Source organism: Paenibacillus sp. WLX2291, assembly GCF_046603665.1.
Taxonomy (GTDB): domain Bacteria; phylum Bacillota; class Bacilli; order Paenibacillales; family Paenibacillaceae; genus Saccharibacillus.
Window position 1 is genome coordinate 3,389,699 of record NZ_CP176755.1, and the last position, 115,343, is coordinate 3,505,041.

Consider the following 115,343-nt stretch of genomic DNA (forward strand, 5'->3'; position numbering starts at 1 on the left):
CTGGCGGCAGTGCTGCGCACCAGCACAGACACCATAAATGCCAGCAAGCCGACGGTTAGACCGACGAACCAGATCAATCCCAGCTGCATTAGAATGAATTGCCACTGGTCAATCGCATGCACCGTATCCATATTGACTCCGGTATCGCTCGGCTGAAATCCGGTAAACACCGGTATCTTAAACCCCGAATACCCAAATACCAGCCCGGATATACCGTAACAGATAATAAAGGTAGATATGACAATCAGCGATACGAACATGACGAGCGTAATGATCTTACTGAGCAGGATTTTCCACCTGCGCACCGGTCTCGTCAGCAACATCTTGATCGTACCGCCAGTCCGTTCGCCAGATACAAGATCTGAAGCAATCGTCATAATCAATAACGGGATAAACAAACTGCTGGAATTGTCCAGAAACTCACGGGTGAACGTAACACCGCCCGGTTCATTCGGATTTACGTCATTTTGCAAATAATATTGCATCTGCTGGATGAAGATCCGGCGGTACTTTTTCCATTCCTCTGGTACACGGTCGCTGCCGAGCGAGTTCTGATTGTCGGTAATTGCCTGTTGCAGCTCAGTACGCCAATCATCACCAAATTTCTGACGATTTTCCTGAGCTTCGCGCATGGAGGCGTAGGTGAACATCGGCACAAGTACTAGCAGCACTAGCAGCACGACATAGAATCTCTTTTTCTTGATAATCTTGATCGTTTCGTTCTGTACGAGCGGCCAGATGCTATTCAATCGTCTCACCTTCCGTTATGCCGAGGAACAGCTGCTCCAGGGTAGGATTTAGTTTGCGTACATTGTTCACGGCAATACCGGCTTGTACCAAAGCTTGAATGGTCGTCGCAATACGCTCTTCCGGGGTACGAGTAATGATGCTGCCGGTTGTAAGTGAAGCGGCAGTATCATTATCCAAGTGCGCTTCGCTCAGATCAAGTACGGTAATATCAGGCAAAGATTGCAGCAATGCAGTTCCCTGCTCCACGGGTTCCAATTCCCAGATGACAAGATGCTCCTTATCCTCCACCAGTTCGCTTACACTACCAACCGCGATTACACGACCGCTGCCAACGATGGCGACACGATCACAGAGCAACTGAATCTCGCTCAACAAATGACTGGAAACGAACACTGCCATTCCCTGTGCAGCCAATTCACGAATAAACAGACGCATATCCCGAATCCCTTTCGGATCAAGACCGTTGGTTGGCTCATCTAAAATAAGCAGTCGCGGGCGTCCAAGCAATGCTTGCGCGATGCCGAGCCGCTGGCGCATACCAAGCGAGTATTTGCTCACTTTATCGTGGATACGCTCATTCAGACGTACAATTCGCGTAACTTCCATAATACGCTCTTCATCCACACCGGGCTGCATGCGGGCGAAATGCTGTAAATTTTCCCAGCCCGTCAGATATGGATACATTTCCGGGTTCTCAACGATAGAGCCGACATAAGCAAGCGCTTTTTCCGGTTCGCGGGTGACATCGTAGCCGCAGATCGTAATCTTGCCTTCCGTTGGACGGATCAGATTGACAAGCATACGGATGGTCGTTGTCTTACCGGCTCCATTCGGTCCGAGGAAACCGAAGATTTCACCTGCGCGCACGTTAAAGGTCACGTCCTTGATGATCATGCGTTTGCCGATTTTCTTCTTAACATGTTCAGCCGACAGGACGATTTCGTGTTCCTGTGGCAACGTAGATGTAGCGATATGCGATTGACTGATAGGGAGATTCAATCCGGGGTTGTTCATGCGATACGGCTCCTTCCTATGACGCAAATGGGGATGTAAATACTATTGCAGACTTTGCACAATCCGGGTCGCAATCTGCTCATATCCGTCTCCGTTCGGATGAAAATGGTCGGATGACAGATAGCGCGACAGGTTGTTCTGGAACAAGTCAAAGGTCGGAATCAGCATCATATGCTGCTGTTCATTTATCATGCCCATCACGGATGTGTTCCAAGCCGTGACCGCTTCATTCGCAGGCACGCGCAGCTCCTTCAGATCGCCAAATGGATTGTACAATCCAAGGTATAGAATCTGCGCATCGGGATTGATCTCCGCGATTTTCGTAAGAATTTTCTGCAAACGGACTGCCGTTTCTGGCTCTGCCTTCAGTAGCTGTGTGGCACTGGGTGCTTCCTGCTCCAGATTGCCAAGCGCTTCACCGCCATTAAACAGATCATTGGCGCCGATTGATAACATGATCAGATTCGCCTGCTTGAGTGTATGCTGTACACCCGCTTGATCCAGCGAGGACAAAATAGCAGTCGTTTTCTGACCGTTGATGCCAAGATTCGCAACCAGCTTGGCGTCAGTGCCTTGCTGCTGCAATAAACTAACCGTGCGGCGGACAAAGCCACTACCGGCGTCATCACCGGTGCCTTTTGCCAGTGAATCGCCCAGCGCTACGATACGCACGCCTTTTGCCAATGACGGCACAGTGGTCTGAGTCGTATCGGTTGCGGACGAGCCAGCGGTATTATCTTGTCCGCTGCTGCCAGATGTATACGTACTGCCGACCGGATTGATCACATCATTGATGGCATACACAAAGCCGCCGATCAACAGCAAGGTGGCAACAATGGAGGCAATGCTCGTAATCCTCCAGATGGATGCAGATGAAGAATTGGGCTTCATAGACGAACCTCCAGCTAGTCATTTGAAAAGATAAGATGTACACGACAGTCTGTAATGGTTGCATACGCAACATTGTGTCTTCTTCATTATATACAAGGATACGGGTAACTTCCAAATATGCAGACACTATCTTTTAGATACGACAAACATGCTTTCCCCATCGTAAAAGTGGCGATACAGCCTGCCGTTATCTTTTACCCGGAGAAAGCATGTCGATATCAGTGTAGGGAACAACATTGCAAAAATATATCTAGCATTCGTAAACCGCTATCTACAAGCTTCTATCGTCACTCAGCGATCAAAATAGTGCCCTTCTTCCAAATCTTCCATCAATCCTTGATGTACCGGTTTCCAATCTAGCCGTTGCTGCGTCAGCTCACTGGAGATCGGGGTATCCGCCGATGCCGCAAAATTGATCCAACCAAAATGCTCTGGCGCTTGTTCAGCCGTAATACTTCTCACCGGCACATTCAGATGACGACCAATCACGTCGGCAATCGTTTTAAAAGGAATACTGCTTTCGCCAACTCCATGAAAGGTAGAACCACCTGCTGCCTGCTCAATCGCTTTGCGGAACAGCACTGCTACATCTAGACGATGCACTGCCGACCAGCGATTACTGCCATCGCCCACGTAAGCGGAAAAGCCTTTTTCGCGTGCAAGCTGTATAAGTGTGTAAATGAAGCCAAAATCATCTTTGCCATGGACAGTCGGCGCCAGACGTACAATGGAGGAATGAACACCACGCTGGAACAACTCCTCAGCTGCTGCTTCAGAATGACGCGTGGAATGCTGGGAAGAACGATCTTCTTCGGTGCCTAGTTTGCCTGATGTTAACATCAATGTGCCCGATGTGGAAAGGATGCGTTTATCCGTACCTTCCAGCTCGCTACCCATCGCGAGAATTGCCTGACGATCAATCTCAGCAGACGCTGTAAAATTGGAGAAGTCATGAATAAAGCCGAGATGAATAATCCCATCTGCTGCCCGCGCAGCCTGCCGCAAAGTATCGGTATCCTCCAAAGAACCGCGATGTACGTTTACCCCTGCATCCTTAAGCTTCTGCTCTGCCGCATCTGAACGTGCCAATCCAGTGACATGATGACCTGCTTGCAATAGCTCCTGTATAACTGCTGTGCCGACAAATCCAGTTGCGCCTGTTACGAATATGTTCATATTGAAGCCCTCCCTGAGTGATCTGAATGTTTACAAACACATCATAAAGTATAGAGTTTACTCTATAGCAATAGGGAGATTTGGCATTTATAATAAAAAGTATGAAAACTACATTTTCAAGCAAAGAAGTCGCTGCCGAAACTGGTCTGAGTGTGCATACGCTCCGTTATTATGAACAACTGGGACTTATTCAAGGTGTCCAGCGGGATGACAACGGCTATCGTCAATACAGTGAATCCGATATCAAATGGTTTCAAGTCATCCGTTATTTTCGCGATATGGGATTGCCGATCAAAGAAATGCAGGAATTCCATTCTATGCCCAAAAACGTCCCTGGTTCCGCCACTGCCCGCCGCGAATTTATGGAGGCATACCGGATCAAGGTCGTGGAGCAAATGGCAGAACTGCAAGACACACTGGAAAAGGTCGATGGCAAAATTGAATTTTTCAAAAATCTAGAAAGGAAAGAACAGCAACAACCGTCTTCCTCATCTGCTCGCTAATCGTTATGGAGCAACTAAACGCTACAAACTAGACAGTATGATTCATTTGTATAGTATGCTGCGTTCACATACTGCTGCACTCATATATAGCATGCTATACTCATGTACGTTGCCCATCTGATTACATTTGCCACAGATATACTCTTGCTTCATACGGTTCCAGCTGTAAGGAATGAAGATCATGTTCTCTAGATGCTTCTGCAAGCTCACGTCCATGATCGCCGCCATAGTTGCTGATCAATAGCTCCGGCTGGTTATATGTCACGTCTTCATCCAGCTGGAAGGATTGCGGCTGATCCGTAAAATTCAGCACAACGAGTAATTGCTGCTGCTCATATGATCTGATATAAGCAAACAATTGCTCATCGTCCGGCTGCAATACGCGATAATCGCCGTACACGATAATATCATTCTGCCCGCGTAATTCGATCAACCGCCGATAATAATGGAAAATCGAATCAGGATCAGCGAGCGCCTCTTTTACATGAATATCGTGATGATTCGGATTGATCGCCAGCCATGGTGTACCTGTTGTAAAACCAGCATGCTCCGAATCGTCCCATTGCATCGGCGTACGGGCATTATCGCGACTTTTCACATAAATCGATTCCATAATCTGCTGGTGATCGACTCCGGCGGCGCTATATTCCTTATACATATTCAAGGTCTCAATATCTTGATAATCATCAATCGAAGGCAGCTTCACATTCGTCATGCCGATCTCTTCGCCTTGATAAATGTACGGTGTGCCCTGTAGCGTATGGAGCAGCGTACCGAGCATCTTGGCAGACGGCTTGCGATACGTTGTATCATTGCCAAAGCGCGATACCATGCGTGCCTGATCGTGATTGTTCAAATAGTTGCTGTTCCAGCCTTTGTTATGCAGCAGCGTCTGCCATTGTGTAATGATACTCTTGATCTCGCTCAGTCGCCATGGACGCAAATCCCATTTGCCACCCGGACCTGCATCTACCCGCATCAATTCAAAATGGAATACCATATTCAGCTCATGCCGATCTTCCTGTACATACAATGCACCATCCTGCGGGGTCACATTGACCGCTTCGCCTACCGTCATAATGTCGTATCGGGACAGCACTTTCTCGTTCATCTCCTGCAAATATTCATGCACCCGCGGTCCGTTCACAAAATGCTGTCCGCCAAAATGATACCGGGAAGGTCCATCCGGTTCGCCGGTTCCCATCTCTGGAATACCGTCGCGTGCATTCGGCAATCGTGGATCTTTGGAGATTAGATTGATAACATCCATGCGGAAGCCGTCGATGCCTTTGTCGAGCCACCATGTCATCATCTTGTACACTTCCTCGCGTACAGTTGGATTTTCCCAGTTCAGATCCGGTTGCTTTTCTGAAAATAGATGCAAATAGTATTCATCGGTGACTTCATCGTGCTTCCATGCCGATCCGCTGAAAAAGGACGCCCAATCGTTCGGCTCACGTCCATCCTTGCCCGGTCGCCATATGTAGTAATCTCGATAGTGATTGCCTTGGGATTGGCGCGATTCCGCGAACCATGCGTGCTCATCTGAACTGTGATTAACAACCAGATCCATAATTAGCTTCATGCCCCGCTGATGCAATCCTTCCAGCAATTGTTCCCAGTCTGCCATCGTGCCGAATTCATCCATAATGTCCTGATAATTGCTAATATCGTAACCATTATCGTCATTCGGCGATTGATACACAGGACAGAGCCAGATCACATGAACACCGAGCTGATGCAAATAGTCAAGCTTACTAATCATCCCCGGAATATCCCCAATCCCGTCGCCATTGCTATCCATAAAGCTACGTGGGTAAATCTGGTACACAACACTTTCTTTCCACCATGTTTTATTCAATGCCAATCCACCCTTTCTAGTTGGAACTTCGCTTTCTTCCTTTATTTCCCCAACGGCAAGAGCATGAAGCAGAACAATGAGAATGAAGCGATAGAGAATGAAATTGCAAACAAAAAGCTCACCGCACGCTTAGGTGTGATGAGCTTCGATCATAGTATGATGAAGATGATCCAATACTTGTTTTAAAAGCTATCCAGCGATCTTCTTGCGCTTTTCGTCTTTAATTACGTTCTTTTCTTTGTTCTTTTCTTTGTTCTTTTCTTTGTTCTTTTGCTTTTCTTTCTTCTTTTGTTTTACCTTTTTGCCTTTATTCTTAGACTGTGACTTCTCGTCTGCGGTTTGAACAGCTTCCAGTTGCTTTTTGCGCTTTTTCATTTTTTTCGTAGTTTTGGCATTCTTTTTATCTGATGATTTGGCAGATGGTTGTGAATCATCTTGGTGTTTTTTCGATTTCATTTTGGTACTCTTTTTAGGTAGATCGGATGATTTTACTTTTTTCGGTTTATCATCCTGTTTGCGAATGAGCAGGGTTAGCTGCTCGTACAGCTGCTCCGGTGTATCGGCGCAGATCAGCTTTTTGCCGACCTTAACAAAAGGCTGGCGGCGGCAGATTTTGCATTCTTTCAAGCAGCCTTTACGTTGCTGCTTGACATCTGGAAAATCACGGGCAATATCGGCATGGACCTGTCTGGTGCCGAGCTTGTCGTTTTTGGGACAATATTGGATTGGTTTCATAAGTATGCTCCCCCATCGGGCATATGGTATACATGTGGAAATGTATCTTCATGTTAGGGAGCGACGCATACAATGTCAAGCAAATCCAACAGAGTAATACCAATAAGCAGGGCGCAATCTATATCATAAGATACGAATTGCGCCCTGCTGACGACGTGCTTGCAGTCTGTGATGTATCATAACTGCTATTCGTAGTTGAACCTGTGTATATCGTATATTCCATTGCATCTGAATCTGATTGCAACGATGTACAAATACATACTGCGTATGCATACATCCTATGTGCAATGAGGTGAGATCATTGGTTTGTAAGCAGACAGTTACTTACGGATAAACTCCTGCACCCAGACACCATTTTTGAGACCGACACCGATCTGGGTAAAGTTTTTGTTCAAAATGTTAGCTTTATGCCCGGGGCTATTCATCCAATCGCTCATCACTTCAGCGGCAGACGATTGACCTTTGGCAATATTCTCACCAGCATACGTATAGGTGATGCCGTACGTTTTCATCATTTTGAATGGAGTTCCATACGTTGGCGAGGTATGATCGAAATAACCGTTTTGCGCCATATCGTTTGCTTTGACTTGAGCTACTTTTTGCAGATTGGCATTCACGCTGAGCGGTTTCAAACCGGCTTGAACGCGCTGCTGGTTCACCAGCTTGATCACTTTGAGAATTGCTGCATCATTGACACTGTCCACAGATGCGACTTGAACAGTCGACAATTGCGTATTGGAAATCGCAGTCGTTGCTGCGGCATTCGCGGAAGGCTGAATAGCGAAAGCGGCTGTGCCTGCGAAGACGGCAGCAGCAGTTGTTGTCATCATCATACGTTTCATTATAAGCTTCATGGATACCATAATGGGTACACTCCTCCTGTGCGCAAAGGGATTATTTTCGATTGCGCCCTGTATTTTATCATCGGCGTGAGAACGTTATCAAATGTAGAGGAAGATGGTCCCATTCTGGTATGAACAATGACTTATTTAGTCAGTAACCACATTTTCCCTGACTGGTTATGTAGAAATAGTTACAATTTTGTAAAGAGTATATTCTCCCGGGTCGCTGCTATCATTCCCTGTCCGCACAAAAAAGGCGATTTCCCTTGCATCGGGAAACCGCCTTTTGTTCCTGTACAATCCTATTTACAGGGATTTGATAAAATTGCAGCCAATCTTCTCATAGCCCATATGCTGATAAAACGAGCAAGATGACAAGCGCTCGTCACGGTTCATACCAGTAACGAACATCGAGCGATCGCCCGATTCACGCGCTTGCTGTTCCGCCGCCGTAATCAGCTCGCGTCCAATTCCGCGTCCGCGATGAGATTCTGCAATCACCAGACCTGTGATCTGCGACGTTTGTTGTCCTGTATCATATGACGTTTTGCGATACAGAGCGATCATGCCCACCACTTGATCATCCCGTTCCGCTACCAGCGTCAAAAACTGGGATCTGCCTTCCAACGCTTCCATCCGGTCGCGCAGTACACTTTCTGTCATCGGGTAACGAAGTTCGCGCATCAACGAAGTGAGCGCCTGAACATCTTTACTTTCAAACTTACGGACCTTTGCAACTGGCAATAAAACATTAGTCGACATGTACATACTCCTCTTTTAGCAGAGCCGCCGCCTGCACGGCGCGCTTCCGCGCGATTTCCACACTTTCGTCAGCACTGAGCGCTACCGCCATTCGGCGTCCCGGCTTGGTGTCCGGTTTGCCGAATACTCGGACCTGCGTGCGCGGCAGCTTCAGTGCCTCTTCCAGTCCGCCAACAACGTAATCGGTTGATGCCTGTGTTGCTTTCAGTGTTGCCGATGCGCCCGGTGTCAGCAGATGAACACCCGGAATCTCAAAGCCCAGAATCGCTCTAACATGCAGCGCAAATTCGGACAGATCCTGTGTTACCATCGTGACCATACCGGTATCATGCGGACGCGGCGAAACTTCGCTAAAAATCACGCCCTCTTTGGACAAAAACAGCTCTACCCCGAACAGTCCGTACCCACCCAGATGTTCGGTAATGGTGCCGGCAATATGCTGTGCCTGCTCCAGCTGTTCCGCAGTCATGTGATGCGGCTGCCAAGATTCCACATAATCGCCGTCACGCTGAATGTGTCCAATTGGTGGACAGAACAACGTGCCAGATGCTGAACGCACCGTCAGCAGTGTAATTTCACTTTCAAAATGGACGAAAGCCTCGACGATGACCCGCACCGACTTGCCGCGGGCGCCCTCCAGCGCAATATTCCAGCAGGATTCTGCATCTTCCGGTGTACGGCAGACGCTCTGCCCTTTGCCAGAGGAACTCATCAATGGCTTCACCACGCAGGGTGTGCCCAGTACGGCAACGGCTTCTTGCAGTTGCTCCAGATTATCCGCAAACCGGTACGCAGCAGTAGGCAATCCCAATGTCTCGGATGCCAGACGGCGTATCCCCTCACGATCCATGGTCAATCTGGCGGCAGTCGCGGTAGGAATCACATGATAGCCTTCCTGCTCCAGTTCTACCAGTACGTCTGTGGCAATAGCTTCAATTTCGGGTACGATCCAATCCGGTTGCTCCAATTCGATCACCCGGCGCAGTTCTTGCCCGTCCAGCATGTCAATGACATGAGAACGATGCGCCACCTGCATAGCCGGTGCTTCCGGATAGCGGTCGACGGCGATACATTCCACCCCGAGCCGCTGTGCTTCGATAACAACTTCCTTGCCAAGTTCTCCACTACCAAGCATCAGAATCTTTTTGGCATGGCGAGAATTTGGTGCCCCCCACATGATAAACAGCACTCCCTTGCTTCGTTTTTTACACTGCTACAGATTGTGCTTTTCTCCTGTCGACGAACACATTGTAAAATTTCCGACGAAAAGATTTATAAACTTTACAATATGTTGACACTCTTATTCTCTTACCTTCCAAGTTAGATTGCAACCCAAAAACTTTAAATTTTTTGACAAAAATCGAATTTCTTTAGTTGATAACGGTTACATTTGCGAAATTTGTCATAAGTTGCGGATGGGGGGATGGTGCTTGGTTGTGCAACATGCACTCCGGAAAGGAATAAGGGGAACGGCTCCGGTGGAGAGGTGAGAATCTACGGAGTGGGAGTACTTGTAGATTCTCACCTCTCCAAGGTCGCCTTTTCCCCTTATTTCCTTTCCTTCGTTCCGTGCACATGGCATCAATCCCCTATCCGTGGAGAAAGTAGTAGGGAAAGATTTAGCGGTAAGAGTTTACTATGATGCTCTAGTGTCAGTTGTTCAATGATTGACATCAGTCGTTTGATCCAGCATAGGCGGATGACTTTGCATGTTGGATTGTTTGATCATTGGTTGCACGGCAGTGAGGGTTTTGGAAGATATTGTGTGTTTGGGTCTTATGTATTGGCAAAGCAAAGCCACTATATTGTTAGCTCGCCCGGATGAACCGGGTGCTAACAATATAGTGGCTAGTGGGTAGGATAGTTATAAGTGTTATAGGTTAGATGGGACGGAATGGGTACGCTTGTTTTTGTGTAGATAGTGTAAATGACTATTTCAGATCAGATTACATATTGCTTGGACAAGCTATTATAGAAAACGGAATTGGGCTTCGATTAGGCCGTTGTAGACGCCTTGGTGTTGGATGAGTTCGGTGTGGCTTCCTTCTTCTTTGATCTCGCCGTGATCCAGTACGACGATGTGGTCGGCGTGGCGGATTGTGGATAGGCGGTGCGCGACGATGAAGGATGTTCGGTCTTGGAGCAGGACTTTTAGGGCTTCTTGGATGCGTAGTTCGGTTTCGGTATCGATACTGGCGGTGGCTTCATCTAAGATGAGGATGCGTGGGTCTGCCAGCAGCGCACGGGCGAAGGATAGCAGTTGGCGTTGCCCCATGGACAGGACGTTGCCGCGTTCCTCGACTTCGGTATCATAGCCTTTTGGTAGCTTTTCGATAAAGGCGTGCGCATGAACGGCTTGTGCGGCGGCTTCGACTTCTTCATCGGTGGCATTCAGGCGACCGAACCGAATATTGTCGCGGATCGTGCCGGAGAAGATGAAGGTGTCTTGCAGCACGATGCTGATCTGGCTGCGCAAGCTTTCCAGTGTGACGTCGCGAATATCGTATCCGTCGATGGTGATTTTGCCGCTTTTGATGTCATAGAAGCGGCTGATCAGATTGATGATCGTCGATTTGCCAGAGCCGGTATGACCGACGAGTGCGATCGATTGTCCGGCTTGTACGTTCAGATCAATGCCTTTCAGCGCTTGACGACCAGGTTCGTATTCGAACACGACTTGCTCAAACATGATATCGCCACGAATACGCGGCAATGGCTTTGCATCCGGTTTGTCAGCGACGGATGGCTTTTCATCCATAAATTCGAAAATACGTTCCGATGATGCCATCGCTACTAGCAGTTGGTTGTACATATTACCAAGACGGTTGATCGGGTCCCAGAAATTGCTCACATAATTGGCAAAGGCAACGAGAATACCGATCTCAATCTCGCCGCTGGCGATTAGCGTAGCACCAAAGCCGAACAGGATCATGGAGCCGAGTCCACCGGTAACTTCGATTAACGGTCCGAAGGTCTGGTTCAAGGCAGACGCTTTGTCCCAAGACTGCTTGCTGGACATGTTCATGTTGTCAAAGTATTTCATATTTTGCTTTTCCTGCGTGTATGCTTGCGTAACGCGAATGCCCTGAATGGATTCGTTCAGGTGAGAGTTAATACGGGAATTCTTCATCCGCACTTCCTGCCACGAACGACGGATCACTTTGCGTAGCTTCGTAGACACAAAGAACATGATCGGCACGGTCAAAATAACGGCTAGTCCAAGCTTCCAGTTGATCAGCATCAGAATGACGACGATACCGACCAGCTGTACGCAGTCGATCATGACGTTAACCGCACCGTTCGTGAACAGATCCTGTAGCGAGTTCACATCATTGGTGACTCGAACGAGCACAGAACCAGCAGGTCGTTTATCGAAAAAGGAAAAGGACAGCCGTTGAATGTGCGTGAATAGGTCGTTGCGCAGATCATAGATGACGCGCTGACCGATAATATTCGTGTATTTTATCCGGTAGGCGTTGGCAACCCACTGAATCAAATACAGTCCAAGCGCGAGCGCAGTCAATCCGTACAGTAGTCCAAGACTTGGCTGACCATCTGCTGGCTGAATCGCCCGGTCAATCGCTGCTCCGGTAATGAGCGGAACCGAGAGCTTGGTAATCGTGCCAAGTACCATCATGAGTAGAATAAACGGCAAGATTTGGCGAGCATATGGCTTCATATAAGCAAACAGGCGGCTGAATTGTTTCCAGTTAAATGCCTTGTCGATCAGCTCATCATCCTGATATACGAACCGGTCTTCTACCCGTACAGAAGAGGTATCGTTCACTTTTTGTCGATTATCGATTGACGTATTGTTCATGGACGGATTACTCATGTGGTCTCACCTGCTCTCTATCTGTCGGCGGCTGATTGTTATTTTCCCATACCGACTCTTCGTCTGCGGTCGATGCGGCAGAGGTGTCGTCCTGATTGTGTTGGTTATGACGTTCTCGCTGTACAGCATCGACAGTGGATTGCTGCAATGTTGCATTGCTCACATTCGCCTGCTCCTGCATACGCTGGATATGATCGGCGTACTGCACGCTATACGTATCCTGATACAACCCTTCCACTGCAATCAGTTCCTCATGCTTACCACGCTGGATGACGCGTCCTTCTTGCAAGACGAGAATTTCATCCGCATGGCGCAGCGATGAGATTCGGTGCGCGATAATAAAAGTAGTGCGCCCTCTCATGACCTCCTGAAAACCGGACTGAATCTCGTGCTCGGTCTCCATATCTACTGCACTCGTGGCATCATCGAGAATGAGAATACGCGGATTTTTCAATAATGCACGGGCAATAGCGAGCCGTTGCTTTTGTCCACCGGACAAGCCAAGCCCACGTTCGCCAACAATCGTATCGTAGCCATTCGGCATTTCCATAATAAAATCATGTGCTTTGGCAAGTTTGGCAACTCGAATGACTTCATCCATGCTCACTTCATTAATGCCGTAAGCGATATTGTTCTTAATCGTAGATGAGAATAGAAAGGTCTCCTGAAACACAGACGATATACTGGCCCGCAAATCTTCAATGCGAATATTACCAATCTCAATGCCGTCGATTAGAATACGTCCGTCATTCACATTGTACGCTCTCATCAGCAACTGAATAATCGTCGATTTACCAGAGCCTGTTCCACCGAGCAGACCAATGACCGATCCCGGCGGCGCATCCAGATTGATGTCAACCACCGCTGCCATTTTGTTGCCGTAAGCGAACGTAACATGATCAAACTGCACATGCCCTTTCATATCGCTCGGTTGCAGCGGCTTGGCGCTCTCCGTGTCGCTTACTTCCACATGCTGATTCAGAATTTCCAGTATCCGTTCAGTCGATGCCTTGGACTGCGTGTAGTTGTTAATATGGAAGCCAAGCCCCCACATCGGTCCGATAATGTACCAGATCAAGGTGAAAAAGGCGACCAGTTCCCCCAGCGTCATCGCACCGTTAATCACGAGTGTTCCACCGAAGCCGAGCAAAATAACGATACATACCGAAGCCAACAGCTCCATCACCGGAAAATACCGACTCCACAAAGTAGATGTAAACACCTGATTCGTACGATACCGTTCGTTGCGCAGCGAGAATTTGTCCACCTCATGCGGTTCGCGAGCAAATGCTTTGACTGTACGTACGCCTGTGATATTTTCCTGTACGGCTGTGGTGAGTGAACTAAGTGCCAGTCGCATCTCCTGAAATGCCGGATGAATGCGCGATTCAAATCGCAGTGCGACATATACCAGAAATGGAATGGAAATGAGTGTTACTAGCGTTAATTGCCAGTTGAGCGAGAACATGACTGCCGAGCCGAAGATGACCATCAGAAACACGTTCAATAACTGAGCAAAGCCGAAGCCGATAAAGTTGCGAATCGCCTCCAGATCACCAGTCAGCCGCGACATCAGATCGCCCGTCTTGGCGGTATCATAATAACGGAAGGACAGAAATTGAAGCTTTTCGTAGCAGGCGTTACGTAGTCGATACGCGAGGTAATTACCCAGCCGACCTCCAAAAAATCCGTGCATGAATTGCATGAATGCCTTCAACAATGTGACGACAAATAGAGCGATGACCAGCATAGGCACCTGATCAAATCGCCTGAGCCTGATAATATCGTCAATCAGGTATCTGAGCAGATTTGGGTACACCAGTCCGAGAGCGGTAGCGGTTGCAAGACAGAAAATGGAAAGATACAAATAGCTCTTTTTTTCCTTATAAAAAGCTTGCAGTTGCCTGAGAACGTCCATGTTGAGCCTCCTTTAATCACCTGTCAGGTTATTTAGCATAATGAAGCTTACCACCGCGTAACTGCTGCCGCAAAGACGATACAGGACGGTTTACAGCCCTTGCTACCAGCCTTGTCCCATAATCAATATGTAATAGGTCAATTCTAATGAAATCATGCCAAATTCTCGCAATACCAGCCATTTAAGCGACGGTGTCGATTTTTGTAAACTTTATGACGAAAATGCAAAGTAAAAGCGTTATAATCTCAATTTTAAATAACGTTTTTAAGTTATTTTATCTCGCTAAAATAAATCCTAATCGTATAATAATATGGAACTTATTTATATATGAAAAAAGAAGGTTATTTCCGCTTCGGGAAACAACCTTCTATCATTATATGGTGATTACTATGTGTACAAGTTTCTTTTTAAAACTGATTGTATTACGGCTTAACGTTCTATTGTCGGTTGACTTGGAGAAACATGTAATTGCTCCAAACGTGTTGCCAACTGCTGCCAGCGTTCCGGTCCATCCGCCATTTGCAACGATGCTTCTGTTCCTTCCGCCCATTCGGAGATTTGACGTTGTAATTCCTCTGCCGTCTGATGCAGTCGTCCACCCAGACCATCAATATAATAAGCAGCCAGACGATCACGTTGTCCATCGAGCAGTGTGCCGATCAATTGATCTAACTCCGAGCTGAGCTGATTGCGCACTTTATCCCGTCCACCCTGCTCGAAGAAATGACGAGGATTTCGGAATAGCGGCCAGAACGATTTCCAGTTAAGCGTCTCCCCTGCGAGGAGTGGCGGCAATTCCGGTGTCTGCCAATCGGTCGGCTCAAAGGGTGACAAACGCAAGCCCGGTGCCTGTTTCTCCGCTTCACGTCCATACGTCTGCATACGGTCAGCGATCAGACGACGTGCTGCTTTTTCCATCCGTAGCGTAGTAGCCAGCACTTCCTGCTCCAGCTCAATACCAAGACGGCGCTGCAATTCACGTCCACAAGCGGCAAAGTCGGCTTTCAAATCAGCAGATTCCTGATTAAGCTGTGCCGGGTTGAAGATTTCTGGAATCCATTCCAGCGTCTTCAGCTTCAAACGCTGACGCACATGGAACAGCAGCTCGGCACTTTCTTCCTGAATGCGTCGATCCGGCTCGGCTTCAGCGATAGCAGAGATTGTACGATTCGCTTCCGCTTGCTCGATAATGAGCTGCTGACGACGCTCGGCACGATATGCTTCGCCGCGCTGTGCTGCCTCCTGCCAAGAGATGATTACCTCGTGAATACGATGCAGCTCCTCATCTGCCGCATGTACTGCTAGCCCTGCCAGCGTCTCATCGGCAAAGGACATAAAGTGACTGTGAAAGGCATGGAAGCCTTCATCCTGCCCATGTAGCGCACGGCGACTAGACAGCGAATAAATATGCGGCTCACGAATACCAGCACCATTCAGCTCCTGCTGAATCCGCCCTACAACCTGCTGCTTCTCTTCTTCTGACGAAGCCAAATCGGATGCATTAACGATGAAAAACATATTATCCAGCGCCAGACTACCTTTGACCCGTCCAAGTTGCTCTAACAGCTGACGATCACCAGCAGTAAACGCATGATTGTAATACGTCACAAATACGAGCGCGTCCGCCGATTTCATATACTCAAACGTAACACCTGTATGGCGCGCATTGACCGAATCCGCTCCCGGCGTATCGACCAGCACCATGCCTTGCAGCGTTAGCGGGCAATCGTAATACAGATCAACCCGGCGTACAAAGCATGATTGCTGCTCATCAGATACATAGCCACGGAATTGCTGCATATCAACCGTTAACGCCTGCCCCAGCTCGTATCGTGCCTTTTCCCAGCCTGCGGCAGCTGCCAGTACAAAGTTATAATGTGCGCGTGCTGATGGATGAATCCGTGCCGGATTCAATCCCGATACGCCGCGACTCCAATCTTGCTCCAAGGAACGATCTGGTAAACCGAGCAGTCGCAACGCTCCGCTAATGTCTTCCTGCAATTCCTGCGCAGACTTCATATGAATGACTGCTGTTGCATGGTGATGCTGTTCATCTGAAGACATAATCTGCGTAATCGCCGCCGTCATCGGATGTGGCGATACCGGTAGCACCGAACCGCCCAATAACGCATTGGCAAAAGACGACTTGCCCGCACTGAACGCGCCGAACAATGCTAATGTGAACTTTCCATTTTCCATTACTTCTGCTCGGCGGCGCAATTCAGCTGCCTGCGAAGCCAGACCGGGAATATCATGAATCCAGCCAGCAGCCGTGCGCAATTGCTCCGCCTTACCAAGCAAACGCTGCATCCGGTCAGATGAGCTGCTGATCGTTGCACTGGAGTCTGCAACTACGCTCGAAATAGAACCTGTAGTTACATTGCTAGCGCTCTGATTCGAGTCGATAGTATCTCCACTCGCTGGATGAAGTATATCTGATGTAGCATCCAATGATACATTGCCGCTTATAGACGTCTGATTCACTCCAGCAATATGCTCATCAGCAATCGTTCCAGTCTGTTGTTCCTTTATCGCAGCATCATTCGAGTGCCCTGCTTCCGTAGTAGAGGCAGACACAGCTGGCAACCACGATGGCACGCCTTGCTCGCGTTCCGGCAATAATGCGCGTACCGCTTGTTCCTGTTCCTGCTGCTTGCGCTCTTGCTCCAGTTCGGCAGAGCGTACAGTGATCGCTGCTTGCACATGCTGCATTTGCTGCCGTACATCAACCAATTGCTGCTCACTGGCAGGACGAAGCTGATCCAGCAAAGTATCAGTCGCATCCAGTGCTGCCCGGCGGTAACGCGCGGCGGTCTGCTCTCGCAGAGCACGCGTATAATTCAGCACGTATTCACTGGATACCGGCATATCCTTACCTGCACCGGTAGCGATATCCTGCTCCCCGATTTGCGGCAGCGAGACAGTCAGCTCTGACTCCTGCTGTTCATTCCACAGCTCATGCTCCATGCTCCAACCGCGCAGCAATCCGCGTACATGCACATCCAGATTGGCAATCACTTGCTTGCGGAACGCTTCGAGAAACGCTTCTGTACGCTGTTGTCGCTCTTGCAGCGTTTTATCCTTGGAAGCGAACAATCCTTTTTTGAAGCCCGGGCGCTCGCCTTCCAGATACAACTGTGCCAGATCGCGCACCTCCGAAGGCGTTAGATTCGCTTGCTCCACCAATCGCCCAATCTCCCAAGCCCATTTATCCTTGAGCGCAGTCAATTGACCAGCCACGTCCTGCTCCTGCTGCTGCAAGACTATGAGCTTCTGTTGCAAGGTTGGCAGGTCATCTATCGACTGCTGCTCATCTTCTTCTGAAGCATCCATATCAGCATGATCAGGTGTAAACTCATTGCCAGACACGATATCATCATGATTTTGCACATCTTCGGAATGATCATACTCTGATTCCGTCGGTGACACATCCTGATCTCCTGACTGCTGACGCAACCATTTGCCGTGTTCCTCTGCCAGTTCCCATGCTGCTTGCAATATACTGTAATGCACGAGCGGACGATGATCCTCCAGCAACTCACCGATCAATGAACGTAGACGCTCCAGCTTGCCATATTCATGCTCTGGCGCCATTCGTGATACATACAGCACACCTGCCGGTTCAATCCCACGACGGGCGAATGCCTGCTCCACTGCACGGCTATAATCGGCAAAAGGCAATTCCTCGTCCTCATGCTTGTCAATCTGATTGACGATCAGATACAGCGGCTTCCCGCGCTCATACAAAGTGCGTGCAAATGACAGATTCGTCTCTGACTGCACATGATTATAATCCATTGCATAAAAGACAACGTCTGCACGGTGCAGCGCCGAATACGTTGCTGCCTCATGCGCATCATCGGTAGAATCAACACCCGGCGTATCCAGCAGTACACCATGTTGTCCAAGCAACGGCACATCATCCCACAGCTCGACTGCTTCATAATCGCCACCGTTTTTGCAATATTCGTCCAGTTCCTGCAAATTGATATCCAGTGTACCGCCATCATGCGTGTGTACAATCGCACGCGGAGCGCCGCAACGGATCGAAGCGATATTCGCTGTCGTTGGCACCGGACTAGTTGGTAGCACCTGATGACCACATAACCAGTTCATCAGACTCGATTTCCCCGCCGAAAAATGACCGCAAAAAGCGAGCACCAGTTCATGTGAACGGTACTTGGTCAACAGCTCACCCGCTTTGCGAGCAGCATTATGATTGCCCTGAAGACGCAATTCGCCCTCCAGTTTTTCCAGCACAAGCTCAAAAGATTGTTCGTTTTCCGTTGTAATCGCTTGCATCAGTACGTCCCTCCGTGCTTTCTGTCTCGTCTTTGTCGGCTGCCGAAATGATAAGATTCACCCGACGCCATTTTATTGGTAATGGTCTATGTGATGCTGCCGGTTCTGCCTCTTGAGGCATCCCGTTACAATGTAATCTTTATCCATTGTATCACTGTATTCACCAGAGCGGAAATACAAAAAAGCCTTCCACAATTACCATTCTCCTAGAGGAAAATCAGTAATCATGAAAGGCTTGCGGACTCATCGTAATTAGATTACGCTTGCTTCCGTTTCAGCGACCGGCACTAGAATTTCAAACAATTTGCCGTGCTGCAAAATGGTGATGCCTCTGCCTTTGTCTTTCATTACAACGACATCACGCTTTTGTGCCATACGCTCGATATAATGCTCCGGTACGTCGCCGGAATAGTTGACTGTGATACCTTCAACTACCTTCTCTTCATTTTCAGCCAATTCTTCAGATACGATTTGCTCGAAAATATCCGAGAATTGTTCAAAATTGTCAGTGTAGACGGAAATGCATTTCATAACGTTCGACCTCTTTTATATTGTAGTATTGGTTTCGTTCCCCTGTAGACCCACGGCCGATGATGCGGACTTTCTCGGCTTGGATGCCTTTTTGTCTTTTATCACCAGGGACGTTTTCATTCGTTTTTTGCCTTCACGGCAAACGTCGAGCAACGGGCAAATCTGGCAGGCGGGATTTTGTGCTTTGCAATGATACCTGCCAAAAAAGATAAACTGATGATGCGACTGCGTCCAATCCTCACGCGGCACCTTCTTCATCAGCTTGCGCTCCACTTCCATAACATTGTCTTTCCAATTCGCAAGCCCCAGTCGTTTGGACACCCGCTCCACGTGAGTATCCACGGCAAACGCAGGCACACCAAAAGCATTGGACACAACCACATTGGCGGTCTTGCGTCCGACACCAGGCAGCTGAACGAGCAGATCGTGCTCACCCGGCACTTCCCCGCCGTACGTTTCGATCAAAATATGGCACAGGTTTTGAATATGCTTCGCTTTGCTTCGGTATAGGCCGATGCGCCGTATATCCTGTTCCAGTTCCTCCAGCGGCACACTCAGGTAATCCTGTGGTGTCCGGTACTTCTGAAACAAATCAACGGTTACCTTGTTGACGGTTGCGTCGGTACACTGTGCGGAGAGCAGTACCGCAATAGTCAGTTCAAAGGCGTTACTATGATGAAGTTCGCAGTGTGCATCAGGAAACATGCCGGCGATCGTATCCAGAATATGTCTTACCGTAGCGGCATTCATTTTCATTCCTCCTGCAAAAAACCGCCTGCTCGCGGTGTTCATCGCGACTCAGACGGTATCGTCTCGCGGTACCTGATGATGGGAATGCTGGGTTATGTTTCAGACTCTCGTGCTCCATCTTCAATGACAATACAATTCGTATCTTAACATGTTCCGGCTGTAATTGCACGCAAACTTTACATGAAATTTCAGCAATTTTATTGTCATTTAAAACAAACATTTAGCTTGCTCTCTAACTCACTATAGACCAGTAGATACAGATGCCGCTTTCATATGCGTGATTTCCCGCTTTGCACCTGCAACGCCGTATCGCAGAAGTGCAAATGTATGATTTGGATTTGTGCACAACAATAAAAACCGGCGCCGTTCCGGTAAGGGAACAGACGCCGGTGAATCTTCCATCCTGTGCTGCAAGCCGCAGCCTTGATGTGCGGGTAAAGGAATGGGTTAGGATACGCCCATGTACTCCTTGATTCCTTTGACGATTGAAGCAGCCACTTGATCTTGCTTGCTCGTATCCATCATTTTGGATTCTTCGGTTTTGTTACTAATGAATCCAACTTCTAGAAGCACGGCTGGCATGGTCGTTTCGCGGATAACGTGGAAATTGCCGTATTGCACACCACGATCTTTGAAACCGGTCGCTGCCACAAAGTACTTATGGATCGTTTGAGCCAGTTTCTTACTGCTGGCACGTTGATAATACGTTTCTGTACCAGAAGCTGCGGAAGAGCCGCTACTGTTGGCATGGATCGATACGAATACGTCTGCACCAAGCTTCTCGGCAATCTTCACACGTTCCTTCAATTCAAGGAAGGTATCATCCGAGCGAGTCAGAATGACATCGATATTCGGGTCCTGCTTGAGCAGAGCTTCTACTTTCAGTGCAAGTGCCAGATTCAGCTTTTTCTCTGTCGTTTGCGAACCGATCGCACCCGGATCCTGATCACCGTGTCCGGCATCGATCACGACTACTTTTTTACCGGAATCGCCTACACCTGTACCTGGCTGTGTTGGCCCGGTTGTCGTTGTTGGTTCAGTCGTTTTGCCCGTATCGGGTGTCAGATCAACGATCAATAGACTGTCTTCTGTGAAGACTTCATAGTTTTGTTTGTTTTTCAGATCAATGACGATCCGTACGCTGGATGGGTCCGTGCTGTATTGCGAATAACGAATCTGGGATACGTTATCGTTGTTTGGCACGGCGATTGTTGCAATCTGACCTGCACTTGCATCCGGTCCTTGAGCGGCAAAGCCGTCACCGAAGTTCGCGTTAGGCAGATCGACCACAATACGATCCGGCGAATCCATTTTGGACACTTTTGGCGTTACGCTCTTGTCGAGCGTCACCAGCAACCGACTTTCGCTGAAGCTGATGCCATTCACCAGTGCAAGACCATTTTCGGCACTACCTGTTCCCGAGCCCGAATTCGTTCCTCCGCCGGTGTCATCACCTGAAGTTGTCAGTGTTACAATTTTGTCGCTGTTGTTCCAGCTAAGGCCGATGCCCATCTGCTCGCTAACGAGACGGATCGGAACTAGTGTTGTACCGTTCTGAACGACTGGTGCCGTGTTCAGATTGTACGTCGTGTTGCCAATCGCAGCGGATTTTTTACCGATAAACAGCTGAATCGACTTGCTGTCGCTGTCAATCGTCACTCGACCTTCGGATTGATTCCACTGTACCTTATAGCCCAGATTTTCCGAAACGACGCGGATCGGTATCATGACCGAGCCATCAATATTTTGTACATCTTCCGGAATGCTGAGTTCCTGGCCGTTCAGTACAACTTTTGTGCTAGTGGCGGCTTCACCGATATGGGGAAAGGACCACAAAAACACAAACAAAAACATCAAAAAACCCAATTTCTTCATTCTTCACCCCTACCATTCCCAGTTTGATTACCGAACTACCCAGCACGGCTGTACCGGCAAATTATTACCAGACGACTAATTAGACGCTTATGCCTATTAAAAGTTGCGAAGGAATTTGCAAATCCATATGTATTTTTAAAGGAAGCTTGCATAAACACGCAAAAATAAAAATGCATAACCCTCTGTCCTATTATATCGACAGGGGCATGCATTTTTATGAAAGAATAGCACAAATTTATGTTCAGAAGAATCAAGCAAACAGATGAGCACCACGTGTTTTCTCATACTCATTGATCGCATCGCTATGTTGCAGCGTCAGACCGATATCATCCAAGCCTTGCAGCAGGAATTGACGACGATGCTCGTCCAGATCGAAGTGAATCTCCAGACCGTAGATATCAGTCAGCTTTTTCTCTTCCAGATCGACGGTCAGTGTATAGCCTTCGTGAGACTCGGTACGTTCAAACAGATCCTGTACTTGCTCCTCAGACAGCTTAATCGGCAGAATGCCATTTTTGAAGCAGTTATTATAGAAGATATCCGCGAACGAAGGTGCAATCACACAACGGAACCCATAGTCCATAATCGCCCATGGTGCGTGCTCACGGGAAGAACCGCAACCAAAGTTAGCACGCGAGATCAGTACAGATGCACCTTGATAACGCGGTTTGTTCATATCAAAGTTCTCGTTCACATTGCCTTCTTCGTCCCAGCGCCATTCGTAGAACAGAAACTGACCGAAGCCTGTGCGCTCAATACGCTTCAAGAATTGTTTTGGGATGATCGCATCCGTATCTACGTTTACCCGGTCAACCGGGGCAACGATACCATTCAATTTCGTAAATGCTTCCATTGTAAAGACTCCTCTCTAAGTTGCCGTGCAAGGTTATACATCGCGTATTCGTATTCGTATTCGTATTAAGAATGATACACTGCTTAAAAAATATTAATGTGGTATCAGTTCAAGACTGGTTCGGATTTAAATTCCCAATCGCGTACATCGGTAAAGTGACCTTTGATCGCCGCCGCTGCCGCCATTGCTGGAGATACCAGATGCGTACGTCCGCCGCGACCTTGACGACCTTCAAAGTTACGGTTCGATGTGGAAGCGCAGCGTTGTCCTGGTTTCAATACGTCCGGGTTCATCGCCAGACACATACTGCAACCTGCTTCGCGCCATTCAAAACCAGCTTCTTTGAAAATAACGTCCAGCCCTTCTTTCTCTGCCTGCAATTTTACACGACCGGAGCCGGGTACTACGATTGCAGTCAGACGGTCGGATACTTTGTGTCCGCGTGCTACTTGAGCAGCAGCGCGCAAGTCTTCGATACGACCGTTCGTACAGGAGCCGATAAATACATAATCGACCGGAATCTCAGCCATTTTGGTGCCTGGTGCAAGATCCATATATTCAAGCGCTTTTTCAGCGGCTCTACGTTCATTTTCAGTTGTGAAATCAGCCGGATTCGGTACTGCGGATGTGATATCCGTACCCATACCCGGGCTAGTTCCCCAGGTTACTTGTGGAATCAAAGCTTCTACATCAAACTCGATCACACGATCATACGATGCGTCTGCATCGGATGTCAGCTGCTGCCAGCGGGATACCGCTTCGTCAAATGCTGCACCTTGTGGTACATATTCACGTCCACGCAGGTAAGAGAATGTTGTTTCATCCGGTGCGATCAGACCAGCGCGTGCGCCGCCTTCAATCGACATGTTGCAGACGGTCATACGTTCTTCCATCGACAGTGCGCGAATTGCTTCGCCGGTATATTCAATTACATAACCCGTTGCAAAGTCGGTGCCGTATTTTGCGATGACGCCGAGGATCATGTCTTTTGCGGTTACGCCAGTTTTGCGTTTGCCGTTAAAACGAATTTCCATCGTTTTGGACTTGGATTGTTGCAAACATTGCGTTGCCAGAACATGTTCCACTTCGCTTGTACCGATACCAAAAGCAAGTGCGCCGAATGCGCCGTGTGTAGACGTATGGCTGTCACCGCAAACGATGGTTTTACCCGGATGTGTCAGACCCAATTCTGGACCCATAACGTGAACAACACCTTGGTCGATGGTATCAAGGTCAAACAGTTTTACACCGAAGTCGCGACAGTTCTGAGTCAGCGTATCGATCTGCTGTTTGGAGATAGGATCGGTAATATTGAAGCGGTCAAATGTCGGTACGTTGTGATCCATTGTAGCAAATGTCAGCTCTGGACGACGTACTTGACGATTGCTCAGACGCAGACCTTCAAATGCTTGCGGAGACGTAACTTCGTGTACGAGATGCAGGTCGATGTACAATACGCTCGGCTTGCCTTCCTCGTTATAGATTTCGTGATTGTCCCAAATTTTCTCATACAATGTTTGTTTACTCATCATATTCACCCCATCATAGATTGAGAGTCAGCAGTGATCATGTTCCAACAAAACCTGTTCAACAGACTTTGCAAAGCTTCGGACCTGAAACATGTCGATCTGCGTTTCCCTGTACTGTGCCTGATCGTATTGATTCAACATTGCCATACGGTTTGCAGTGTGGCTGTCACTGTATCGTCAGACGGTAAGAATGACGACCTTTTTTATAATAATTACAATATAACATTGCCTGTACGATAGGTCTAAGATATTATAACTATAGAAGCTATAGGTTTATCTTATAAGATAAATACAGCAAGATCACATCCAAAAGGAGCCACATTATGGAACTCAGACAACTACAGTATGCCCTGCAAATCGCCGCCGAGCGCAACTTTTCCCGTGCAGCCGAGAAATTGCATATCGCCCAGCCTTCGCTCAGTCAGCAATTGTCCAAGCTTGAAAAGGAACTCGGTGTGTTGCTATTTCAGCGTAATACAAGCAATGTGGAATTGACGCACGCCGGAGCAAGCTTTGTTGAGCATGCTCAGAAGATCATTGATTCGGTGGAACAACTGCGCCGCGAGATGGCAGACATTTCCCAGCTGCAAAGTGGACGCGTGATCGTCGGCAGTATGCAGATTACCGGCTCCCATCTGCTGCCTCATGTACTGCCCGATTTTCGTACTAATTATCCACAGATTGATGTTGTGTTATTAGAAGATACTTCGCTTAATCTGGAAAAGCTTACTGCAAGTGGGCAAACCGACCTTAGCCTGCTCGCCCTGCCGCTAACTGAATCATCGCTCACATATGAACCGGTTGCAGAGGAGCTGATCGATCTGGCAGTTCCGCCTGATCATCCACTCGCCAAGCGATTCATGGATGGAGATCACCGCCCTGTCACACTCAAGGAGCTAAAAGACGAATCGTTCATCGTATTGAAAAAAGGACAAGGCTTCCGTAAAATTGTGTTCGATGTATGCAAGGAAGCTGGCTTTGAACCGAAGGTGGTTTTTGAAAGCAATAATATAGAGACGATTCAATCACTCGTCGCCACCGGCATGGGTGTGACGTTTGTTCCTCATTATATCGCCCGTGCTCGGCGTGGGGAATTTCTCCCCGTCTACTTGCCGCTAGCTGAACCAATTCCAAGTCGCACGCTTGTGCTGGCGCGTCGCAAAGGGCGGTATTTATCCAAAGCAGCGGAAGCATTTATTGAGTCGTTCAGAGATACGATGGAAAATGTCGTCACGCGCGAACGGTTGTAGCTTGAGAGGGAAGAGGGTTCGTAACATATAAGTTTTTCATTATGCGCACAGTATGAACAAACATTCGAGATACAATAAAATGACTGCAATAGATCAACGTACGTGATTATCTATTGCAGTCATTTTATTGAGAACTGTATTTGATATTTATTTAGTTGATTATTAAAAGTAATCATTATATACTGGAGAAGTGAACAGTTGTAACTAATACAGGTACAACACTAGCGAATGATCATCCATGTTCCTAGTGTTACAGCAGTATCGAACAGATTTTACCAAAAAAATCATTCTAATTTTGGAGGATATGTATAATGAAAATTGATATCTGGTCTGATTACCAGTGTCCGTTCTGCTATATCGGTGAAGCAAGACTGCACAAGGCGCTGGAGCAATTCCCGCATGCTGATCAAGTGCAAGTCAACTACAAAAGCTTTGAGCTTGATCCTTCCGCCGAGCGCGATATTCCACTGACCAACAATCAGATGCTGGCGCAAAAATACAATACTAGCATTGAACAGGTACGTCAGATGAACGCCAATGTAGGCGCACAGGCTGCACAGGAAGGATTGCATTTTGAATTTGACAGCATGATTTTGACGAACAGCTTTGATGCGCATCGTCTGATGCAATTCGCTACCGCTAAAGGCAAAGGCGAAGAAATGAACAAAGCGCTGTTCCATGCTTATTTTACCGAATCCCGTCATATCGGCGATCATGATACTCTGGCTGATATTGCAACCGCAGTTGGTCTGGATCGAAGCGAAGCGCTAGCTGTATTAAACAGTGAGCAATACGGCGAAGAAGTTCGTCGTCAGGAACGATTGGGCAGCCAGCTCGGTATTCAAGGTGTACCATTCTTCGTCATCAATGATAAATATGCCGTATCTGGTGCACAGCCGACCGATGCATTCAGCAAAGCACTGGCTGATATCTGGGCGGAAGAACAACCGCTGCAAATGCTGAACGATTCGGAAGCTGGCGATATGTGTACAGACGAATCCTGCGCCATTCCAGAAAAAGGAAATGAACAAACACGTTAAGTAGAATCCAAATGATATAATCCTAGTATAAGTGATATAGTCAAAGTACAAGCGATACAATCGTAGTACAAGTGACGCAATCCAAGTATTATAAAACAATCCCGGTTATTCTTTGCAAAAAGAGTAACTGGGATTGTTGTTTATGTCTATTACATAATACAGAATCTTATAAAACGATGGATTGGGATCGAAGAAACCTGTCTTGCGGGATGTTTGTTGGATGAGTGAGATACAGATCAGACGATAGCAGGTGTATTGTCATTGCTTATGGACAAAGCAGCAGTGGAGCTAGAAAAGCTTATTTCTGACGTTTTTGCTTTTTCGCTTCTTTGATCATACGCAATGCACGGGCGCGGGTGACTTTGTTTGGGCTTTTTAACTGACGATATGCAGTTGCTGTATCGGTTTTAGCCAATAGATTCACCTCCCAAGATACAGATAATATAGAAGCTCTCCACTCTTCCAGTTATCTGATGCTTATTTAATAGTAATTATTACGATTTAATAATATAGTAAATGATAACTGTTCTCACTGTCAAGTGTATACACGATTTCATTTGTAAGGATCACTCTACGTGATTCTGATCATAAATAAGCGGCATGCCAGTTTTCCCTGACACGCCGCAGTATGTTACGCTCCAACTACTACTTGCTCACTTTTCAGAAATGACGTTGAAACCATGCAGCAGCAGCTTGAGCTTCACTTGCTGTCAATTGATGACCGTTATTTTCCCAGAGCAATTCCACCTCAGCCCCAGCATCGGTCAGCAATTGACCCAGCTCCTCACTCTCGGCACGCGGTACGATGGGATCATTACTACCCGATGCCATAAATACCGATGTACCAGTCAAATTCGGCAACTCAATACTGCGCAGTGGCACCATCGCATGATGCAAAATCGCACCTTTAAGCGACTGAGCATCATGGAACAGCAGACTGGCTGCGATATTGGCACCGTTAGAGTAACCTACCGTTACGATATTGCTACGATCAAATCCGTATTCAACTGCCGCCGCATCCAGAAAGGCATTCAGCTCATGTGTACGTGCGATGAGATCTGGCTCATCGAATACGCCTTCTGCCAGACGGCGGAAAAAGCGGGGCATGCCATTTTCCGATACGTTACCACGCACGCCAAGTACGGACGCCGTTGGAGCGATCAGATCCGCCAGCGGCAGCAAATCACGCTCCGTTCCACCTGTGCCATGCAATAGCAGCAATACTGGCTGCTCTGGATTACTTCCTTGTTTAAAAATATGCTTCATCGTGTCTGTTGTCATCTATTGAATCCTCCTAGTCGCATCATTACGTATATTCCAATCGGATTAGCGAAGCTTACGTACCTGAATCGGCAGCAGATTATTTTCAATCAAATCACGTTGCGGTTCATACCATTCTGGCAACATAAGCTTGCTTCCAAGTTGCTCAGCCGGTTCGTCATTGGCAAATCCCGGTGGATCGGTAGCAATCTCGAACAGAATGCCACCTTCTTCACGGAAATACACAGCGTTAAAATATTGACGGTCAATGACCGGTGTCGGCTGAAATCCAGCTGCTGCCACCTGACTGCGCCATTGCTCATGCTGGTCAAAGTCCGCTGCGCGCCAAGCGATATGATGCACCGTTCCAGCTCCGCCAATACCGCGTGGCAATTCATGGTTGTTCACATCGATTATATTGCCAAGATCGCCAGTAGCTTGGAAGCGTACATACCCATCTTCCTCAGCAATGCGTGTTAAACCTAACACATGTTCTACCGTATGCAGCGTACGTTCAGGCAATGCGCTGAACAGTATCCCACCGCCGAAGCCCTTGATCGCTTCCGCCGCAGTGATACCATCCCATTCCCATGTATTGGTTGCACCTGCTTCACGCTCGACCAGTTCAATCCGCAATCCATCATAATCGCTAAAACGCAACAATTGCTCACCAAAGCGGCTGACGGTCTCAACTTGAATATTCAATTTTTGCAAACGATCTGTCCAGAATGGCAGTGCTCCTAGCGGTACAGCGAATACAGTAATGCCCAGTTGTCCGCTACCTACAACACCGCGACGTGCTCCTGGCTGCGGGAAGAAGGTAACAATCGTACCTGGTGCTCCGCCTTCATTGCCAAAATACAGATGATACACATCTGGTGCGTCAAAGTTGATCGTCTGCTTGACCATGCGCAGACCGAGAATACCAGCATAGAAATCCACATTGCGCTGTGGATCAGTAACGAATGACGTAATATGATGAATGCCTGCGGTGCGAAGAGTCATCGTGTTCAGCTCCTTTTGGATAGGGGTTAGAATATACCAACTATTGAATATCTTAATTTAAGACGTTTTCTATCTTTTTATTATAGCCTGTTCCTATGCAAAGAAAAGAGTAAACGGCAAAACAATTTCAAAACCACAACTAACTAACTTTTAGTTAGTTTTATATTCTATTCATTTTGTCATCTCTCAAAACGTAGTATCATTTCAGCAAGCTTGATGTCGCCAAGTTTTGTTTCACCAAGCTTGGCTCGTATACCGTCTTTCTTTACAAAAAAGCTCTTCGTCGTTCCCTTTAAGTACGCAATACTGTAACGGAAACGCCAAAGAGCTTCATATGCTTTTATCACCTGTTGATATAGACGACCTAACAATGTCCAGCACCAGCCTGAACAGCATTATAGTACGATCCTAGCACTACATTTTATTCCTGATGTCTGTACAATTCTGGTCGGCGGTCGGCGAATACTGGTATCCGTCCACGCACCTCGTCGGACAAATCCAGATCAATTATTGCGGTTAAAATCCCTTCCTCTTCCCCGCTCTCAGCGATCACTTCCCCCCACGGATCGATAACCATCGAGTGACCGAAAAAGGTACTTTTCGCATCGCTGCCAACACGATTGCAGGCGATGACATACATCTGATTCTCAATCGCGCGCGCTGTCAGCAGTGTACGCCAATGGTGCAGACGCGGATTGGGCCATTCAGCAGGCACAAACCACACTTTTGCCCCTGCCAGTGCCAGCGTACGCGCCAGCTCGGGAAAACGAATATCGTAGCAGATGGATGCCGCAGCGGTCACATCGCCCAGTGGAAACAATGCCGTCTCTTCGCCGGGCTGCATGAACTTTTCCTCGTCCATCAGCTTGAACAGATGAATCTTGTCGTACTTCGCCTGCTGCTGTCCATCCGCGCCATGTACATATAATGTATTGTAAAATCCACTATCACGCTGCTCTGATACGGAACCGCCAACTAGCACTATGTTATGCTCACGCGCCGTCTCACTCAGCCAGCGGTTGATCGGACCATGTTCCGGTTCGGCGATACCGTCCAGTCGATCCAGCGCATACCCGGTATTCCACATTTCCGGCAATACGATCACATCCGGGCGCTGCTCTGCGTTCATCGCACGCTTGATCCATTCTCCAGCGCGGCGTATATTTTCCTGCGGATCAGCCAGCGCGATATCCATTTGAATCAGGCTGATATGGTATTGTCGTGCAGTCATTGATCATCTCTCCCTGTGTGCTGTATATTGCATTTATCATAGCCGCAGCAACGACCGAAAAGCAATATTTCCAGACAATTCCTCTATACCAATCGGAAAAATCGTGATAGATTAGGAGAACTATGTCAGTCCCCAAGAAAAGCAACATTTTATACAGCCTGTAACGAGCATCACATTGCGCTTAGCATGTACAGCAGGTTAGCATATACAGCAGCTCAATACCGAAATGAGCGTTGCATCTATATTCAACTTGTATCTTTTCCATTACACAATAGTGTGCACCATCTCAAATATAGCAACCGGAGTGATGAAGACGATGTCCAATGTGAACAATAGCAGCGTATCCGCATTTCCTATTCAACCAGCAGGAATGATGAATGAATTGCCAGAGCAGTTTTTTGCCAAATTGGTGCAAGATGTGAATCGGCATGTGAACGCCGGGCATGATGTAATCAATCTTGGTCAAGGAAACCCGGATCAACCGACCCCGCCGCATATCGTTGAGGAGCTACGTGAAGCGGCAGGCAATCCGCAATATCACAAATATTCGCCGTTTACCGGCTATCCGTTTCTGAAAGAAGCAATTGCGAAGCGGTATAAGGAAGATTACGATGTCGATCTTGACCCGCAAACGGAAGTAGCAATTTTGTTCGGTGGCAAGACCGGTTTGATTGAGATCAGCCAGATTTTGCTGGAAAAGGGCGACATCTGTCTCGTTCCTGATCCCGGGTATCCAGATTATTGGTCAGGTGTAGCATTGTCCGGTGCAGAGATGAGCTTTATGCCGCTGACCGAGGATCAGGCATACTTGCCAGATTATAGCGCGATCTCGCCGGACGTGCTGGAACGGGCGAAGCTGATGTTTCTCAACTACCCGAACAATCCGACATCGGCGACGGCTCCGTTATCTTTTTATGAAGAAACGGTAGCATTTGCACGCCGCAATCAGGTTGTGGTGGCGAGCGATTTTGCGTATGGAGCGATTGGATTTGATGGGCAGAAGCCGGTTAGCTTTTTGCAGGTGCCTGGTGCGAAGGAAGTCGGTGTGGAATTTTATACCCTATCCAAGACTTACAATATGGCGGGCTGGCGCGTAGCGTTTGCACTCGGTAACAGCGAGATTATTCGTCTGATCAATCTGATGCAGGATCATGTGTATGTAAGTCTGTTCGGCGGCATTCAGGCAGCGGCAGCACGAGCATTAACAGATGATCAGCAATGTGTAACGGATCTGGTGGATCGCTATGAATCACGCCGGAATGCCTTTTTTGAAGAGCTGGACAAGATCGGTTGGAAAGCAGAAGCGCCCAAAGGCTCGTTCTTCTGCTGGTTGCCTTTACCGGAAGGTATGGATTCGCGACAGTTCGCCACATTGCTGCTGGAGCAGGCGCATGTTGCGGTTGCGCCGGGTATCGGCTTTGGTACGGGCGGCGAAGGATATGTGCGCATTGGTCTACTCACGTCCGAAGAACGATTGCGTGAAGCGGTGCAACGAATTGGCAAGCTGAATCTATTCGGTAAAAATGAAACGGAATCCCGCAAAGACTGAATGTATCTCATCAAGACTTCATTCGCTCTATAACAGCCAACATCGTTATCCAAGCTTCCAACGGATTGTTTACCAAATAAACAGCTGGATATAGTTGCAACCATTATCGTCGTGATCGGCACCATGCAGCATGTATGTTCTGCAAATACCGATTCTTAGACAACAAATTGCACTATCCCTGCCACGCGGTACTTGGCAAAAGTCACAGTCCGTGCTATCCTAATCAGCAACACCGATTGTACGGAATCCCGTACATCGGACACCATGACATAATCACCTGACCGGAGCGGCGATAAACCGCACGGACAATTATACAGAACGCAATGAAGGGAATAGTAAGCAAACACAGCGGCGTGCATAGAGAGTGAATTCCAGAGGCTGAAAGGATTCACCGCCAGCTCCTGCTGAACCTGCCCCCGAGCTTTCGGCGCCAAACGCCGGACGGACTTCCCGCCGTTATCGGGCTTCAAGCCGGACAGCTCTGTGCTGTCAATAAAGGTGGTACCGCGGAAGTGCAGACTTTCGTCCTTTGTATTCATGTTGGATACGGAGGGCGGGAGTCTTTTTTGCATTCTCCCCTTCGTATGCCGCAGCATGTCATCATCAAGTGATGTTGTGTCGTATTATGCAGAAGGAGTGAATCATCATGCAACACCAGCGTATTGTCGTGAAAATCGGCAGCAGCTCGCTGACCGGACCACAGGGTGGTCTGAATCATGAAGCGGTAGACTTTTTTGCCGCCGAAATCGCTGCATTGCAGCAGCAAGGACATTCGGTTCTGCTCGTCACCTCCGGTGCGGTAGCTGCCGGATTCCGCGAAATCGGGTATCTGTCGCGCCCACGTCTATTACACGAAAAGCAGGCTGCCGCCTCCGTCGGTCAGGCGCTGCTTATGCGCGATTACCAGCAGGCATTTGCCAAACATGGGATCGTCAGCGCCCAGATTTTGCTGACACGGGGTGATTTTACCCATCGGAAGCGGGCAGGCAATGCCAGCATGACGATTGAGGAATTGCTGAAGCAGAATGTAATCCCGATTATCAATGAAAATGATACCGTCTCTGTCGACGAGCTAAAATTTGGCGATAACGATACCTTATCCGCACTCGTCGCCAATCTTGCCAAAGCATCGCATTTGCTCATTTTGACGGATGTAGATGGATTGTACAGCGCTAATCCGAACAAAGACCCAGAAGCCGTACATTATCCCGTAATCGACGAAATTACTGATGAGATTTACGATATGGCGGGCGGCGCTGGCTCAGCAGTCGGTACAGGCGGAATGCGTTCCAAAGTTGATGCAGCCAAAATCGCCACTCGCGGCGGAATCGAAGTATTCGTTGGACGTGTGAACCAGCCGGGCGATCTGCTGCTCGCTGCGAATCATCAGGGCAAAGGGACGTATTTCTCTACCCACAGTGCATCGTTGCCGATGAAAAAGCAGTGGCTCGGCTTCCTGTCTGTTCCACTCGGTACACTCATTATCGACGAAGGTGCCGAACGCGCATTGATTGATAATGGACGCAGCCTGCTCCCGGTTGGGATTCGCCAACTGGAAGGACAATTCCATGCTGGCGATGTAGTCGAGGTGCAAAATGTACAACGTGATGTACTTGGACGCGGCATCGTCAATTATGATTACGATCAATTGCAGCAAATTATCGGTCTGCCAAGCAGTAAAATTGCCGAAACGCTAGGCGTCGATCATGTTCAGCATCTCGAAGCCGTTCACCGGGACGAATGGATTACATTATAATAAGAATGAAAGTATCAACAATCGACTGCCCCATCGTATATGCTTTTGAACAACCATAACGGTATATCGATAACATAAGCACAGCTATTCATCATGAAGATTATCACTATGAAGTAGACGGATTGTCATACATTATTTTCAAGGAGGAATCACGCAATGACTGAAGTAAGCGAAGTTGTACAAAAGGCAACGCTGGCAAGCCGTGCGGCACTGCCACTCGCCAACGTCTCCACTGCTGACAAAAATGCGGCACTGCGACAGATGGCAGATGCATTGGTCACACGATACGAGGAGATCATCGTCGCCAATGAGGTAGATATTGAAAATGGTCGTGCCAACGGCACTTCCGAATCGCTATTGGATCGACTGCGCTTGACCAAGGAACGCATTGAGGATATTGCCGAAGGATTACGCCAAATTGTAGAGCTAAATGATCCGATTGGCGAGCTGCTAGAAACGATTCAGCGCCCTAACGGTTTGCAAATCCACAAAATCCGCGTACCCATCGGCGTGATCGGTATGATCTACGAAGCCCGTCCCAACGTGACGGTCGATGCGGCAGGATTAGCACTCAAAACAGGTAACGCCATCGTATTGCGTGGCGGTTCTGCTGCCCTCTCTTCCAATCGCAAAATTATTGAGGTGCTGCATGACGCGCTCAACGATTCTGCCGTTCCTGCGGATGCACTACAATTGATTGAAGATTCAGATCGCGCCTCTGTCAATGAAATGATGAAGCTGAACGGTCTGATCGACGTGATCATCCCGCGTGGTGGCAGTGCGCTAATTCAAAATGTTGTACAAAACTCTACCGTACCCGTGATCGAAACGGGCGCAGGCATTTGCCATACGTATGCCGACGAATCTGCCGACCAGCAGATGGTAGCAGACATCGCCATCAATGCCAAAGTACAGCGCCCTTCCGTCTGCAACTCAATGGAAACGTTCCTTGTTCATTCTGGTTACGATCAGCAAGCGTTTATTCGTCTGGCTGAACAATTGCGCGATGAATACCATGTGGAACTGCGCGGCTGTCCGCGTACCCGTGAGCTGCTACACTGGGCAACCGGTGCAACTGAGCAGGATTATGCGACCGAGTATAACGATTATATTTTGAATGTGAAAATCGTCGACTCGCTGGACGAGGCGCTACAACATATCGCTACCTACGGCACCAAGCATTCGGAATGTATCGTGACCAAAGATCAGCATCACGCGAACCGATTCATGCAGGAAGTGGACGCGGCAGCGGTATATCACAATGCCTCTACCCGGTTCACCGATGGATTCGAATTCGGCTTTGGCGCGGAGATTGGCATTAGCACCCAGAAGCTGCACGCACGCGGACCGATGGGCTTGCCATCTCTCACCTCCACCAAGTACAGAATCTACGGCACAGGTCAGACACGCGGCTAAAAGCAGGTACTAGTACAGCTTGTTTTACATGCTTGGTTCGCCTTGCCTATGTTGTATTGGTACCTTGCCTTGTATTGCCACCATGCTCCAATGGTAGTACGTCACAATCATGCTTTATCAAATATAGATCAATATTGGAAATAGGAAGGATAGATAAATATGGGTCATTCTGCAAAACAACACACATTAATCAATCAATCGATTTGCTTCTACGGCGCAGGCTCGATGGCGGAAGCTATTTTGCGCGGACTAGTGAACCGTTCGGTCGTTGTACCAGGTCAGGTCACGATGCTGAATCGCAGCAACAAAGATCGTATGAACTACCTCATCCAGCGCTACGGCATTTCGGTCGTTACTAATGAAACGCAGCGCGATGAAGTGCTGCAACATGCCGACATTATCGTACTGGCGATGAAGCCTGTCGATGCAGCCGCTGCGCTTCAGCAGCTCAGCCCACTGCTGAACGACAATCAACTGCTCGTATCGGTAATCGCCGGACTTGAAGTGGAAACGATGCAATATGTACTTGGCAAAAAACAGCCGATTGCACGCACCATGCCCAACACATCCAGTACAATTGGTCTGGGCGCAACCGGTCTCGTATTCTCCGCAGAAGTGACAGCCGCTCAAAAACAAACAGTACAGCATCTATTTGAAGCTGTTGGCACGGTAACGGAAATTGCCGAGCAGCAAATGGAAACATTAACCGGCATCTCTGGTAGCGGTCCCGCTTATATTTACTATGTTATGGAAGCGATGATTGAGGCGGGCGTGCAGGGCGGTCTAACCCGCGAGCAGGCACATGAACTGACGGTGCAAACCGTCGTCGGTGCCGCCCATATGGTACAGCAAACTGGCGAACAACCTGCCGAGCTGCGCGCCAAAGTCACCTCGCCGAACGGCGCCACTGCGGCAGCTGTCAAAGTATTCGACGAGCATCAGATGAAACAGATCATTATCCGCGGCATTGAACGCTGCGCAGAACGCTCCCGGGAAATGGGGGCAGCACTGAAGGAGGAGCATCTATGAGCTATTGCATCGCAACGTATCGCTGTCATGATCCAAAGGCAGATTTTCATAAAAAAGCAACGTCCATCGCCGTCGGCATGACCGTTGGTAGCTGGACCGAATTGCCTGCCGCCAAGCAACAATCAATGAAGAAGCATCTGGGCGAAGTCCTTTCAGTCGATGTGTTTGAACCTGCTGATGGCGAACGATATGCGGATATTCGTATCGCTTACCCGGATGCTAACTTTAGCAGCGATATTCCGGCACTACTCGTTACCGTATTTGGCAAAATCTCTATGGACGGACGCATCAAACTGACGAATCTGGAGTTTTCTGAGCGTTTTCTAAGTCATTTTGGTGGACCCAAATTTGGCTTACACGGTGTACGCCAGCTACTTGGCGTTCCTGAACGTCCGCTGCTGATGAGCATTTTCAAATCGGTCATCGGTCACGATCTGGACGAGCTGACGCGTCAATTCCGTGCGCAAGCGCTGGGCGGCGTCGATCTGATCAAGGACGACGAAATCCTGTTTGAGAATGAACTGACACCGATTGAGAAGCGTGTCGCAGCGTGCCGCAAAGCTGCCGAAGCCGCACAGGCGGAAACGGGCAAAAAGGTACTATACGCCGCCAATCTGACCGGTTCTACCTTCAAGCTGAAAGAGCAAGCGATCAAAGCAATTGATGCAGGTGCGAATGCGCTGCTGTTCAATGTACTGTCATACGGTTATGACGTCCTTGCCGAACTGAGCAATGATTCTGACATTAACATCCCGATCATGGCGCATCCAGCACTTGCCGGTGCTTATTATCCGTCACCATATTACGGTATCTCCGCTTCTGTACTGCTTGGACAGCTGATGCGTCTGGCAGGTGCCGATCTGGTGCTGTTCCCTTCTCCTTACGGTTCGGTTACGATGCCGAAGGAAGAAAATATGGCAATCCGCGAGCAATTGCTCACCGGCAGTTTGCCGTTCAAAAAAAGCTTCCCTGTACCATCAGCAGGGATTCATCCGGGGCTGGTGCCACTCATTCTGCGCGACTTTGGCAATGATGTCATCATTAATGCAGGCGGCGGAATTCACGGTCATCCGGGCGGCGCCAGCGCAGGCGGACGTGCGTTCCAGCAGGCGATTGATGCGGCATTGTCTGGCGTATCGCTAGCAGATTACGCTGTGCAGGGGCATACGGAACTGGCACAAGCGCTGGAAATCTGGGGCGGTGAAGTATGAGCCACAAGCAACCGGTAATCTTTTGCGACTTTGACGGTACGATTACGAATTCGGACAATATCGTAGCGATTATGAAGCACTTCTCTCCGCCGGGTTACAAAGAAATCATGGACGGCGTAGTCAATCAGCAGCGTTCCATTCGCGACGGTGTGGGCGCGATGTTCGGTCTGATGCCTTCTTCGCAAAAACAAGATATCATCGACTACGTATTGCAGCATGCCGGTATTCGTGAAGGCTATCGTGAATTTCTAGACTTTGTACAGTCACAGCAGATTCCGTATTACGTAACTAGCGGCGGGATCGACTTTTTCCTAAAGCCGCTGCTAGAGCCGTTTGATATTCCGCAAGATCATATTTACTGTAACAGTGCTGACTTTTCCGGTGAAAATATTACTATTCTATGGCCGCATCGCTGCGATGAGCATTGCCACAACGATTGCGGCATGTGTAAAACGACCGTTATGCGCGGTTTCCCACCAGAGCAGTATGAACGCATTCTGATCGGCGATAGCCTGACTGATTTTGAAGGTGCCAAAATCGCTGATCTGGTCTATTCCCGTTCTGTACTCACTGACAAGTGCCGTGAGCTGGGCGTGCCGCATATACCATTTGAGACGTTTCACGATATTATCGACGATCTACGACAACGAACAGGAGCGATGCACACATGAGCTTTGCCAATATTGCACTTGAACATAAACAGGCGGTGCTGCAAGAGCTGAGCGGTATCAAGGAGCAATTTGCCGCACGACACTGGTTTCCGGGCACTAGCGGCAATCTGTCGCTGCGTGTGGGCGATTACGAGCCGGATAACTTCCACTTTGCGATTACAGCGAGTGGCAAAGACAAATCGGTCAGCACACCGTCAGACTTTCTGTTTGTTGATCAGCAGGGACGTCCATGCGAGACGACAGCGCTGAAGCCAAGTGCTGAGACGCTGATTCATTGTGAAATTTATCGTGAGACAGGCTGCGGTGCCGTGTTCCATGTGCATACGGTGTTCAACAATCTGGTAAGCGAATATTTTGGTGAACAGGGTGCCGTACCGATTCAAGGCTTGGAATTGATCAAGGCGTTTAATATCTGGGAAGAGAATGCTGCGATTACCATCCCTGTACTGCCCAATTACGCTGAGATTCCACGTATTGCTGAGTTAGTACCGGGTATCCTCAATCAGAGCATACCGGGCATTCTACTGCGTGGTCATGGCATCTATGCGTGGGGTAAAAATGCGTTTGAAGCGAAGCGTCATTTGGAAGCATTCGAGTTTATTTTCGAATATATTTATCGCGATTTGTTGCTGCGTAAATAAATCACGACAACAACATATACAAACCATATCGATTTTGCACAAAACAACTATTTATGACTCATAAACTGGAAAATGTTTTCACCGAGATATTGTTAAATCTGAACATTAAATGCGTTAAACAAGTGTAATATTCGACTTTTTAGCGATGAAAACGTACAAAAAAGCTGACATTGTATGAAATGTCAGCTTTTTTTATATAAAAAATGATTTTTATTATTGCCCTTTATAATAAATACCCGTATACTAAGTTCAATCGCATCAAGCAGGCATGCAATCACTCACGTTATTTCTACATAACTGACCGATACGCCGCACCGCTTCAATGACGAAGAAAGACGGAACACCCGTTATCATTATGGCAGTAATGATATCAGATATCCCGCTTCCGTTATGATTATCTGTTCTTGGCCGATCAGATCATTCTTCTTATTTTTGCGGAACAGTCAATTGAGTTCCAGCAGGCAGCAGGTTGTTGGCAGCAACCAGTTCGTCTACAGTGATACCGTATTGAGCAGCAATTTCAGTCAGGCTGGCACCTTGTGGAACGACAACAGTGACTTGGTTTTTAGCTTGCGTAGTTTCAGTAGCAGTTGTCTCGCTAGGGGCAGCTGCTTCTTCTTTTGTAGCAGTTGTTTCTTCGTCAGTAGGGTTTTGGTTACCGAACATTGCTTCGAATTGAGCATTTTGAGCATCCAAGAATGCTTGGTTGTCAGCAATACGATCTGCTTTGTCTTTGCGTTTCTCGTGGTTGGATTGCTCGCTTGCAGCGAAAGCGTGGTTAGCGTTGAATGGTACAGTTACAGCTACAGCGCCTACGCTCGCAGCAACAACAGTGGACAGCAGTACTTTTTGCAATTTGTGATTCATAATAGTTAAACTCTCCTTCAGTATGTGTATGATTTTGGTTTTACATATTGTAAACAAATCTAGTTAGATGAAAGTTCCGACGATTCGTAATGACGTATTCACGGGTTTTGGCAGTTGCCCGCTTCATCATAAATGAATAAATATAAGCCGTATCAGGCTTTTATTGCTCAGCCGGTACTTGTACTAACGAGGGCAAAAGCTACTTTACTCCTATTTCAAATAAATTGCAAGCCTACTAAAACCGTTTCAAAGCCCCTTTTCGCTCTCCTTCCCTGCATCTCTTTATTTCTAGCACATTAAATATAACGCTTACATTTTACATGCTCTTGAATCTGTTTTGAAATAAAGTGCATATTTTTTCACTTTTTGTTTACATTTCAGAGCAGTGACAAGTTTTGTTCACAATTAGGCTGTATTCAAATCCGGTGTTACATAAACTTACATCAAAGAGGCTGGATTTTTCCTTTACGATGTTTTTTGTGTACTCTTTTGTTTGTTTTCATATTGATCCCGTCATCTATTGTGGCTTTTACTTGGGATCGCTAATTGATAATCGACCTTTGTTCTATTAATTAGGATGGCTATTTATTTGCTATATAAATGGCTTTTCTCCCCTTTCAGAACATTTGGTTGCTAGCTATTGCTACATTTCTCATATTCAAATGAGAAAAAGTAATATATTTTGATACTCAAAATCTGAAATACTTTTGTTAGAAAAACCTGACATGAAAAGTAGTTGCTTGCTTCCACTAATGACGAATGAAGTCTTTGATTTTTAATATGTCATTATAGATATATTCGAATGAGTGCAATATCATCGTGCATATTATTCATATATAACGGATTTTTATTCATCTTTTTTAAATATCCATTTTATTATATTAGTTGTATATTTTTGTAACAAAAATCTTTTTCTTTCATCGTAAAATTTCTTAAAAAAATTTTTCGTTTCTTGCTGATTTGCTGCTTTTGACCTGCATTATGTATACCAATTGTTGCAGTATAATATCCCATTCGTATCTCAAACGTAGTCTATAGTCATAACACGATAGCATCGTTTTCACGTACAATCGTCTCATTCCATCGACGTATAAGGGGCTTGTATGTGGCAGTTTGTCTTATCCATAAGTATGATGACTTATCTGATCTGTATAGAGCACTCGTTAAAATAGGGATACACGAATCAAGCAGTGTATCCCTGTCACACATTTTGCCGTTTATTGCGATTGTGTTCTATACAACCTCTCCCACTTCTGCATAGCTGATCTCAATACGCGATACAAGTTCCTTTGCTAGATCACGAGCAGCCTCTGGTGTATCTGCTTGTACGATAATATAACCGAGCCGATCGTCGGAGCTGCGAGCAATATCCACTGAATCGCCTTCCTGCACCTGAATCTGATACCGCGTAATCTGCGGATGTTCTAAATGCTCTAATCCGGTGATGGAACCAACGATCCCTTTGCGATCAGCAACCAGATAACCGATGGCAGATGCCTGAATCTGTTGCTTATCAATCTGTAGTGGCTGGGACAGATATTTACGGATCGTTTCGCGGAACACATGGATGCCATACGCATTCACGATCAGATCGGATGTGATATTGTCGCCACCGGGACGACCGTTAACTTCAATAATCTTCGCCCCTGCTTGTGTGTATTTTAGCTCCACATGCGCAGGCCCATTCTGAATACCAATCGCCACGACCGCCTGCCAAGCAACACGAATCATCTCATCACGCTGCTCCTGATAAATGGACGATGGGAATACATGCAATGTTTCCACGAAATAAGGCAGATCGGACGTATGCTTTTCCGTAATTTCCGCAAAGGCAATCTCACCTTCATCAAGGAAAATTTCGACACTAAATTCCGGCCCAGTTAAATATTCCTCAAGCAAATACTCATCCCGCACTTTAAAATCCATATACGTCGTCTTAAATGCACGCAACTCTGCAAACGCATGTCGCAAATTCTGCTCATCTTCTACAAAATACACACCCTGACTGCTAGCGGCATTGGTTGGCTTCAGCACGACTGGATAACCGATCTCTGCTGCTGCCGTCAACGCCTCGTCTAATTGGCTCACCACGGCAAATTGTGCACTTGGCGCCTGCTGTTGTGCAAATACTTGCCTTGCCCGATCTTTGTTACGCGCATTCAGCGCCGCATCCGCTGATGTGCCGGGAATGCCCAGCCGTTCGCCCACCTCTGCCGTTACAGCAGAAGCATAATCAGTTGCCGGAATCAGTGCCTGAAATTGTCCATGATAAGGACTGTTCACAATCGCCTCATAGATGGAGTCTGCATCTCGAATGTCCGCAACTAGCAGATCGTCGTATAGACCTTCATATCCGTACAAGGTCGGATTATCCTTGGACGAAGCGATGACGACTACGTCACTGCCAAGCGCTTTCGCTTCTTTAACAAAGCTAACACCGTAAAAGCTTGGCTCTACAAAAACTATTCGTTTGTTTGCCATACTGCACTCTCCTTTTTGGTCAGACTCTGCACATGGGTCGATATCAATCCAAATCCGATCAGTCCCAATGCCATCAATGCACTCATAATGAGGAATCCATAACCTGCACCGAATCGGTCAATGATCAGACCAATACCGGAAGAACCACCTGCTTGAATGAGTAACGATAATCCGGTCCAGACCGCCATCGCTCTGCCCATAAATGCCTTTTGTACATTTTCCATCAGCAGCGTATTCATCACGATTCGCAGCGACGAGTTACACAGCCCAAGGAAGAAGCTACCCGCATACAGCAGCAATACAAGCGAATTGGCATAGAGCGCGAACAAATTGACAACTGCGATTACAAAGAACAAATACACCATCTGTTTGTTTGATAGATTCGTAATGAACAATGACACGAGAAAGCCAGAGATCAGCCCGCCAATCCCATAAAACATATCTGACAAGCCAAAGACGATACTATCACTCTGCAACGTTACATTGACATAAGCAGGCAACACCACATTGTACAGCATCGTTACAGCTAGCGGCACAATGGAGATCACACCGAGAAAGAAGATGATTTTCCGTTGACGCAAAAAGTGCAACCCCGAGCGAAAGCTCTGTACAAAGCCTTCCTGCTCACGTTCTTCACTATGAACGATAGATTGATAACGAATCGCCGCCAGTACCGCACTGCTAATCAAGAACACCGCGATATTCATAATCAGAATGACTTCAAAGCCGTAAAATTTGTAAATGATGCCTGATACCGCTCCAGCTGAGAACATCCCGACCTGCAAACTAATCTCGATAAAGGAATTCCCATTGATCAGCACATCCTCTGGCAAAATCTCCTGAATAAAGCTGCGCGACGCTGCCATATAGATCGTCCAGCCAATCCCGTTAATGACGGCAAAGCCATACATAAGCGGAATGCTGAATCCTTGCGCAAAAAATAACACCGCCAGCAATGCCAGCAAAAAGGCACGCAGTACATACGTCCACAAAATGACCTTTTTCCGGTCAAAGCGGTCCGTAATAATACCAGCTAACGGCGACACAAGAAAACCAGCAAGCACGTTAAATGTCAGCAAAAAGCCAACATACTGATTGGAGCCAGTCTCGGTCATTACATACCAGTTGGCACCAATCGTCGCCATGCCTACACCAAAGCCAGAGATCACATCGGAAATGAGGAATTTGCGAAACTGAGCATTTTTTAATACGGATAGGAACATAATGGACTTCCTTTCCGAATATCAAGTATAAACTGGCGCAATCGTTCTTCTGTGAATCCGAGATATTCCAGCACATCGCTGTGACTGCCGCCGTATTTGGGCCATTGTTCGTTGGGGGTAAACGCGTATACCTTTTTGTGTGGGAGTAGCAGACTGAGATATGAGCCTACACTGCCCGCGCGGCGATGCTCCTCCACAACAACAATCTGCTCCCCGCTATTCTCCAGTCGCTGCAAATTAGCAATTAGCGCTTCTTTGTCCACATAACACAGATGCAGATGATTCAGCTGCGGTTGTTCTCTTTTCAATGTTAGTGCCATCTCGGTTGCCTGCTCGCCGATGGAAATGAGCGATACTGGTGCATCTTCATTCCAGCTACCGTCCACGATCAGCTCGTCGCCTTCTGCCAATGACGGAATACTGTCAAAGGCATCGTTACGGGACAGCCGGATATAATAAGGCTGCGTCGAAGTCGCCGCTTCTCGAATGACGCGGCGCGTCTCCTCTTCTCCATGTGGACAGGCAATACGAATATTTTCAAACGTCTGGATCACTCCGATATCTTCCAGCGCATGATGAGTCGTACCAAACCAGCCGCCAGATACACCGCCATAACTGCTGACGATATTGATATTTTTGCGCATATAACCAAGTGCCAGCTTGATATGCTCCGCACAGCGCAGCGCGACAAATGGGGCAAATGTGGAGAAAAAGGGCTTGAATCCGCCCTCTGCCAATCCAGCGGCAATATCGACAGATGTCATCTCGGCAATGCCCAGATTGAAGAACCGATCCGGAAACTGCTGTTCAAACGGATGCTTTTTGCCACCCAGATCGGCTTCCAGCGCAACAATCTGCGAATCCTGCTGTGCCAGCAGCGTTAGCTCGTCTTTGTAGGCGTCTCTTCCGGACAGTGTCATACGAGCGCCTCCTTCCATTTGTATGCCTGAGCACGGTTGATTTTGGCATAATGGGCGGCGGGATTGCCTTCCATCGCTTTGATGCCTTTGCCTTTGATCGTATGGGCGAGAATGGCGAGCGGACGATCTGCCTTACGTTCCAGTGCAGAAGTAATCTGCTCCAGATCGTGACCGTCGATCTCCACAACATCAAATCCGAATGCTTGAAAACGATCACCGAGATGTGGAAGTGGCGAAATATCCTCTACCAGCCCGTCATTTTGCCCCCCATTCACATCGATAATATGAATAAAATTGTTGATCTGCTTGGCAGCAATGACCTGTAATGCTTCCCAGCAACTGCCTTCCTGCAATTCGCCGTCACCGCTAATAACGATGCTGATGCCTTGTTCCCCGCGAATGCGCTGTGATAACGCCCAGCCTGCGCCATAAGCAGGCCCATGACCAAGACTGCCAGTAGCAAACGGAATATGCGGCAGCAAATAATTCGGATGCCCGGTGAACAATGAATTCTTTTTTCCGTAACTCTCTGCCGGATTCTCTTCCAACAGCCCAAGTACATGTAGTGTGCTGTATAATGCAGCCGCTGCATGCCCTTTGCTTAGAATAATTCGGTTGCGTTCATCCTGACCATACCGTGCGAAGCTGGTTAGCAGCAGATCGATTACCGACAAGCTGCCGCCAATATGACAACCGACTTCGGTTGCTGCCATATCAATAATGAGCTTACGTGCCTGAATGGTCTGTTCATGTAGTTTGTTCACGGTTAGCGGCATACGTTTCCTCCTTGTCCTTGCTGTTGAGCGAGAACCATGTGTGGATACTATTGAGCAGAATATTGCGACTTAGCCGCACTTCATCTACCGATACATGCTCCTCATCGGTATGATCCAGACTAGCATCGCCGGGACCGTATGCAACCATCGGTATATCTGTCCACGTCGTCGCGAGTGTATTCATATCGCTGGTGCCCTTTTTCATCTGAAAGGTTAAACGATCCTCCAACACACCGTTGGCACCGCGAACGAATGCTTTGACGAGCTGGTCGCGGCGTGAATTCTGATAACCCGGTGTATCACGCAGTACGGTAATCGTACTGTCCGGCCATTCTAGCTCCGTGATATGCTGCTGATATCCAGCTTGTGCCTGCGGTGATATACGAAAGTTCAAAATTGCCGATGTATATTGATCCCCATTGTCAGAACCAGACTGAAGCTGAATGAGTGCGGATAGATGATCTGCATCGTACAGCTCCAGCTGTTGCCGCACATGAGCAGCAAGCTGATATACACGGTCAATCGGACTTACGCTGTCTTTCCCAGCGGAATGCTTTTGCTTTTGCCGGACATCCAGACGCAGCTTGAACAATCCATAATAGCCTAGCGTCAGACTACTCGTACCACTTGGCTCACCGATAATGACAGCATCTGCCTGTACGTGATCACGGACATAGAAGGCACCAGCGGACGATGATACTTCCTCCTCTACCGCACCAATTACGAGTAATCGAAACGATGGCGGCACTTCCGCTCTACGTAGCACCTCGATAAAATTGACCAGACTGCCTTTGGCATCTACACTGCCTCGACCAGATAGCTGGAAATCATCTGCTGTGCTTGGCCATATGTAAGGAACGGTATCGATATGACCGAGCAGCAGCAACGTCTGATGACCTTCGCCCTTGCTGAGTACGATATTGCCGACCTCGTCCACCTCTGCCGTAATCTGCTTCGAAGCGACGCGCTCTTGTAAAAATTCAGCCAGCACACCTTCATCGCCAGATACCGACGGAATGCTGATCGCCTGATGCAATAGCTTCATATCGTCCGGTAGATCGTTACCGCGCCAAAACCATGTTTTCCCGGTTCCATGCAGCGTATGTGGACCAGTAATAGCGATGTCTGCCACACCTTGTGAAAGGGTCAGCTCAGCGGCGCGCAGCTTTTGCTTCATTCGCCCGGAGACGACAATATCATCCTGCTGCGGATAAATATCGGTGATCGTTGATTGCGGATCGTCCACATCCTGTAGAATACCTGCTGTACCGGTAACAAAGCGTATATGACTGGCGCGTGTAGCGACCGCCAGATGAGCTGCCAGCATATCCGCATCAATGTTAATGTACTGCCCGATCTCTGGATCATAGATCGGCGGTGCCAAGCAGACAACATCATGGGTATGCAGCAATTGCAGCAGCACATCTTCCCGTGCTGATGTGTAGCTACCGTACAGAGAATCGCGTACAATTAGCTTTTTGCCATTTTTGCGGACTTTGAGCGGTTTGCCCTTGTTGCCCAGTACCCAGCCATGATCGCCAGCACATTGTGCTAGCACGGACAATCCATGAGCTTGCAGGGCAGCACGCACAGGAGCGAAGATATGATCTTCGTATGCCTGACGGATCTTGTCCATATCAGATGGCGGGCAATAGCGTACTTGATCACCATTTTCCAATTCCAGAAATTTGAGCGGCTCATTCAGCTCGGCAAACTTCTGTTCAATCGCTTCTGCCCCGCCGCCGATCAGTAGAATCTTGGCACCCCGGCGAGACAGGTCAGCGATTTCAGCGAAAATGGTCTGACTTTTTACAATAGTACTGCTACCCAGCTTGATTACATGCAGATTGTTGATCACGGCCATATCCCCTCATGTTCTGTCGTCAAACCGGTGATTTCTGGAATGTCGTAATAGATGTTGGCAGCTTGAATCGCCTGCCCTGCTGCTCCTTTGAGCAGATTGTCGATCGAGACGAGACTGAGACATTTGCTATCCTTCACGATAAACGCTGTTTCCGCGTAATTGGTACCATGTACCGTTTTCAGCATGGGACCGGGCGATGATTGACCGGAATAGCGGATAAACGGCTTAGACTTGTACGCTTGGAAAAAGGCTTTTTTCACATCGCTCTCTTCTACCCCTTCCCGCAGTACAGAATACGCACTGACGAAGATACCGCGTGCCACATCGAGACTGAACGCTGAGAAGGACACATCCAGCTTATGCTCACTATACGTAGAAGCAATACGTTCAATTTCCGGTAGATGGCGATGCTCAAACCCTTTGTGCAGACGAAAATTGTTCACTCGGTCGGCATGCGTTTCTTTACTGCTCTTGCCTGCTCCACTGGAACCGGTCTTCGCGTCAATAAATACATGACCTTGAATGAGCGAATGCAGGACAAGCGGATAGATGGAATAGATCGAAGCCACCGCCATACAACCCGGTAGATTCACAAGTCGTGCATCGCGATTCCATTCCGAGATTTCCGGGATAAAATAATGACTGCCCGCCTGCTTCACAGTAGAGATAGAGTCCGGATAGTATTGTTTCAACACGTTGTTATCTGTAAATCGATAATCTCCACTAATATTGAAAATACGCTGCGTATGATTCAGCACATGCTCCAAATGCTGTGGCAAAATGCCCGTTGGCAGCGCCGAAAAGATCAGATCATACTCTCCATCCAGTTCTGCCAGCTTGCTATACGTCAGCTTCGGATTGACCTTGCGATATAGAAACGCTTTATGCGTTTTCTCAACCGGTCGACCTGCCTGCGATTCCGAAGATACAAATTCCACCTGAAAATTCGGATGTGCGCTTAACAGCCGATACAATTCGCCACCGACAAATCCATTTCCGCCCAGTATGCCTACCCTGTATGTACTCATCCGAGCCGTGCATCCCGTTCATAAGGTGGCTGACTGTTTAGACTACGAGCATATTCGGCAATCTGATCAATATGCTGATCTAACTTTTTAAAAGCCAGTTCATACGTCAGCAGCTTCTCATACTCAACCGGTGAGCGCAATTCACGGCAAATCGCCAGCGTCGTATTGAGCATATGCAGCGTATTCGGAAAATGCTCCAATCCATACGACAATTCGCCGCCTTCATACAGGTTAAACGGATATTGATTGCCAAAGCCTTTGCGATTGAGAAACGGCAGATGACCAGGAATCGGCACATTTTGCCATTCGCGCGCGAATACTCCTTCTTCCATCAAAATATTCTGTATTGCTTCTTTTACCTGATACGGCGGAATCCCGGCGAATTGTGGCAAATCGACATTCAAGCGCAGACGGAACATATTGAAGCTATGGACATAACCTTCTGGGATATACGGTCCCTCAAATAGCGTTGTCTCATGTAAAGTAGCAATCAGATGATGCGCATTCCGCTGACGTACCGCATCATAATACGGCAATCGTTGCAGCTGACTGATACCAAACGCCGCCGCAATCCACGAAATATTATAATCAATACCAGAGTTCTCCAGAAACTGCTGTGCGCGAATATAATCTTCTTCTTTTTTGAAAAAGGCAATTCCGCCTTCACCACCAACTGGAAAATTCTTATCCGCCATTAGACTCTGACCAGCGGTATCGCCTAGTGAACCGCACAGCCGTCCATCAATCGAGGCAGAATGTGCATGGGACGCATCCTCCACCAGCTTCAGCTGATACTGATCGCATAATTGCTGAATCGCCGGGATGTTGGCAGGCAATCCATGCACATGCACTGGCATAATAACCTTCGTGCGCGGCGTAATTAAGCGCTCAATATCGTTAACATGTAGGCAGTACGTATCAGGATCAACATCGGCAAAGATCGGCACTGCCTTGGCAGCAACAACCGCCTGCGCTGTTGCAATAAACGTAAACGCTGGCAAAATCACTTCATCTCCCGGCTGCACCCCTGCACCGATCAATGCCAGATGCAGACTAGATGTACCGCTGGCAGTGGAAATGGCATAATTCGCACCAACATACTGACGATACTGCTCGGTAAATTCTGCGATCACATCATGCGGCTGCTTCTGAATCGAGATCAGCATTTGCAGCACATCTTCTTTGGTAATGTTCGGGAACGTTGTTTTGCGCCCTGCCTGTGCAAGTACCGCACGTCCACCTTCAATCGCAAGCTGCTCATGCGCCCATTGTTCCTGCGGCAGTTCCAGCAGATTCAGATGAAAATCAGTCTTCATGTTGTTTATCCCTCCGTAACAACGCTAGCTTCACGCAGGCTCCCACCAGCGGACTAAGACGATAATTGAATTGCACACCCGGCTGAATCTCCAGCTCTTGCTCGGTCTGCGTCCACATCGTTCGCAAATCGAATGCACCGAATATTTTGAGCCGCTCCGACTTTTTGTACAAGGTTTCATCATTTGTTAATAACGTCGCAATCGGACCGAAGGATAAGCCGGTAAAATTGACGATAATTACCTCATCCTGACGATGCTGCTGCAATAACGTATCAATCTGCGCCAAATTGCTCCAATTAATATCGATCACCGTATACGGATGATCCAACCCTTCCGCTGTACGAACACCAAGCCAGTCTACAAATCGCCGCTCCTGCGCAGTTGCGGATGCTGGCAACGAAGTCTCACTACCATGCACCAGGTCCTGCCCCCAGAGCGCCCCATGAATCGCGCCGGTAAAGCTATTGTACAAATTCACATACGTTTTGCCGGATAACTTGGACAGCGCATTTTCCAGACCTTTCAATTCCTTCTCATTCTTCTCGATACTCATAATGATGCCGGTATTCAGCACGCGAGCAAGCACAAACGAGATTGAAAAATAGTCCTTCTGCGATACTTTTGCCGGTGATTCCGTGATGTTCGTTAACGACATGTGCCACTCTCCTTTGATTAGGCATAGGTGATGGGAACGCAATAAGTGTTATTTATGGAGCAATAAGTGCTGTGTATGGAATGGGTACTTCTCATTTCGTGAATGATAGAAATGGAATACATGTATGAAGCGATAAAATATATAAGCGTCCAATAAGATCAGCAAACAGAATGATTAATCTGCAATGAGAGGAATTTAGTATCAACTAACGTACAGACAACCCGGTCACCTGATGATGTGACGCTGACGCTGCGTGTATGCTGTATTGTGCAATAGCTTGCGCAACATCGACCTTATGAATCAGCCACGACTTGGCAAATTCGGGATTCTGATTCACTTCGCATACCATATAGATACGACGGGTATGATCATAAAATAAATCAAGTCCATATATGCCACTACCGATTGCATCAGTCACTTGTTTGCTGATTTCTCTGATCGGCTGACTGAGCTGAATTGGCTCAATCTCTGCACCAAGATGCGTATTGGTGATCCAGCTGTCTTGGGAGATGCGCTTGATCGCGGCAATCGGCTGATCGCCAACAATAACAACACGAATATCATAATTGGACTTGTCTACGTATTCCTGCACAAGTACCGGCAATGCCTTGCCCTGCGGATCCAGTGATTCGCGGGCGGCAATCCAGGCATCCAATGTGAGGCGGTCATTGATCAGTGTGACCCCTCTCCCCCACGAAGAGCTGACCGGTTTGATGACAAATTTGCCGTCAAACCGATCCAGATATTCGTACAGCTTGTCAAACGTAAATGCAATCGCAAATTCCGGCTGGGCAATCTGACGACGCTGGAACACCATCGCCTGAAATGCTTTATTGGTGCAAATACGAATCGACTCATAGGAATTGAGGGTACGTACACCTGCCAGCTCAATATACTGTGCACGCTCTAGCGCCTTGCTCTGAGATAAGCAGCGGATCAGTGCCAGATCGTAATGACGAATAGTAGCAAGCTCCAACTGCATGTTATCCGTACATACATCGACTTCCACACCTGATTTGATTAAATCATCGTAAATCCGGCGCTCTTCCTCACGCAGCTTGGTTACGCAAAATAGCAATCTAGGATGCTCCTGTCGACTGGACATTACTCACCCCAATCTTCTTCTACTTCCGGAGCAAACACCAGATTCGGCTGCTCATTGACCCACTGGAATTCATGCTCCTGCCCGCACTCTTGGCACTCCACAATCTCTCCGGTCACGGTCTGTTGATCCACTTCCACCTCGGCATCGCAAGTTAGGCATTTCGTTGCTGTTACGCTCATCATACACGCTCCTCTATGTGTGTTAACTGCTCATTGATTTGACGCGCCTGTTCCAGCGCAATCTGATCATGCAAAATATCTCCGGGCTTATTACCGGTACCAATCAATTGACCTTGTAGATCCAATTCCAAAAATTCAGCGATATATTCAAATTGCTGAACAATCGGCTGTGCTTTGCGCTGCGGATCATCTCCGCCAACAAGCACGAGAAAGATTTTCTTTTGTTTTACCTGTTCTTGAAATCCAGGTACGATACGCAGTGATTCCGACCAACGATCAATAAAGACTTTGAGCTGAGCAGATATGCCGTACCAGTACACTGGAGAACTAAACACCACATAGTCGGCTTCCAAAAATGCGGGCAACAACGCATCATATTCATCCTGCCTGGAAGTGAATCCCTCAGAATCATGACGCTTGTCAACGATCAATTCAATGTGGTGATTCCGTAATGCAATCTCGCTATAATCCAAGTTGTGCAGCAGCTGCCGAGCAAGTGTAGCGGTATTGCCATCTTCCCTGGCACTGCCATCCAGATACAAAAACTTCATGCTTCACCTCCGCAAATATTCATTCGTTTACCCTTATCGCTGATACCCAAAATGGATAACAACGTATGTCAATTACGACTATTCACAGTATATTACTGTAGTATATATTTGTAAACTATTAACATATTTTACTTTTTGTCTTTCCGAATAGAAGTTTGATCATTATAATAATTCGTATAACAACGAACAATAAACTATTTAATTCTAATTTATATTCGATTCATTTGTAGCGATTTTGTCGGTTTATACATAAATTTGTAGATGTCGAATCTTTTCTTCTATTTGAAGCTTATTGGATATGGAACATTCTATACGGATCGTGAAGCTTAATTTCATTTTTGCATTTTCTCCTTTTTGTTTTTCTGCAAATGGGCTTCAGCCTTGAACTATTGATCGCACATACAAGCATCCAATTTCAGATATAATCTAATCCATATATCCCATAACAAAGTATTTCTCATAGCAACGTATGTCTCATAGCAAAAAAAGGCTGTTCTCCGTCTCAACGGAAAACAGCCTTCTGCTTCTCTTATTCTCATGCGATACTGAACATACAGTTCATCTTAGACACACCATTCATCTTAGCGCTGACGGAACTTCTGTGTATACGCTCGTACATCGTCCGGTGTGCGAATCCGATTACGATTCCACTCCAGCAGAATACGATCAATATACCGAAAATGAAGCTTACCAGCAAAGACTGCTTCTTTCAGCGCCATCAGAATCAGTTCTTCTGCATAACGATCTTGATCCATCCAGCCGGAGATCGTTTCGCATTCCATTGGCGAAAGCGGACGCGCAAATTCCTTTTCAAAAATAATGAATAGATTGCGTTCGCGCTCTTCCTCTTTTGCCGCTGGTGTTTTGGCAGCTTCTTCCGCCTGACGAATCACTGTACTGCGCTCCTGCTGCTCAGAAGCAAGCACTGTACCAAGCTTAACGTACAGTCCAGCTAGATCGTAGCGTTCGTAGCGCACACCGGTCAGCGGGTCCTGTTCGTCTTCGATCGTGATAAAGCCCGATTTCATCAGCTTCTGAATGCGGGAAGCGATAACAGCAGGCGCTGCGCCTGTGCGCCATTCCAGCTCTTCCAATGTCGGAAATTCGTTATGTTCCACCTGACGGAAAGACAACAGCTGCAACAGCAGCATCGCTTCCGCATCATCCAGATCAAGCGCCTGATAATATTTGAGCAGCGCATACGGAATATTCGCCGTTTGCGCGCCCATCGCATAGGCGGCGCCCTGTGCCCATGATTTCCATTGTTCTCCGCCCATGTTGTTCACCCTTTCTATACTTCCACCGTAATCCTTGTGTCAGTACAGAGCCTACGGATACAGACGATACAGCATACGAGGGAATGCAATCGTCTCACGTACGTGATCCAGACCGCAAATCCAAGCAACCGTACGCTCCAGACCTAGACCAAAACCGGAGTGTGGAACGGTACCGTATGTGCGCAGATCCATATACCATTGATATGCTTCGCCCAGATCATGCTCTTTGAAGCGTTGCTCCATCAATTCTGGATCGTCGATCCGCTGTGAACCACCGATAATCTCGCCATAGCCTTCCGGGGCGATCATGTCAGCACACAGTACAACTTCTGGACGATTCGGATCAGGCTTCATGTAGAATGCCTTGATGTCCTTCGGATAGTGTGTAATGAAGACTGGTTTGTCGTAGGCTTCAGCAATTGCTGTTTCGTGCGGCGCGCCAAAGTCATCGCCCCATGGGATGTCAAAGCCTTTGCCTTTCAAGAATTCAATCGCTTCATCGTACGTGATACGTGGGAACGAACCAGTGATATTTTCCAGCTTGGTCACATCACGCTCCAGCGTTTCCAGCTCTGGACGACAGTTTTTCAGTACAGATTGTACGACATGCGAAACGAATTGCTCCTGCACTTCCAGACTTTCCTCATGGTTCACGAACGCCATTTCCGGCTCGATCATCCAGAACTCGATCAGGTGACGACGAGTTTTGGATTTTTCAGCACGGAATGTTGGTCCGAATGAGTATACTTTGCCCAGCGCCATTGCTGCCGCTTCCATATATAGCTGTCCGCTCTGCGTCAGGTACGCATCCTCATCAAAATATTTGATATGGAACAGTTCCGTTGTATCCTCTGCCGCAGACGGTGTCAGAATCGGCGGATCAACTTTGGTAAAACCGTTCGTATTGAAAAATTCTTGAACCGCACGGATAATCTCAGCGCGGATTACCATAACTGCACGCTGTCTAGTGGAACGCAACCACAGGTGGCGGTGATCCATCAGGAAGTCGATCCCGTGCTCTTTCGGTGTAATCGGGTATTCGGACGTAATATGAAGTACCTCGATACCAGTTACAGTCATCTCGAACCCAGATTTACTGCGTGGTTCTTCACGGATGACGCCAGTTACGTATAGAGAGCTTTCTTGTGTGAGGCTTTTCGCAGCATCCCATACACTCTCTGGTACTTCACTTTTTACGACAACGCCCTGGATGTATCCTGTACCGTCGCGCAGCTGCAAAAATTGAATTTTACCGCTGGAACGCTTGTTGTTGATCCAGGCTCCAATCGTTACCGATTCGCCAATATGCTCATTGACTTTTTTAATAACGGTTTTAGTGGACATTCCTATATTCTCCCCTTGTCTATGCGTGGCTGCTGTTCTTATTTGTTGATGAGTTTGTAGGTATCGCGAGCGATAACCAGCTCTTCATTGGTAGGAACAACCAGCACTTCTACTTTGGAATTCGGTGTGGAGATGCGGCGTGGATCGCCAGAACGGATTTTGTTCAGCTCCTCGTCGATTTCCACTCCCAGATAGCTCAGATTGTCGCAAACGGATTTGCGCACAATCGCAGAGTTTTCACCTACACCAGCGGTGAATACGAGTACATCTACACCGTTCATCGCTGCCGCGTAGGAACCGATGTATTTGCGCAGACGGTATTCGTACATTTCAAATGCCAGTGTCGCATGCGGGTCGCCTTTTTCCAGACCATCCGTAATTTCGCGCATGTCGCTGCTAATACCGGAGATCGCTTGCAGACCGCTGTGCTTGTTGAGCATCAAGTTGACTTCGCTAACAGTCAGTTCTTCTTTGTTCATTACGTAAGGAACGATAGCAGGGTCAAGATCGCCACTGCGCGTACCCATCATCAGACCTTCCAGCGGTGTCATACCCATCGATGTATCAACAGATACGCCGCCTTGAATAGCCGTCAGACTACCGCCATTACCGATATGTGCAGTGATAATTTTCAGATCTTCCAGTGGTTTGCCCAAGAACTCGGCAGCCGCATGACTTACATAATAGTGCGAAGTGCCGTGGAAACCGTAACGGCGCACTTTGTATTTGTTGTACAGTACTCTTGGAATTGCGTACAGATACGAACGTTCTGGCATCGTCTGGTGGAACGCCGTGTCAAATACGACAACCTGCGGTACGCCAGGCATGTTGATCTCAGACGCGTTGATCCCCATAATAGCAGCCGGGTTGTGCAGCGGTGCCAGATCGATCAGCGCACGAATGTCTTTTTTCGCTTGCTCGTCTACAATTGCGGATTCTTTGAAGAACTCGCCGCCGTGTACGACGCGGTGACCGACTGCGTTGATTTCGCTAACACTAGATACAACGCCGTGTACGCTGTCTGTTAATTTGTCGATAACTTTGCGGATTGCCGTGTTGTGCTCCAGAATCTCGCTTACTTCGGTGACTTCATCCTTGCCGGTTGGCTTGTGTGTCAGAATGGACGAATCCATCCCGATCCGCTCTACAAGACCTTTTGCCAGTACGGATTCATCGGTCATATCATACAGCTGGTATTTCAGTGAGGAACTACCTGAGTTAATTACGAGTACTTTCATATCCGGTCACCATCCTTGTCATACTTGAAGAAACCTTCGCCTGTTTTTACGCCGAGACTGCCTGCACGAACCATCTTTTTGAGGATGATTGCCGGGCGGTATTTCAGCTCGCCGTATTCGCGGAACATACGCTCCAGCGCTGCATTGACGGAATCCAGACCGAAGCGGTCTGCCATTTCCAGTGGGCCATATTGGAATTGGTAACCGACACGCATTGCATCGTCGATATCTTCAGCAGAAGCTACGCCTTCTTCCAGTACGTGCAGTGCTTCGTTGATCAGCAGACAGATGATGCGGCTTGTTACAAAGCCTGGAGATTCGTAAACGGTAATGCCTTTTTTCTCCACTGTTTCTTCCACGAATTGCTTGGTTTGTTCAAACGTAGCGTCAGACGTACGCAGACCACGAATGATCTCTACCAGATCAATTTTGGATACCGGATAGATAAAGTGCAAACCGATCACGCGCTCTGGATATTTGGTCGAACTTGCCAGTTCGGTCAAGCTCAGTGTGGATGTGTTACTTGCGAGAATTACGCTGCTGGAACACACTTGATCCAATTGAGCGAACACTTCTTTTTTCGCTTCTGGGTCTTCGCTGATTGTCTCGATAACGAGTTCACAAGAACCGAGATCCGCAAAATGAGTCACTTTCTGGATTTTGCCCAGAATGAGTTTTTTCTCCGCTTGGGTCAGTGCCCATTTTTCCATTTGCTTGTCCAGACTCGTTTCGATCATAGACCAAGCGTTGTCCAGTTTCTCCTGGTTTTTCTCAACTAGCAAGACTTCGATGCCTTTTTTGGATAGCATCTCCGCGATACCTTGACCCATTGTACCGCCGCCGATGACGCCGACTCTTTTCAAATTCATACTGTGTACTCCACCCTTCCAATATTCAATACGGTATTCAAGCTGCTTGTTACAGATGCTGCGGGATACCGTGCAGCCCTTCACATTTTCATTTCCTTCTCAAGCTGTATTTAAAGCAAATCCGGTTATGGCAAACGCCACTCCCAACGATTGCCGCCACATATAATGCGCGAAAATGATGAATGAAAAATGCCGGGCTTCTATATAATCTCCAACATCTAATAATACCGTAGCACAGCCGAAAAGTAAAAAAAAAGTACCGGCTTTGTGAATTAAGCCGGTACATTTGAACTTTTCTTGAACTGTTCGCGAAATTGATCGCCAGACAGCACTTCTTCACGCAATAAAATGTCAAGGGAGCTGTCGAAAATGTGACGACGCTGCTCTAACAATTCACGAGTACGCTCGCCCAGTTGCTCCAAGATCTGATTGCTTTCTTTCATTAGCAATTCCTTGGGCACCATATTTAGGGTAACGATGCCCAGCTTGGTCAGACCCGCTTCTACCATCGTCTGCACAATGTTGAGCGCCTGATCAAAGTCACCTCGTGATCCGGTACTACGTCCTTCATAATACATCTCCTCAGCAGCGGAACCAGCAAGAGCAATCATAATCTGCTCTTCCAAAAATGGCTTTGTATACAGATATTGTTCCTGCTGTGGATTATGTCTGACATAACCGAGCGCCTGTCCACGTGGGCTGAGTGCCACTTGACCCACACTATTCGGGCGAACAACTTCTGCCATAATCGCATGACCAAGTTCATGTAGTGCAACACGCTTCTTCTCTTCAGTACTGGATTCGCGGTCGGTACGCTCACCCATCATTACTTTATCAATCGCCATCGACATATGACGCTGGGCAATCGTTTGTTGATTGTCACGCATCGCATAGATGGCAGCTTCGTTCATGACACTCTCCAGCTGTGCGCCGGAGAATCCATATGCTTCTTCTGCCAGTTTGTCCAGATTGGCTTCATCTGCCATTGGTTTGTTCGCAGCGTGCAGTTCCAGAATGTGCTTGCGACCTTTTTTATCCGGCAGATCCACCTGAATATGGCGGTCAAAGCGACCCGGACGCAGCAGCGCACTATCCAGCATTTCCTTACGGTTGGTCGCGGCGATAATCAAGATGCGCGGTGCTTCATTACTATAAATGCCGTCCATCTCGGTCAGCAGCTGATTGAGCGTCTGATCATACTCACGCTGTTGACCACCTTCGCGCTTACCACCAATCACATCAATCTCATCAATAAAAATAATCGCACTTTGTTTATTTTCACGTGCCGCACGGGTACGAGCATCCTTGAACAGATCACGGATACGACCAGCGCCGACGCCGACATACATTTCCACAAATTCACTACCGGATGCGCTGACGAATACGGAGTTGGTATAATGCGCTGCCGCTTTTGCCATTAGCGTTTTGCCTGTTCCCGGAGGACCGGTTAGCAGGATACCTTTGAGCGGGCGAATACCGAATTTATTAATTTCATCATGACGAACGAGAAAGTCCAGTGCTTCGCGCAGTTCGCGCTTGGCATTGTCCTGACCGCCGATTTGCTCAAACGTCAGCTTGGTCGGACCGTTCTTCTTACGCCCACGTTCCTGACTGGCACCTACAGCAAGTCCGCCTCGCATCTGCATGAATAGTAGCAGTCCGCCGATTACAGCAGCAATCAGCAACAGCGGTACGATGTTATAACCGATAAAAGCGAGAAAAATCAGCAAAACAGGTACAAATCCGACGACAACTTCTTTGGTCCATTTTGGCATTAGGCATTCCCTCCTGTGACTTGAGCGCCCAGTGGCAGTATGAGAAATTTGCTTGCTTTCCCATTGCTCAAAGATACATATACATTGCGGTCATCCATCTCGGCTTTGGCAGTAATTCCGCTGTTATCGCGGGCAATTTGTTCCAACGTTTTGGGGATATCGGTATATTGACGGTTAGCCATCGCCTGGGAAACAGGAAACATTGCGTTTTCCCAGATTTGATTGAGTGTATCATCCGAATGGTCAACCACTTCGAGTTTGAGTGTACGAGCACCGATAATATCGGCACTTTGCTTGTTTAATGTCTGAACGAGTGAACCCAAATCCGTTTCCGGTTTCAGATCGAGTTTCAAAGCTACATCTTTCTGGTTAATGGATACTTGAGCTGAATTAACACCGGGATAAGAGTTGACAATATTCATCAGCGGATTGTGAAGGGTCAGCTGACGATAGGTGAACCATCCCCCGAATAGTAGTGTAATAGAAACAACGACTGTAAGAATGACTGGCAAAGCGCGGAGCTTCATAAACGTCCTCCTTTGTGAGTGTGCTTGATTCGTGGAGTCATACAATGCGGTATACATTTATTTCGGCACACTTGAACCTTTCGGTAACACAAAAACGACAGGTTTTTTTGCTTTGTTTGAAATTTTTACACAATTTGCAGATAATGCTAGTATATCACACGGTTTTATGCGATTTTGAGTCAAGACTATGAACGTTTACATCCTAACTTTTCCTACAATACATACATCTTATCTATGGCAAATGATACGCATCTGGATAAAGCAAAATCCGACCTCTCTTCTCTGTTATACGCAGGGCGGAAAGTTTCGGATTTTTTGTTTTTTTGTCGAAATGTCTATTCATAAAATCTTCATATAAGTCGATAACTTAGTCATCAAGTGAATAGCCTGTATACAACAGGTTTTCGAAAAGGATGTATGACTATACTACCGCTTTCGTGCAGTGATGTGCAAGTTTACCTCGTTGTGTCAGAAATGACATTCCTTTCGGCAATCATATCTTCCTTTTCGATATTCGAAGGTTGTACCGATTGTAAGCGCTCTATTTATTTTATGATGACGGAGGTTACGCCATGAGATTACGCCGCTTTTCATTGTCCGCGCTTTGCTGTTTCTTTGTATTCTGGCTTGCTGCCTGTTCTTCCACTTCCAGCGGTACAGATTCCGCGACTGCGCCTGCCTCTTCGACGGCTGCCAGCACTTCGTCTTCCGGCGGCAAGGCTGAAGTTGGTGTCGCCATCTTCGATATGAGCGACAAATTTGTCAGCTACATTACGCAAGGCATGAAAGTCTCGGCTACCAAGCAAAATGTGCAGGTCAGCTACGTGGATGCCCAGAACGACACAGCAACACAGGTGAAACAAATTCAACAATTTATTAGTGATGGTGTGAAATCGATCGTACTGATTCCAACCGATGAGAGCAGTGCCGATCAATCAATCGCCCTTGCCAACAAAGCAAATGTGCCGATTATTGTAGTGAATCGGTATTACAAATCAGTCGACAACGCTACATCGTACGTCGGCTCCGATTCGACCACTGCGGGTACGATGCAGATGGAAGCGGTCGCCAAGCTGCTAAACGGCAAAGGCAACATCGCTATCATGAATGGTGAAATGGGAACAGAAGCTCAGATCAACCGCACCAAAGGCAACAAAGATATTATCGCCAAATACCCGAATATGAAAGTCGTTCTCGAAGACACTGCCAACTATGACCGTGCACAAGGTATGGCGCTGATGGCAAAATGGTTATCTTCCGGTACAACGATCAACGCCGTAGTCGCCAACAATGATGAGATGATTATTGGTGCGATGCTGGCGGCACAGCTTGATAACAAGGATAAAGACATGATTTTTGCAGGTGTGGATGCCACAATGGACGCACTGGAATTTGTAAAAGCGGGACGGTTGCAAGTAACGGTATTCCAAAACGCACCGGAACAAGGCAGTCAGGCAATCCAAGCTGCCGTTGCCGCTGCTGACGGTCAAACGGTTCAAAAGCAAATCATGGTTCCATACGAGCTTGTCACCAAAGACAATGTAGAAGCATATATCGCCAAATGGCAATGATGCCGCTGACCGATCCCAAACGAAGGAGCCACCGCCTATGAAATTGTCCATTCTGCAAAAAATGCTGATATCCTTTCTCGCGATTGCCCTGATCGCCGGCAGCGCAGGCGTCATTTATATTATTTCACTCAACAAAATTCACAGCACAACGAATGACATTCTGGATCGCTACGTTGCGCTCAAATCGGAAGCTGACAATCTGAAATTTTACGCGACTGTGCAGAACAGTCACATGCTCACCTATATGCTGAGCCGCGATACGTACTATGGTTCCGAGCTGATGCTGGCGAATAAGCAAACCGCTGATATTTTGACCAGTATGAAAAGCAAAGTAACGGATGCACAGGATATCCAACAACTGGACTATCTCGTCAAAATGAACGATTTTTACAGAACCAGCTCAGAGCAATTGCTGCAATTGACACCAGCGCAAATCTCGCAATCGTATTTGAATATCAAAACTAGCTTGATCCCAATGGGCGGCGTAATCGTGAAATTTGCCCAGCAGTTCTCGGATGAGCAGGATGCGTTGATGAGTCAGGCGCGTGCCAACAGTGAGAAAACGATTCTAAATACACGTTGGACAGCAATCATCGTTACGATTCTGACCTTCGTTCTGGCGATTCTGATCGGTTCATGGATCTCCAGCCTGATCTCTCGTCCACTGAAAACATTGTCTCGCAATGCGAAGATGATCGCTGACGGCGAGCTGAATATGGATGATGTACAGGTCAAACAAAAAGACGAAATCGGTCAACTCGCCGCTTCGTTCAATCTGATGAAAAACAATCTGCGTACCCTTGTGAACGAAATCAACAGCAGCACCGATCAAGTGATCACAATCTCACGCGAAGTTGCTGGCGGTACCGCCGAAACTGGCAAAGCTGCCGAGCATGTAGCAGGCATCATGTATGAGCTGTCCAGCAATACTGGCAACCAGGTATCCACTGTAGAAAATGGACTGCAAGCAGTACACCAGATCAATACGAATATCGGTCAAATCGACCAGAGCAGTCAGCAAGCACGTGAAACAGCTGCGCAAGCGCAAAACGAATCCCTCAAAGGTGAAAACGAAATCAACCGTGTTATGCGTCAGATGGATGAAATTCAGAGCCGCATGACCCAGATCGAAGCTGTTATTTTATCACTGGGCAAACGTTCAGAAGAGATTGAAGGCATCAACAATGCCATCTCCTCCATCGCTACCCAGACCAATCTGCTCTCCCTCAATGCCGCTATCGAAGCAGCCCGTGCAGGCGAGCATGGACGCGGCTTCGCCGTTGTTACATCCGAGATTCGCAAGCTGTCCAATGAGACAAACGAGTCCGCTGTACGTATCCGTGCACTAGTGCAGGCAATTCAGAACGAAACGCAACGTGCTAGCCAGTCGGTAAAAGAAATGGTCAACGAAGTGTCTCAAGGCACGGTTGCCGCTGGTTCTGTAACCGATTTGTTCCAGCAAATCAAGCAACTAACCGATCGCACCACCCAAGAGATTGGCGAAGTTACCGAAGCTCTGCGCAATCTTGCTGGTCACTCTGGCAAAGTTGTCGAATCGATGGAATACATCTCCACCACTACCGGCAGCATCGCCTCCGGTACAGAAAGTGTTAGCGCCGCAGCTGAGGAGCAACTGGCATTTTTGGAGCAAAGTACTGCGCACACCGCTACACTGCATAGCATGGCGGAGAAATTGCAAGAAACGGTATCACAATTCAAACTGTAATCCATCCCATCATTCATCATTCATCATTCATCATTCATCATTCATCATTCATCATTCATCATTCATCATTCATCATTCATCATTCATCATTCATCATTCATCATTCATCAAAATGCCCGCCCTGCCGAGATGTAGCGAAACAGGGTGGGCATATTTTCAATCGTTTTTGTGTAGTCATATGTTTCTTTTTTATAAAACGCTTGCTTTTTCATTTAAGGCTGTGATACATTATGTAACAAATTTACATACTTTGGATACAAATAAATGTGATGAGTAGAAAGAGTACGAATGACGATGCTTACAGAGAGCCGCTGGTTGGTGCAAAGCGGTAGTGTGAATCATTCCGAACTGGTCTATGAACAGCTGCCCGATATGTAGGGTGAGCCGGAGTTCCTCCGTTACAAGGATAGATGGTGTTAGCCATCGAACAAGCTGAACCGCTGTATGCTGGCGGTTAATTAGAGTGGTACCGCGGGTAATGCCTCGTCTCTATTATGGAGACGGGGCTTTTTGCTGTTCAATTTCCGGAGTTGAACAGCCCTGCTTGATATATATTAACAATCTGCAGCTTAATTACAGCATCTCTTAGAAACAGGTATAGACTGCAATATTGTACTTTACTATTTCATTGATTTTGAATATCTTCTTAACGATCTAGTACATCCAAAGTATTGCTGAACAAACCGTATTTACTACCACATATCTCAGGAGGTTATATCTATGAACCGTATGATTACTGTATTGGACACAACACTGCGCGATGGTGAGCAAGTACCTGGAGCACGTATGAATCTGCGGCAAAAAGTCGAGTTTGCCCGCCAACTGGAGCGTCTGCAAGTAGATATGATCGAAGCTGGTTTTCCTGCTTCGTCACGCGGTGATTTTGAAGCAGTGCAGCATATTGCTCGTCAAGCTGGTGAACGTACACATATTACCGCTCTGGCACGCGCCGTCAAAAACGATATCGATGCCGTCTACGAAAGTATTCGTGATGCGCACAATCCATTTATTCATATCGTGCTGGGTACATCCAATGTGCATGTGGAGAAGAAATTCAATCGTTCCCGCGATGCCGTGATGCAGATGGGTGTCGATGCGGTCAAATATGCGCGTACGCTGATGCCGCAGGTGCAATATTCCACAGAGGATGCGTCACGCTCGGAGTTCGAATATTTATGGCAAACGATTGAAGCGGTCGTGCGCGCTGGTGCTACGATTATCAATGTGCCAGATACGGTCGGTTATGCGGAACCAGAGGAATTTGGTCATCTGATCTCCCGTTTGAATGATCGCCTGAAAAATCTGGACGATTCTGTCATGCTGAGCGTCCACTGCCATAACGATCTGGGTCTGGCAACTGCGAACACGCTGAGCGCCATTCGCGCTGGTGCGCAAAAAGTTGAATGTACGATCAACGGACTGGGAGAACGCGCGGGGAATACGTCGCTGGAAGAAGTAGTCATGGCGCTCAAAGTACGTGAAGAGCGTTACCAATGTGCTACTGGTATCCGCACGGAGGAGATTATGAACACCTCCCGCCTGCTCACGCATTTGACTGGGCTGGATGTACAGGTGAACAAAGCGATTACGGGCGAAAATGCCTTTGCCCATTCATCCGGCATTCATCAGGACGGGCTGCTCAAAGACAAAAATGTGTACGAGATTATGTCGCCGGAGCAAGTCGGTGCCGGTGAAATGGAACTGGTGCTGACCGCCCGCTCTGGTCGCCATGCGTTCAAAAATGCGATTGCCAAGCTGGGCTATATCGCTGCTAGTGAGCAGCAATTTGAAGAATTGTTCGCCCGCTATCTGGAACTGGCTGACCGCAAAAAAGAAATCTACGATCATGATCTGTTTTTCTTGCTGAACCAGCCCAATGAACAGCATACTGATCATCAGGATCATCATGCACTGTATGAACTGGATACGTTCCAGGTCGTCACCGGCAGTCTGCATCCGACAGCAACCGTGCAATTGAAAAAAGGCGGCGAAGTCCATGCAGGCAGTGCAATCGGCGATGGTCCCATTGACGCGATGTACGGTGCGATCCGTGCGCTGACTGGTGTACAGGCAACATTGAAGCATTACAAAATCAACAGCATCTCTAGCGGTCAAGAAGCAATCGGACGTGTCAACATTCAATTGGAGTATGAAGGTCGTCTGTATACGGGCAAAGCGATGGATACCGATATTATCAAGGCGAGCGGACTTGCTTTCTTGAATGGGGTCAACGCAATCGTGCTGGACACATCCGGCGGCGCAACTGGAGAAGGTCAATTATCCCGTGTGTAACATTTGATAAAGCCGACTGGTCAATCAAAGAAAAATAGTATACCGATCGGTGAACGATCTACAAAAAAAGAATCCAACGATGCGCAACTCTGCGTGTCGTCGGATTCTTTTTATACATGGAGTTTCTCATTAGAATTTCTCATTAGAATTTCTTGTTAGAGTTTCTCGTACATACAGATGGTCGTATATAACACCATCAGCCCAGCTTCATATTACGGAGTGAGCGTATTCGGCAATTGCATTGGTCCGCCCAGCTTAGTGCCGTCGCGGAAGTTATAAAATACGTAGTAATACGTATCGCCCGACTTGGCAAATACTTGCCAAGCATACTTGCCGTTGTACGAGCCGGGGACAGCGCGAACTGCCTCGGCGCCGGGCAGATCTTGTTGCAACAGCTCTGCTGCTCGCTGCTGTGTGATCGTACCGACGGTTTTCTCGACATGTACAGCGTTAGTACCTTCAGCTGGTGTACCGTCTTCGTTGAATTTTACCCAGACCATCACATCCTGCTGCTGATCGTTCTGACCCTGAATGACCCAGTAGATGGACTTTTCATTCCATACGGAGTGATAGCTCGTCGTTACAGCAGACAGCTTGGCATTTTGCTGCGCTACTTCCAGTGCCGCCTGCTCCTGACTCCACGGCTTTGCCATCACATGTACATAAAACTGGTTCACACCTAGAATAATCAGACCGACCACTGTAATGATGATCGCAATCCATTTACCCGTTCCCAAATTTCGCAAGACACGCCATCCTTTCTGTATCGTTACGCTTTCGGTCAGCGTGTAAGCAAGCCTTCAAATGCCGATTGTGCTTCGCGGCGAATTTTCTCTTCATCCAGTGTCAGCGATACGCCGTCTTTGATCAGCTGTTTGCCATCTACCCATACATGCAGCACGTCTTTGGCACATGCAGAATAGACCGTATGAGAAATGAAATCGGTGAACGGCAGGAAATGCGGCTGATCGATATTGAGCGACGTAATATCTGCCTTCATACCGACTTTGAAGGTACCAGTATTGTTTAGGAATACCGATTTGGCACCGTATTCTGTACCCATGAGCAATGCTTCCGATGCAGGTACAGCGGTTGGATCGCCAGATACACCTTTGTGAATGAGTGCTGCTAGACGCATTTCCTCAAACATATCAAGGTTGTTGTTGCTGGCTGGGCCGTCTGTACCGAGAGATACGATGACACCGGCTTTTAACAGATCCGGCACGCGTGCTACACCGCTGGCAAGCTTCAGGTTGCTACCCGGATTGTGGGAAATAGTAACGTTATGAGCTGCCAGTGTAGCAATCTCTTCGTCATTCAGATGCACGGCATGTGCCAGCAATGTGGGACGGGTGAACATGCCCAATTTCTCCAGATGGGCAACCGGACGCAGACCATAATCACGCACGTTTTGCTCTACTTCGGCAATCGTTTCGGACATATGGGTATGCAGCGGCACATCCAGATCGTGTGCAGCTTGCACGAATTGCTCGATATAAGCAGGCGGACAGGTATAAGGCGCATGCGGAGACATCATCGTTGTGATGCGTCCGTCTGCTTTGCCATGCCAGTCGCGTACGAATTGAATCGATTGGTTCAGCTTTTGCTTTTGTTCTTCTTCTGAACACAGACCGATAACGCCTCTCATCAGCACGGCTCTCATGCCAGATTGCTCTACGACTTCTGCTACACGCTCAGAACGATCGTACATATCGAGGAATGTGGTAGTGCCGCCTTTGAGCATTTCCAGTACTGACAGCGCGGTTCCAGTGTAGACATCATCGCTCGTAAATTTGGCTTCCATCGGCCACATTTTCTCCTGCAACCATACTTGCAGCGCCAGATCGTCGCCGAAGCCGCGCAGCAGCGACATCGCTGCATGACCGTGACTGTTCACCAGACCCGGGATAAAGAATTGGTGGCGTCCGTCCACAACAGCAACGTCATCGCCTACCTGTGGCTCCTCTTCGCCAATATACGTAATCAGGTCATCCTCAACGACCATATAACCGTGCAGTACTGGCTTCTCGGCGTTAGGTACGGCGAAAATACCATTTTTGATGATCCATTTACTCGGAGAGTTGTTCATTGATTTCTAATTCCTTTCCATCTTCAAGGTAATAAGCCAGACTGAGCAGATCGGTCGTAAAATCAGCTGTATGCACACGCACATGCGGTGGTGTTCTCAAAATAATCGGTGCAAAATTCAGAATCGCCTCGATGCCCGCTTCAATCAACTGATCCGCGACACGCTGCGCTTCCGTATTCGGCACAGTGATAATGCCGACGCGGATATTTTGTTCTTTTACCGCATGCGACAATTCGCTAATCGGTTGTACGGTCAATGTATTGATCTTGCTGCCAACCTTCGGCTCGTACGAATCGAATACAGCGATAATCTTCATCGTTTCTTGTAAGTACGCATTATAGTTGGACAGAGCATGTCCCAGATTACCGGCACCGATCAGTGCCACATTGATCTGCTGATCCAGCTTCAGAATATGACGAATCTTCTCGATTAGATACGATACATCATAGCCGATGCCTTTGCGTCCAAAGTCGCCGAAGTAGGCGAGATCCTTGCGGATTTGTGCCGGATTCAGATCCAGCTTTTGCCCCAGCTCCTGCGAGGAAACAGTAGGCACCTCGCGGGTATGCAGCTCATTCAGATATCTCAGATAGACAGGTAATCTTCGCACGACAGCTTCAGATATTTTTTCGGATTTCATGCTTGCTCCCCCTCTTGATTTGCAGCTTCCGTTTCAAGCGGTCGTTGTTCCAGCCATTCGGCGATACGGGGAATCATCTGGTGGGTCGGCATATGTTCCATTTTGGGACCCGGCAGGGAATATAGGAAATGTCTGCCGTAATATGCCTCTATCACCCGCGTATCATAAATGAGTACGATTCCTCGGTCGTTTGCCGTTCGGACGAGACGTCCAAAGCCCTGCTTGAACCGGATCACTGCCTGCGGCACGGATAATTTCATAAATGGGTTTTTCTTTTCTTTTTTCAAACGTTCACTTTTGGCTTCTACGAGCGGATGATTCGGCGGCTGGAATGGCAACCGCACAATCGCCAAGCAGGTCAGCGCCTCGCCCGGAATATCGACGCCTTCCCAGAAGCTGCTTGTTCCGAGCAATACGGAAGCCGGATGCTCCTGAAAACGACGCGTCAACTTGGTGCGGCTGCCGCCATCCACGCCCTGACCGAATACGGCAATCTCACTTGTAGATAAATTCTCTTTCAATGGCTCATACACCTGCTTGAGCATCCGATAGGAGGTAAATAATACCAGCATACGTCCTCTTGTCGCTTTGGCAGCATCTGCCAACGAATCGGCGAGCATGGACACAAAGTTCTGATCGCCCACATTGCCTTTTAGACTTGGAAAATCGCGCGGAATCAATACAAGCGATTGCTCGCGATAATTGAATGGCGATTCTAGCATGACCGTATTGAGCTTGTTCTGCTGCTCCGCTTCCTTGAGTCCCAGCTGTTCGATCATATACTGGAATGTTTTGTCGATGGAGAGTGTTGCAGACGTTAGAATGATACTTTTCTTTTTATCGAAAAAGTGCTCTTTGAGCTGCTGACTTACATCAACCGGAACAGCATACATTTGCAGCGACTTGCTACGGTAATTGCCATTGGCTTCGTACCAGTACACCGTCTCTACGCTGTCCAGCTTAACAAAATGACGCAAATCATCGCGTACCGCACCCAGATCTTTGAACAGTCCGGTGACGTCGGTAACCAATCCTTCGTTAGCCAAGATATCATCGGACTCTTTGATTTTGCCCATCATTTGTTCGCCCTGACGGATGATCTGACTGAGCGCAATATGAATGCGATTTTCCAGTTCCGATATCTTTTCCCACTCTTCGGGTTTGTTTTGCGGTAACAGACGCAGGGTAAATTGACTCGCTTCGCCCGGTGCGGCATCGCTGCGCTGTGGTAGAAGGGCAAACAGCAACTCGCTCAGTTTATCCCAATCTTCTTTAACATCCGTCAATTCAGGATACAGATTGTCGATCGCAATCGCCCACTCCATGCCGCGTTCACTGCCGGATGATCCTAGCTGTTGGCGCAGTACGGCAAGCTGACCATTTTTGCTATCCTTGAACAGACGCAGCAACGGTTGCACCAATGTGAAATATTTCATGTGCATGCCCAGATGCTTCCCTGCCACATCTTCCAGATGATGCGCCTCGTCGATGACCAGTCGTTCATACGAAGGCAGCAACTGATGCCCTGCCTTGATGTCGGTAAACAGCTTGGAGTGATTCGTGATCACCACATCTGCGGCTCCCGCTTCATGCTTGGCACGGTGATAGTAGCACTGCTTGAACCACGGACAGGCGCGTCCCAGACAAGAGTCGGTATCGCTTGCGACCGTTTCCCAGAATTCACCGCCGCGGTTGCCCATATTCAATTCCTCATCGTCTCCGGTTTCGGTTGCTGTCAGCCAGACGATCATCTGAGCTGCAATCAACACATCTTCCTTCGGACTCTGGAATTCTTTTGTATTTATTTTATGCTCAAATTTGCGCAGACACAAATAATGCTGTCGTCCCTTGAACACGGCAGCACGAAAAGCAAACGGAATCACCTGCGTCAACAGCGGAACATCGCGCTCGCGCAGCTGCTCCTGTAGATTGATCGTATGCGTGCTGACCATGACGCGCTCACTATTCTTGACACTATGATAAATGGAAGGCAGCAAATAGCCGAGCGATTTGCCCGTTCCCGTACCTGCCTCGATCAGTAGATGCTTGTCATCTGACAGCGCCTTGATCACCTCGTCAAACATATGATTCTGCGGTTGCCGTTCCTCATAATCCGGTAACAGCTTGCGCAGATTATCTTTGACCTGCTCCAAAAATTGTTCAAAGGACGTATCTGCCAGCGGCATATTGCCGCGCTCATCCTCGGCGGACGGAATATCGATCCAGTCGCCTACTTTGAGTGCCAGCTGACGATAAAAACGATGACTGTCCAAATCCTGTACCGGCTGTGCTTCACGCTGCATACGTACACCGTCAAAATACCAACCCAGATCGCTATCCTGATTGTCGAACAGCTCGGACAACCGCTGCACCGTAATGAGCGGCAGCTCATCCAGCTCCTCTATACATTTTAAGAAAACGTAAGCCGTTGCCAGCGCATCGCTATCCGCCTGATGCGGACGATCATGCTGAAAACCAAGTGAACTGCTGACCATACTGAGCTGGTAACTAGGCAAATTCGGAAAGAAAATGCGCAGAAAATCCATCGTATCCAGTACACGACCCGTAAATGGCAAGTATCCGGTGCGATCCAGTGCACGCTGCAAAAAGCCAAGGTCAAAGCCTACATTATGTCCAACCAGTACAGCGTCTTCCAGCAACGGAATCATATCCAGCATCACATCGTCAAGTTCCGGTGCGTCCTTCACATCGTCATTGCTAATGCCAGTCAACCCGCTGATAAATGCCGGAATGGAAACAGACGGTTTGACCATCGAGCTATATACTTGTGAAATCGTTAAATCATGATCTATAATGGCAAGTCCCACCTGGATAATATCATCCGTCGATTGGGTTCCTGTTGTTTCAAAATCCAGTACAGCAAATTTCATGGATGTCTAAATCCTTTCCCTGCAGTTGTCTGATCCTGGTGTAAACATACTCAACTATCAGCATACCAGAAGACCGCAGTTTTGAAAATCAGCCACATGCAATCACAACAAAAGGTGATACCGGGCGCGAATCGGCTCGCACAGTATCACCCTGCTTCGGCGTTTATGAATGATTACAGTATACCGCAAATCGAACGGTTGTTCCATAGATTTGTACAACTTCCACTAAACGCAAAGAATGCCGCTGCATCAAGCAGGGCATTCTTTGGTATCGTAACAATATTACACAATCGTCGCGTGAACTTCCTTGTGAGCTTCCATTACGACTTTATTGTGCTCATCCACGAATACGACCGTTGGACGATGCTCCTTCGCTTCCGCGTTATCCACTGTTGCGTACGAGATAATGATCACATTATCGCCGGGCTGCACCAGTCGAGCAGCTGCACCGTTCAAGCAGATCACGCCACTGCCGCGTGGACCAACGATGACGTAGGTTTCCAGACGAGCGCCATTGTTGTTATTAACGATCTGTACTTTTTCATTTTCCAGCAGATCGGCGGCGTCCATCAGATCTTCGTCGATTGTGATGCTACCAACGTAGTTGAGATTCGCCTCGGTGACGGTAGCGCGGTGGATTTTGGATTTCATCATTGTTCTATACATGCAGGGCGACCCCTTTCGTTTCCATAATGACATTGTCGATCAGACGCGTTTTGCCGAATTTCACAGCCAGCGCCATAATGATCTCGGAGGATATATCACCGACAACGACTGTATCATCTAATGCTTCCAGCTGTGGAAACGTCATAATCTCGGCATAGTCAATAACTGCGATAGACGATGTGCCAATCTCGCGACGCAGCATACTGCGAACGTCACCAGCAGTCATGTCCGGCTGCTCCATGATACGCTGCTTCACCAGCTCCAGCGAACGCGACAGCACGAGTGCCTGACTGCGCTGCTCATCCGACAAATACACATTGCGTGAACTAAGCGCCAGACCGTCCTGCTCACGAATGATCGGACACGGTACAATTTCGATGTCCATATTCAGATCGATCACCATTTGCTTGATGACAGCGACCTGTTGTGCATCTTTTGCCCCGAAGAAAGCGGCATCCGGCTTCACGATATTGAACAGCTTGGTCACCACAGTTGACACGCCGTCAAAATGACCGGGACGCGAAGCGCCACAGAGCGAATCGGTTAATTCGGCAACACTCACATGAGTTTTGATTGGTGTTGGATACATATCGTCTATACCCGGCATAAACACAACATCTACACCTTGTCGTTCCGCCAGCGCCAGATCATGCTGCTCATCACGCGGATAACTTTCAAAATCTTCGTTTGGTCCAAACTGAATCGGATTAACGAAAATGCTGATCACCACAATATCGTTGTGCTGCTTGGCACGGCGCATCAGACTGGCATGTCCATCATGCAAAAAGCCCATAGTTGGAACGAATCCAACAGTAGCTTCATGTCCCTGAACGGAACGCTCTCCGCGAAGACGTTTCACCTGCTGTCTGACTTCGGATATGCTGCGTACTACCTTCACGATAAATTCTCCACCTTCCGTTGTTGTCCATACAAGGAATCGAGTGCTTTTTCATCCGGGTTGAATACGTGCTGTTCTGCCGGAAAGGCACGGTCTTTCACTTCATTTACATATTGCTCCAATGCGGTACGGATCGTCGTACCGATATCCGCGTACGTTTTGACAAAGCGCTTATCGCGATAGCTGTCGGTATATTTCACTACATCGTGGAAGACGAGTACCTGTCCGTCACAGCCGCGTCCTGCACCGATCCCGATAGTCGGAATCGATAGCTCACCAGTAATACGAGCAGCGGTATCCTCGGTAACCAGCTCCAGCACGACGCCAAATGCTCCGGCAGCTTCCAGTGCCTTGGCATCGTTCAGCAAACGCTGAGCGTCCTGCTCGTCCTTGCCCTGAATGCGATATCCACCGATCTGATGCACCGATTGCGGCGTCAGACCGATATGCGCCAACACCGGTACACCAGCGCGCGTAATGGCAGCAACAGTATCAGCGATCTCGGCGCCGCCTTCCAGCTTGATCGCATGGGCGTGCCCTTCTTGCATAATGCGCTTCACGTTGCGCAGTGTTTCATCTATACTCCCGTGATAGGTCATAAACGGCAAATCCGCCACGATAAACGTAGATTGTGCACCCCGTGCCACCGCTCTGGAATGATAGACGATATCGTCTACTGTCACCGGAATGGTGGAATCGTAGCCGAGCACTACATTGCCCAGCGAATCCCCAATCAATAGCATGTCAAGCCCGGCTTCTTCAGCCAGTCGTGCGGTCGGGTAATCGTAGGCGGTTACCATCGTAAGCGGAATGCCCTCGGATTTCATTTTTTTCATTTTGACAATATTTAGCGGCGTTTTGGCTGCCATGTGACATCAGGCTCCTTTGTATTCAATATAGTTTTTGGACAAAATAAAAAACCTTTTCGTCTTGTGCGAAAAAGGTCCTGAGTCCAAAAAAGAGTCACTTTGCGATCATCTCTTCTGTCTCGGTCCTATCAGGCTCAGAGCAGAATTGAATGTAGCCAACACCTCGCTTCATCTGCGTATCTCACTGGATACGAATATTGGATTGTAAGGCAGAATTGCCGGATGTATGGAGTTCACACTCCAGCCTGTCCAGCATAATCAGCCTGCCGCTTCCCATCAGTCAGAAAAGTCACAGACGTTTCCGTTAGCCTATGCAGTGTTGTGATATGGAAATCACGATACTGTATATGACCACTGTATGCTGTATGGTCAGATTCCGAGTAACAGCCGCTATTGCGGTCTGTTTCGTCCTCTGCCGAGCAAAGGTTACGCGTTCAGACTGCCAGTGCTTGCCTGCCAGCTCACACCAACTTAACATGAGAAAGTACGGCTCGGCATTTGCCGATACCGTCTTCCTGCATAGTATACCAGAGTGAAATCCAAATTTCACTAATTTCCGCGATAAAATAGATAGCTGTTTACGAATCGTATCTATATCCGATTTTGCCACCCGGATTTGTGGAGTATTGCGCAACAATTGCTACTGTTGATCGCATTTCCTATCCAGATACCTGTTGCCCTTGATAAACGATATACAAGGCTGGCTGGACGATTAGCTGTAATACAATAGTGGCTGCAAAAGATATATAGCTACAAAAAGCATAAAGCGCTTAACACATACAATGCTCAGAAGCCGACTTCACCAGAATATACTGGCAAAACCTGTCCATCTAGCTGTTCCAATAACAGCTCGCCATTCGGTCCCAATCCGCGTGCGATGCCTTGCAAAGGACCTTGCAGCGTTTTGACCGTTACTTGACTGCCTATGGCAAACGCCAGCGCTTCCCACAATGCCGAAATCGGTGCGAATCCATCCCGATTGTACAATCCATATAGCGATTCCAGCTCGCTCATAATGGCGGTTACTACTGCTGTGCGATCAACTGGCTCACCGCGCTGAATACGCAAGGAAGTTGCTACCGGACGCACATCCTCCGGTAAATCTTCCGGCGCCAGATTGACATCAATACCGAAGCCTGCCAGCGCATAACGTACGTATCCGTCCTCAGCAGCGGATTCCACCAGAATGCCGCATACTTTGCGACCGTCGATGAGCAGATCGTTCGGCCATTTGATGCCAATATCCAAGCCGCTTACATTGCGTAATGCGCGACAGATCGCTACCGCCGCCAGCAACGTGAGTTGCGATGTATATTGCAATGGTTGCTGCGGACGCATCACAACCGTCATCCATACGCCGCGACCAGGTGGCGAATGAAACCGTCGTCCCTGCCGACCGCGACCAGCGGTTTGTTCCTCAGCGATAACCAGTGTGCCTTCCACTGCTCCCTGCTCGGCAAGCTCGCGTGCTACATCCTGCGTCGAACCGATCGAATCCAGCAGATGCAGCGGCTGTCCCCACGATGTGCTTTTGCTAAGTTGCAATCGCAGCGATACCTCGTCAAAACGGTCAGGATAGCGCACGATTCGATAGCCTTTGCGGGAAACGGAGTCAAATTCATAGCCTTGCTCCTTGAGCCGGTTAATACCTTTCCAGATCGCGGTACGGCTCACCGACATCAGGCGGCTAATCTCCTCACCGGAAATGTATTCGCCCGGACGTGCCGTTAGCAATTCCAGCAATTGTTCATCACGCATTATGCCCGCTCCCCTTCCCCGTGCCGTCGGACGGCATATTGTACGATAGTATCTGTATCATTTGCCAGATCGCCAACCGCTACATGCAACAGAATCTCGTTCATCAGCTGTCCCAGCCATGCACCACCACGCGTATCCAGCGCCGCCAGCACTTGCTGTCCGTTGATGTTCACATCGGCAAGACTCCATACCGTTTGCTTCGCCAACCATTCCGCAGCATGATCAGCTATCTCATCCAATAGCGATAATGGCGCATCTTGCGACAGCGTATAGTGCAGAAGCAACCAATGCACAGCGGCTTCACGTCCATAATGGATAACACCTTCTGTCCAGATGCGAAAAGCTGCACGGGATGGTTGTGCTTCGTCAACCACTTCCTGCTTGGAACGATCGCCCTCTTTTACATCATAATCAGACACAGATGCATCCTGCATTGATTCGGTATCATCGTCAGGGCATGATGGCAATGATGACTCCGACGGGAACGGTTGCTGTATTCTGGATTGTGTCTGTATATTCAGCCATTCATGTAGTCGGATCAAACGAGCAATCCGTTCGGTAAACACATTCGCAAATGTCCATTCCTTCATCGTCGGACGCACATGATCGGCATTCAGCCCGAGCGATAGCGCGATCAGCGTCCAAGTAAGCAACGAACGGTCAAGGGACGTCTGCTGCCATAATGACTGCTCGTGCGCGCTGCGGCTACTGAGTTCCTCGATCCGCTCATTCCACTTCAGCGGTGTCAGATCATCCAAATGCTGTAACAGCTCCGGGCGCTGCGGTGGACACGGCACATGAATCTTCATATGCTCCACCAATCCGCTGGCGCGTAGCAACTCCACACCTTTCAATGGATGCGGCCCAGCGATCATCTTCTCCATCTCTACCCGAATACGTTCGGCAGCGATATAAGAGATCAGCTCCCGGCGATGCACGAGTGCCTGCCATGTCGTATGTTCCAATTCAAAATCAAACACCGATGCAAAGCGAATCCCGCGCAGCATACGTAGTGCATCTTCTTCAAACCGTTCCTCTGCTTCCCCGACGCAGCGAATAATCCCTTTTGCCAGATCATCCCGACCGTTGAAAGGATCAACGTAGTCATCATTCAACCCACGCGCAATCGCATTCATCGTAAAATCGCGTCGCCGCAAATCCTCATACAGATCGCTAACAAACTCCACCTGTTCTGGACGCCGATGATCCACATACTGACTCTCCGTACGATAAGTCGTCAGTTCAAAATGCTCGCCATCTACAATGACCGTTACCGTACCATGTGCAATCCCGGTCGGCACCGTATGTTCAAATAGATCTATCACCTGCTCTGGTGTCGCATTCGTGGCGATATCCATATCGTTAATCGGTCGACCGAGTAGCTCATCGCGTACACAGCCACCGACAAAATAACCTTCATATCCGTGATCGGCGAGACGGCGGAGCAGGGAAAGCCCCTGTTCCGCCGTCTGCGCGTCCACCCATTTCCATTGTACCATCGCGTAATCTCAACCCCGTACCGGAGAAGGCTGTGGCATGGAGCGCCCCAACACCCGGTAATATATTTGTTCGTACTTTTCCATCATCAGATCATTACCAAACTCCTGCCGTGCGCGTGCAATACAGTTACGGCGCATCTGCTCCATCTGCTCGTCATGTTGCAGCAGTTGAATCGCATAATCTGCCATTGCATCGGTATCGCCAATGTCCGCCAGATAGCCCGTTTCACCGTGAACGACCAGCTCTGGAATACCGCCTGCATGGGAGCCGATCGTCGGCACGCCGCATGCCATCGCTTCTAGCGCGACTAGACCGAAGCTCTCCTTTTCTGAAGGTAGCATGAGAATGTCCGCCATCGAGATCACCTGCGGAATATCGTCCTGCTTGCCGAGAAACTGCACACGCTCCGTCAAGCCCAGCTCTTGAATGCGGAACTGAATTTTCGGCAGATCCGGTCCTTCGCCAACAAACAGCAGCCGTGACGGCACCTGTTCATTGATACGGGCAAAAGCTTCCACTACATCGCCTACCCGTTTCACCGGGCGGAAGTTAGAGATATGCATAATGATGCGGTCGTCGCCAAAACCAAAATCGTCGCACAATTCCTGCGTTTCACGCGGATAATATACTCGCTGATCGACAAAGTTATATGTCAGATCAATATCGCGTGTAATATCAAGCAGTTCACGCGTTTCACGAATCAAATCCTGCGAAACGGCGGTAACCGCATCACTTTCGTTAATCGCCAAGCGAATCAGATCCTTGAGCGATTCATCCTGCGCTAGCACGGTAATATCGGTGCCATGCAGTGTCGTTACTACTTTTAAGTGCTCGCCGATCATCTGCTTTGCCAGAAATGCGCATACTGCGTGTGGTACAGCATAATGCACATGCAGAACATCCAGTTGCTGCATTTTGGCAACCTGCGCCATTTTGTTGGCGAGGGTTAGATCGTACGGCGGATATTTGAAGACATAATAGTCATTGACTTCAACTTCATGGTAGAAAATATTTTTGTGAAATGTTCCGAGACGAAAAGGTACGCTATGCGAAATAAAATGCACTTCATGCCCTTTTTCGGCAAGTAGCTTGCCAAGTTCCGTAGCCACGACACCGGAGCCGCCAAGTGAGGGGTAACAAGTGATGCCTATTTTCAGCATCGTGTCCATTAGGGCAATCTCCTTTCAATCTGCTATTACAACAGCATATCCGCCACAAACGGCGTTTTAATCACAAAGCTCTCCGCATACGGAATCAGACTGCGCTGACCAGCGATTGCATCGCGGTACTGCACACGTTCCACATACCCTTGCGTAAGCGGCGTTGCCACCGTATCCATACCCGCCAGACCGAATTGCGACGCATAACACGATAACGCCTGCACTTTCCGCTCATACTGGGCGGTCACATCGATAACAACATTTGCCGGAACCGTATCATTAATAAAATAATAATAGATCTGTTCTACTTGCACCGGCGGTAATTCCGGCATGTATCGGCGCAGCTTGGCATTGAATACCGCTTCTTCCACCAATCGGCTGCACCATGTATGATCCGGGTGCCGATCTTCCCAATACGGGGCGAAAATAATCCGCGGCGCACATTTGCGAATCTCTGCCGTAATGACAGCCAACTGCTCCTGTGTACGCTCCAATCCGCGATCTGGCAAACCAAGATTGCTACGGTACGCTAGTCCCAGCACGTCAGCCGCCGCAGCCGCTTCCTGCTGGCGCAACTCCACCGTACCGTTAGACGACATCTCCGCATACGTTAGATCACAGATGCCGACCTTCAGACCGGCATCGCTATGTTTCACAATCGTTCCCGCCATGCCGATCTCCGCATCATCAGCATGAGCGCCGAAGACGAGAATATCCAGCTTATCACTCATTTCAATTCGTCTCCGGCTGGCTTATATTTATGCGTCAACTCGCGCCATGCAAAATCGCCACGATCCAGCGCCTTCACCAGAATCTCAGCAGTAGCAATATTGGTCGCTACCGGAATGCCCTGCACATCGCAAATGCGCAGCAATGCCGTAATATCTGGCTCATGCGGCTGAGCCATCAACGGATCACGCAGGAAAATAATCAGATCCAGTTCATTTTGTGCAACCAGTGCACCGATCTGCTGGTCGCCACCAAGCGGACCAGACATAAAACGGTGAATCTTCAACTCGGTCTGCTCCATAATCCGTTTCCCTGTCGTACCGGTCGAATATAGCTGATGACCGTGGAATACATGCTCATAGGCGGTGACAAAGTTAACGATCTCGTCTTTTTTACGATCATGCGCAACAAACGCTATCTGGAACATGGCAATCTCCCCTAATCTGTAGTCTGTATCTATTCATTTCTTCCTGTAGACTGGATACGTGAATCCAAATACTCTATCTGCCAACTCAATCTACAAATTGTTCAAATCCGTAAACCATACCGGTATATTCCATAACCTTCTCGATCCCGATCTTCACACCCGGCATGTAGCCAGCACGCTCATAAGAATCGTGGCGAATTTTCAATGATTGACCGAATGCGCCAAAGATCACTTCCTGCTGCGCAAATACACCCGGCAGACGCACACTATGAATGCGGAAGCCGTCGTATTCGCCGCCGCGCGAACCCGGAATCGTTTCTTTTTCGTTCGGATTGCCTTGTTTGAACGAATCTCGCACTTCCTTTACCATCTCTGCTGTCTTTACAGCTGTACCGGACGGTGCATCCAGCTTGTGATCACCATGCGTCTCGATAATCTCCAAATGTGGAAAATGCTTGGCAGCCTGTGCAGCAAAACGCATCATCAGAATGACACCAATCGAGAAATTCGGCGCGATCAGCCCGCCAATATTCGCCTGTTTACACGCATCATCCAACTCCTGAATCTGCTCCGGTGTATACCCAGTCGTACCCATCACCGGACGCACACCCGCAGCAATCGCCAGCGTCGCATGCTCATACGCAAATTCTGGTGTTGTAAAATCAACCAGCACATCCGCCTGCACTTCATCCAGCGCTTGCTTCAGATCCGCTACCAGTGCGATGCCCGCATGTCCTACACCGACAAGCTCGCCCGCATCCTGTCCAGCGTTGGAGCGTCCGATGGCAGCCGCCAGCTCCAATCCTTCATCGCCAAGCACCAGCTTGACCACTTCCTTGCCCATTCGCCCGCCTGCGCCGGCTACTATTACTTTGATCAGTTTACTCATACGTTGTCTCCTTTATACGATTCCTATGGAATGCGTTTAGCGTTACTGCATCATGCAATGTTTACGATGCTGCAAGCATACATGGATATCCATTTCTGTATAATTTTCGAACCATAATTTCTAATTGAATCACACGAGTCACTATATCCGGTATGTTGCATTCTATGTGTACAATGTAGAATTTCGTGTATGTCTACGTTGCCTATGTTACGCCTGTTCTTCCGTATTCGACGCTTGACCATCTTCGATGCGTGTCCAGCGGTCTTTGTCACGGGTATTGAATTTGTGCATGACCTGATTATGTGCTTCCGTCAGATCAATGCCTAAAGAATTGGCAAAACAGATCGTAATAAACAGGATATCGCCCAGTTCCAGCTCAATCGAATTGTCCGCTTCATCGCTCTTTTTCGGCTTTTCACCATACGAATGATTCACTTCGCGCGCCAGCTCGCCCACTTCTTCGGACATACGTGCCAGCATCGCTAATGGGGAAAAGTAGCCTTCTTTAAACTGGGAAATGTATGCGTCCACTTCTTTTTGCATCTCTGCCATTGATTTCTGTGTCATGATTTACCTCCGTACGTGCATATTCGTCAGATTTTCACATGTATCGATTGGCTACTGGAGCGATATTTCGCTGTCTCATAGCTAATCTTTGATTCACATTTACGTGTTGAGCAGCATAAACATAACGTCTTCTGCATAGGTATGCAAGTGTGTTGCGACGCTGTCTAAGCTAGCTATTGCCGAATGTCCGAGTTGCCCATATAGTAGGGAATGGAGCAAGCATAGATGTCATGTTCAACCGCACAACCTTGTTCCACCTTATGACGTCATTCACACAATATATCATTACCATGTTAGCGCAAAGCCTTTTTGAAAACAAATCCTTTTTTGCTCAAAATGACATACTCAATCAATGGAGGGAGTCTATATGCGGCAATCTGTTTGGAAACAACTACGCGTAATTGTGCCGATTCTGTTCGGTTCAGCAATTTATGCGTTTGGTCTACTCTATTTTATAATTCCGAACAAGCTAATGGAAGGCGGCGTTACCGGGATTACGATTCTGCTTAATTATGCGTTCGGGATTGCTCCGGCATTGTCTACGTTATTGTTGAACATTCCGCTGTTTCTGATCGGTCTGAAAATGCTCGGTTGGCGACAGATGATCTATACCGGTGTGGGCATCGGTTCGTTGTCCTTTTTCCTGTGGCTGTTCGAGTTGCTGATCAAACTGGACTGGATTACACCATTTCAGACGGAAAATGATTACATACTTGCGGTATTGTATGCCGGTGTGACGCTTGGACTCGGTCTGGGGATCGTCTTCCGCTTCGGCGGCACGACTGGCGGTTCGGATATTATTGCTACGATTCTGAATCGCAGCTTTGGTTGGAGTATCGGGCAGATTATGCTGGCGATTGATATTCTGATCATCGGCTCCTCGCTATTTTTTATATCCAAAGAATTAGTGCTGTATACACTCGTCACCGTATTTATCGCGACCAAGATGATCGACTTTATTCAGGAAGGTGCGTATTCTGGCAAAGCGTTCACGATCATTAGCGATCATGCGGAGGAGATTGCTGATCAGATTATGCTGCAACTGGATCGCGGCGTTACACTGATCCCAGCAGTAGGCGCGTACTCCAAGCAAGCGAAACATATGGCATATTGCGTCGTATCTAGACAGGAGATTCGCCGGGTGCACATGATTGTCAAAGCTATCGACACCCGCGCCTTCGTTATTATCAACGAGGTGAACGATATCCATGGTGAAGGCTTCCGCGAAGAAGTCCGCCACTAGTCATACGATGTAAATTCAGTCTATTCTACATGTATTTACATTCAAAAAAGCAGCTCTACCACATTCGATCTGAAAAGATCAGCGTGGTGAGCTGCTTTGTATATGTGTATAGGTATACGTTTCAAAATAAATAGTAGTCAGTATACATCATAGTTCATTGATCCAGCATATGTTCGTTGTTGTTTGGTTGTTTGTCATCTTCTCCTGACTTTACAGCGATTGGCTGGTCGGACGAACGATGATTTCGTTAATGGTAGTAGAGGCGGGTTGTTCAATCGCAAATTTAATAATATTCGCAATTTCCTGTGCATCAAGCTGTTTCCATTCCGCCGAACCAAGCGCATCCATGGCGGGTACCACTTCTTCATCCGTAACCGTCTTATACAATTCCGTTTGCACCGCTCCGGGCGAGATCAAAGTCGCACGAATATGCTGGTCAGGACGCGATTCTACTCTTAGCCCCTCTGTAATAATGCGAACTGCATGTTTGGTAGCACTGTATATAGCGCTTGTTGGAAAGGTGACATGACCGGCAATCGAAGAAAAATTAATGATATGTCCTTCCTTACGCGCTTCCATATGTGGATACACTGCGGCAATGCCATATAACACTCCCTTGATATTCACATCAATCATACGATCCCAGTCGTCCACTTTTAACTTGCGGATAAACGATATCGGCATAATGCCTGCATTGTTGATCATAACGTCGATTTGACCATACGTATCCAGTGTTGCGGCTGCCAATGCTTGCATTTGTTCTAGCGACGTGACATCGGTGACATGATAATTTGCGATTCCACCGGCTTGCCGAATGCGTTCGGTTAACTGCTGCAATCGGTCTTCACGTCGTGCAGCCAGCATGATTTTCATTCCGCTGGCTGCCAACAATTCGGCGGTTGCTGCCCCCATTCCACTGCTTGCTCCTGTAATGATAACAGTTTTGGTTAATGTCATCGTATTGCCCTCCTGCATGATAGAAATATAGTTCGCCTGGACAGATTCAGGCTGTATTCCTAGCATACGGCTTACAGCTTTCTATAACGCAAGCATCAATAATCAGGCACAATACAGACCTGCAATTCGCTTTTTATGTTGGTTTATCAACAAAAACTCCCTCCTTTTGCATCCAAATGCTAAAATAAAACCCAAAGACAGCAGAAACCGTTACTTTTGGTGAACTCTTCTCGTTACAGTACACTCTAAGGCAAGGAGCGAACATAATGAAACTTACAATTAAGGAAGCTGCCCAGCAGACTGGCATTAGTGCATATACGCTGCGTTTTTATGAAAAGGAAGGCTTGCTGCCTATGATCGAACGAGATGATCATGGCAACCGTGTGTATGATGAAGAAAGTCTAGAATGGCTCGATTTTGTAACGTCTCTGCGTTCAACCGGCATGCCACTTGCTCAGATCAGACAATATGTCGACTGGTATCAAGAAGGTGATCTTTCCATTACACAGCGCAAACAATTGATGCTAGATCACAAAGCCAAAGTAGAACGGGATTTACAGCAAACGCTAAGTTATTTGGAAAAAATCAATTACAAAATAGCTATGTACGAATTTCAGGAAAACCAATTCAAAAAGCTGCCCTGATCTGAATCCAACATGAATGGATATCGTTCCATAACAAAAGGCTCTACACTATAGGTGCAGAGCCTTTATCGTTGCGTTCATATTCCAATATCAAAGTTGTCTGTTCATTTCATCCGTGCGATGATTCTTATAAACAACTCATCCTATCCCTATAGCATAGAGTATACACCCTACATTCCATATGACCGTTGCTTGCTGCGCTCCCCTTTTGCCAGCTTCACTGCCAGCGCTCCGATCAAAGTCGATATCAGCGTCAACGACACCGTAAAGTTGCGCACCTGATCCAGTCGATTCACCAATTGTTGTGTCAACCACGGATACACACCCTGCCCATAATCCATATAATCATTGAGCAGCGTCCAACATAACGCAATCAGCAAAGACGTCCAGCGGAACATGAAAAAGCGTACATACAACAGTGCCTCAATCGCCATCGCCAGATGCGATACAGTTAGCATCCAATTTTCCCAGACTAGCTCCTGCCCAAGCGCAGCGCCCCAGAAGATCATCACTACCGCCCACACGCCATACTTGACCGACGTCACAACTGCCAGCGCTTCAAACAGCACACGCATTCCTTTGGCCCATTGTCTGCGTGGCGGATACAGCAAAAATACAAGCGCAATACTAAAAAACAAACTTGCCGTCGGACTGTCCGGCACAAACACGACAATCCAGGCAGGCCAATGCTCAAGTGTATACTCCATCTGCAATGCGTACCAGTAATACCCATAGATCGTACCCAGCACATTGCAAATCAGCAATAACCACAAAAATCCGCGATTCGTCAAAAAATCTCTACTCCAAAAATAAGAAATCGGCATTCCCCAGTCTCCTTCATCTCGACCCTGCACTATGCAAATCTTCACATCCACACATCACCTATCCCTTTCATTGTAAAAGTATATCCAACTCTTACGCAAGACCTATATCCAACTTCAACCCTACCTATGCTCCCGTAACAAAAGATAAAGCCCACCCTTTGATCCGGGTGGACTTTTATCGAGAATCGTTGTGTATAGTATATTTCCAAGAAAGTATGTGATTAGTGAGACAATGTTTTACGTTCATCATGCTCCTCTTCCGGGAACTCCACTTGAATCGCTGGTGTCAGCGAACGCAGTTCATTTGTCCATTGTTGAAAAGCTTGCTCGTCCCGATCCGCAAGTGCACGATCGATCAGTTCATTCAGTTCTTCCACCCGATGTTCGCGAAGGACTTGATCCCATACCATTTCTGCAGCCAGACCCAACATAACTTCGTAAGTTACTTTCATCTTGTACATAGGGCGCACCTCCATCATGCTATTCATGGATTTCTGAACTCTGCTCCTTTGTCCACATAACTCTGTGTCGTTTTGGCCATTCGCTGCAAGTCGTCTTCCGTCAGTTCACGGATAACGCGTGCTGGCGAGCCAAGAGCAAGAGTGTAAGGCGGTATCGTTTTGTTCTCCGTCACAATTGAACCTGCACCGATCAACGAATATTCTCCAATATTCGCCCCATTCAGAAGAATAGCGCCCATGCCGATCAGTGAACCTTTACCGATCCGGCAGCCGTGCACAATCGCTGAATGTCCGACAGAAACGTCATCTTCGATAACAAGGGGATGAATTTCATGAACATGACCTACGGCAAGATCTTGAATATTACAGCGTCGTCCAATCTGCACAGGGGCAAGATCGCCGCGAAGTACCGCGTTAAACCAGACACTGCTGTATTCACCAATGCTAACGTCTCCGATCAGCTTGGCGCCCTCTGCGATAAATGTATTGCTATCCACTTTGGGCCAGATATGATGGTAGGGTAGTAACATGTCATCCGCTCCTTATCTGCATTTTAACCAAAATTCCTGTAAGCGTATCAACAATTTTGTAAAAAAAGAGGACATTTAAATAAAAGAATTGTCATATTTCGCAATTCCCCCTTTATGATTGCCCTGGTACATCCTATCTAGTTATCGGCAGTTTACAGCTCAAAGCCCTTGCTATATGCATAAAAACCAGCTTTACGAGCTGCTCACTTCCAATTATAGCCAAATAGCCCGGCAGATGCCAGGCTAATTCAAATGATCGATATTATTATATAAAATAGTGTTCCATCGTTCCGCTTCCCATTCCAGAATCGTCAACGACAGGTTGCCAATGCGCCGACTATGCTGCTCCTTCATCAGCAGCGTGAATAACTGAGACATCAATCCACCGTGGCTCACCACAAGGATATTGTTGTCTGGAAATTGCTGACGCGTCGCTTCCATAAATTCCATCGCCCGCGTACCGAGTACATCTACCTTTTCCTGCCCCAGCTCCAGCGTTTCCCAATCTGTTCCCCACTTCGTCTCGCGCTCTTCCCAAGTCAATCCTTCGATTTGACCAAATCCGCGTTCCTTGAGCCGTTCGTCCGGTTCCAGCAATGGAATATTCAGCCGCTCGGCAATGATGCTCGCAGTCTCATGGGCACGCTGCAAATGACTGGAAATGATATGATCCCATTGGATCGGTCCTGCCGCCAATCGTTCGGCAAGCAATGAAGCCTGTCTGCGTCCTTCTTCATTTAGCGGAATATCGCTCTGTCCTTGAATGCGTCCAAGCGCATTCCAATCTGTTAAACCATGTCGAATCAGTCCGATTTGCATAAGCGGTTATGTCATCCCTTCCCTATGTAAAATGGATTGCCTGCTTGCTCAGACAAACGGGCTGCCTGCACGAGTCACTTCCTGATGAATAACTAGCGGATCGGAAATGAGTCCATACTTCTCGTCTTCAGGATACGTAACCGCAATCTCTGGATGTTCTCCAGCAAAATGGCGAATCGCTTCCCACGACGACCAGACCGTACACAAAAAGAAATGTGCATACATTCCCTGCTGCATGACCTGAATATAGGCTCCCAGATTGCCTTTGATACTTTGCGAATGCTCGACACCGGTTTTGTGCAAATGCAGCTCAAATGCTTGCTGCTGATCAATCGGTACAATCCCGTGCCATGTTCTCGTAATTGTCAATTCAGCTACCTCCTTGCATGTAGCAAAAAGTATAAACGACACCTATACAAAAAATCAACCCGCTTCACTGCGTCTATGCAGTAAAACGGGTTAGCAAGCTCTATGGGCAAATGATAACACCCACAGAGTCAAATATTCATCGATATTCATCTAGGTGCGCATACATGCGCCCGCTCCAGTGAAGCGTCATATTATTGATGCCGTGGACGTGCCAGTAGACGCAGCGATACTAAAGCCAGCAGCATGCCAACGACCGATAAGATCATCCAGTATTGCGGGTGGCTCGGGTCCATCGGAATCACGAGCGGATCGATCAATCCGCGTTCCGAACCGGAAAAATGCAGCGATGAATGCATTACGGTTGTCGCATCGCTAGTAGCTACACCAGTCGGAACTATACCGTTCACACGTTCCTGAGCGGCTTCTTTATTAAAGCTACCGGACATATCCAGTGTCAACAATACAAAACTGCACAGGAAGACTGCAATCAAGCCAGCAATCCAAAAAGAGAGGCGTCGACGGAACATACGCGAGATCGGCCCGCGGCGGATATCATTTTGCATGACCCACGGCGTCTCCGCGTAGATACGCTCCATCACATTGTGATTGACCTGTTCGGCACGCATCGTTAAGTCTGGATCATGTTCCAGCTCAACCGCTTCCGCCTGAATCCATTCGCGACTCTCCTGCCAGAGCGCAAACTCGGCAGCGCAGTCGGAACATTCACGTATATGCTTATCCAGCGCCACACGACGTGGATCGTCTGGCGCTAAATCCCAATAGATTCCGAAAACAAGTTCGGCCTCTCTGCAATTCATTTTGTATTCATCCCTTCGATTGGCTCATCGTAGACCGAATCGTAAAAATACGGCTCTAACCGTGTTTTTACACTCGCTCTCGCACGAAACAAAAGAGATTTGACGGAGCTGACACTTTGACAGAGGATATCAGCAATTTCCTGATAATCCAACTGGTCATATTCGCGGAGGATCAAAGCGGACCGCTGCTTTTCGGGCAATTGGTCAATCGCATCCCGTACCATCTGCACACGCTCACCACGGAGAACGGCGTGTTCTGGAACCATACTGCTCGGAGCTACAGGCGTATAGCCGCTCTCTTCCAAAGGCACATTGCCCGCCTTGTGCTTGCGTAGCTCGCTAAGCACCGTATTGCGTGCAATCGTGTATAGCCAAGTCGAGAATGAAGCATCTACCTCGCGGAAGGAATGCAGGCTTTTGTATGCCTTATAGAACGTTTCCGAACATAGGTCCTCAGCCATCATTTCCAGATTGGCGCTTTTCAGCATATGGTAAATGAATGCCAGGATTTTACGCTGGTAACGGCGCATAAGCTCAGAGTACAGCTCAACATCACCGTTCTTTATTTCCTGAATGATCAGGGAATCTGTCATTGAAATGCGACCCTCCTCATTGCTGCCGCCGCATCTTCCTGTTCCTATGTATTCATTAGTACTGAACAGGGCGGCAAAAGTTGCGGTTCATGACTGAAAACCCGCACTTTACAGCAATTCACTGATTTTATAAGTAGATGGAGTGCCTGCTGGACAGCATGCAGGCGGATAACGGACAATCATCAAACACGATTTACGACCAAAAGGGAGAGCTTGCAGTCTTGCCATCTATACGATCAATAGATCATTCATATTCATTAGAAATACAATTATCACGAGCAGACAAAGAAACACAACCTTTATATCATACCTGACTTTTAGACGTAACGCAAAGTCGAAAGGTTGCTGAACATGCCAAAATCGTGCTGAATTCAGCGTTGTAAACAATCAATGTAAGGGATTGCAAATCCGACCGAGTAAGCAGAAAACAGGTGTGTTGCATTATGTATATTCATTGAAGATGTCTGCTAACCCGCTGTATACTTCCAGTTGCATGCTTTCCATACTGGTCACGCGTTTTTCGTAGCAGCTGTGATTTATGTAAACATTCTTTTCCTTTATATCACAAAATGATAGGTGGTATCAAATTTGGCGATATAGTGTTGAACAGCAAGTATGATCTTTTCAAACGATACGATCTCTGGACAAAAAAAGAAACCGCTAACAATTGTTAGCGGCTGAGTTCCCTATTTCAGAAACTCCAGTTATTGGATAGGAGTGGAGAGAAACCATACTGTAGTTACAGTATACTGTATGCGCTTTCATTTAGTCAACCCCTTTAAGTAATTTTTTTGAAGTTTTTTAATTATTTTTATATTTTATAAAAAACACCCCCTTGCTCTAGCTTGAGAGCAAAGGGATGCTGATGCTGATGCTGATGCTGATGCTGATGCTGATGCTGATGCTGATGCTGATGCTGATGCTGATGCTGATGCTGATGCTGATGCTGATGCTGATGCTGATGCTGATGCTGATGCTGATGCTGATGCTGCCAAATGGTACGGATTTGCTACAATGATGTCTAGCTTTTATTTGGGTCTGCTATTGCTCATCCAGCTATCCACGCGGAAATCATGCTGATCCGGTGATTCGGTAGATACTTGCTTCAGCTTCGCTTCCGCCTCTTCTTTCGTTTCGTATTCCCCAATAACAGCTGCATACATCTCACCGGATGTTTTGATAAAGGAAATGTCTTCGTTCGGGTACAGCTCCTCCAGCATGGACAATGATTCGCCCATCGGCATACTTTCGGTACGCAGCGCGTAGATCATATGTGGCTCTGTGAGTGTAGCGTCAGAACGCAGCGTCAACTCCAGATAGCCTGGGTTCTGATATTCGGTAATCGTATGGATTACTCCGTCCTTCAGCTCCACGACAAAACGCATCGCCGAATCATCCAGAATGACAACCCGATACACATCTTGTACCAATGGCAACTTGCGCAGATCTTGCGTCACTTGATCATAATCGAATGTACGAGCACCATTGATTGTAAAGATCAACCGGTTCGGTGCATCCTTCTGCACCACTTCATAGGCAGGAACCCGATCCATCAGGTCTTTCCCATCGTTGCTAAAATGGATCTGAACACTGTTTTCAGTGACTTTGGTTTCTACATGCGCTCCGTCGGTCACTTCCCCACCTTCTCCGAATTGCAGTACTTTGACGATGCTACCTAGCACTGGGATATTGTACATGGCATTGGCAACAGTCGGAATATTAACAACGAGCAGGAACGCAATACAGGCTGCAATCAGTGAGCTATACCGAACGATGCGATTCGTTTTGCGCTGCTTTTGTCTAGCTTTCTGCTGGGCGCGATCCATGACATCGGTTAGTTGCTCAGGAACAGGAATATTATCGTAATGTTGTTTTCCGATCATACCGATTCCACCTCTCCTTCAATCAAATACACTTTCAACTGTTTGATGATCCGATAAAATCTTGATTTTACTGTATTTTCGGGTACGGATAGTACATCCGCCATTTCTTTGAATGAGAGATTCACAAAATATTTTAAAATGATATATGACTTATCTTCCGGTCGCAATCGATCCAGTGCATTGTACAAATCCATCTTATCTTCCAGCGATACGCCCTGTGAGGTAGCGGCAAATTCCTGCGTATAATCTTCAAGATACGTGATCCGCTTGTTACGACGCGTATGGTCAATCGCTGTATTGATCACAATGCGTGACATCCATGAATCAAAGTACGTGACGGAATCAGCTTTGCCAAAAGCGAGATAGCCTTTGTACGTAGCTTCCGAGACGATGTCCAATGCTTCCTGTTCATTTTTTACATAGCAGTATGCCAGCCGATACAATTTTTCACGAATACTGGTTACTTTTTCACTAAACTGCTTTTCTTTGATTTTGGTTCGGTTCCATCTGATCACTTCTGATAAACACCCCTTATCGACATATATGCATATCCAATTCATCGGATTGGTATCATTCTCAAGCGCTTGAGTTCGTACTGCCTGTTAGACTGCTGAGCAAGGGAAATAGTTCTACGATTCTCAATTTTTTTGAAAAATCGGCGATTGCCCGACCTCAGACTACATCTATCCAGGCAGATTGAGTAGCGTTGCACATAAAAAATGCACCTCCTGTGATCATCTGCTTCCATCATGGAAATTCCGATGTTCATGTAAGAGGTGCCTTATATTGAGGTGTATACAATCATGTCAAATGATAGTGCCATTGTATCTACTATGCAAATGCCAGACAAGAGTGATGTACGTAGCTTGTCATAGCGGTAACTGGTAACGATCCATATATATGGCTATGGCTATATCCGTTACACACGTGCGAATACACTGTACTGGCTATCCAGCAGCATTGCTTTTGCCTGCTCCATATCGTGTTCATTGCGGAACGAAAGACGCATCACGCCCGGTACATCTTCCCGGCTCTCAATAATCTGCACATTGCTAATATTGATGCCACGATTGCCGATTTCGGTTGTGATTTTACCGATAATGCCGGGATGATCGGGTACGTCGAGATACAGATCGTACAGAGTCGTAATCATGCCCTTGCGGCGTTCCGGCAATTCGTCACGGAATGCACCGGCTTGCTCAAACTGCTGTTCGATGCCACGCGCGTCCTGATTGTGCAGCAGCTCCACGAATTCCTGCACACCCTTGTTCCAGTCTTTCAGCAAATCCAGTACGATATGCCGATTGTTCAGCAAAATATCGCGCCAGACGATGGGATCGCTGGAAGCAATGCGCGTAATATCACGGAATCCGCCCGCAGCCAGCATTCGGTATAGCGGATTATTTTCATTATAGCCACGAATCTGATTGACCAGTGCTACGGCAATGACATGCGGCAGATGGCTGATTGCGCCGACAATCTCGTCGTGCAGCACCGGTTCTACCTTCACTACCTGTGCACGCGTATGACGTGTCAACAGCTCAGCGAGACGCTCGTACGCCGCAGCTGGTACATGATCCGGCGGCGTCAGTACATAGTACGCATTTTCAAACAGCAACGCCGAAGCTGCACCGACACCAGAGCGTTCGGAACCCGCCATAGGATGACCGCCGATAAAATGCACGCCGTCGCTCAGCTTCAACTGTTCTGCACAGGCGTTGATTGATGCCTTCGTGCTGCCAACATCGGTAATGATGCAGCCTTTTTTTAATGGTAGGCGGCTTAGTTGTTCCAGATAGCTGTTCAGCAAACTAACCGGTACGCAGAGGAAAATAAAGTCCGCGTCCAGTGCTGCTTCTTCTACCGAAAGTGTCGCATGATCCACAACCTGTCGCTCTTGAAACGTATGTATCAATTCGGGCAGGTGTGTATATCCAGTTATATGCAGTCCCGGCTTGTCTTTAAAGCAAAGCGCCAGCGAACCGCCGATTAGCCCTACACCGAAAATCGCAATATTTGTCGTCATTAGTATCCCACTCATTCTTTATCGATTGTCTTTCCTGCTGCGTTAAAGCAGCAGAATCCATGATGCTGTTTAACAGTCGAATGTTGCGCCGTGCTGCCGATTGCAGCAGTCACGGCATCTTGCATTCGCCTGAAGTTGTAAAATCCGCCGAGGATTTTATCTATAGATCATTTTGGATGATTCTTTATACATTTGCCGTTTGCTCTTGCAATGTTTCTTCCAGCGCACGAATAAACGCTTCATTCTCTTCCGGCGTACCAATCGTTACGCGGATATACGTTGGATACTTCTGATGACCCGCACGGATGATCACACCACGACGCAGCATCCCTTGGAAGATATCCATCGCATTGTGCTTCGTATCAACCATAATGAAATTCGTTTCGCTTGGGAAATACGGCAGACCGAGTCGGTCAAATTCGCCGAGTAGCACATCCATACCTTCACGATTTTTGCTGCGGCAATCGTCCACGAATTGTTGATCCCGAATCGCCTGACGTGCTGCCGCTTGAGCAATACGCGATGTATTGAACGGCTCACGCACCTGATTGACCAGCTTCACTACAGCCGCATTACCGATACCGTAACCAATGCGTAGCGCAGCCAATCCGTAGATTTTGGAGAACGTACGTAAAATGAGCAGATTAGGATACCGATCCAGAAGCTTCACGCTTTGCGGATATTGCTCTGCAACTACGTATTCATAATACGCTTCATCCAGTACAACCAATACATGCTCAGGTACACGATCCATAAAGCTGATGAGTTCATTTTCCGGTACAAACGTTCCGGTTGGATTGTTCGGATTGCACACCCAGACGATCTTCGTATCTTCGCTAACTGCGGCGATCATCGCATGCAGATCGTGTGTACCGTCTACAAGCGGCACTTCAACAACTTCAGCACCCTCGATCTCGGCGTTACTTTTATATACGGAAAAGGTCTGATCTGCCATAATCGTCTCATCGCCCGGCTCCAAGAACGCGCGCGCAGTCAATGAAATGATCTCGTCCGATCCACAACCGAAAATAATCTGATTGGATTGTACACCTAGATGCTGTGCCAGCTCGGCAGTCAGCTCTACCGCACCGCCGTCTGGATACAGATACAGCTGGGATAATTCGTCCACGATAGCCTGCTGTACAGATGGCGCAGAACCGTATGGATTTTCATTGGAAGCTAGCTTGATCACTTTGTCGAGTCCAAGTTCGCGTTTCACTTCTTCAATCGGTTTGCCCGGCTGATAGACGGGAATATTCACAATACGGGATTTCGGTTTCACTATGCACAACTCCTTCAGGCGTCATCGTCAGGAAATGCTGAAACTCCGGCATACCTGTCTGCCATAGCAGCAGGTACACACGGAGCGTTAAACATTGCCTGTATAGGTATAATCGTAATCTTATTTGCTTCCTTTTAATTCTGCCACAAAATTGCGAATTTGCAACAGTCCGTCTGCTTTCCGCGCGGGATCAGTCAATAGCGGAATCTGCGATTCGATCTGGCGCACAATTGCACTACCAACAACAACGCCATCGCAAAATTGCGAGAACTGCTTCACTTGTTCATGACTGGAAATACCAAAACCGACCGCAACGGGCAAGTCTGTATTGTCCTTCACGCTGTTAATGAACTGCTCTACGTTATTGTGGAACGATGCGCGTTCACCTGTCACACCGAGCGAAGATACGCAGTACACAAAGCCCTGCGCTCCGTTCAGAATGGAGGATATACGTTCATGCGACGTTGGTGCAACGAGTGGTACAAGACTGACACCGGCTTCACGGGAGCGTGCTCTCATTTCTTCGGATTCTTCTACCGGTAGATCCGGCACGATCATACCGCTAATGTCGTAATGACGCATCTGCTCGAAGAACGTATCCAATCCGTATTGCAAGATCGGATTGTAATACGTGAACAGAATAAATGGCATCTGCACACCACGTTCTCGTGCCTGCGAAGCAACCTCAAAGCATGTATCGATCGTCACACGGTGAGTCAATGCACGCTGCGAAGCACGCTGGATGACCGGTCCATCTGCCAGCGGATCGGAATAAGGAACGCCCAATTCCAAAATGTTGCAGCCTGCGGCTTCCAATTCGACGATAATATCAACCGTAATCTGCGGATCGGGATCACCGACAGTCAGAAACGGAATCAACGCCGTTTCGCCCGCTTCCTTCAACTTGGCAAATGTAACATCCATCCGATTCTGGCTCTGTCCTGTTACGCTCACAGCGATCCCTCCCGCTCATATTTCATAATCGATTCCACGTCTTTGTCGCCGCGACCGGACAGACAGACTACCAGTAGCTGATCTGCTGTCATTTCTTGTGCTAGCTTCACGGTGTGGGCAATGGCATGTGCCGATTCCAGTGCCGGAATAATACCTTCGGTACGACACAGCAGTTTGAGCGCATCGAGCGCTTCCTGATCTGTAATCGGTACGTACTGGGCACGTTCAATATCTTTGAGATAGGAGTGCTCTGGTCCAACGCCCGGATAATCAAGACCGGCGGAGACGGAATGGGCTTCTTGTACTTGACCGTATTCATCCTGTAGCAGATAGCTCATCGAACCTTGGAATACGCCTTTGGTACCGAGACTCATCGTGGCGGCGTGCAGCGGGGTGTCGATACCTCGTCCAGCAGCTTCCACACCGATCAGACGAACGTCTTGGTCGTTAATAAACGGATAGAACATGCCGATGGCATTGCTACCGCCACCAATCGCTGCCACTACGGTATGCGGAAGGCGATGTTCCTTTTCCAAAATCTGACGGCGTGTCTCGTCGCCGATCACACGTTGGAAGTTGCGTACCATCATCGGATACGGATGCGGTCCGACGGCAGAGCCAAGAATGTAAAATGTATCTTCGACATTGCTGACCCAGTAGCGCAGTGCTTCATTACCCGCATCTTTGAGTGTGCGTGTACCAGACGTAACCGGAACCACTTCTGCACCGAGCATATTCATACGGAACACGTTCAATTGCTGACGCTTGATATCCTCTTCGCCCATGAACACTTTGCATTCCAGACCCATCAGCGCAGCAACTGTCGCTGTTGCTACACCATGCTGTCCGGCGCCTGTTTCGGCGATGACTTTTTGTTTGCCCATTCGTTTTGCCAGCAATGCCTGACCGATGGCATTGTTGATCTTATGTGCACCCGTGTGGTTGAGGTCTTCGCGTTTCAGATAAATCTTCGGTCCACCCAGATGTCGGGTTAACCCCTCGGCATAATACAGCGAAGTCTCACGACCGGAGTATTCTTTGAGCAGATAATCAATTTCTTGTTGAAATTGTGCGTCATCCGCGTATTTACGATACGATTCCTCAAGTTCGATCAGTGCGTTCATCAGCGTTTCCGGTACGTAACGTCCACCAAAATCGCCAAATCTTCCTTTTGCATCAGGTAGTGTTGTCATTATGATCTCGCCCTCTCCACAAACTGTTTGATTTTATCGATATCTTTGACTCCGTCACTCTCGACTCCGCTTGATACATCAATGCCTTCTAGCGGATAGCCGTGAACGAGTGTATCTACATTGTCCGGGTTCAGTCCACCGGCAATTAGCAGCGGAATTCCGCGCGCTGACGTCCAGCGATGATACGCTTGTATTTCTTCCCAAGCAAATGTTTTGCCCGAACCGCCGCCATACAGCGGATCATGGGTATCAAGTAAAAAGGCGTCTACCACGCCTTCGTAAGGATTGCATTGTTGATGAACAGCAGTAGCCGTATCATCATAGTTTTGTTCCATTTGCATTTCCGTGTTGTTCATGTCCATGTTGATTCGGCTAGTTGTATTGTTATGTTGATCTGTATTATTTTGCCGATCTGCCTGTACGGAAATGACCTTTATTACCGGCTTGTGCAATCTCTCTCGCACCTGCTGACAAAACGCTGGCGTTTCCTTGCCATGCAATTGGATCACATCCAGCGGCGCTATATCTGTAATATGCACCAGCTCATCCATTGTGGGATCAACGAATACGCCTACACTTTGCGGAATATGTCCTTGCGGCCACTGCTTCAGCACATCAATGAGCTGCGCAGCGATCTCGCGATCAATTTGTCGCTTGCTGCGTGCAAAGACAAAGCCGATATAATCGACCGGTAATGGTATCATAGATTTTAGCACTTCAACGCTTTGAAGTCCACAGATTTTTATCTTTAAACTAGCATCGTGGTGGTCGTACACTACCGGTGCAGATGCCGAATGGAGATCGTTATTTTGCTGCTTATTACAGTCATTCCGCTGTTCATCGGAATGGAATGTTGGAGCAAAGGTACTGTCGTTTTCAGTCATGAGATGTTCCTGCCTGACTACCTGCACCTGCTTCATACTCTGCTGGTGCCATCAGATTGCGTACAGCACCTTCAATATCCGGTTGACGCATAAAATATTCTCCAACCAGCACGCCAGCCGCTCCAGCCTCCTGCACATAGGCAATATCTTCCACCGACATAATGCCACTTTCGCTAATTAACGGCACGCCTTCCGGTAGCAAACGAATCAATTCCGCTGTAGTCGACAGCGAAGTAACGAATGTACGCAGATCACGGTTGTTCACACCGATCAAACCATGCTCCAGTGCGCCTTTGGCATGCAGTACCGTTTCCAGCTCTGCCTGATCATGCACTTCAATTAGTACATCCAATCCGAGCGATACTGCAACTTCGATATATTGCTCCAACTGCTCTGCTGTCAAAATAGCGGCAATCAACAGAATCGCATCCGCTCCGATCAGACGCGCCTCATAAATCTGACGCTCATCAATAATAAAATCTTTGCGAAGCAGCGGCAGATTAATCGCTGCCCGAATATCAGTCAAATACTGATTATTGCCCTGGAAATATTGTACATCCGTCAGGATGGAAATACAGTCTGCACCAGCTTTTTCATAAGCGGTCGCAATCTGCACCGGCTGAAAATCAGGGCGAATCAGCCCTTTTGACGGCGATGCCTTTTTCACCTCAGCGATCAGACCGAGACGACGATTCGGCGACGCAGTCAATGCTGCACGGAATCCGCGCGTTGCAGGCAATTGTGCAATCTGACGCTCTGCTTCACGCAATGAAAAATGATGCGCCAGTTGTTCTACTTCCTGCTGTTTGGTAACGACAATTTTATCAAGATACATAACTGTGTGCCCCCGTAGTTTGGATTAGTTGCTGCAATTTGCCAGCGGCTACACCGGAATCAATCGCCTGTGCGGCAATGGCTGCGCCTTCTGCCAGACTGTTCGCTTTGCCAGCCAGATAGATGCAGGCTGCGCTATTCGCCAGCACTACATCACGATACGCGCCATGCTCTCCGCTTAAAACACGGCGGATAATATCGGCATTTTGCTGAGCATCTCCGCCCAGCATATGTTCCAGCGGGTGCGTATCCAGTCCAAAGTCCGCTGGTGTGACTTCATACGTACGAACCTCGCCATCTCGCAGCTCGGCAATCCGTGTTGGTGCGGCAATACTGATCTCGTCCAATCCGTCATGACTAGCAACGACCATCGCACGCTCCAATCCGAGCAATTGCAATGTTTGAGCGACAGTTTCGATTTTGCTGCTGTCATACAGACCGATCAGTTGGCGATCCGCTCCTGCCGGATTGGTTAACGGTCCTAGCATATTGAATACAGTACGTACACCCAGCTCACGACGAGTCGCTGCTGCATGCTTCATCGAAGGATGGAACACCTGGGCAAACAGGAAACAGATTCCAATCTCATTCAAACAGCTGGCAGCTTGCTGTGCATTCAGTCCGATATTCACGCACAGCGCTTCCAATACATCTGCGCTGCCCGCTTTACCCGATGCAGAGCGATTACCATGCTTGGCAACACGAACCGATACGGAAGCCGCGATAATGGCAGATACGGTGGAAATGTTGAACTTGTGAATCCCCGATCCGCCAGTGCCGCATGTATCAAGCAAGCCCGCCGACAATACTGGTACACGTCCACCACTACGCCGCATCGCTTCGGCAAAACCAGTAATTTCCTCTACTGTTTCACCTTTGATCCGCAGCCCAGTCAACAAGCCGCCAATTTGCGAAGGCGTTGCTGTACCGTCCATAATCGTGCTCATCACTTCGTATGCCTGCTGGCGCGACAGATGCTGACCTTGAATAATGTCGCCGATTGCCTGCTGCATGATTTCTCCTGTTTGCATCCCATTGTCCTCCCCTGAGTGTTGATGTCTATATACTAATCCGGCAAACTGCCGATTGAATGATAAATGTTGCGTACTATCACTTTCATGTACAGATTGTTATCTTAGTCACCCAACTTCACTGGCTCGTACCCGTACAGATAATCTGGATTCGCTACATTGTGTTCCTTGCTGCTTTTCGGTGGAAACATCGCTTCAGCAACACGAATCGACTTGAGCATCGCTTTCGCTTTGTTGACCGTTTCCTCGTATTCCTTCTCTGGAACCGAATCCCATACAATGCCTGCTCCCGCCTGTACATATGCACGTCCATGTTTGAAAATAATCGTCCGAATCGTAATACAGGCATCCATATTACCAGAAAAGCCTAGATAACCAATCGCTCCCGCATACGCGCCGCGTGCTTCATTCTCGATCTCCGCGATAATCTCCATCGCCCGTAGCTTCGGTGCACCAGATACCGTACCCGCTGGCAGACAGGATAGGAAAGCATCGAAGAAGTCCTTATCTTTGCGTAATGTACCCGATACATTGGATACAATATGCATGACATGTGAGTACCGTTCAATCTGCATAAAGGAATCTGCTTTGACCGTTCCAAATTCGGATACACGTCCCAGATCGTTGCGACCGAGATCGACCAGCATCAGATGCTCAGCGCGTTCTTTTTCATCCTGTAACAATTCTTCTCCCAGTGCCACATCTTCCGCTTCGGTGAGTCCGCGTGGACGTGTGCCCGCAATTGGTCTTGTTTGCAACCGATCGCCTTCGACCTTCACGAGCGCTTCTGGTGAAGTACCCACGATAATCTCTTCGTCCAGTTTCAAATAATACATATACGGCGATGGATTCATCGTCCGCAGTACCCGGTATACTTCGAGTGGCGACACTTCCGTATCAATGTGAAACCGCTGTGACAATACAACCTGGAAAATATCTCCCGCGCGAATATATTCTTTTGCCCGATCCACGCCATCCAAATATTGTTCCTTCGTCATATTGGACTTGATCTCGCCCAGCTCAATATCCTCGGATACCGGTGCACGTCCGGCAGTATTGACTGGCGGTTGCGTTTGTAGCATACGTTCCATATCGTCCAGCTTTTCCGCTGCATTGCCGTATGCTTCACGAATCGTATCGTCATCCGCACCATCTGGCACATGCACATTACTCACAAGCAGAATATGCTGCTTCACATGGTCAAACACAACAATCTGATCGCAGAACATAAAGCGAATATCATCCATATTCAGATCATCCACTTTATGTGGTGGCAACTTCTCGTAATATTGCAATAGATCGTAGCCGAAGAATCCAATCGCTCCACCAGTGAACGGTGGCAATCCATCAACCTTCGGACTGCGATATCGACGCAGCAGTGCTTTGAGCTGCTCTACTGGCTTGCCGGACAAATCAGTCTGTTCGCCATCGATATCCAATGTGATTTTGCCCTGTTTACCGGAAATGAGCAGAAACGGATCGCTACCGATAAAGGAGTACCGTGCCCATTTGCTGCCACCCTCCACGCTCTCCAGCAGGAACGCGTGCTTTTGCTCCGCATAACGCTGGAAAATCCGAATCGGTGTCTCCATATCGCCCAGCAGACGTTTTACGATAGGAATCAAATTGTACTGACTGGACATGGCAATAACCTGTTCTACATGAGGTTGGATCATGATATTCTCTCCTTTGATCTGTTTGGTTTGGTAAGGGAAAGCATATCCGTGGACGGCGATAGCACCGGAAGGCAATTAAAAAAGCCCCCACGCGTACGGACGCATGAAGGCTGGAATCACATCAAGTAGGTACAAATGTAGACAACGGATATACACAAATACACCGTTGCTGGCTGGATGCACATAGAGGATAATATCATCTGATTCTAGTAGTCTTTTTCAACAATACAGCAAATGATCCTGAAAAAAGGCTACACGTATACAATACAGCTACAGTTGAACTAACAATACAACTCAATCATTGCCATTAATGACAATAACATTATCATCCATGTTGTTCACTACTACATCTCACTGTATACGATTGTGATGATCTACTCTACTGTTCATTCTGCTCTCGAAACGTCCTCGCACCTGTCTTCCTGCGGACCACCGACCCGAACCGTCCATGGATATGCTCTGACGCATATACCGGTGAACACTCCGCTCAGCCCGCCGACAAGGCTTACGTTTCCTTCTCATCTATACTGCTCTCTCTGCTTACCTGCAATCTCATCTCAATACACGGCTCTGCTTGCTTCTTAAGCTTATTTTATACTATACCCCATAACGGGTAACTGACGCAACCCTTACGCTGGAATTGGCTCAGGATGTTGCCAGATCCGGGCGCAGACGCTTCGCTTCATTCAAATAGACATGGCGCATTTCCTGCTGTGTCTTGGTCGTATTCACATGAATCATCAACCGGATACACTTCGGCAGACTGCCTTGTACCGATGCTTCGACTGCACACATTAACGGCACCATATTCCAGCCTTCCATTTCACGAATTGCCAGTGCTGGAAACGCGGCATCCAGATCGGCAGTCATCGTAATCCAGATGCTGCTAATATCTTCCGGCTCAAATTGATTGCGCTCTACGATTTCTTTTAGCAATACAAGCGTTTCGTCAAGAATCTCTTGACGCTCGTTGCGAGTCACAGTAGTTGCCCCGCGGATTCCACGCATATAGATACTCATACTCAGACCTCCTCCTTCAGCTGTTCCACAGTACGACGCACCAGATGGTAATCAACATTAGGATTGATCTCCACTTTGCCGATTGACTGTGGCACGACGAAGGTCATATTGCCTTCTTGAAACTTCTTATCGTGCATCATCGCTTCCATAATGGCATCAATGTCCAAATGCTGTGGTAATACCGTCGGCAGACCGAGACTTTGCAGCATACGACGTGTCGTATCAACTAGCCCTGGCTCACCACCAAGTGCTTCGCCGATGATCGCAGAACCGACCATACCGATAGAAATCGCTTCGCCGTGAATGATCTCGCCATAACCAGCAACCGCTTCGATGGCATGACCGATCGTATGACCAAGGTTGAGAATGGCGCGCAGATCATTTTCGCGCTCATCACGCGAGACGACAATCGCCTTGATCGCACAGCCTTTTTCCAGACCATAGCCCATCGCTTCACGGTCTACTGCCTGTAATGAATCCGCATGTTCCAGACACCAGTATGCAAAGTCAGCATCCCAGATCAGACCATGCTTCACCATCTCTGCCAGACCGGCACGCACTTCGCGCAGCGGCAACGTTTGCAGGGTGCTTAGATCGTACAGCACCAGCTCCGGTTGATGGAAGACGCCGATCATATTTTTCGCTAGTCGGTGATTGATTGCTACCTTGCCACCGACACTGCTATCGTGAGCAAGCACGGTAGTCGGCATCTGAATAAAACGAATGCCGCGCATGTACGTTCCAGCTACAAAACCAGCCAGATCGCCAACGACACCGCCACCGAGCGCGATCACCGCCGATTTGCGATCCAGTCCACCTTCAATCGCTTTGGTCATAACTGCTTCGAATACCGCTAGCGATTTGGACGTTTCACCTGCGCCGACAACAGCTGTGACAAAGGTAAAGCCCGCAGTTTGCAGCGACTGCTCCAGCTTGTCCAGATGCAGCGGCGCGGTATTCTCGTCCGTAACGATCAGCAGCGGGCTTTGCTTGGACAGTTTATGCTTTTCCAAATAGCTGCCGGATTGCTCCAGCAGCTGTTCGCCAATATAGATCGGATAAGAGCGTTCGCCAAGTTGAACGTCTACTGTGCGAATATCGCTCATCAGTAAGCTTCCAGCTGTGCGAGGTAATTATCGTAGTTTTTACGAATCTCCGTCATGGAGTCGCCACCGAATTTTTCCAGGAAAGCCTTGGCAACTTCCCAGGCAACCACACTCTCCATCACTACGCTTGCCGCAGGTACGGCACATGCGTCGGAACGTTCTACTTGTGCGGTAAATGGCTCCTTCGTATCGATATCTACACTTTGCAGCGGTTTGTACAGCGTCGGGATTGGCTTCATTACGCCGCGGACGACGATTGGCATACCGTTCGTCATGCCGCCTTCAAAGCCGCCGAGACGGTTCGTAGCACGATGGTATCCACGCTCTTCGCTATACAGAATCTCATCATGCACTTGTGAGCCGCGAATATGTCCAGCTTCAAAGCCGATGCCAATCTCTACACCTTTGAACGCATTGATGGACATAACTGCCTGCGCAATGCGTGCATCCAGCTTACGGTCATATTGCACAAACGTACCCAAACCGACCGGTACGCCTTCTACGATACATTCCACGATACCACCGATCGAATCGCCTTCTTTTTTGATCTGATCGATGTACGCTTCCATTTTCTGCTCGGTTTCTTTATCAACTACACGAACGGAAGATTCTTCTGTGCGTTCAATGAGTTCATCTAGTGAAAGATCGTTAGCTGGCGCTTCAATCTCGCCGATGCGGATAACCTGTCCACCGATCTTGATACCGAACTGTGCCAAGAATTGGCGAGCAACTGCGCCGACACCGACGCGGATTGCTGTCTCGCGTGCACTGGAGCGCTCCAATACGTTGCGCAGGTCTTTGTGATTGTATTTCAAACCGCCGTTCAGATCCGCATGACCTGGACGTGGACGGTGAACACGACGTTTCTCTTCGTCTGTGCCTTCCATCGGTTCGATATTCATAATTTTGGTCCAGTGCTTCCAGTCGTTGTTAGCAACAACCATAGCTACCGGTGCACCTGTTGTATACCCGTGGCGTACACCGCCCACGATATCTGCTGTATCTTTCTCGATTTGCATGCGGCGACCGCGACCGTATCCTTTTTGACGACGTGCCAGTTGGAAATTGAGCGCTTCAAAATCAAGCTCCAATCCGCTTGGTAATCCTTCAATAATCGCAGTCAACTGGGGACCGTGCGTCTCCCCGGCTGTCAAGTAACGTATACTCATGTTGCGTTCCCCCTTTAAACTGTTAAACTGTGCATCGCTAAAATCCGTAGTTACCTTTGCTTATTATAGTACAGCCTTCATCCATTTGACAAGGAACGTCAAATATTGTATTTGTGCATATCTATCCGGCATTTTTACGGTCTGTTCCTATGCAAAAAGGCACACTGCCGATGGCTTTCGCCTGTAAGACAGTGTGCTTGTGTTTACCATGATTGATGTTAAGCATGCGGTCTTGCTTGTGGCCCGCCTTGCAGGATACCGATTCAGATACAAGAACCGGCATCTATGTTGTTCATGTTGCAGATCAGCCCCCGCCGGATGATCAACCTTTTTTGTGATAAAAGAATGTTTCTGAGGAATCGAATCCATACTGACCCGGAGAGAAAATCTGCTCCGTGCTACCTACAAACAAAACGCCGCCCGGGCGCAAACTTGCTGCAAATTTGTGATACAGCAAATGCTTCGCTTCTTCAGTAAAGTAGATCATAACATTACGGCATACGATCAGATCATATCCTGTTTCGAACTTGTCGATCAGCAGATTGCCCTTACGGAACTGAACTGCCTTTTTCAGCGTATCGTTAACACTGAACATCGGTCCTTGCGCAGTGAAATACCGTTTGACCACGTCCGCCGGCACGTCCTTGAGCGAGCGTTCCAGATATAGCGCTTTTTTGGCTTTTTCCAGAGCACCGTCATCAATATCAGTGGCATGCAGCGTGCTGGACGAAAGCAAGTTTTTGTCCGCGAGAATCGTTGCAAGCGTGTACGGCTCTTCACCAGTCGAGCAGGCAGCACTCCATACTTTCAGATTTTTGCTGGTGCGCTGCAAATCGGGCAGAATCGTATCGCGCAACACTTCCCAACGGTTCGGGTTACGCCAGAACTCAGATACGTTGATCGTCATCCGGTCAAGGAACTCGTAAAACAATGCTTTGTCCTTCAGCATGGCGTCGAAAAATGCGCTGAATGTCGAGAATCCGTTTTTGGTACGCAGCGTCGTCAGACGGCGTTTCATCTGTGCTTCTTTGTACTGCGACAGATCGATCCCTGTATTGTCTTTTACTTTTTTGATAAAGCCGGCATAATCCGCGTCCGGTTGAATGGCATCATTCGTAAGCATGGAATCACTTCCTTGATCATGATTATAAGTTCAGTCCATGCGGGGGTATGTGTTAGAGCCAGGCCGAAATGTTTTTTTCGTAAACGCTTAATTCGTTGGGAGCAAAGAAGTTGGCAATTTCCCGGTCCGCACTTTCCGGCGAATCGGAGCCATGAATTAAATTGAACGGCGTATGTGCAGCAAAATCGCCACGGATCGTGCCAGGCAGTGCTTCTTTTACCTGGGTTTTGCCCATCAGCATACGGGAAAGGGTGATCACATCATCGCCTTCCCACACCATCGCGAACACCGGACCGGAGGTAATAAAATCAATCAATTCTCCGTAAAACGCTTTGCCTTCGTGTTCAGCATAATGGCTTTTGGCTTGCTCCTCGGTTGGGATGAGGAATTTGCCACCGATCAATTTGAATCCTTTGTCTTCCAAGCGACTGATAATGCGTCCGATTAACCCACGTTGTACTCCGTCAGGTTTAATCATCAAAAATGTTCGTTCCATCTGACTCACTCTCCTGTTATCTACAAAGTGATCTGCTATCGGAGCAATGCAAAGTGCTCACTTGTGTATTCTAACAGAAACCTGGGAGTACAGAAAGAAATCGAATCATATCCATAACAGCTCATTTTTGATACAATACCGCCCACATGAATCCTCTCACTTGTTATGCGCCTGTCTGCCGACGTGATTACTGCCATTTGTAGCATCGGAAACGGTCTGCATACTTCAGTATTGTATATATCGACATCTGAGGGGTAGTCTTTTAGTCCCGGGAGATAAATAATTTGGAATTTGGTGGGAGTGGGGGGATGTTGTGAGCGGGCATCGCTCTGGGAAGGGATAGGGGAACGTCCTTCGGTGGAGCGCGGGAATCTACGAAATGGGAGTTACTTGTAGATTCCCGCGCTCCAAGGGCGTCCTTATCCCCTATTCCCTTCCCGCCGCTATGTGCTGACAACTCCCTCCGACTCTCACGAGTGGGTGGGGTAGCAGGGAAGGTCAAGGGCGTTTAAGATGTTTAGGATGTTTAGGTCGCTTAGACGTTTAGGCGTTTAGGCGTTTAGAACGTTTGAAGTGTTTTGTGGATTATTTATGAGGATGGTGTGTTTTGATGGCTTTTTTGTTTGTGGTTATAGAGTTGTTTCCTGCTGATCGAATGATATCTCTATTGTTGCTTTTGTTAATAAAGGCGAATCTTTGGGAATTGAGTAGTTTTGAGTAGTTACTAATTAGAAAAAAACCAGCGCTGAGGGTTCAGGGCTGGTTTGGGGGGGTGCTTTTTTGTAGTTACTCTTGTCGCTTTATGGCTCTTCTTATCCGATTGCTTGCTGTTTGCAAGATTGGGGATTAGTGGGAGCGCTTGGCTACGAAGTGAGCGATTTCTTGTAGGTGCTTACGGGTTTTGCCTTCTGGTAGTTGTTGTAGGGCGTCCATTGCTTTTTGAATATAGCGGTCGGCTAGTTGTTCGGCGCGCTCAATGCCTTGGCTATTTTTGATCATGTTTACGGCTGTCTTCACATCGGTTTGACCGTCGGCTTCGTGGATGCGGCGGATTTCGGAGAGCAGAGGCTGATTTAGCTCCTGTTCTTGAAGTGCCATCAGTACTGGCAGGGTGATATTGCCCTGACGCAGGTCGCTGCCTGGTGGTTTGCCGATTTGTTTCTCCGTGCCGCACAAGTCGAGTACGTCGTCACGGATTTGAAAAGCCATGCCTACGTTGTAGCCGTAACGATACAGTTGGCGCGTATGTGCAGCTGGTGCATCGGCAGCAAGCCCACCGAGTTGGCAGCTAATTGCGATCAGCAATGCCGTTTTGCGGCGAATGCGTAGCAAATAACGACGGATCGTTTGCTCGGTGTTGAAAAAGTCGCGAATTTGCTCCATTTCACCGATCGACATCTGCACCATCGCTTTGGCAAGTACGCGGTGAATCTCCGGGTTTTGCAACCGGGCGACGATAACTAGCGCTTTGGCATAAATATAGTCGCCAGTATACATAGCGATCCGGTTGTCCCATTTTGATTTGACCGTCAGTTGACCGCGACGAGTTTCCGCGTCGTCGATCACATCGTCATGCACTAGAGATGCCATATGGATCAGCTCCAGCGGTACAGCGACATTGCTGAGCTTTTCCAGATCATAGGTGCCGTATTTACCGCCAAGCAGCACAAAAGCGGGACGAAGCCGCTTTCCTCCCGCTTTTAACAAATGTAGTGAAGCCTCATTCAGCAGCGCATGATCAGTATCAATGCTGCGGCTCAGTTCTCGTTCAATGACGTTCATGTCTTTTTTTAGTGTCCCGAAAATATCCAGTAGTTTCATTCGTTCACCCGTGTCATCGTATTGTCAGTCCATAATTCCATGTGCACTTCATGGTTCAGCAGGCCAAGTTCATACGCGTAACGGAAGTACAGCGCCAGTCCCTGCTGTTCCTGTGTACCAAAATCATACCACAACTGGCGGAAATAATGTTCCCAGTAGTCATGCTCGCCGCCCATTTTGCGCTGTGCTTCGGCAATGACAGGTTCGAGATTGTGCAAACTTTGCTGTTTGCTACTTCGCAGACCAGAGGCAATCTCGGTCACCAGCTCCGGGTATACCGCCGCAAATTGCTTATTCACTGCCCATACGGCAAACGTCATGCTGTGCCCTGTCCACGATTTCCATTCGCGACCTAGATCAGTCACAATATAGCCGCTATCGTGACGCGCTGCTTCAATCGCATGATCACCAATCAGCAATGCCGCATCGCAGGCTTCCATCATCTCATCCAGATTCGGATTCATCGATACATATTCAGGCGCAAACCCGTATCGTTTTTGTAAAATGATCTTCAGCAAATTCACAGACGTTGCCGAAGTGTTTGTCAGCGCAATCGTTCCATTTCCCAGTTCTGCCACCGGTTTTCTGGAAAACAGAAGAATTGATCCGACCGCATTCTGAGCACTGACCGACAGATCCGGCAACAACCAGAAGTCCTGCGAACGCGTTCCGTAAGCGAATGAGGATACTGGCGTGATATACAACGTATCTTCCAGCAGTCCGCGATTCAGATTGGCAGGCAGATCACTATGAATAACGGCCGATACCGACAGCTGCTCCGGTTGGAAATGCTGATAGATCGGCCAGTCGTTCGTATATTCAATTTTACCGATTTGGATCGGCAATTCAAACTTCGTCACGGTCATTCCCCCATCGTTCAAATAAATCGTGATCGATCCCGAGCAGATCGAGCACTTTGCCAACCATGAAGTCAACCGCATCTTCCAGTGTTTTGGGGCGATAATAAAAAGCCGGCATAGCCGGAACGATGCTGACTCCCAAACGCGCCAGTTTCAGCATATTTTCCAAATGGATCGCATGCAGTGGTGTTTCTCTTGGAACTATAACCAGTTTGCGCTCCTCTTTAATCATAACGTCTGCCGCGCGGGTCATCAGATTGGTGGACATGCCGCCAGCAATATTCGCCAGCGTGCCCATAGAGCACGGAATGATAATCATCGCTTTCACCCGGAACGAGCCGCTTGCAATAGAAGCACCAATATCGGAAAAGGAATGATATACGAGCTTTCCCGGCAGATGACCGAAATGCTGCGACAGCATCTCGTCACGTCCAGAAGCCGACCAATCCATTTCTTCTTTCAATACACGCCAGCCTGCATTGGAGATGACCAGATGCACACTATAGCCGAGCGACAGCAAGACTTCAGCCAGATGAATACCATATACCGAGCCGCTGGCACCAGTAATGCCGATCACATAACGCTGACCGGCATTGGCTGAAGGCGCGCCATCCGTCCCGGCAACAACCGGGGCAGATAGCGGAGATGAATGTTCGTCGTTTACAGCCATTGTTTCACCGCCAGATCAATAAGCGTGAATGCAAACATGATGATGCTGAGTGCACCATTCATCGTGAAGAACGCCGTTTGCAGGCGGCTCAAATCTTTTGGTTTTACAATATAATGTTGATAGAACAAAATCGCACACGCAATAACAACACCCGTGGCATACCATAAGCCCAGATGCGCGATAAAGAACAGACTAATCAGACCGATCGCCGTAATAACGTGGAAGCCCTGTGCAATTTTCAATGCACGCGGAATGCCGAATCGGCTCGGAATGGAATGCAGCCCTTCTTTGCGGTCAAACTCTTCGTCGTCACACGCATAAATAACATCAAACCCTGCTGTCCAGAACGTAATCGCAACGAAGAACACAATTGCCGTCCAAGTAACTGTACCGGTCACCGCAACCCAGCCACCCAGTGGCGCGAGTGCAATCGTCATGCCCAGAACCACATGGCATAACCATGTAAAGCGTTTCGTGAACGAATAGAAGATAAGCATAAAGACAGCAATCGGCAATAAACGCAATGCTAGCGGAGACAATTCGGTTACTGCCCAGAAGAATACAACGAGCGAGATCACGATAAAAATAACCACTTCGCCGGAGCGCAGCAGTCCTGCCGGAATGGCACGCATCATCGTGCGCGGATTTTTGCCATCAAACGTACGGTCGATCAGGCGATTCAGCCCCATCGCCGCGCTGCGTGCGCCGACCATAGCAACTAGAATCCATACTACCTGTTGCCATGTTGGCAGATGTCCAAATACTACATAAGAGCCGAGCATCGCACCCATAAAAGCAAATGGCAATGCAAATAATGTATGCTCCACTTTAATCATTTCGAGAAAAATTTTAATTTTCTTAAACATCCTACTTCTCCTTGATTCCAATATGAAGTGCGGCAATTCCGCCAGTCAGCGGATACGCCTGCACCTGCTGCAAACCAATCTGGTTGAATACACCCGCAAGCTCAGAGCGCCCCGGGAAAGCTTTTAGCGAATCCGGCAACCATTTATACTGCTCATACCGCTTGGCGACAAGGCGTCCCATTAGCGGCAGCAAATTTTGAAAATAGAAATAATAGATGCCTTTGAACGGCTGCCACGTTGGTTTGGACAATTCCAGACATACGACCATGCCACCCGGTTTGACGACACGCTGCATTTCACGCAGTGTCTTTTCCAGATCAGGCACATTGCGTAGACCAAAGCCAATCGTTGCATAATCGAACGAATTGTCTTCAAAAGGCAGATCCATCGCATTACCCTGTGTCAGTGTAATATTATCCTGCCAGCCATCGCGGTCAATTTTCGTTTGACCGACGCTGAGCATATTCGGGCTAAAATCCAGTCCGTAAATTTTGCCTGTTTTGCTTGCTTCAGCGATACTGAGTGTCCAATCACATGTTCCACAACATACGTCCAGTGCAGAATCGCCCTGCTGCACATTCATTTTTTTCATAGTAAATTTGCGCCATGTTTTGTGCATACGGAAACTGAGCACATCATTCATCATATCGTATTTCGGTGCAATCGATTCAAATACCGATTGTACGAACTGTTCTTTGGGTTTGGCACTTTCCGGTTTGCTCATTATTTCTTCACCTCTTCTGATGATCTCACACCTGATGAACAAGCTTGGCATAGCTGCCGGTTAGACCGGATATTTCCGTTTGCAATACATCATGATCACTTTGCTGTAAACGTTCACCGATCGCTGCCAGTGCATGTCCGAGCAGTTTCTCCAATCGTGCAGTTGTACCATAGAGTGCATCCCATTCCTGCCAGCGAGGACTTTGTTGTGGCTCACTGTATAATTCATTCCGACGCTCCGGCGCTTGTTCCAGCGCATCATACAAGCGGAAATGACCGAATGGTTGCTCTGCGCTACCGGGATTCAGCTCGTTTGCCAGCAATTCGCAGCGACTAAACAAATATAATAACTGCTCCCACAGCTGACGCTGCTCCTCAGCAATATAGGGCTTAAACGAAAGAAACAGCTGCATCTTCAGCTGTATGCTTGCTTCCATATATTGTTCCACTGTCAATGTGCCGCGCTGAGATTGCTCGTACAGATTCATTTTTAATCGATTGTTCTCACAAATCGCTTCGCTTAAACGCGATACCATCTGAATCTCGCCTGCTTTAGCTAGCAACTCATAAAAACGGCTACTGAAATAATCGCCTGCCAGTACGTTCAATTGACGTGATCTCATCTGTTCCTCCTGCTGATGAGCAGGCGACGTATCGATCATATCATGTGTATCCAATGCCATCTGTACTAGACCCGTCACCAGTGGAAACAGTTGGTCCGCATGTGTTTGCAAATGATTGCTGCCTGCCTCGCTTAAAAACAGGTGTAACAAGCGGGCACGGACATCCGGAAATCCGGCAACCTCTGTATGCTTTTGAATCATATCGTATTCGGTATATTTTTGGGATGTTTCCAACAAGCGATACGGTTTCATTTCAGCCTCCGCGCCTTATCCAGGCAAGTCTATATTTTCACAAACCTGAAATACACAATACTTCAGATTTAAACCACTTCAGTTCATTATATCATATGTTGTCATCACAAGACAGGGTGATGCAGGATTTGATTGTTGTCATCTACCTCCGATCATAATATGTTACTTTTTACACAAAAATCATTATTTTCAACCGTTCCCAAACAAAATACCGGTACGCTTATTCGCCGTATGCCTGTAGCATGTTAGACGATGAACGACCGGTATACTAAATATTGGATTGAGAAAACGTCAGATATGATAACTGCACCCAATTCCACCCATATCATACATACAAGCGGATTCAAGCGGCGAATCAGTTAATCTGTATGCATTATGCCATGCTTCGTTTGTACTTCAGCATCGCCACGGATTTTGATGGCGGATGTATTCTCAGTAAACTGAACGATCAGCACTTCACCCTTGTCCAGCTTCTCGGTATGATGAAAACGTGTATCGCGACCTCGGGTCAAGCCGATCACCTGCACGCCATTGTCTTTTGCCTTGATCACTACATATTCGCTATTCACATAATTGTTGTCATTGGATGGTTGCATTATGTTCCTCCTTCCGCCGACGGCGGGATTCATCTGTACGTATATGTACACCATCCTATCATACAGGCTGGTTCAGCAATTCGTAAACCCTATCGTTATTCTACACTGCGTAAACGCGAAAAGACCGTGACCAAACCTGATCACGGTCTTTTTCCTGAACATGGAATATGTACAACTTATTTAATTCCATCTTTCAAGGCTTTACCAGGCTTGAAAGCCGGGATTTTGCTGGCAGCGATTTCGATTTCTTCACCAGTTTGTGGGTTGCGACCTTTACGGGCAGAACGCTCACGAACTTCAAAGTTACCAAAACCAACCAGTTGCACTTTATCACCGCTTTGCAGCGCGCTTGCAATAGCTTCAAAAACAGCATCAACTGCTTTTGTTGCATCTTTCTTTTGCAGCTCGGTTTTTTCAATTACCTGTGCGATCAGATCTGTCTTGTTCATAGTTGTCACCTCCTGAGCAAGTATGCGTGTATCCACAAGCTACTGTAGTTTTCGTGAATACGAAAATATGTGTAAACGGTGCGGATTTGTACAGTTGATCAGTCTGCCACAAACTGCGGCAAACAGAACAAAACTATAGTAATACAGCCATCTTTGAATTTCAAGCATTTTGCCTGTTTTTTATCTACCAATCGCTCAAATCATCGTCCTGTTGCTCTAGCTGTCTACGAATCGCTGCTTTGAGCCGATCTTCCGGCACTGTGATAACGGCTGGCGCTTCAATTCTCGCCTGACACCCCAGTCGTATCCCTTCCTGTAGCTGACTGCCCAGCTTGCGTTGCTCAGCTGCATTCGGTGCACATAATCCATCGCCAGTGCCTTGCTCTCCTGGCTGAATATGCACTTTACACATTAAACATGCTGCTCGTCCATCACAGCGAACCGGTAACGATACTCCTGCCCGACGAATCGCCTGTAAAACAGTCGTACCTGCACTAACCTGTATCGAACGCCCGGATGGCAGCAATTGTACATTGATTTTGCTTATTTTATTCATATTCAAGCCTGCAATCCAGCCAGCCGAAGAATACGCTGCATCAGTTGCGGATGAAATCCATTATGGTCGATCAACTGACGCAATAATGGTTCATGGCGCTCCGGTTGTTGGCGCAACTGCTCAGCGATTGCTTCATACCGATCCGCGCGATCACGTAGCAGATTAAAGATCAGTTCATGCTCTAGCGGCATCAGACGAACAGTATGCCCATTCAGTTCCACCATTGTCGCCGCCATGTAGAGCGTCCGATCTACATGAACACGGTAATAGGATTCACGCGCACGCACTTCAAAGTCACCGACCAGTTCGATGGTGCAATCCTCTCCCTGATAATGACTGAGCGTAGAGCGATACATACGCGTTTCATTGAGTTCCGGCCCATCCAATAGAGCAAAGGAATGCCGTAGCTGTTCATCCAGCCCGGAGATCGCAGGTCCATCTGCATACAGATCAATATCGCGTGGTGAACGTTCCAGCTGAACACCTTGCAATAACAATCCACAGCTACCACCAAGCAGCCATGGCAATGGTGTTGCAGAACTACCGATCACGGCAGCAAGCTGATCTAGCGTGCGTTGCAATTCCGGCTGCAATTGTAAGGTCTGACTATGCTTTGCCACTCACTTCACTCCTTCCGGGTATGACAAAAGGAAGCAGCATCAAGAATGCCACTGCCTCCAGGTTTCTAGCTTCATCGATTCCATTTCATTTTTCGGGTCACGACCCATAAGTGCTTCCACCGCTGTACGCGGATCTGCCTGTTCAAACAATACGCGGTACAGTTGCTCAGCGATTGGCATCTGCACATTATGCCGACGAGACATATCATGTGCTGCCTGCGTGCTGCGTACACCTTCTACCACCATATTCATAGAGTCCATAACATCATCCAGCGTCTTGCCCTGACCAAGCATATAACCGGCACGCCAGTTACGGCTGTGCTTGCTCGTACCGGTAACAACCAAGTCACCGATGCCAGCCAGTCCCGCAAAGGTCAGCGGATTGGCACCCATTTCACTGCCTACACGCACCATCTCAGCGATACCACGGGTTAGCAATGCAGCTTTGGCATTGTCACCAAAACCGAGTCCATCCGATAGACCAGCACCAAGTGCGATAATATTTTTCAGTGCACCTGCGAGTTCTACGCCAATGGTATCCCGATTCGTATATACGCGGAAATAGTCTTCGTTCATAAACAACATCTGTGCGGCAACCGCTGCTTTTTCATTGGCAGCTGCAACCACGACCGTTGTCGGCATACGCTTGACTACCTCTTCGGCATGACTTGGACCAGATAGAACGACAACATCGTCTTCCTTCATATTCAGTTCTTCACTGATGACGGTGGACATTCGTTTTAACGAGCCTGTTTCAAATCCTTTGGTCGCATGCACGCACAGCATGTCTTCATGGTAAAAAGGTTTCATCTGCTGACATACATCACGCATCGCTTTGGACGGTGCCACGATGATAACAGCTGCCGTATCTTTCATTGCTTCTTCCAAATTGGAAGTCGCTACGATGGACGTTGGCAATTCAGCGTCCGGCAAATACCGGCTATTGCGGTGAAGATTGTTGATTTCTGCGGCTTGCTCAGGCGTACGTGCCCACAGCGATACGTGAAATCCGTTGTCCGCCAGTACACAGGCAAGCGCGGTTCCCCAGCTTCCAGCTACTAGAACAGTCACCTTATCAGACAACTTTGCTTCCTCCCTTGTCCGCTTTGGCTCCGATTTTGCTTTCGGTGCCTTTGATGATCCGGCCTACATTGGCCCGGTGACGCCAAACGCCCAGTGCCCAGATCACAATACTGACGATTACAATCGGTGCCGTATAGCCCATAATGAGCAGCAAAATCGGCGTCAATGTAACAAGGATCAACGAACCGAGCGATACATAACGGGTGAATACAATCGATAGAATTGCCACAACACCAGCAATCAGCGTCGGTACAATACATAAGGTTGCTAGTACACCGATCGTAGTAGCAATACCTTTACCACCACGAAAGTTAAAATAGATCGGCCAGTTATGCCCCAGAATCGCAGCCAATCCGCACAATGCCGGAATCCAGAAATCCGGTGTAGCACTCAGCCAGACACCGATCCAGACTGCAACAATACCTTTGATCGCATCTAGCAGCAAGACGGCAATCGCCGGGCCTTTGCCCAGCACGCGCAGCGTATTCGTTGCACCTGCATTGCCACTACCATGATCACGAATATCGATGCCTTTGATACTTTTGGCGATCAGCACACTAAAACTGATCGAACCGAGCAAATAACTAATAATGATAGCCAACACTGATAAGATCACGTGCTTCTCTCCTTAATCGTCCGATGATTTGCGGCGGGTAAAGATACGAATCGGTGTACCTGTAAAGTCGAAGGCAGCACGGATTTTGTTTTCCAAATAACGTTCATAGGAAAAGTGCATCATTTCCGGCTCGTTCACGAATACGATAATGGTTGGTGGCTTTACGGCTACCTGAGTCACATAGTTGATGCGCAGACGCTTGCCTTTGTCGGTTGGCGGCGGATTGATTGCAACCGCGTCCGATACAACATCGTTCAACAGATGCGTCGGAATACGCAGAGAATGCTGCTCGGCAGCCTGCTTCACAACCGGCAGCAGCTTGTGAATACGCTGCTTGGTCAATGCTGACAGGAACACGATTGGTGCATACTGCATATAAAGGAAGTGATCGCGGATTGTCGTCTCAAAACGTTGCATCGTTTTGTCGTCCTTCTCCACCACATCCCATTTATTAACAACGATTAAAGCTGCTTTCCCTGCTTCGTGTGCATAACCGGCAACGTGTTTGTCCTGATCAATAATACCTTCTTCGCCGTTGATTACCATCAGTACAACGTCTGCACGTTCGATTGCTTTCATTGCACGCATTACACTGTATTTTTCTGTATTTTCATACACTTTACCACGTTTGCGCATACCAGCGGTATCAATGAGTACATAACGCTGACCGTCTTTTTCAAATGGCGTATCAATCGCGTCGCGTGTAGTTCCAGCTACATTGCTGACAATAACGCGTTCTTCGCCAAGAATAGCGTTGACGAGCGATGATTTCCCTACATTCGGACGACCGATCAATGCGACGCGAATAACGTCCTCATCATAACCATCGTCTTCCAGCTCAGGCAGTTTGTTCACGATCTCATCCATCAGATCGCCTACACCGCTACCATGACTACCGGAAATACCGATTGGATCGCCAAAACCTACATTATAAAACTCATAAATATCGTTCATCCGATTCATGTTATCCACTTTGTTGACAGCCACGATCACTGGTTTGCCAGAGCGGTACAAAATTTGTGCCACTTCTTCATCGGATTGCGTCAAGCCACTTTTCACATCACACATAAATACGATGACATCCGCTTCTTCAATCGCAAGTTCAGCTTGCATACGGATCGATTTCAGCATGGTGTCTTCGCCATCTACTTCGATACCACCAGTATCGATAACACTGAATGCTTTGCCGTTCCATTCGGATGTACCATATATCCGGTCACGGGTAATCCCCGGTTTGTCTTCTACAATTGCCAACCGGTCTCCGATCATCCGGTTGAATATCGTTGATTTCCCTACATTGGGACGGCCAACGATTGCCACTACGGGTCTTGCCATAGGTTTTATTCCTCCTGTTCTTTCTTTCCGTTAACCATCATAGCAAAAAACGCTACCATTGGCTAACAATTATAATGATTTGATCACGAAAAGTACCAATAAAAGCAATAATCGGCGAATCCACTTTCGGATTCGCCGATTATGCTGTTGGACATTCCGCAGCGCCAAGTGTTACAAAATGGCAATACGGTGAGCCCGGTATATGAGGTGTGATTCAGAGAGAACAGGCATCATTTTGCATTCAAAGGCAAACCATCTGGCATGAAACATGCAGATGGTTGCGATGGAATTGAAGTGATGATGTTTCTCTGAAGTTTAGCAAGGAGATCGCTTGCTTGGAACTTGGTAAACCAGATTGAAGTGCTTTGGTTTACGGTTAACAAGAAAGGCGCTTGCTAAGACTTTGGTAAACCGAATTGAAGCGTTTCGGTTTACGGCGAGCAAAGAGATCCCTTGCTAAAAGCGTGGTAAACCGGTTGAAGCGTTCCGGTTTACGGCGAGCAAGGAGGGCGCTTGCTCTTGATCACTTAAATTTGCTCAGTTTGTCGCCGAACAGGTCGCCCAGAGTAACGTTCATACCTTGATTGCTCAGGGATACGTTAGGGTTGTTCAGTTCTTCTTGTTTAGGCGCTCTGGATTTGCTTTCGCGTGGAGCTTTTGGCTCGTCAGCTGGAGCTTCCTCAGTTTCTTTGATGCTCAGGCTTACACGTTTTTCGGAAGGGTTTACGTCCAGCACTTTCACTGTAACGGTTTGTCCTTCTTCCAGTACTTCTTGCGGAGTACCAATGTGTTTGTGGGAGATCTGGGAAATGTGAACCAGACCTTCTACACCTGGAGCGATTTCCACGAATGCACCGAAGTTAACGAGACGTTTTACTTCGCCTGTTACAACGTCGCCAGTGTGGAATTTGTCAGCAGCAGTTTCCCAAGGACCTGGTTGAGCTGCTTTGATACTCAGGCTGATTTTGCCTTTTTCCGGATCAACGCGAAGTACTTTTACTTTTACTTCGTCGCCTTCGGACAGGACGTCAGCTGGTTTGTCCACATGAGTCCATGCGATTTCGGATACGTGAACCAGACCGTCCACGCCGCCTACGTCAACGAATGCACCGAACTGGGTCAGGCGTTGTACTGTACCTGTCAGCTCTTGACCTTCTTGCAGGTTCTCCATGATAGATTGTTTGTTGGACTCGTATTCTGCTTCCAGAACATCTTTTTGGGACAGAATCACTTTGTTGTTTTCGCGATCCAGTTCTTTTACTTTGACGCGCAATGTGCGGCCTTTGTAATCACTGAAATCTTCAACAAAATGACGTTCTACCATGGATGCAGGAATGAATCCACGAGCGCCTACATCTGCTACCAGTCCGCCTTTTACTACATCGGATACGGTAACTTCGAATACTTCGCCAGCTTCAAAACGCTGTTCCAGTGTTTCCCAAGCGTTTTCGCTGTCGATTGCACGTTTGGACAGAACGAGGCTTT

At 48.0% G+C, this 115,343-nt stretch carries 105 protein-coding genes, 1 pseudogene and 2 other annotated features (2 of these 108 running past the window's edge); of the genes and pseudogenes, 16 read left to right on the forward strand and 90 right to left on the reverse strand.

What is annotated here, in order from left to right; genetic code table 11:
* The 4 genes from ACDE64_RS14430 to ACDE64_RS14445 form a co-directional block, all read right to left on the reverse strand.
* A protein-coding gene (locus ACDE64_RS14430; RefSeq protein ID WP_411347285.1) for an ABC transporter permease crosses the window boundary here: on the reverse strand, positions 1-749 show its 5' portion. The gene continues 241 nt to the left of window position 1, outside the view; 749 of the gene's 990 nt are visible here — the first part of the coding sequence; the start codon lies at positions 747-749; the stop codon falls past the left edge of the window.
* Positions 742-1,644 carry an ABC transporter ATP-binding protein gene (locus tag ACDE64_RS14435; protein ID WP_411350304.1) on the reverse strand — a complete coding sequence of 301 codons (903 nt, stop codon included), beginning with the start codon at positions 1,642-1,644 and terminating at the stop codon, positions 742-744. Before ACDE64_RS14435 ends, ACDE64_RS14430 begins: the two co-directional genes overlap by 8 nt.
* Positions 1,645-1,806: 162 nt before the next feature.
* Complete coding sequence (locus ACDE64_RS14440; RefSeq protein WP_411347286.1) at positions 1,807-2,655, reverse strand: GDSL-type esterase/lipase family protein; 849 nt, start codon at positions 2,653-2,655, stop codon at positions 1,807-1,809.
* A 291-nt stretch (positions 2,656-2,946) separates the two neighbouring features.
* Entirely contained in the window at positions 2,947-3,831 is an 885-nt protein-coding gene (locus ACDE64_RS14445; RefSeq protein WP_411347287.1) for an SDR family oxidoreductase, read from the reverse strand.
* Between the two features lie 80 nt (positions 3,832-3,911).
* Here ACDE64_RS14445 and ACDE64_RS14450 point away from each other — a divergent pair, with 80 nt between their 5' ends.
* Positions 3,912-4,334: a MerR family transcriptional regulator gene (locus ACDE64_RS14450; protein WP_411347288.1), complete on the forward strand. Its 423-nt coding sequence runs from the start codon at positions 3,912-3,914 to the stop codon at positions 4,332-4,334.
* Positions 4,335-4,455: 121 nt separating this feature from the next.
* Here the strand turns inward: ACDE64_RS14450 and ACDE64_RS14455 are convergent, their stop codons facing one another.
* The 13 genes and pseudogenes from ACDE64_RS14455 to leuC all read right to left on the reverse strand — a co-directional run bounded on the left by ACDE64_RS14455 (position 4,456) and on the right by leuC (position 24,127).
* The gene (locus ACDE64_RS14455) at positions 4,456-6,195 is read right to left on the reverse strand and encodes a glycoside hydrolase family 13 protein (protein ID WP_411347289.1); all 1,740 of its coding nucleotides are present in this window, start codon (positions 6,193-6,195) and stop codon (positions 4,456-4,458) included.
* Between the two features lie 189 nt (positions 6,196-6,384).
* Positions 6,385-6,930, reverse strand: coding sequence for a DUF1450 domain-containing protein (locus tag ACDE64_RS14460; RefSeq protein WP_411347290.1), 546 nt, complete (start codon positions 6,928-6,930; stop codon positions 6,385-6,387).
* 320 nt (positions 6,931-7,250) lie between these two features.
* On the reverse strand, positions 7,251-7,793 hold the full coding sequence (locus ACDE64_RS14465; protein ID WP_411347291.1) for a CAP domain-containing protein: 543 nt from the start codon (positions 7,791-7,793) through the stop codon (positions 7,251-7,253).
* Positions 7,794-8,078: 285 nt separating this feature from the next.
* On the reverse strand, positions 8,079-8,534 hold the full coding sequence (locus ACDE64_RS14470) for a GNAT family N-acetyltransferase (RefSeq protein ID WP_411347292.1): 456 nt from the start codon (positions 8,532-8,534) through the stop codon (positions 8,079-8,081).
* Entirely contained in the window at positions 8,524-9,711 is a 1,188-nt protein-coding gene (gene purT / locus ACDE64_RS14475) for a phosphoribosylglycinamide formyltransferase 2 (protein ID WP_411342847.1), read from the reverse strand. The genes ACDE64_RS14470 and purT overlap by 11 nt, the downstream gene beginning before the upstream one ends.
* A 792-nt stretch (positions 9,712-10,503) precedes the next feature.
* Complete coding sequence (locus tag ACDE64_RS14480) at positions 10,504-12,354, reverse strand: ABC transporter ATP-binding protein (protein WP_411346800.1); 1,851 nt, start codon at positions 12,352-12,354, stop codon at positions 10,504-10,506.
* A 202-nt stretch (positions 12,355-12,556) separates the two neighbouring features.
* Positions 12,557-14,287, reverse strand: a pseudogene (locus ACDE64_RS14485) (ABC transporter ATP-binding protein); the annotation flags it as partial.
* Positions 14,288-14,716: 429 nt separating this feature from the next.
* Positions 14,717-18,589, reverse strand: coding sequence for a dynamin family protein (locus ACDE64_RS14490; RefSeq protein WP_411347293.1), 3,873 nt, complete (start codon positions 18,587-18,589; stop codon positions 14,717-14,719).
* Positions 18,590-18,841: 252 nt separating this feature from the next.
* Entirely contained in the window at positions 18,842-19,120 is a 279-nt protein-coding gene (locus tag ACDE64_RS14495; RefSeq protein WP_367059070.1) for an NAD/NADP transhydrogenase alpha subunit, read from the reverse strand.
* Positions 19,121-19,135: 15 nt separating this feature from the next.
* The gene (nth, locus tag ACDE64_RS14500) at positions 19,136-19,870 is read right to left on the reverse strand and encodes an endonuclease III (protein WP_411342849.1); all 735 of its coding nucleotides are present in this window, start codon (positions 19,868-19,870) and stop codon (positions 19,136-19,138) included.
* A gap of 447 nt (positions 19,871-20,317) precedes the next feature.
* Complete coding sequence (locus tag ACDE64_RS14505) at positions 20,318-21,745, reverse strand: N-acetylmuramoyl-L-alanine amidase (RefSeq protein WP_411347294.1); 1,428 nt, start codon at positions 21,743-21,745, stop codon at positions 20,318-20,320.
* A gap of 250 nt (positions 21,746-21,995) precedes the next feature.
* Positions 21,996-22,598, reverse strand: a complete 603-nt coding sequence (leuD, locus tag ACDE64_RS14510) for a 3-isopropylmalate dehydratase small subunit (RefSeq protein ID WP_411342851.1) — start codon at positions 22,596-22,598, stop codon at positions 21,996-21,998.
* A 104-nt stretch (positions 22,599-22,702) separates the two neighbouring features.
* Positions 22,703-24,127, reverse strand: coding sequence for a 3-isopropylmalate dehydratase large subunit (gene leuC / locus ACDE64_RS14515; protein ID WP_411346801.1), 1,425 nt, complete (start codon positions 24,125-24,127; stop codon positions 22,703-22,705).
* Positions 24,128-24,450: 323 nt separating this feature from the next.
* Here leuC and ACDE64_RS14520 point away from each other — a divergent pair, with 323 nt between their 5' ends.
* Together ACDE64_RS14520 and ACDE64_RS14525 are read left to right on the forward strand one after the other, a co-directional pair.
* On the forward strand, positions 24,451-25,377 hold the full coding sequence (locus ACDE64_RS14520) for a LysR family transcriptional regulator (RefSeq protein WP_411342852.1): 927 nt from the start codon (positions 24,451-24,453) through the stop codon (positions 25,375-25,377).
* 311 nt (positions 25,378-25,688) lie between these two features.
* Positions 25,689-26,417, forward strand: a complete 729-nt coding sequence (locus ACDE64_RS14525) for a DsbA family oxidoreductase (protein ID WP_411347295.1) — start codon at positions 25,689-25,691, stop codon at positions 26,415-26,417.
* A gap of 298 nt (positions 26,418-26,715) precedes the next feature.
* On the opposite strand, the gene ACDE64_RS14530 is transcribed toward ACDE64_RS14525, so the two are convergent.
* The 4 genes from ACDE64_RS14530 to ACDE64_RS14545 form a co-directional block, all read right to left on the reverse strand.
* Positions 26,716-26,832, reverse strand: a complete 117-nt coding sequence (locus ACDE64_RS14530) for a putative metal homeostasis protein (protein ID WP_411347296.1) — start codon at positions 26,830-26,832, stop codon at positions 26,716-26,718.
* 245 nt (positions 26,833-27,077) lie between these two features.
* On the reverse strand, positions 27,078-27,683 hold the full coding sequence (locus ACDE64_RS14535; RefSeq protein WP_411350305.1) for an alpha/beta hydrolase: 606 nt from the start codon (positions 27,681-27,683) through the stop codon (positions 27,078-27,080).
* 60 nt (positions 27,684-27,743) lie between these two features.
* Positions 27,744-28,682, reverse strand: coding sequence for a ring-cleaving dioxygenase (locus ACDE64_RS14540; protein WP_411347297.1), 939 nt, complete (start codon positions 28,680-28,682; stop codon positions 27,744-27,746).
* 421 nt (positions 28,683-29,103) lie between these two features.
* Positions 29,104-29,913: a carbon-nitrogen family hydrolase gene (locus ACDE64_RS14545; protein ID WP_411347298.1), complete on the reverse strand. Its 810-nt coding sequence runs from the start codon at positions 29,911-29,913 to the stop codon at positions 29,104-29,106.
* 316 nt (positions 29,914-30,229) lie between these two features.
* On the opposite strand from ACDE64_RS14545, the gene ACDE64_RS14550 reads away from it, so the two are divergent.
* The 7 genes from ACDE64_RS14550 to mtnB all read left to right on the forward strand — a co-directional run bounded on the left by ACDE64_RS14550 (position 30,230) and on the right by mtnB (position 38,186).
* Positions 30,230-31,462, forward strand: a complete 1,233-nt coding sequence (locus tag ACDE64_RS14550) for a pyridoxal phosphate-dependent aminotransferase (protein WP_411347299.1) — start codon at positions 30,230-30,232, stop codon at positions 31,460-31,462.
* A gap of 314 nt (positions 31,463-31,776) precedes the next feature.
* Positions 31,777-31,995 (forward strand) — a binding site (T-box leader).
* Between the two features lie 113 nt (positions 31,996-32,108).
* Positions 32,109-33,218, forward strand: a complete 1,110-nt coding sequence (gene proB, locus ACDE64_RS14555) for a glutamate 5-kinase (protein WP_411347300.1) — start codon at positions 32,109-32,111, stop codon at positions 33,216-33,218.
* A 156-nt stretch (positions 33,219-33,374) separates the two neighbouring features.
* Positions 33,375-34,634 (forward strand): glutamate-5-semialdehyde dehydrogenase, encoded by a 1,260-nt coding sequence (locus tag ACDE64_RS14560; protein WP_411347301.1) that lies wholly within the window; start codon positions 33,375-33,377, stop codon positions 34,632-34,634.
* Between the two features lie 159 nt (positions 34,635-34,793).
* On the forward strand, positions 34,794-35,663 hold the full coding sequence (proC, locus tag ACDE64_RS14565) for a pyrroline-5-carboxylate reductase (RefSeq protein WP_411347302.1): 870 nt from the start codon (positions 34,794-34,796) through the stop codon (positions 35,661-35,663).
* The gene (locus tag ACDE64_RS14570; RefSeq protein ID WP_411347303.1) at positions 35,660-36,874 is read left to right on the forward strand and encodes a 2,3-diketo-5-methylthiopentyl-1-phosphate enolase; all 1,215 of its coding nucleotides are present in this window, start codon (positions 35,660-35,662) and stop codon (positions 36,872-36,874) included. The genes proC and ACDE64_RS14570 overlap by 4 nt, the downstream gene beginning before the upstream one ends.
* Positions 36,871-37,545, forward strand: coding sequence for a 2-hydroxy-3-keto-5-methylthiopentenyl-1-phosphate phosphatase (locus ACDE64_RS14575; protein WP_411347304.1), 675 nt, complete (start codon positions 36,871-36,873; stop codon positions 37,543-37,545). Before ACDE64_RS14570 ends, ACDE64_RS14575 begins: the two co-directional genes overlap by 4 nt.
* Positions 37,542-38,186: a methylthioribulose 1-phosphate dehydratase gene (gene mtnB / locus ACDE64_RS14580; RefSeq protein ID WP_411347305.1), complete on the forward strand. Its 645-nt coding sequence runs from the start codon at positions 37,542-37,544 to the stop codon at positions 38,184-38,186. The genes ACDE64_RS14575 and mtnB overlap by 4 nt, the downstream gene beginning before the upstream one ends.
* A gap of 426 nt (positions 38,187-38,612) precedes the next feature.
* Here the strand turns inward: mtnB and ACDE64_RS14585 are convergent, their stop codons facing one another.
* The 18 genes from ACDE64_RS14585 to ACDE64_RS14670 form a co-directional block, all read right to left on the reverse strand.
* Positions 38,613-39,053 carry a LysM peptidoglycan-binding domain-containing protein gene (locus ACDE64_RS14585; protein ID WP_411342864.1) on the reverse strand — a complete coding sequence of 147 codons (441 nt, stop codon included), beginning with the start codon at positions 39,051-39,053 and terminating at the stop codon, positions 38,613-38,615.
* A 1,233-nt stretch (positions 39,054-40,286) separates the two neighbouring features.
* On the reverse strand, positions 40,287-41,534 hold the full coding sequence (locus ACDE64_RS14590; protein WP_411347306.1) for an ATP-grasp domain-containing protein: 1,248 nt from the start codon (positions 41,532-41,534) through the stop codon (positions 40,287-40,289).
* On the reverse strand, positions 41,516-42,757 hold the full coding sequence (locus ACDE64_RS14595; protein ID WP_411347307.1) for an MFS transporter: 1,242 nt from the start codon (positions 42,755-42,757) through the stop codon (positions 41,516-41,518). The genes ACDE64_RS14590 and ACDE64_RS14595 overlap by 19 nt, the downstream gene beginning before the upstream one ends.
* Positions 42,739-43,677: a transketolase family protein gene (locus tag ACDE64_RS14600; protein WP_411347308.1), complete on the reverse strand. Its 939-nt coding sequence runs from the start codon at positions 43,675-43,677 to the stop codon at positions 42,739-42,741. Before ACDE64_RS14600 ends, ACDE64_RS14595 begins: the two co-directional genes overlap by 19 nt.
* On the reverse strand, positions 43,674-44,453 hold the full coding sequence (locus ACDE64_RS14605) for a 1-deoxy-D-xylulose-5-phosphate synthase N-terminal domain-containing protein (RefSeq protein WP_411347309.1): 780 nt from the start codon (positions 44,451-44,453) through the stop codon (positions 43,674-43,676). The genes ACDE64_RS14600 and ACDE64_RS14605 overlap by 4 nt, the downstream gene beginning before the upstream one ends.
* The gene (locus ACDE64_RS14610; protein ID WP_411347310.1) at positions 44,425-46,317 is read right to left on the reverse strand and encodes a M20/M25/M40 family metallo-hydrolase; all 1,893 of its coding nucleotides are present in this window, start codon (positions 46,315-46,317) and stop codon (positions 44,425-44,427) included. Before ACDE64_RS14610 ends, ACDE64_RS14605 begins: the two co-directional genes overlap by 29 nt.
* The gene (gene argC / locus ACDE64_RS14615) at positions 46,308-47,345 is read right to left on the reverse strand and encodes an N-acetyl-gamma-glutamyl-phosphate reductase (protein ID WP_411347311.1); all 1,038 of its coding nucleotides are present in this window, start codon (positions 47,343-47,345) and stop codon (positions 46,308-46,310) included. Before argC ends, ACDE64_RS14610 begins: the two co-directional genes overlap by 10 nt.
* Entirely contained in the window at positions 47,342-48,661 is a 1,320-nt protein-coding gene (locus ACDE64_RS14620; RefSeq protein ID WP_411347312.1) for an aminotransferase class I/II-fold pyridoxal phosphate-dependent enzyme, read from the reverse strand. The genes argC and ACDE64_RS14620 overlap by 4 nt, the downstream gene beginning before the upstream one ends.
* Entirely contained in the window at positions 48,651-49,316 is a 666-nt protein-coding gene (locus tag ACDE64_RS14625; RefSeq protein ID WP_411347313.1) for a degT/DnrJ/EryC1/StrS aminotransferase, read from the reverse strand. Before ACDE64_RS14625 ends, ACDE64_RS14620 begins: the two co-directional genes overlap by 11 nt.
* Before the next feature lie 205 nt (positions 49,317-49,521).
* Positions 49,522-50,421: a RimK family alpha-L-glutamate ligase gene (locus ACDE64_RS14630; protein ID WP_411347314.1), complete on the reverse strand. Its 900-nt coding sequence runs from the start codon at positions 50,419-50,421 to the stop codon at positions 49,522-49,524.
* Positions 50,421-50,603 carry a lysine biosynthesis protein LysW gene (locus ACDE64_RS14635; protein WP_367059170.1) on the reverse strand — a complete coding sequence of 61 codons (183 nt, stop codon included), beginning with the start codon at positions 50,601-50,603 and terminating at the stop codon, positions 50,421-50,423. The genes ACDE64_RS14630 and ACDE64_RS14635 overlap by 1 nt, the downstream gene beginning before the upstream one ends.
* Entirely contained in the window at positions 50,600-51,151 is a 552-nt protein-coding gene (locus ACDE64_RS14640) for a flavodoxin family protein (protein WP_411347315.1), read from the reverse strand. Before ACDE64_RS14640 ends, ACDE64_RS14635 begins: the two co-directional genes overlap by 4 nt.
* 581 nt (positions 51,152-51,732) lie before the next feature.
* On the reverse strand, positions 51,733-52,428 hold the full coding sequence (locus tag ACDE64_RS14645) for a DnaD domain-containing protein (protein ID WP_411342875.1): 696 nt from the start codon (positions 52,426-52,428) through the stop codon (positions 51,733-51,735).
* Positions 52,429-52,479: 51 nt separating this feature from the next.
* Entirely contained in the window at positions 52,480-53,772 is a 1,293-nt protein-coding gene (gene asnS / locus ACDE64_RS14650; protein ID WP_411342876.1) for an asparagine--tRNA ligase, read from the reverse strand.
* 38 nt (positions 53,773-53,810) lie between these two features.
* Positions 53,811-55,010 (reverse strand): acetate/propionate family kinase, encoded by a 1,200-nt coding sequence (locus ACDE64_RS14655; protein WP_411342877.1) that lies wholly within the window; start codon positions 55,008-55,010, stop codon positions 53,811-53,813.
* Entirely contained in the window at positions 55,007-55,879 is an 873-nt protein-coding gene (locus tag ACDE64_RS14660) for a 3-hydroxyacyl-CoA dehydrogenase family protein (RefSeq protein ID WP_411342878.1), read from the reverse strand. The genes ACDE64_RS14655 and ACDE64_RS14660 overlap by 4 nt, the downstream gene beginning before the upstream one ends.
* A gap of 272 nt (positions 55,880-56,151) precedes the next feature.
* Positions 56,152-57,654, reverse strand: coding sequence for an AAA family ATPase (locus ACDE64_RS14665; RefSeq protein WP_411342879.1), 1,503 nt, complete (start codon positions 57,652-57,654; stop codon positions 56,152-56,154).
* Entirely contained in the window at positions 57,654-58,181 is a 528-nt protein-coding gene (locus ACDE64_RS14670) for a hypothetical protein (protein WP_411347316.1), read from the reverse strand. Before ACDE64_RS14670 ends, ACDE64_RS14665 begins: the two co-directional genes overlap by 1 nt.
* Positions 58,182-58,753: 572 nt before the next feature.
* On the opposite strand from ACDE64_RS14670, the gene ACDE64_RS14675 reads away from it, so the two are divergent.
* The 3 genes from ACDE64_RS14675 (at position 58,754) to ACDE64_RS14685 (ending at position 63,770) form a co-directional block, all read left to right on the forward strand.
* Entirely contained in the window at positions 58,754-59,752 is a 999-nt protein-coding gene (locus ACDE64_RS14675; RefSeq protein ID WP_411347317.1) for a sugar ABC transporter substrate-binding protein, read from the forward strand.
* 37 nt (positions 59,753-59,789) lie between these two features.
* Entirely contained in the window at positions 59,790-61,478 is a 1,689-nt protein-coding gene (locus ACDE64_RS14680; protein WP_411347318.1) for a methyl-accepting chemotaxis protein, read from the forward strand.
* Between the two features lie 260 nt (positions 61,479-61,738).
* Positions 61,739-61,972: a binding site (T-box leader), on the forward strand.
* Between the two features lie 226 nt (positions 61,973-62,198).
* Complete coding sequence (locus ACDE64_RS14685; RefSeq protein ID WP_411347319.1) at positions 62,199-63,770, forward strand: 2-isopropylmalate synthase; 1,572 nt, start codon at positions 62,199-62,201, stop codon at positions 63,768-63,770.
* Positions 63,771-63,982: 212 nt separating this feature from the next.
* Here ACDE64_RS14685 and ACDE64_RS14690 read toward each other — a convergent pair whose 3' ends face one another.
* From ACDE64_RS14690 to ACDE64_RS14755, 14 genes are all read right to left on the reverse strand, one after another.
* Positions 63,983-64,516 carry a DUF5590 domain-containing protein gene (locus tag ACDE64_RS14690; protein ID WP_411347320.1) on the reverse strand — a complete coding sequence of 178 codons (534 nt, stop codon included), beginning with the start codon at positions 64,514-64,516 and terminating at the stop codon, positions 63,983-63,985.
* Positions 64,517-64,551: 35 nt separating this feature from the next.
* Complete coding sequence (locus ACDE64_RS14695; RefSeq protein WP_411342885.1) at positions 64,552-65,859, reverse strand: amidohydrolase; 1,308 nt, start codon at positions 65,857-65,859, stop codon at positions 64,552-64,554.
* The gene (locus tag ACDE64_RS14700; protein WP_411342886.1) at positions 65,840-66,499 is read right to left on the reverse strand and encodes a redox-sensing transcriptional repressor Rex; all 660 of its coding nucleotides are present in this window, start codon (positions 66,497-66,499) and stop codon (positions 65,840-65,842) included. Before ACDE64_RS14700 ends, ACDE64_RS14695 begins: the two co-directional genes overlap by 20 nt.
* Entirely contained in the window at positions 66,496-69,390 is a 2,895-nt protein-coding gene (gene dinG, locus ACDE64_RS14705) for an ATP-dependent DNA helicase DinG (protein ID WP_411342887.1), read from the reverse strand. Before dinG ends, ACDE64_RS14700 begins: the two co-directional genes overlap by 4 nt.
* Positions 69,391-69,672: 282 nt before the next feature.
* Complete coding sequence (gene panD / locus ACDE64_RS14710) at positions 69,673-70,056, reverse strand: aspartate 1-decarboxylase (protein ID WP_411342888.1); 384 nt, start codon at positions 70,054-70,056, stop codon at positions 69,673-69,675.
* Complete coding sequence (gene panC / locus ACDE64_RS14715; RefSeq protein WP_411347321.1) at positions 70,049-70,954, reverse strand: pantoate--beta-alanine ligase; 906 nt, start codon at positions 70,952-70,954, stop codon at positions 70,049-70,051. The genes panD and panC overlap by 8 nt, the downstream gene beginning before the upstream one ends.
* Complete coding sequence (panB, locus tag ACDE64_RS14720; RefSeq protein WP_411347322.1) at positions 70,951-71,823, reverse strand: 3-methyl-2-oxobutanoate hydroxymethyltransferase; 873 nt, start codon at positions 71,821-71,823, stop codon at positions 70,951-70,953. Before panB ends, panC begins: the two co-directional genes overlap by 4 nt.
* A gap of 786 nt (positions 71,824-72,609) precedes the next feature.
* Positions 72,610-73,581, reverse strand: a complete 972-nt coding sequence (locus ACDE64_RS14725) for a biotin--[acetyl-CoA-carboxylase] ligase (RefSeq protein WP_411347323.1) — start codon at positions 73,579-73,581, stop codon at positions 72,610-72,612.
* Positions 73,581-75,080, reverse strand: coding sequence for a CCA tRNA nucleotidyltransferase (locus tag ACDE64_RS14730; RefSeq protein ID WP_411347324.1), 1,500 nt, complete (start codon positions 75,078-75,080; stop codon positions 73,581-73,583). The genes ACDE64_RS14725 and ACDE64_RS14730 overlap by 1 nt, the downstream gene beginning before the upstream one ends.
* Positions 75,081-75,089: 9 nt before the next feature.
* Complete coding sequence (gene bshA, locus ACDE64_RS14735; protein ID WP_411342893.1) at positions 75,090-76,250, reverse strand: N-acetyl-alpha-D-glucosaminyl L-malate synthase BshA; 1,161 nt, start codon at positions 76,248-76,250, stop codon at positions 75,090-75,092.
* A gap of 26 nt (positions 76,251-76,276) precedes the next feature.
* Positions 76,277-76,972 carry a bacillithiol biosynthesis deacetylase BshB1 gene (gene bshB1 / locus ACDE64_RS14740; RefSeq protein ID WP_411347325.1) on the reverse strand — a complete coding sequence of 232 codons (696 nt, stop codon included), beginning with the start codon at positions 76,970-76,972 and terminating at the stop codon, positions 76,277-76,279.
* The gene (locus tag ACDE64_RS14745; protein WP_411347326.1) at positions 76,969-77,397 is read right to left on the reverse strand and encodes a methylglyoxal synthase; all 429 of its coding nucleotides are present in this window, start codon (positions 77,395-77,397) and stop codon (positions 76,969-76,971) included. Before ACDE64_RS14745 ends, bshB1 begins: the two co-directional genes overlap by 4 nt.
* 85 nt (positions 77,398-77,482) lie before the next feature.
* Positions 77,483-78,286: a 4-hydroxy-tetrahydrodipicolinate reductase gene (gene dapB, locus ACDE64_RS14750; protein WP_411347327.1), complete on the reverse strand. Its 804-nt coding sequence runs from the start codon at positions 78,284-78,286 to the stop codon at positions 77,483-77,485.
* A 207-nt stretch (positions 78,287-78,493) separates the two neighbouring features.
* On the reverse strand, positions 78,494-78,853 hold the full coding sequence (locus ACDE64_RS14755) for a nucleotide pyrophosphohydrolase (RefSeq protein WP_411342896.1): 360 nt from the start codon (positions 78,851-78,853) through the stop codon (positions 78,494-78,496).
* 367 nt (positions 78,854-79,220) lie between these two features.
* Here ACDE64_RS14755 and ACDE64_RS14760 point away from each other — a divergent pair, with 367 nt between their 5' ends.
* The gene (locus ACDE64_RS14760; protein WP_411342897.1) at positions 79,221-80,096 is read left to right on the forward strand and encodes a YitT family protein; all 876 of its coding nucleotides are present in this window, start codon (positions 79,221-79,223) and stop codon (positions 80,094-80,096) included.
* 210 nt (positions 80,097-80,306) lie between these two features.
* Here ACDE64_RS14760 and ACDE64_RS14765 read toward each other — a convergent pair whose 3' ends face one another.
* Positions 80,307-81,053 (reverse strand): SDR family oxidoreductase, encoded by a 747-nt coding sequence (locus ACDE64_RS14765; protein WP_411347328.1) that lies wholly within the window; start codon positions 81,051-81,053, stop codon positions 80,307-80,309.
* Positions 81,054-81,319: 266 nt separating this feature from the next.
* Between ACDE64_RS14765 and ACDE64_RS14770 the strand changes: the two genes are divergently transcribed.
* Complete coding sequence (locus ACDE64_RS14770) at positions 81,320-81,697, forward strand: MerR family transcriptional regulator (protein ID WP_411342899.1); 378 nt, start codon at positions 81,320-81,322, stop codon at positions 81,695-81,697.
* A 170-nt stretch (positions 81,698-81,867) separates the two neighbouring features.
* Here ACDE64_RS14770 and ACDE64_RS14775 read toward each other — a convergent pair whose 3' ends face one another.
* From ACDE64_RS14775 to ACDE64_RS14805, 7 genes are all read right to left on the reverse strand, one after another.
* On the reverse strand, positions 81,868-82,521 hold the full coding sequence (locus ACDE64_RS14775; RefSeq protein ID WP_411342900.1) for a DUF1405 domain-containing protein: 654 nt from the start codon (positions 82,519-82,521) through the stop codon (positions 81,868-81,870).
* Positions 82,522-82,742: 221 nt separating this feature from the next.
* Complete coding sequence (locus ACDE64_RS14780) at positions 82,743-82,982, reverse strand: IDEAL domain-containing protein (RefSeq protein WP_411342901.1); 240 nt, start codon at positions 82,980-82,982, stop codon at positions 82,743-82,745.
* Between the two features lie 23 nt (positions 82,983-83,005).
* Entirely contained in the window at positions 83,006-83,512 is a 507-nt protein-coding gene (locus ACDE64_RS14785; RefSeq protein WP_411342902.1) for a gamma carbonic anhydrase family protein, read from the reverse strand.
* A 243-nt stretch (positions 83,513-83,755) separates the two neighbouring features.
* Complete coding sequence (locus ACDE64_RS14790; RefSeq protein ID WP_411347329.1) at positions 83,756-84,331, reverse strand: histidine phosphatase family protein; 576 nt, start codon at positions 84,329-84,331, stop codon at positions 83,756-83,758.
* A gap of 48 nt (positions 84,332-84,379) precedes the next feature.
* Positions 84,380-84,700, reverse strand: coding sequence for a hypothetical protein (locus ACDE64_RS14795; protein ID WP_411347330.1), 321 nt, complete (start codon positions 84,698-84,700; stop codon positions 84,380-84,382).
* Between the two features lie 191 nt (positions 84,701-84,891).
* Positions 84,892-85,518 carry an anti-sigma factor family protein gene (locus ACDE64_RS14800; RefSeq protein ID WP_411342905.1) on the reverse strand — a complete coding sequence of 209 codons (627 nt, stop codon included), beginning with the start codon at positions 85,516-85,518 and terminating at the stop codon, positions 84,892-84,894.
* Positions 85,515-86,111, reverse strand: a complete 597-nt coding sequence (locus ACDE64_RS14805) for an RNA polymerase sigma factor (RefSeq protein ID WP_411347331.1) — start codon at positions 86,109-86,111, stop codon at positions 85,515-85,517. The genes ACDE64_RS14800 and ACDE64_RS14805 overlap by 4 nt, the downstream gene beginning before the upstream one ends.
* Before the next feature lie 859 nt (positions 86,112-86,970).
* Between ACDE64_RS14805 and ACDE64_RS14810 the strand changes: the two genes are divergently transcribed.
* Positions 86,971-87,129, forward strand: coding sequence for a hypothetical protein (locus tag ACDE64_RS14810; protein ID WP_411347332.1), 159 nt, complete (start codon positions 86,971-86,973; stop codon positions 87,127-87,129).
* A gap of 10 nt (positions 87,130-87,139) precedes the next feature.
* Here the strand turns inward: ACDE64_RS14810 and ACDE64_RS14815 are convergent, their stop codons facing one another.
* From ACDE64_RS14815 to rpsA, 29 genes are all read right to left on the reverse strand, one after another.
* Entirely contained in the window at positions 87,140-87,994 is an 855-nt protein-coding gene (locus ACDE64_RS14815; protein ID WP_411347333.1) for a hypothetical protein, read from the reverse strand.
* The gene (locus ACDE64_RS14820; RefSeq protein WP_411347334.1) at positions 87,991-88,509 is read right to left on the reverse strand and encodes a sigma-70 family RNA polymerase sigma factor; all 519 of its coding nucleotides are present in this window, start codon (positions 88,507-88,509) and stop codon (positions 87,991-87,993) included. Before ACDE64_RS14820 ends, ACDE64_RS14815 begins: the two co-directional genes overlap by 4 nt.
* Before the next feature lie 404 nt (positions 88,510-88,913).
* The gene (locus tag ACDE64_RS14825; protein WP_411347335.1) at positions 88,914-90,020 is read right to left on the reverse strand and encodes a prephenate dehydrogenase; all 1,107 of its coding nucleotides are present in this window, start codon (positions 90,018-90,020) and stop codon (positions 88,914-88,916) included.
* Between the two features lie 184 nt (positions 90,021-90,204).
* A complete protein-coding gene (gene hisC, locus ACDE64_RS14830) occupies positions 90,205-91,302 on the reverse strand; it encodes a histidinol-phosphate transaminase (RefSeq protein WP_411347336.1) in 1,098 nt (365 codons plus the stop codon).
* Between the two features lie 120 nt (positions 91,303-91,422).
* Entirely contained in the window at positions 91,423-92,226 is an 804-nt protein-coding gene (gene trpA / locus ACDE64_RS14835) for a tryptophan synthase subunit alpha (protein WP_411346803.1), read from the reverse strand.
* A gap of 26 nt (positions 92,227-92,252) precedes the next feature.
* Positions 92,253-93,449, reverse strand: a complete 1,197-nt coding sequence (trpB, locus tag ACDE64_RS14840) for a tryptophan synthase subunit beta (protein ID WP_411347337.1) — start codon at positions 93,447-93,449, stop codon at positions 92,253-92,255.
* Entirely contained in the window at positions 93,449-94,333 is an 885-nt protein-coding gene (locus tag ACDE64_RS14845; RefSeq protein ID WP_411347338.1) for a phosphoribosylanthranilate isomerase, read from the reverse strand. The genes trpB and ACDE64_RS14845 overlap by 1 nt, the downstream gene beginning before the upstream one ends.
* Positions 94,326-95,168, reverse strand: coding sequence for an indole-3-glycerol phosphate synthase TrpC (gene trpC / locus ACDE64_RS14850; protein ID WP_411347339.1), 843 nt, complete (start codon positions 95,166-95,168; stop codon positions 94,326-94,328). Before trpC ends, ACDE64_RS14845 begins: the two co-directional genes overlap by 8 nt.
* Positions 95,158-96,198: an anthranilate phosphoribosyltransferase gene (trpD, locus tag ACDE64_RS14855; RefSeq protein WP_411347340.1), complete on the reverse strand. Its 1,041-nt coding sequence runs from the start codon at positions 96,196-96,198 to the stop codon at positions 95,158-95,160. The genes trpC and trpD overlap by 11 nt, the downstream gene beginning before the upstream one ends.
* Positions 96,199-96,302: 104 nt before the next feature.
* The gene (trpE, locus tag ACDE64_RS14860) at positions 96,303-97,874 is read right to left on the reverse strand and encodes an anthranilate synthase component I (RefSeq protein WP_411342921.1); all 1,572 of its coding nucleotides are present in this window, start codon (positions 97,872-97,874) and stop codon (positions 96,303-96,305) included.
* Between the two features lie 645 nt (positions 97,875-98,519).
* Positions 98,520-98,888, reverse strand: coding sequence for a chorismate mutase (aroH, locus tag ACDE64_RS14865; protein ID WP_411346804.1), 369 nt, complete (start codon positions 98,886-98,888; stop codon positions 98,520-98,522).
* An 8-nt stretch (positions 98,889-98,896) separates the two neighbouring features.
* The gene (gene aroB, locus ACDE64_RS14870; protein ID WP_411350306.1) at positions 98,897-99,991 is read right to left on the reverse strand and encodes a 3-dehydroquinate synthase; all 1,095 of its coding nucleotides are present in this window, start codon (positions 99,989-99,991) and stop codon (positions 98,897-98,899) included.
* An 8-nt stretch (positions 99,992-99,999) separates the two neighbouring features.
* Positions 100,000-101,169, reverse strand: a complete 1,170-nt coding sequence (aroC, locus tag ACDE64_RS14875) for a chorismate synthase (protein ID WP_411342922.1) — start codon at positions 101,167-101,169, stop codon at positions 100,000-100,002.
* A gap of 322 nt (positions 101,170-101,491) precedes the next feature.
* Complete coding sequence (locus tag ACDE64_RS14880; protein ID WP_411342923.1) at positions 101,492-102,292, reverse strand: CheR family methyltransferase; 801 nt, start codon at positions 102,290-102,292, stop codon at positions 101,492-101,494.
* A gap of 52 nt (positions 102,293-102,344) precedes the next feature.
* Complete coding sequence (ndk, locus tag ACDE64_RS14885; protein WP_411342924.1) at positions 102,345-102,788, reverse strand: nucleoside-diphosphate kinase; 444 nt, start codon at positions 102,786-102,788, stop codon at positions 102,345-102,347.
* A gap of 846 nt (positions 102,789-103,634) precedes the next feature.
* Positions 103,635-104,609: a polyprenyl synthetase family protein gene (locus ACDE64_RS14890; protein ID WP_411342925.1), complete on the reverse strand. Its 975-nt coding sequence runs from the start codon at positions 104,607-104,609 to the stop codon at positions 103,635-103,637.
* The gene (locus ACDE64_RS14895) at positions 104,606-105,469 is read right to left on the reverse strand and encodes a menaquinone biosynthesis protein (protein ID WP_411342926.1); all 864 of its coding nucleotides are present in this window, start codon (positions 105,467-105,469) and stop codon (positions 104,606-104,608) included. The genes ACDE64_RS14890 and ACDE64_RS14895 overlap by 4 nt, the downstream gene beginning before the upstream one ends.
* On the reverse strand, positions 105,456-106,139 hold the full coding sequence (locus ACDE64_RS14900; RefSeq protein WP_411347341.1) for a UbiX family flavin prenyltransferase: 684 nt from the start codon (positions 106,137-106,139) through the stop codon (positions 105,456-105,458). The genes ACDE64_RS14895 and ACDE64_RS14900 overlap by 14 nt, the downstream gene beginning before the upstream one ends.
* Positions 106,130-107,005: a UbiA-like polyprenyltransferase gene (locus ACDE64_RS14905; RefSeq protein ID WP_411347342.1), complete on the reverse strand. Its 876-nt coding sequence runs from the start codon at positions 107,003-107,005 to the stop codon at positions 106,130-106,132. The genes ACDE64_RS14900 and ACDE64_RS14905 overlap by 10 nt, the downstream gene beginning before the upstream one ends.
* A 1-nt stretch (position 107,006) precedes the next feature.
* Entirely contained in the window at positions 107,007-107,729 is a 723-nt protein-coding gene (locus ACDE64_RS14910) for a demethylmenaquinone methyltransferase (protein WP_411342929.1), read from the reverse strand.
* Between the two features lie 25 nt (positions 107,730-107,754).
* Positions 107,755-108,603, reverse strand: a complete 849-nt coding sequence (locus tag ACDE64_RS14915) for a heptaprenyl diphosphate synthase component 1 (protein ID WP_411347343.1) — start codon at positions 108,601-108,603, stop codon at positions 107,755-107,757.
* Between the two features lie 359 nt (positions 108,604-108,962).
* Positions 108,963-109,199, reverse strand: coding sequence for a trp RNA-binding attenuation protein MtrB (mtrB, locus tag ACDE64_RS14920; RefSeq protein ID WP_411342931.1), 237 nt, complete (start codon positions 109,197-109,199; stop codon positions 108,963-108,965).
* A gap of 176 nt (positions 109,200-109,375) precedes the next feature.
* Complete coding sequence (locus ACDE64_RS14925) at positions 109,376-109,648, reverse strand: HU family DNA-binding protein (protein WP_367059316.1); 273 nt, start codon at positions 109,646-109,648, stop codon at positions 109,376-109,378.
* Positions 109,649-109,832: 184 nt separating this feature from the next.
* Positions 109,833-110,204: a 2Fe-2S iron-sulfur cluster-binding protein gene (locus ACDE64_RS14930; protein ID WP_411347345.1), complete on the reverse strand. Its 372-nt coding sequence runs from the start codon at positions 110,202-110,204 to the stop codon at positions 109,833-109,835.
* Between the two features lie 2 nt (positions 110,205-110,206).
* Positions 110,207-110,824 carry a hypothetical protein gene (locus tag ACDE64_RS14935; protein WP_411347346.1) on the reverse strand — a complete coding sequence of 206 codons (618 nt, stop codon included), beginning with the start codon at positions 110,822-110,824 and terminating at the stop codon, positions 110,207-110,209.
* Between the two features lie 39 nt (positions 110,825-110,863).
* On the reverse strand, positions 110,864-111,907 hold the full coding sequence (locus ACDE64_RS14940) for an NAD(P)H-dependent glycerol-3-phosphate dehydrogenase (RefSeq protein ID WP_411347347.1): 1,044 nt from the start codon (positions 111,905-111,907) through the stop codon (positions 110,864-110,866).
* Positions 111,900-112,523 (reverse strand): glycerol-3-phosphate 1-O-acyltransferase PlsY, encoded by a 624-nt coding sequence (gene plsY / locus ACDE64_RS14945; RefSeq protein ID WP_411342935.1) that lies wholly within the window; start codon positions 112,521-112,523, stop codon positions 111,900-111,902. Before plsY ends, ACDE64_RS14940 begins: the two co-directional genes overlap by 8 nt.
* Before the next feature lie 12 nt (positions 112,524-112,535).
* Complete coding sequence (gene der, locus ACDE64_RS14950; RefSeq protein ID WP_411342936.1) at positions 112,536-113,858, reverse strand: ribosome biogenesis GTPase Der; 1,323 nt, start codon at positions 113,856-113,858, stop codon at positions 112,536-112,538.
* 523 nt (positions 113,859-114,381) lie between these two features.
* A protein-coding gene (gene rpsA / locus ACDE64_RS14955) for a 30S ribosomal protein S1 (RefSeq protein ID WP_411342937.1) crosses the window boundary here: on the reverse strand, positions 114,382-115,343 show its 3' portion. It continues 268 nt past the right edge of the window; the window shows 962 of its 1,230 coding nt (coding positions 269-1,230); its start codon lies beyond the right edge, outside the window; the stop codon is at positions 114,382-114,384.

What these genes read in the sequence shown, in the direction of transcription:
- ACDE64_RS14435 (WP_411350304.1), bottom strand. Translation starts at nt 1,644, where the DNA reads ATGATCATCAAGGACGTGACCTTTAACGTGCGCGCAGGTGAAATCTTC.
- ACDE64_RS14440 (WP_411347286.1), bottom strand. Translation starts at nt 2,655, where the DNA reads ATGAAGCCCAATTCTTCATCTGCATCCATCTGGAGGATTACGAGCATT.
- ACDE64_RS14445 (WP_411347287.1), bottom strand. Translation starts at nt 3,831, where the DNA reads ATGAACATATTCGTAACAGGCGCAACTGGATTTGTCGGCACAGCAGTT.
- ACDE64_RS14460 (WP_411347290.1), bottom strand. Translation starts at nt 6,930, where the DNA reads ATGAAACCAATCCAATATTGTCCCAAAAACGACAAGCTCGGCACCAGA.
- ACDE64_RS14465 (WP_411347291.1), bottom strand. Translation starts at nt 7,793, where the DNA reads ATGGTATCCATGAAGCTTATAATGAAACGTATGATGATGACAACAACT.
- ACDE64_RS14470 (WP_411347292.1), bottom strand. Translation starts at nt 8,534, where the DNA reads ATGTCGACTAATGTTTTATTGCCAGTTGCAAAGGTCCGTAAGTTTGAA.
- purT (WP_411342847.1), bottom strand. Translation starts at nt 9,711, where the DNA reads ATGTGGGGGGCACCAAATTCTCGCCATGCCAAAAAGATTCTGATGCTT.
- ACDE64_RS14480 (WP_411346800.1), bottom strand. Translation starts at nt 12,354, where the DNA reads ATGAACAATACGTCAATCGATAATCGACAAAAAGTGAACGATACCTCT.
- ACDE64_RS14490 (WP_411347293.1), bottom strand. Translation starts at nt 18,589, where the DNA reads ATGCAAGCGATTACAACGGAAAACGAACAATCTTTTGAGCTTGTGCTG.
- ACDE64_RS14495 (WP_367059070.1), bottom strand. Translation starts at nt 19,120, where the DNA reads ATGAAATGCATTTCCGTCTACACTGACAATTTTGAACAATTCTCGGAT.
- nth (WP_411342849.1), bottom strand. Translation starts at nt 19,870, where the DNA reads ATGAATGCCGCTACGGTAAGACATATTCTGGATACGATCGCCGGCATG.
- ACDE64_RS14505 (WP_411347294.1), bottom strand. Translation starts at nt 21,745, where the DNA reads ATGAAGAAATTGGGTTTTTTGATGTTTTTGTTTGTGTTTTTGTGGTCC.
- leuD (WP_411342851.1), bottom strand. Translation starts at nt 22,598, where the DNA reads ATGGAAGCATTTACGAAATTGAATGGTATCGTTGCCCCGGTTGACCGG.
- leuC (WP_411346801.1), bottom strand. Translation starts at nt 24,127, where the DNA reads ATGAGTAAACAAACATTGTATGAGAAAATTTGGGACAATCACGAAATC.
- ACDE64_RS14520 (WP_411342852.1), top strand. Translation starts at nt 24,451, where the DNA reads ATGGAACTCAGACAACTACAGTATGCCCTGCAAATCGCCGCCGAGCGC.
- ACDE64_RS14525 (WP_411347295.1), top strand. Translation starts at nt 25,689, where the DNA reads ATGAAAATTGATATCTGGTCTGATTACCAGTGTCCGTTCTGCTATATC.
- ACDE64_RS14535 (WP_411350305.1), bottom strand. Translation starts at nt 27,683, where the DNA reads ATGAAGCATATTTTTAAACAAGGAAGTAATCCAGAGCAGCCAGTATTG.
- ACDE64_RS14540 (WP_411347297.1), bottom strand. Translation starts at nt 28,682, where the DNA reads ATGACTCTTCGCACCGCAGGCATTCATCATATTACGTCATTCGTTACT.
- ACDE64_RS14545 (WP_411347298.1), bottom strand. Translation starts at nt 29,913, where the DNA reads ATGACTGCACGACAATACCATATCAGCCTGATTCAAATGGATATCGCG.
- ACDE64_RS14550 (WP_411347299.1), top strand. Translation starts at nt 30,230, where the DNA reads ATGTCCAATGTGAACAATAGCAGCGTATCCGCATTTCCTATTCAACCA.
- proB (WP_411347300.1), top strand. Translation starts at nt 32,109, where the DNA reads ATGCAACACCAGCGTATTGTCGTGAAAATCGGCAGCAGCTCGCTGACC.
- ACDE64_RS14560 (WP_411347301.1), top strand. Translation starts at nt 33,375, where the DNA reads ATGACTGAAGTAAGCGAAGTTGTACAAAAGGCAACGCTGGCAAGCCGT.
- proC (WP_411347302.1), top strand. Translation starts at nt 34,794, where the DNA reads ATGGGTCATTCTGCAAAACAACACACATTAATCAATCAATCGATTTGC.
- ACDE64_RS14570 (WP_411347303.1), top strand. Translation starts at nt 35,660, where the DNA reads ATGAGCTATTGCATCGCAACGTATCGCTGTCATGATCCAAAGGCAGAT.
- ACDE64_RS14575 (WP_411347304.1), top strand. Translation starts at nt 36,871, where the DNA reads ATGAGCCACAAGCAACCGGTAATCTTTTGCGACTTTGACGGTACGATT.
- mtnB (WP_411347305.1), top strand. Translation starts at nt 37,542, where the DNA reads ATGAGCTTTGCCAATATTGCACTTGAACATAAACAGGCGGTGCTGCAA.
- ACDE64_RS14585 (WP_411342864.1), bottom strand. Translation starts at nt 39,053, where the DNA reads ATGAATCACAAATTGCAAAAAGTACTGCTGTCCACTGTTGTTGCTGCG.
- ACDE64_RS14590 (WP_411347306.1), bottom strand. Translation starts at nt 41,534, where the DNA reads ATGGCAAACAAACGAATAGTTTTTGTAGAGCCAAGCTTTTACGGTGTT.
- ACDE64_RS14595 (WP_411347307.1), bottom strand. Translation starts at nt 42,757, where the DNA reads ATGTTCCTATCCGTATTAAAAAATGCTCAGTTTCGCAAATTCCTCATT.
- ACDE64_RS14600 (WP_411347308.1), bottom strand. Translation starts at nt 43,677, where the DNA reads ATGACACTGTCCGGAAGAGACGCCTACAAAGACGAGCTAACGCTGCTG.
- ACDE64_RS14605 (WP_411347309.1), bottom strand. Translation starts at nt 44,453, where the DNA reads ATGCCGCTAACCGTGAACAAACTACATGAACAGACCATTCAGGCACGT.
- ACDE64_RS14610 (WP_411347310.1), bottom strand. Translation starts at nt 46,317, where the DNA reads ATGGCCGTGATCAACAATCTGCATGTAATCAAGCTGGGTAGCAGTACT.
- argC (WP_411347311.1), bottom strand. Translation starts at nt 47,345, where the DNA reads ATGAGTACATACAGGGTAGGCATACTGGGCGGAAATGGATTTGTCGGT.
- ACDE64_RS14620 (WP_411347312.1), bottom strand. Translation starts at nt 48,661, where the DNA reads ATGAAGACTGATTTTCATCTGAATCTGCTGGAACTGCCGCAGGAACAA.
- ACDE64_RS14625 (WP_411347313.1), bottom strand. Translation starts at nt 49,316, where the DNA reads ATGTCGTTAACGAACATCACGGAATCACCGGCAAAAGTATCGCAGAAG.
- ACDE64_RS14630 (WP_411347314.1), bottom strand. Translation starts at nt 50,421, where the DNA reads ATGTCCAGTCGACAGGAGCATCCTAGATTGCTATTTTGCGTAACCAAG.
- ACDE64_RS14635 (WP_367059170.1), bottom strand. Translation starts at nt 50,603, where the DNA reads ATGATGAGCGTAACAGCAACGAAATGCCTAACTTGCGATGCCGAGGTG.
- ACDE64_RS14640 (WP_411347315.1), bottom strand. Translation starts at nt 51,151, where the DNA reads ATGAAGTTTTTGTATCTGGATGGCAGTGCCAGGGAAGATGGCAATACC.
- ACDE64_RS14645 (WP_411342875.1), bottom strand. Translation starts at nt 52,428, where the DNA reads ATGGGCGGAGAACAATGGAAATCATGGGCACAGGGCGCCGCCTATGCG.
- asnS (WP_411342876.1), bottom strand. Translation starts at nt 53,772, where the DNA reads ATGTCCACTAAAACCGTTATTAAAAAAGTCAATGAGCATATTGGCGAA.
- ACDE64_RS14655 (WP_411342877.1), bottom strand. Translation starts at nt 55,010, where the DNA reads ATGAAAGTACTCGTAATTAACTCAGGTAGTTCCTCACTGAAATACCAG.
- ACDE64_RS14660 (WP_411342878.1), bottom strand. Translation starts at nt 55,879, where the DNA reads ATGAATTTGAAAAGAGTCGGCGTCATCGGCGGCGGTACAATGGGTCAA.
- ACDE64_RS14665 (WP_411342879.1), bottom strand. Translation starts at nt 57,654, where the DNA reads ATGCCAAAATGGACCAAAGAAGTTGTCGTCGGATTTGTACCTGTTTTG.
- ACDE64_RS14670 (WP_411347316.1), bottom strand. Translation starts at nt 58,181, where the DNA reads ATGAAGCTCCGCGCTTTGCCAGTCATTCTTACAGTCGTTGTTTCTATT.
- ACDE64_RS14675 (WP_411347317.1), top strand. Translation starts at nt 58,754, where the DNA reads ATGAGATTACGCCGCTTTTCATTGTCCGCGCTTTGCTGTTTCTTTGTA.
- ACDE64_RS14680 (WP_411347318.1), top strand. Translation starts at nt 59,790, where the DNA reads ATGAAATTGTCCATTCTGCAAAAAATGCTGATATCCTTTCTCGCGATT.
- ACDE64_RS14685 (WP_411347319.1), top strand. Translation starts at nt 62,199, where the DNA reads ATGAACCGTATGATTACTGTATTGGACACAACACTGCGCGATGGTGAG.
- ACDE64_RS14695 (WP_411342885.1), bottom strand. Translation starts at nt 65,859, where the DNA reads ATGAACAACTCTCCGAGTAAATGGATCATCAAAAATGGTATTTTCGCC.
- ACDE64_RS14700 (WP_411342886.1), bottom strand. Translation starts at nt 66,499, where the DNA reads ATGAAATCCGAAAAAATATCTGAAGCTGTCGTGCGAAGATTACCTGTC.
- dinG (WP_411342887.1), bottom strand. Translation starts at nt 69,390, where the DNA reads ATGAAATTTGCTGTACTGGATTTTGAAACAACAGGAACCCAATCGACG.
- panD (WP_411342888.1), bottom strand. Translation starts at nt 70,056, where the DNA reads ATGTATAGAACAATGATGAAATCCAAAATCCACCGCGCTACCGTCACC.
- panB (WP_411347322.1), bottom strand. Translation starts at nt 71,823, where the DNA reads ATGGCAGCCAAAACGCCGCTAAATATTGTCAAAATGAAAAAAATGAAA.
- ACDE64_RS14725 (WP_411347323.1), bottom strand. Translation starts at nt 73,581, where the DNA reads ATGCGTGATGAACAATTGCTGGAATTGCTAACGGCACGTCCGGGCGAA.
- ACDE64_RS14730 (WP_411347324.1), bottom strand. Translation starts at nt 75,080, where the DNA reads ATGGTACAATGGAAATGGGTGGACGCGCAGACGGCGGAACAGGGGCTT.
- bshA (WP_411342893.1), bottom strand. Translation starts at nt 76,250, where the DNA reads ATGGACACGATGCTGAAAATAGGCATCACTTGTTACCCCTCACTTGGC.
- bshB1 (WP_411347325.1), bottom strand. Translation starts at nt 76,972, where the DNA reads ATGAGTGATAAGCTGGATATTCTCGTCTTCGGCGCTCATGCTGATGAT.
- ACDE64_RS14745 (WP_411347326.1), bottom strand. Translation starts at nt 77,397, where the DNA reads ATGTTCCAGATAGCGTTTGTTGCGCATGATCGTAAAAAAGACGAGATC.
- dapB (WP_411347327.1), bottom strand. Translation starts at nt 78,286, where the DNA reads ATGAGTAAACTGATCAAAGTAATAGTAGCCGGCGCAGGCGGGCGAATG.
- ACDE64_RS14755 (WP_411342896.1), bottom strand. Translation starts at nt 78,853, where the DNA reads ATGACACAGAAATCAATGGCAGAGATGCAAAAAGAAGTGGACGCATAC.
- ACDE64_RS14760 (WP_411342897.1), top strand. Translation starts at nt 79,221, where the DNA reads ATGCGGCAATCTGTTTGGAAACAACTACGCGTAATTGTGCCGATTCTG.
- ACDE64_RS14765 (WP_411347328.1), bottom strand. Translation starts at nt 81,053, where the DNA reads ATGACATTAACCAAAACTGTTATCATTACAGGAGCAAGCAGTGGAATG.
- ACDE64_RS14770 (WP_411342899.1), top strand. Translation starts at nt 81,320, where the DNA reads ATGAAACTTACAATTAAGGAAGCTGCCCAGCAGACTGGCATTAGTGCA.
- ACDE64_RS14775 (WP_411342900.1), bottom strand. Translation starts at nt 82,521, where the DNA reads ATGCCGATTTCTTATTTTTGGAGTAGAGATTTTTTGACGAATCGCGGA.
- ACDE64_RS14780 (WP_411342901.1), bottom strand. Translation starts at nt 82,982, where the DNA reads ATGTACAAGATGAAAGTAACTTACGAAGTTATGTTGGGTCTGGCTGCA.
- ACDE64_RS14785 (WP_411342902.1), bottom strand. Translation starts at nt 83,512, where the DNA reads ATGTTACTACCCTACCATCATATCTGGCCCAAAGTGGATAGCAATACA.
- ACDE64_RS14790 (WP_411347329.1), bottom strand. Translation starts at nt 84,331, where the DNA reads ATGCAAATCGGACTGATTCGACATGGTTTAACAGATTGGAATGCGCTT.
- ACDE64_RS14800 (WP_411342905.1), bottom strand. Translation starts at nt 85,518, where the DNA reads ATGAATTGCAGAGAGGCCGAACTTGTTTTCGGAATCTATTGGGATTTA.
- ACDE64_RS14805 (WP_411347331.1), bottom strand. Translation starts at nt 86,111, where the DNA reads ATGACAGATTCCCTGATCATTCAGGAAATAAAGAACGGTGATGTTGAG.
- ACDE64_RS14810 (WP_411347332.1), top strand. Translation starts at nt 86,971, where the DNA reads ATGCTGATGCTGATGCTGATGCTGATGCTGATGCTGATGCTGATGCTG.
- ACDE64_RS14815 (WP_411347333.1), bottom strand. Translation starts at nt 87,994, where the DNA reads ATGATCGGAAAACAACATTACGATAATATTCCTGTTCCTGAGCAACTA.
- ACDE64_RS14825 (WP_411347335.1), bottom strand. Translation starts at nt 90,020, where the DNA reads ATGACGACAAATATTGCGATTTTCGGTGTAGGGCTAATCGGCGGTTCG.
- trpA (WP_411346803.1), bottom strand. Translation starts at nt 92,226, where the DNA reads ATGGATGTTACATTTGCCAAGTTGAAGGAAGCGGGCGAAACGGCGTTG.
- trpB (WP_411347337.1), bottom strand. Translation starts at nt 93,449, where the DNA reads ATGACAACACTACCTGATGCAAAAGGAAGATTTGGCGATTTTGGTGGA.
- ACDE64_RS14845 (WP_411347338.1), bottom strand. Translation starts at nt 94,333, where the DNA reads ATGACTGAAAACGACAGTACCTTTGCTCCAACATTCCATTCCGATGAA.
- trpC (WP_411347339.1), bottom strand. Translation starts at nt 95,168, where the DNA reads ATGTATCTTGATAAAATTGTCGTTACCAAACAGCAGGAAGTAGAACAA.
- trpD (WP_411347340.1), bottom strand. Translation starts at nt 96,198, where the DNA reads ATGCAAACAGGAGAAATCATGCAGCAGGCAATCGGCGACATTATTCAA.
- trpE (WP_411342921.1), bottom strand. Translation starts at nt 97,874, where the DNA reads ATGATCCAACCTCATGTAGAACAGGTTATTGCCATGTCCAGTCAGTAC.
- aroC (WP_411342922.1), bottom strand. Translation starts at nt 101,169, where the DNA reads ATGAGTATACGTTACTTGACAGCCGGGGAGACGCACGGTCCCCAGTTG.
- ACDE64_RS14880 (WP_411342923.1), bottom strand. Translation starts at nt 102,292, where the DNA reads ATGCTTACGAATGATGCCATTCAACCGGACGCGGATTATGCCGGCTTT.
- ndk (WP_411342924.1), bottom strand. Translation starts at nt 102,788, where the DNA reads ATGGAACGAACATTTTTGATGATTAAACCTGACGGAGTACAACGTGGG.
- ACDE64_RS14890 (WP_411342925.1), bottom strand. Translation starts at nt 104,609, where the DNA reads ATGAAACTACTGGATATTTTCGGGACACTAAAAAAAGACATGAACGTC.
- ACDE64_RS14900 (WP_411347341.1), bottom strand. Translation starts at nt 106,139, where the DNA reads ATGGCTGTAAACGACGAACATTCATCTCCGCTATCTGCCCCGGTTGTT.
- ACDE64_RS14905 (WP_411347342.1), bottom strand. Translation starts at nt 107,005, where the DNA reads ATGTTTAAGAAAATTAAAATTTTTCTCGAAATGATTAAAGTGGAGCAT.
- ACDE64_RS14910 (WP_411342929.1), bottom strand. Translation starts at nt 107,729, where the DNA reads ATGAGCAAACCGGAAAGTGCCAAACCCAAAGAACAGTTCGTACAATCG.
- ACDE64_RS14915 (WP_411347343.1), bottom strand. Translation starts at nt 108,603, where the DNA reads ATGAAACCGTATCGCTTGTTGGAAACATCCCAAAAATATACCGAATAC.
- mtrB (WP_411342931.1), bottom strand. Translation starts at nt 109,199, where the DNA reads ATGCAACCATCCAATGACAACAATTATGTGAATAGCGAATATGTAGTG.
- ACDE64_RS14925 (WP_367059316.1), bottom strand. Translation starts at nt 109,648, where the DNA reads ATGAACAAGACAGATCTGATCGCACAGGTAATTGAAAAAACCGAGCTG.
- ACDE64_RS14930 (WP_411347345.1), bottom strand. Translation starts at nt 110,204, where the DNA reads ATGAATAAAATAAGCAAAATCAATGTACAATTGCTGCCATCCGGGCGT.
- der (WP_411342936.1), bottom strand. Translation starts at nt 113,858, where the DNA reads ATGGCAAGACCCGTAGTGGCAATCGTTGGCCGTCCCAATGTAGGGAAA.